Source organism: Sediminivirga luteola, assembly GCF_014639315.1.
Classification (GTDB): domain Bacteria; phylum Actinomycetota; class Actinomycetes; order Actinomycetales; family Brevibacteriaceae; genus Sediminivirga; species Sediminivirga luteola.
In genome coordinates this window covers 1-115343 of sequence record NZ_BMFY01000002.1, presented here as the reverse complement: position 1 = coordinate 115343, position 115343 = coordinate 1, and the positions used below count along the sequence as shown (strand labels likewise).

At 70.0% G+C, this 115343-nt stretch carries 93 protein-coding genes and 1 tRNA gene; 35 read left to right on the top strand and 59 right to left on the bottom strand.

All coding sequences use genetic code 11. The features are described from left to right. Positions 1–124: 124 nt before the first annotated feature. The 5 genes from fbaA to IEW13_RS02280 all read left to right on the top strand — a co-directional run bounded on the left by fbaA (position 125) and on the right by IEW13_RS02280 (position 4746). Positions 125–1147, top strand: coding sequence for a class II fructose-bisphosphate aldolase (fbaA, locus tag IEW13_RS02300; RefSeq protein WP_188549311.1), 1023 nt, complete (start codon positions 125–127; stop codon positions 1145–1147). A 111-nt stretch (positions 1148–1258) separates the two neighbouring features. Continuing rightward, positions 1259–2107, top strand: a complete 849-nt coding sequence (locus IEW13_RS02295) for an ABC transporter permease (protein ID WP_188549310.1) — start codon at positions 1259–1261, stop codon at positions 2105–2107. Next, the gene (locus IEW13_RS02290; protein ID WP_188549309.1) at positions 2100–2882 is read left to right on the top strand and encodes an ABC transporter ATP-binding protein; all 783 of its coding nucleotides are present in this window, start codon (positions 2100–2102) and stop codon (positions 2880–2882) included. Before IEW13_RS02295 ends, IEW13_RS02290 begins: the two co-directional genes overlap by 8 nt. A gap of 82 nt (positions 2883–2964) precedes the next feature. Then, entirely contained in the window at positions 2965–3678 is a 714-nt protein-coding gene (locus tag IEW13_RS02285; RefSeq protein ID WP_188549308.1) for an MgtC/SapB family protein, read from the top strand. A gap of 102 nt (positions 3679–3780) precedes the next feature. Continuing rightward, positions 3781–4746 carry an L-lactate dehydrogenase gene (locus tag IEW13_RS02280; RefSeq protein ID WP_188549307.1) on the top strand — a complete coding sequence of 322 codons (966 nt, stop codon included), beginning with the start codon at positions 3781–3783 and terminating at the stop codon, positions 4744–4746. Positions 4747–4834: 88 nt separating this feature from the next. Here IEW13_RS02280 and IEW13_RS02275 read toward each other — a convergent pair whose 3' ends face one another. From IEW13_RS02275 to aztB, 13 genes are all read right to left on the bottom strand, one after another. Next, positions 4835–5605 (bottom strand): class I SAM-dependent methyltransferase, encoded by a 771-nt coding sequence (locus IEW13_RS02275; RefSeq protein WP_188549306.1) that lies wholly within the window; start codon positions 5603–5605, stop codon positions 4835–4837. 7 nt (positions 5606–5612) lie between these two features. Beyond that, positions 5613–6860, bottom strand: a complete 1248-nt coding sequence (locus IEW13_RS02270) for a Dyp-type peroxidase (RefSeq protein ID WP_188549305.1) — start codon at positions 6858–6860, stop codon at positions 5613–5615. Beyond that, positions 6853–7476, bottom strand: coding sequence for a copper chaperone PCu(A)C (locus IEW13_RS02265; protein ID WP_188549304.1), 624 nt, complete (start codon positions 7474–7476; stop codon positions 6853–6855). Before IEW13_RS02265 ends, IEW13_RS02270 begins: the two co-directional genes overlap by 8 nt. A 113-nt stretch (positions 7477–7589) precedes the next feature. Beyond that, positions 7590–9044, bottom strand: a complete 1455-nt coding sequence (locus IEW13_RS02260; protein ID WP_188549303.1) for a PepSY-associated TM helix domain-containing protein — start codon at positions 9042–9044, stop codon at positions 7590–7592. Between the two features lie 479 nt (positions 9045–9523). Continuing rightward, positions 9524–10135 (bottom strand): hypothetical protein, encoded by a 612-nt coding sequence (locus IEW13_RS02255; protein ID WP_188549302.1) that lies wholly within the window; start codon positions 10133–10135, stop codon positions 9524–9526. Between the two features lie 45 nt (positions 10136–10180). Beyond that, complete coding sequence (locus tag IEW13_RS02250) at positions 10181–11320, bottom strand: alpha-hydroxy acid oxidase (protein ID WP_188549301.1); 1140 nt, start codon at positions 11318–11320, stop codon at positions 10181–10183. A gap of 167 nt (positions 11321–11487) precedes the next feature. Further along, on the bottom strand, positions 11488–12243 hold the full coding sequence (locus IEW13_RS02245) for an amino acid ABC transporter ATP-binding protein (RefSeq protein ID WP_188549522.1): 756 nt from the start codon (positions 12241–12243) through the stop codon (positions 11488–11490). Positions 12244–12252: 9 nt separating this feature from the next. Further along, positions 12253–13137, bottom strand: a complete 885-nt coding sequence (locus IEW13_RS02240; RefSeq protein ID WP_188549300.1) for an amino acid ABC transporter permease — start codon at positions 13135–13137, stop codon at positions 12253–12255. A gap of 4 nt (positions 13138–13141) precedes the next feature. Continuing rightward, positions 13142–14080, bottom strand: coding sequence for an ABC transporter substrate-binding protein (locus IEW13_RS02235; protein WP_188549299.1), 939 nt, complete (start codon positions 14078–14080; stop codon positions 13142–13144). 475 nt (positions 14081–14555) lie between these two features. Further along, complete coding sequence (gene aztD / locus IEW13_RS02230) at positions 14556–15818, bottom strand: zinc metallochaperone AztD (RefSeq protein WP_188549298.1); 1263 nt, start codon at positions 15816–15818, stop codon at positions 14556–14558. 31 nt (positions 15819–15849) lie between these two features. Further along, positions 15850–16770: a zinc ABC transporter substrate-binding protein AztC gene (gene aztC / locus IEW13_RS02225; RefSeq protein WP_188549297.1), complete on the bottom strand. Its 921-nt coding sequence runs from the start codon at positions 16768–16770 to the stop codon at positions 15850–15852. A gap of 10 nt (positions 16771–16780) precedes the next feature. Further along, positions 16781–18007 (bottom strand): PQQ-binding-like beta-propeller repeat protein, encoded by a 1227-nt coding sequence (locus tag IEW13_RS02220; protein ID WP_188549296.1) that lies wholly within the window; start codon positions 18005–18007, stop codon positions 16781–16783. Positions 18008–18036: 29 nt separating this feature from the next. Then, complete coding sequence (aztB, locus tag IEW13_RS02215) at positions 18037–18861, bottom strand: zinc ABC transporter permease AztB (RefSeq protein WP_188549295.1); 825 nt, start codon at positions 18859–18861, stop codon at positions 18037–18039. Positions 18862–18893: 32 nt separating this feature from the next. On the opposite strand from aztB, the gene aztA reads away from it, so the two are divergent. The 3 genes from aztA (at position 18894) to IEW13_RS02200 (ending at position 22257) form a co-directional block, all read left to right on the top strand. Next, positions 18894–19631: a zinc ABC transporter ATP-binding protein AztA gene (aztA, locus tag IEW13_RS02210; RefSeq protein WP_229744880.1), complete on the top strand. Its 738-nt coding sequence runs from the start codon at positions 18894–18896 to the stop codon at positions 19629–19631. 142 nt (positions 19632–19773) lie between these two features. Then, positions 19774–21297 carry a DEAD/DEAH box helicase gene (locus IEW13_RS02205; protein ID WP_188549293.1) on the top strand — a complete coding sequence of 508 codons (1524 nt, stop codon included), beginning with the start codon at positions 19774–19776 and terminating at the stop codon, positions 21295–21297. A gap of 222 nt (positions 21298–21519) precedes the next feature. Further along, a complete protein-coding gene (locus tag IEW13_RS02200) occupies positions 21520–22257 on the top strand; it encodes a hypothetical protein (protein ID WP_188549292.1) in 738 nt (245 codons plus the stop codon). Between the two features lie 145 nt (positions 22258–22402). On the opposite strand, the gene IEW13_RS02195 is transcribed toward IEW13_RS02200, so the two are convergent. The 6 genes from IEW13_RS02195 to IEW13_RS02170 form a co-directional block, all read right to left on the bottom strand. Further along, positions 22403–22558 (bottom strand): hypothetical protein, encoded by a 156-nt coding sequence (locus IEW13_RS02195; RefSeq protein ID WP_188549291.1) that lies wholly within the window; start codon positions 22556–22558, stop codon positions 22403–22405. A 447-nt stretch (positions 22559–23005) separates the two neighbouring features. Beyond that, entirely contained in the window at positions 23006–23662 is a 657-nt protein-coding gene (locus tag IEW13_RS02190; protein WP_188549290.1) for an MOSC domain-containing protein, read from the bottom strand. Further along, the gene (locus tag IEW13_RS02185) at positions 23659–24129 is read right to left on the bottom strand and encodes a Fur family transcriptional regulator (protein WP_229744879.1); all 471 of its coding nucleotides are present in this window, start codon (positions 24127–24129) and stop codon (positions 23659–23661) included. Before IEW13_RS02185 ends, IEW13_RS02190 begins: the two co-directional genes overlap by 4 nt. 98 nt (positions 24130–24227) lie before the next feature. Next, positions 24228–25907 carry a thiamine pyrophosphate-binding protein gene (locus tag IEW13_RS02180; protein WP_188549289.1) on the bottom strand — a complete coding sequence of 560 codons (1680 nt, stop codon included), beginning with the start codon at positions 25905–25907 and terminating at the stop codon, positions 24228–24230. Continuing rightward, complete coding sequence (locus IEW13_RS02175) at positions 25904–27265, bottom strand: MFS transporter (protein ID WP_188549288.1); 1362 nt, start codon at positions 27263–27265, stop codon at positions 25904–25906. Before IEW13_RS02175 ends, IEW13_RS02180 begins: the two co-directional genes overlap by 4 nt. Continuing rightward, complete coding sequence (locus tag IEW13_RS02170; RefSeq protein ID WP_373283530.1) at positions 27262–28989, bottom strand: amidohydrolase; 1728 nt, start codon at positions 28987–28989, stop codon at positions 27262–27264. Before IEW13_RS02170 ends, IEW13_RS02175 begins: the two co-directional genes overlap by 4 nt. Positions 28990–29351: 362 nt before the next feature. Between IEW13_RS02170 and IEW13_RS02165 the strand changes: the two genes are divergently transcribed. Continuing rightward, positions 29352–30260, top strand: coding sequence for an Lrp/AsnC family transcriptional regulator (locus IEW13_RS02165; RefSeq protein WP_188549287.1), 909 nt, complete (start codon positions 29352–29354; stop codon positions 30258–30260). A gap of 5 nt (positions 30261–30265) precedes the next feature. Here IEW13_RS02165 and IEW13_RS02160 read toward each other — a convergent pair whose 3' ends face one another. The 3 genes from IEW13_RS02160 to IEW13_RS02150 form a co-directional block, all read right to left on the bottom strand. After that, on the bottom strand, positions 30266–31018 hold the full coding sequence (locus IEW13_RS02160; RefSeq protein ID WP_188549286.1) for an SDR family NAD(P)-dependent oxidoreductase: 753 nt from the start codon (positions 31016–31018) through the stop codon (positions 30266–30268). Positions 31019–31209: 191 nt separating this feature from the next. After that, positions 31210–32121 (bottom strand): SDR family oxidoreductase, encoded by a 912-nt coding sequence (locus tag IEW13_RS02155; RefSeq protein WP_188549285.1) that lies wholly within the window; start codon positions 32119–32121, stop codon positions 31210–31212. A 178-nt stretch (positions 32122–32299) separates the two neighbouring features. After that, positions 32300–32932 carry a TetR family transcriptional regulator gene (locus tag IEW13_RS02150; RefSeq protein WP_188549284.1) on the bottom strand — a complete coding sequence of 211 codons (633 nt, stop codon included), beginning with the start codon at positions 32930–32932 and terminating at the stop codon, positions 32300–32302. A gap of 360 nt (positions 32933–33292) precedes the next feature. On the opposite strand from IEW13_RS02150, the gene IEW13_RS02145 reads away from it, so the two are divergent. Then, positions 33293–35206 carry an N-acetylmuramoyl-L-alanine amidase gene (locus IEW13_RS02145; protein WP_188549283.1) on the top strand — a complete coding sequence of 638 codons (1914 nt, stop codon included), beginning with the start codon at positions 33293–33295 and terminating at the stop codon, positions 35204–35206. Between the two features lie 85 nt (positions 35207–35291). On the opposite strand, the gene IEW13_RS02140 is transcribed toward IEW13_RS02145, so the two are convergent. Beyond that, positions 35292–36197: a LysR family transcriptional regulator gene (locus IEW13_RS02140; protein WP_188549282.1), complete on the bottom strand. Its 906-nt coding sequence runs from the start codon at positions 36195–36197 to the stop codon at positions 35292–35294. Between the two features lie 72 nt (positions 36198–36269). Between IEW13_RS02140 and IEW13_RS02135 the strand changes: the two genes are divergently transcribed. Both IEW13_RS02135 and IEW13_RS02130 read left to right on the top strand, forming a co-directional pair. Then, positions 36270–37808, top strand: a complete 1539-nt coding sequence (locus IEW13_RS02135) for an aminotransferase class I/II-fold pyridoxal phosphate-dependent enzyme (protein WP_188549281.1) — start codon at positions 36270–36272, stop codon at positions 37806–37808. A gap of 245 nt (positions 37809–38053) precedes the next feature. Continuing rightward, a complete protein-coding gene (locus IEW13_RS02130; RefSeq protein WP_188549280.1) occupies positions 38054–38260 on the top strand; it encodes a cold-shock protein in 207 nt (68 codons plus the stop codon). Between the two features lie 299 nt (positions 38261–38559). Here IEW13_RS02130 and IEW13_RS02125 read toward each other — a convergent pair whose 3' ends face one another. Next, positions 38560–38784: a hypothetical protein gene (locus tag IEW13_RS02125; protein WP_188549279.1), complete on the bottom strand. Its 225-nt coding sequence runs from the start codon at positions 38782–38784 to the stop codon at positions 38560–38562. Between the two features lie 179 nt (positions 38785–38963). Here IEW13_RS02125 and IEW13_RS02120 point away from each other — a divergent pair, with 179 nt between their 5' ends. Beyond that, positions 38964–39434, top strand: coding sequence for a carboxymuconolactone decarboxylase family protein (locus IEW13_RS02120; protein ID WP_188549278.1), 471 nt, complete (start codon positions 38964–38966; stop codon positions 39432–39434). Positions 39435–39613: 179 nt separating this feature from the next. Here the strand turns inward: IEW13_RS02120 and IEW13_RS02115 are convergent, their stop codons facing one another. After that, the gene (locus tag IEW13_RS02115) at positions 39614–41695 is read right to left on the bottom strand and encodes a BCCT family transporter (RefSeq protein ID WP_188549277.1); all 2082 of its coding nucleotides are present in this window, start codon (positions 41693–41695) and stop codon (positions 39614–39616) included. Between the two features lie 301 nt (positions 41696–41996). On the opposite strand from IEW13_RS02115, the gene IEW13_RS02110 reads away from it, so the two are divergent. Together IEW13_RS02110 and lplB are read left to right on the top strand one after the other, a co-directional pair. Continuing rightward, the gene (locus IEW13_RS02110; RefSeq protein ID WP_188549276.1) at positions 41997–42161 is read left to right on the top strand and encodes a hypothetical protein; all 165 of its coding nucleotides are present in this window, start codon (positions 41997–41999) and stop codon (positions 42159–42161) included. Positions 42162–42260: 99 nt separating this feature from the next. Next, complete coding sequence (lplB, locus tag IEW13_RS02105; RefSeq protein ID WP_188549275.1) at positions 42261–43310, top strand: lipoate-protein ligase small subunit; 1050 nt, start codon at positions 42261–42263, stop codon at positions 43308–43310. Between the two features lie 40 nt (positions 43311–43350). On the opposite strand, the gene IEW13_RS02100 is transcribed toward lplB, so the two are convergent. After that, on the bottom strand, positions 43351–43794 hold the full coding sequence (locus IEW13_RS02100) for an Lrp/AsnC family transcriptional regulator (protein WP_229744878.1): 444 nt from the start codon (positions 43792–43794) through the stop codon (positions 43351–43353). 191 nt (positions 43795–43985) lie between these two features. Between IEW13_RS02100 and IEW13_RS02095 the strand changes: the two genes are divergently transcribed. After that, a complete protein-coding gene (locus tag IEW13_RS02095; protein WP_188549273.1) occupies positions 43986–47012 on the top strand; it encodes an aminotransferase in 3027 nt (1008 codons plus the stop codon). Between the two features lie 34 nt (positions 47013–47046). Here the strand turns inward: IEW13_RS02095 and IEW13_RS02090 are convergent, their stop codons facing one another. Then, positions 47047–48636 carry an APC family permease gene (locus tag IEW13_RS02090; RefSeq protein ID WP_188549272.1) on the bottom strand — a complete coding sequence of 530 codons (1590 nt, stop codon included), beginning with the start codon at positions 48634–48636 and terminating at the stop codon, positions 47047–47049. A 426-nt stretch (positions 48637–49062) separates the two neighbouring features. On the opposite strand from IEW13_RS02090, the gene IEW13_RS02085 reads away from it, so the two are divergent. After that, on the top strand, positions 49063–54588 hold the full coding sequence (locus IEW13_RS02085; protein ID WP_229744877.1) for a glutamate synthase-related protein: 5526 nt from the start codon (positions 49063–49065) through the stop codon (positions 54586–54588). Beyond that, positions 54585–56327 carry a sulfite reductase subunit alpha gene (locus IEW13_RS02080; protein ID WP_188549271.1) on the top strand — a complete coding sequence of 581 codons (1743 nt, stop codon included), beginning with the start codon at positions 54585–54587 and terminating at the stop codon, positions 56325–56327. The genes IEW13_RS02085 and IEW13_RS02080 overlap by 4 nt, the downstream gene beginning before the upstream one ends. A gap of 16 nt (positions 56328–56343) precedes the next feature. On the opposite strand, the gene IEW13_RS02075 is transcribed toward IEW13_RS02080, so the two are convergent. Beyond that, a complete protein-coding gene (locus IEW13_RS02075) occupies positions 56344–57495 on the bottom strand; it encodes an FAD-dependent oxidoreductase (RefSeq protein ID WP_188549270.1) in 1152 nt (383 codons plus the stop codon). 292 nt (positions 57496–57787) lie between these two features. Further along, positions 57788–58453, bottom strand: a complete 666-nt coding sequence (locus IEW13_RS02070) for a TetR/AcrR family transcriptional regulator (RefSeq protein ID WP_229744876.1) — start codon at positions 58451–58453, stop codon at positions 57788–57790. 106 nt (positions 58454–58559) lie between these two features. On the opposite strand from IEW13_RS02070, the gene IEW13_RS02065 reads away from it, so the two are divergent. From IEW13_RS02065 to IEW13_RS02055, 3 genes are read left to right on the top strand one after another with little or no spacing between them, the layout of a single operon-like run. After that, positions 58560–59669 carry an agmatine deiminase family protein gene (locus IEW13_RS02065; protein WP_229744875.1) on the top strand — a complete coding sequence of 370 codons (1110 nt, stop codon included), beginning with the start codon at positions 58560–58562 and terminating at the stop codon, positions 59667–59669. Next, the gene (locus IEW13_RS02060; protein ID WP_188549269.1) at positions 59666–61357 is read left to right on the top strand and encodes an amidase; all 1692 of its coding nucleotides are present in this window, start codon (positions 59666–59668) and stop codon (positions 61355–61357) included. The genes IEW13_RS02065 and IEW13_RS02060 overlap by 4 nt, the downstream gene beginning before the upstream one ends. A 25-nt stretch (positions 61358–61382) precedes the next feature. Then, a complete protein-coding gene (locus IEW13_RS02055; RefSeq protein WP_188549268.1) occupies positions 61383–62015 on the top strand; it encodes a YitT family protein in 633 nt (210 codons plus the stop codon). 23 nt (positions 62016–62038) lie between these two features. Here the strand turns inward: IEW13_RS02055 and IEW13_RS02050 are convergent, their stop codons facing one another. From IEW13_RS02050 to IEW13_RS02040, 3 genes are read right to left on the bottom strand one after another with little or no spacing between them, the layout of a single operon-like run. Further along, the gene (locus IEW13_RS02050; RefSeq protein ID WP_188549267.1) at positions 62039–62719 is read right to left on the bottom strand and encodes an HAD hydrolase-like protein; all 681 of its coding nucleotides are present in this window, start codon (positions 62717–62719) and stop codon (positions 62039–62041) included. A 10-nt stretch (positions 62720–62729) separates the two neighbouring features. Continuing rightward, entirely contained in the window at positions 62730–63932 is a 1203-nt protein-coding gene (gene solA, locus IEW13_RS02045) for an N-methyl-L-tryptophan oxidase (protein ID WP_188549266.1), read from the bottom strand. Between the two features lie 58 nt (positions 63933–63990). Further along, complete coding sequence (locus tag IEW13_RS02040; protein ID WP_188549265.1) at positions 63991–65130, bottom strand: ornithine cyclodeaminase family protein; 1140 nt, start codon at positions 65128–65130, stop codon at positions 63991–63993. Between the two features lie 334 nt (positions 65131–65464). Between IEW13_RS02040 and IEW13_RS02035 the strand changes: the two genes are divergently transcribed. Continuing rightward, positions 65465–68923, top strand: coding sequence for an ExeM/NucH family extracellular endonuclease (locus tag IEW13_RS02035; protein WP_188549264.1), 3459 nt, complete (start codon positions 65465–65467; stop codon positions 68921–68923). 83 nt (positions 68924–69006) lie between these two features. Here IEW13_RS02035 and IEW13_RS02030 read toward each other — a convergent pair whose 3' ends face one another. The 3 genes from IEW13_RS02030 to IEW13_RS02020 form a co-directional block, all read right to left on the bottom strand. Beyond that, positions 69007–69261, bottom strand: coding sequence for a helix-turn-helix domain-containing protein (locus tag IEW13_RS02030; protein WP_268235162.1), 255 nt, complete (start codon positions 69259–69261; stop codon positions 69007–69009). Position 69262: 1 nt separating this feature from the next. Then, the gene (locus tag IEW13_RS02025) at positions 69263–69895 is read right to left on the bottom strand and encodes a hypothetical protein (RefSeq protein ID WP_188549262.1); all 633 of its coding nucleotides are present in this window, start codon (positions 69893–69895) and stop codon (positions 69263–69265) included. Between the two features lie 168 nt (positions 69896–70063). After that, a tRNA-Arg gene (locus IEW13_RS02020) sits at positions 70064–70136 on the bottom strand. A gap of 364 nt (positions 70137–70500) precedes the next feature. On the opposite strand from IEW13_RS02020, the gene IEW13_RS02015 reads away from it, so the two are divergent. Further along, complete coding sequence (locus IEW13_RS02015) at positions 70501–72321, top strand: phosphoenolpyruvate carboxykinase (GTP) (RefSeq protein WP_188549261.1); 1821 nt, start codon at positions 70501–70503, stop codon at positions 72319–72321. Between the two features lie 226 nt (positions 72322–72547). Here IEW13_RS02015 and IEW13_RS02010 read toward each other — a convergent pair whose 3' ends face one another. The 4 genes from IEW13_RS02010 to IEW13_RS01995 all read right to left on the bottom strand — a co-directional run bounded on the left by IEW13_RS02010 (position 72548) and on the right by IEW13_RS01995 (position 76380). Continuing rightward, on the bottom strand, positions 72548–73078 hold the full coding sequence (locus tag IEW13_RS02010; protein WP_188549260.1) for a YbhB/YbcL family Raf kinase inhibitor-like protein: 531 nt from the start codon (positions 73076–73078) through the stop codon (positions 72548–72550). A 35-nt stretch (positions 73079–73113) separates the two neighbouring features. Continuing rightward, the gene (locus IEW13_RS02005; RefSeq protein ID WP_373283529.1) at positions 73114–74682 is read right to left on the bottom strand and encodes a GMC family oxidoreductase; all 1569 of its coding nucleotides are present in this window, start codon (positions 74680–74682) and stop codon (positions 73114–73116) included. Next, the gene (locus tag IEW13_RS02000) at positions 74679–75257 is read right to left on the bottom strand and encodes a hypothetical protein (protein WP_229744874.1); all 579 of its coding nucleotides are present in this window, start codon (positions 75255–75257) and stop codon (positions 74679–74681) included. The genes IEW13_RS02005 and IEW13_RS02000 overlap by 4 nt, the downstream gene beginning before the upstream one ends. Before the next feature lie 88 nt (positions 75258–75345). Further along, positions 75346–76380, bottom strand: a complete 1035-nt coding sequence (locus IEW13_RS01995; RefSeq protein ID WP_229744873.1) for an NAD(P)-dependent alcohol dehydrogenase — start codon at positions 76378–76380, stop codon at positions 75346–75348. A gap of 158 nt (positions 76381–76538) precedes the next feature. On the opposite strand from IEW13_RS01995, the gene IEW13_RS01990 reads away from it, so the two are divergent. Both IEW13_RS01990 and IEW13_RS01985 read left to right on the top strand, forming a co-directional pair. After that, positions 76539–77381 carry an IclR family transcriptional regulator gene (locus tag IEW13_RS01990; protein WP_188549259.1) on the top strand — a complete coding sequence of 281 codons (843 nt, stop codon included), beginning with the start codon at positions 76539–76541 and terminating at the stop codon, positions 77379–77381. A gap of 99 nt (positions 77382–77480) precedes the next feature. After that, positions 77481–77585 carry an SDR family oxidoreductase gene (locus IEW13_RS01985; RefSeq protein WP_268235166.1) on the top strand — a complete coding sequence of 35 codons (105 nt, stop codon included), beginning with the start codon at positions 77481–77483 and terminating at the stop codon, positions 77583–77585. A gap of 10 nt (positions 77586–77595) precedes the next feature. Here the strand turns inward: IEW13_RS01985 and IEW13_RS01980 are convergent, their stop codons facing one another. The 7 genes from IEW13_RS01980 to IEW13_RS01950 all read right to left on the bottom strand — a co-directional run bounded on the left by IEW13_RS01980 (position 77596) and on the right by IEW13_RS01950 (position 87351). Further along, on the bottom strand, positions 77596–78243 hold the full coding sequence (locus tag IEW13_RS01980; protein ID WP_188549258.1) for a TetR/AcrR family transcriptional regulator: 648 nt from the start codon (positions 78241–78243) through the stop codon (positions 77596–77598). 13 nt (positions 78244–78256) lie between these two features. Further along, complete coding sequence (locus tag IEW13_RS01975; RefSeq protein WP_229744871.1) at positions 78257–80326, bottom strand: CocE/NonD family hydrolase; 2070 nt, start codon at positions 80324–80326, stop codon at positions 78257–78259. Positions 80327–80330: 4 nt separating this feature from the next. Then, a complete protein-coding gene (locus IEW13_RS01970; protein ID WP_188549257.1) occupies positions 80331–82046 on the bottom strand; it encodes an ATP-binding cassette domain-containing protein in 1716 nt (571 codons plus the stop codon). After that, a complete protein-coding gene (locus IEW13_RS01965) occupies positions 82043–82891 on the bottom strand; it encodes an ABC transporter permease (RefSeq protein WP_188549256.1) in 849 nt (282 codons plus the stop codon). The genes IEW13_RS01970 and IEW13_RS01965 overlap by 4 nt, the downstream gene beginning before the upstream one ends. Beyond that, positions 82888–83871: an ABC transporter permease gene (locus tag IEW13_RS01960; protein ID WP_188549255.1), complete on the bottom strand. Its 984-nt coding sequence runs from the start codon at positions 83869–83871 to the stop codon at positions 82888–82890. Before IEW13_RS01960 ends, IEW13_RS01965 begins: the two co-directional genes overlap by 4 nt. 4 nt (positions 83872–83875) lie before the next feature. Then, complete coding sequence (locus IEW13_RS01955) at positions 83876–85438, bottom strand: ABC transporter substrate-binding protein (protein ID WP_229744908.1); 1563 nt, start codon at positions 85436–85438, stop codon at positions 83876–83878. A gap of 443 nt (positions 85439–85881) precedes the next feature. Continuing rightward, positions 85882–87351 (bottom strand): GntR family transcriptional regulator, encoded by a 1470-nt coding sequence (locus IEW13_RS01950; protein ID WP_188549254.1) that lies wholly within the window; start codon positions 87349–87351, stop codon positions 85882–85884. Positions 87352–87489: 138 nt separating this feature from the next. On the opposite strand from IEW13_RS01950, the gene IEW13_RS01945 reads away from it, so the two are divergent. After that, positions 87490–91236 (top strand): proline dehydrogenase family protein, encoded by a 3747-nt coding sequence (locus IEW13_RS01945; protein WP_188549253.1) that lies wholly within the window; start codon positions 87490–87492, stop codon positions 91234–91236. A gap of 41 nt (positions 91237–91277) precedes the next feature. Here the strand turns inward: IEW13_RS01945 and IEW13_RS01940 are convergent, their stop codons facing one another. The 7 genes from IEW13_RS01940 to IEW13_RS01910 all read right to left on the bottom strand — a co-directional run bounded on the left by IEW13_RS01940 (position 91278) and on the right by IEW13_RS01910 (position 99520). Then, the gene (locus IEW13_RS01940) at positions 91278–92516 is read right to left on the bottom strand and encodes a phenylacetate--CoA ligase family protein (RefSeq protein ID WP_229744870.1); all 1239 of its coding nucleotides are present in this window, start codon (positions 92514–92516) and stop codon (positions 91278–91280) included. Positions 92517–92535: 19 nt separating this feature from the next. Further along, a complete protein-coding gene (locus IEW13_RS01935; RefSeq protein ID WP_188549252.1) occupies positions 92536–93375 on the bottom strand; it encodes an ABC transporter ATP-binding protein in 840 nt (279 codons plus the stop codon). After that, complete coding sequence (locus tag IEW13_RS01930) at positions 93372–94613, bottom strand: ABC transporter substrate-binding protein (RefSeq protein WP_188549251.1); 1242 nt, start codon at positions 94611–94613, stop codon at positions 93372–93374. Before IEW13_RS01930 ends, IEW13_RS01935 begins: the two co-directional genes overlap by 4 nt. Before the next feature lie 79 nt (positions 94614–94692). After that, positions 94693–95754, bottom strand: a complete 1062-nt coding sequence (locus IEW13_RS01925; protein ID WP_188549250.1) for a branched-chain amino acid ABC transporter permease — start codon at positions 95752–95754, stop codon at positions 94693–94695. Between the two features lie 3 nt (positions 95755–95757). After that, complete coding sequence (locus tag IEW13_RS01920) at positions 95758–96630, bottom strand: branched-chain amino acid ABC transporter permease (protein ID WP_188549249.1); 873 nt, start codon at positions 96628–96630, stop codon at positions 95758–95760. Then, entirely contained in the window at positions 96627–98648 is a 2022-nt protein-coding gene (locus tag IEW13_RS01915) for an AMP-binding protein (protein WP_188549248.1), read from the bottom strand. The genes IEW13_RS01920 and IEW13_RS01915 overlap by 4 nt, the downstream gene beginning before the upstream one ends. Next, positions 98645–99520: an ABC transporter ATP-binding protein gene (locus IEW13_RS01910; RefSeq protein ID WP_188549247.1), complete on the bottom strand. Its 876-nt coding sequence runs from the start codon at positions 99518–99520 to the stop codon at positions 98645–98647. Before IEW13_RS01910 ends, IEW13_RS01915 begins: the two co-directional genes overlap by 4 nt. A gap of 231 nt (positions 99521–99751) precedes the next feature. Here IEW13_RS01910 and IEW13_RS01905 point away from each other — a divergent pair, with 231 nt between their 5' ends. The 6 genes from IEW13_RS01905 to IEW13_RS01880 all read left to right on the top strand — a co-directional run bounded on the left by IEW13_RS01905 (position 99752) and on the right by IEW13_RS01880 (position 107725). Continuing rightward, the gene (locus IEW13_RS01905; RefSeq protein ID WP_188549246.1) at positions 99752–100504 is read left to right on the top strand and encodes an IclR family transcriptional regulator; all 753 of its coding nucleotides are present in this window, start codon (positions 99752–99754) and stop codon (positions 100502–100504) included. Positions 100505–100514: 10 nt separating this feature from the next. Next, positions 100515–102458, top strand: coding sequence for an AMP-binding protein (locus tag IEW13_RS01900; RefSeq protein WP_188549245.1), 1944 nt, complete (start codon positions 100515–100517; stop codon positions 102456–102458). 99 nt (positions 102459–102557) lie between these two features. Further along, positions 102558–104033, top strand: coding sequence for a malate:quinone oxidoreductase (locus IEW13_RS01895; RefSeq protein WP_188549244.1), 1476 nt, complete (start codon positions 102558–102560; stop codon positions 104031–104033). Between the two features lie 5 nt (positions 104034–104038). Then, complete coding sequence (locus IEW13_RS01890; protein ID WP_188549243.1) at positions 104039–105277, top strand: alpha-hydroxy acid oxidase; 1239 nt, start codon at positions 104039–104041, stop codon at positions 105275–105277. Positions 105278–105473: 196 nt separating this feature from the next. Beyond that, positions 105474–105806, top strand: a complete 333-nt coding sequence (locus IEW13_RS17295; RefSeq protein WP_229744869.1) for a DUF4190 domain-containing protein — start codon at positions 105474–105476, stop codon at positions 105804–105806. Between the two features lie 614 nt (positions 105807–106420). Beyond that, positions 106421–107725, top strand: a complete 1305-nt coding sequence (locus IEW13_RS01880; RefSeq protein ID WP_188549242.1) for a PrsW family intramembrane metalloprotease — start codon at positions 106421–106423, stop codon at positions 107723–107725. Positions 107726–107813: 88 nt separating this feature from the next. Here the strand turns inward: IEW13_RS01880 and hisC are convergent, their stop codons facing one another. Beyond that, the gene (gene hisC, locus IEW13_RS01875) at positions 107814–108890 is read right to left on the bottom strand and encodes a histidinol-phosphate transaminase (RefSeq protein WP_229744868.1); all 1077 of its coding nucleotides are present in this window, start codon (positions 108888–108890) and stop codon (positions 107814–107816) included. A gap of 85 nt (positions 108891–108975) precedes the next feature. On the opposite strand from hisC, the gene IEW13_RS01870 reads away from it, so the two are divergent. Further along, a complete protein-coding gene (locus tag IEW13_RS01870; protein ID WP_188549240.1) occupies positions 108976–110172 on the top strand; it encodes a MarP family serine protease in 1197 nt (398 codons plus the stop codon). Positions 110173–110319: 147 nt separating this feature from the next. On the opposite strand, the gene IEW13_RS01865 is transcribed toward IEW13_RS01870, so the two are convergent. The 3 genes from IEW13_RS01865 to upp form a co-directional block, all read right to left on the bottom strand. Then, on the bottom strand, positions 110320–111369 hold the full coding sequence (locus IEW13_RS01865; protein WP_188549239.1) for an endonuclease/exonuclease/phosphatase family protein: 1050 nt from the start codon (positions 111367–111369) through the stop codon (positions 110320–110322). A gap of 187 nt (positions 111370–111556) precedes the next feature. Further along, the gene (locus tag IEW13_RS01860) at positions 111557–112336 is read right to left on the bottom strand and encodes a winged helix-turn-helix domain-containing protein (protein ID WP_188549238.1); all 780 of its coding nucleotides are present in this window, start codon (positions 112334–112336) and stop codon (positions 111557–111559) included. 307 nt (positions 112337–112643) lie between these two features. Continuing rightward, entirely contained in the window at positions 112644–113282 is a 639-nt protein-coding gene (upp, locus tag IEW13_RS01855) for a uracil phosphoribosyltransferase (RefSeq protein ID WP_188549237.1), read from the bottom strand. A 190-nt stretch (positions 113283–113472) separates the two neighbouring features. Here upp and IEW13_RS01850 point away from each other — a divergent pair, with 190 nt between their 5' ends. Together IEW13_RS01850 and tadA are read left to right on the top strand one after the other, a co-directional pair. Then, positions 113473–114069 (top strand): tRNA adenosine deaminase-associated protein, encoded by a 597-nt coding sequence (locus IEW13_RS01850; protein ID WP_188549236.1) that lies wholly within the window; start codon positions 113473–113475, stop codon positions 114067–114069. Beyond that, on the top strand, positions 114066–114530 hold the full coding sequence (gene tadA / locus IEW13_RS01845; protein ID WP_272905270.1) for a tRNA adenosine(34) deaminase TadA: 465 nt from the start codon (positions 114066–114068) through the stop codon (positions 114528–114530). The genes IEW13_RS01850 and tadA overlap by 4 nt, the downstream gene beginning before the upstream one ends. An 84-nt stretch (positions 114531–114614) precedes the next feature. Here tadA and IEW13_RS01840 read toward each other — a convergent pair whose 3' ends face one another. Beyond that, on the bottom strand, positions 114615–114890 hold the full coding sequence (locus IEW13_RS01840) for an AbrB/MazE/SpoVT family DNA-binding domain-containing protein (protein WP_229744867.1): 276 nt from the start codon (positions 114888–114890) through the stop codon (positions 114615–114617). A 38-nt stretch (positions 114891–114928) separates the two neighbouring features. Continuing rightward, the coding region (locus IEW13_RS01835) for a sigma factor-like helix-turn-helix DNA-binding protein (RefSeq protein WP_268235161.1) at positions 114929–115343 on the bottom strand (415 nt) is incomplete at its 5' end.

Sequence of the window (115343 nt, the reverse complement as noted above, 5' to 3'; positions counted from 1 at the left end):
ACGGGGCCCGCCGGCCGCAGCCGCCGATGCGGTAGGGTGACAGGCGTCGGCCCGCAACAGGAGGCGGGCTTGCCACCGCCGCAGCCCGCGCCCGCGCGGGACGTGAGAGTTTCGAGGAGCAGCCATGCCCATTGCCAGTCCTGAGGTCTACGCCGAACTGCTCGACCGTGCCAAGGAGGGCGGTTTCGCCTATCCTGCGGTGAACTGCACCTCCTCGCAGACCATCAACGCCGCCATCCGCGGCTTCGCCGAGGCCGAGTCCGACGGCATCATCCAGATCTCCACCGGCGGGTCCGAGTACATCTCCGGTCCCACGGTGAAGGACCGTGTCCGCGGTGCCGTCGCCTTCGCGGTGTTCGCGCACGAGGTCGCCAAGTCCTATGACGTGAACATCGTCCTGCACACCGATCACGCGCCCAAGGACGCCGTGGAGCACTGGGTCAAGCCCCTCCTGGCGATCTCCGCCGAGCGGGTCAAGAACGGGCAGGAGCCGCTCTTCGGCTCGCACATGTGGGACGGCTCCGCGGTCCCGCTGGATGAGAACCTCCAGATCGCCGAGGAGCTCCTGGCGCTCTCCGCCGAGGCCAAGACCATCCTCGAAGTGGAGATCGGGGTCGTCGGCGGCGAGGAGGACGGCGTCGAGAACGAGATCAACGAGCAGCTCTACACCACCGTCGACGACGGGCTGGCGACCGCCCGGGCGCTGGGAACGGGCGAGAAGGGCCGCTACCTGACCGCGCTGACCTTCGGCAACGTCCACGGCGTCTACAAGCCCGGCAACGTCAAACTCCGTCCGGGCCTGCTCGGGGAGATCCAGGAGGCCGTCGGCAAGGAGGTCGGCAAGGAGCGCCCCTTCGATCTGGTCTTCCACGGTGGTTCCGGTTCCACCGCGGAGGAGATCGCCGAGGCCGTCGGTCACGGCGTCGTGAAGATGAACATCGACACCGACACCCAGTACGCCTTCACCCGGCCGGTCGCCGACCATATGCTCAAGAACTACGACGGCGTGCTCAAGGTCGACGGCGAGGTCGGCAACAAGAAGACCTACGATCCGCGCGTGTGGGGTAAGGCGGCCGAGGCCGGCATGGCCGCGCGCGTGGTCGAAGCCGCCCAGAATCTCGGTTCGGCCGGCAAGCGGCTGACGTAACGAAGACCTCACGGGTCTGCTTAAGAGGCACCCGGTTCCGGCGCGTACACTAGCTCTCTGTTGCGTAGAATCGAGCAAGCTGCACCTGCCGGAACCGGGAGTCCCATGTCAATGAGCGCGAGTGAGCTGGCGGAGGCGCACGGCCTGGCGAAGGTCGGTGGCCGGCCGCCCCTGCACCACTACCTCGTGCAGGTCTGGCGCCGCCGTGACTTCACCATCTCCCTGGCGCGGTTCCGCATCCAGAGCGAGAACGAGCGCAACCGGCTCGGCATGCTGTGGGTGCTGTTGCGGCCGTGTTTCTCCGCCATCGTCTACGGCCTCGTCTTCGGTCTGATCCTGGCGGCCTCGCGTCCTGACAACTTCGTGCCGTTCCTGGTCATCGGCGTCTTCGCGCTGGAGTTCTTCAACAGCTCGCTCAACCAGGGCGCGAAGTCGATCATCAGCAATTCGGCGCTCGTGCAGTCGCTGCCCTTCCCGCGCATGGTGCTGCCGCTGGCGACGGTCATCCAGCAGCTGATGAACTTCGTGCCGACCCTGGCGCTGATGATCGCGCTGACCATGATCTGGGGTGCCCGGCCGGACGTGCTGTGGCTGCTGCTGATCCCGCTGCTGGCGATCTTCTTCGTCCTCAACACCGGCGTCGGCCTGATCGCGGCCAGGCTGACGGTGCACGTGCGGGACCTGAGCCAGTTCATCCCGTTCATCTCCCGGATGATCTTCTACACCTCCGGCGTGTTCTTCGACCCGATGAACATCGTGCGGGACCACCCGGGGCTGCAGGTGGTCTTCGACTGGCACCCGCTCTACAACATCCTGGCGATCATGCGCGGCATCCTGCTGCCGGACTACGCCATCCCGGAACAGTACTGGCTGCACGTGAGCCTCTGGGCCGTGGTGCTCTTCGTCATCGGCGTGGTGTTCTTCTGGCAGGCCGAGGAACGGTACGGGCGCGATGACTGACACCGCCAGGGACGAGGGACAGGACGCCGTGAACGACAGCGCGCGCACGCCGGTGGTCATCGTCGACGACGTCAAGGTCGACTACCGCGTGCTGGCCACCGGAAAACGACTCGGCGCCGGGGCCTCCCGGCTCTTCGAACGGGGCCGGGCTACCAAGACCGTGCAGGCGCTCAAGGGCGTCTCGTTCATCGCCTACGAGAACGAGAGCATCGGCGTGATCGGCTCCAATGGCTCAGGGAAGTCCACGCTGATGCGCGCCATCACCGGGCTCACGCCGGTCACCTCGGGTGCCGTCTACGCCAAATCGCGGCCCAGCCTGCTCGGCGTGGGCGCGGCGCTGATGAACGAGCTCTCCGGCGAGCGGAACATCATCCTCGGCGGTCTGGCGATGGGCCTGAGCCGCAAGGAGATCGAGTCGCAGTTCGAGGAGATCGTCGATTTCACCGGGATCCGGGACTTCATCGACATGCCGATGCGCACCTACTCCTCCGGGATGTCGGCGCGGCTGAAGTTCGCCATCGCCACCGCCAAGGAACACGAGATCCTCATCGTCGACGAGGCTCTCTCGGTGGGAGACCGGCGCTTCCAGCGCAAGAGCGAAGCGCGCATCCGCGCCATCCGCGAGGCCGCCGGCACGGTGTTCCTGGTCTCGCACTCGATGCGTTCCATCCGTGACACCTGCTCGCGGGTGATCTGGATCGAAAAGGGCGTGCTGATGATGGACGGCGACACGGACGAAGTCGTCAAGGCCTACGAGAAGAGCCAGAACAGCTGAGGTCCGCTGCCTGACACGGCGAGGCGGCACGTCGTCCCACCAGGGGCGCGCCGTATCCTGGCGGTGGACGAGGGGACGGACCATGAACATCACCTTCTGGCCCGAGAGCGCTCCCACCGAGGCGGTGCTCCTGCTGTGCGCTTTCGTGCTCTCCGCCGTCATCGGCGTGGAGCGGGAGATCCGGCATAAGAGCGCCGGTGCCCGCACGCACATTCTGGTGGGGCTCGGCTCGGCGCTGTTCACCCTGGTCTCCGCCTACGGCTTCGCGGAGGTCCTCGGCAGCGACGTGATGCTCGATCCCTCCCGCATCGCCGCGCAGATCGTCACCGGCATCGGGTTCTTAGGCGCCGGCGTGATCTTCGTGCGGCGCAACAGCGTCGCCGGCCTGACCACCGCCGCCTCGATCTGGGTGACCGCCGCGGTCGGCATGGCCTGCGGCGCCGGGATGCCCTTCGCCGCGGTGCTCACCGTGCTGCTGTACCTCTCCGCCGTGACGGTGGTGAACCTGATCGTGCGGCATCTGCCGACGGTGCGTGGCAGCGCGGTCTACGCGGTCCGGTACGAGGACGGCCGCGGGGTGCTCCGGGACCTTCTCCAGCGGGCGTCGGAACTGGGCTATCAGGCCTCCCTGTCCCGCGCCCGGCGGCGGACCGAGCGCGACGGCACCGGCGTGGTGGAGACGACGCTGCGGTTCTCGCGCCGTCAGAGCGCTCCGGTACAGGAAGAGCTGATGCAGCTGCTGACCGAGCACGACGGCGTCGTGCACGTGCAGGCGCTCCAGGACGACCACGACTGAGATCGACGGAGCGGTTCCGCTCCGCGCCCGGGCCGGCCTCCCCCGCGGCCCGGCGCCGGAACGGGCCTTCCCAGGAGGGCGCGGGCGTGTCAGGCTGGGAGCGTGACCGCCACGGGAAACGCCTCTCTGGCCATCGTCGGCGCCGGCAGCGTCGGCACCAGCATCGCCTATGCCGCGCTGATCCGCGGCGCCGCCCGGCACATCGCGCTCTACGACCTCAACGCGGCCAAAGCACGCGCGGAGGTCCTCGACCTGGCGCACGGCAGCCAGTTCGCCGGCAGTGCCGGGATCACCGGTGGCGGGGACATCGGCGTCGTCGAGGGGGCCGATGTCGTCGTGATCACCGCCGGCGCCAAGCAGAAGCCCGGCCAGACGCGACTCGACCTGGCCGCGACCAACGTCGGGATCCTGCGGGAACTCATGCCGCAGCTGATCGCCCGCGCCCCGGACGCGGTGTACCTGCTCGTCACCAATCCCTGCGATGTGCTCACCGTGGCCGCCCAGCGGATCTCCGGCCTGCCGCCGGAGCGCGTGCTCTCCTCCGGCACCGTGCTCGACACCGCCCGGCTGCGCTGGCTCCTGGCGCACCGCGCCGGCGTGGCGCAGCGCAGCGTGCACGCCCATATCGTCGGCGAGCACGGCGACACCGAGTTCCCGCTGTGGTCGACTGCGACGATCGGAGTGACGCCCCTGCGGGACTGGCACCGCGACGGGCTGGCGCCCTTCACCGACGAGGTCCTGGCGGACATCGCCGAGGAGGTCAGGACCGCCGCGTACACGGTCATCCAGGGCAAGGGCGCGACGAACTACGCCATCGGCCTCTCCGCCGTCCGGATCGTCGAAGCGGTACTGCGCGACGAGCGCGTCGTACTGCCGGTCAGCTCGGTGCTGGAAGGCTTCCCCGGGCTGGAGGGCCTCGACGGCGTGGCGCTGTCGGTGCCCAGCGTCGTCTCCGCCGCCGGTGCCCGGCCGGTCTTCCAGACGCCGATGTCACCGGCGGAAACCGCCCAGCTGAGAGCCTCCGCCGCCGCGCTGCAGGAATCCCAGCGCGCGGCGGGCCTGCGGTAGATCCGAGGGCAGGGGCGAACGCCTGCGGAGAACGCGAGCCTGCATCCGTCCATGCCGGGGAACTACAGCTAGCCGGCGGACAGAGTGTTCAGCGCACCCCGTAGACGATGTAATCGTCCAGGTGCTGCCACAGCGTCCCGGCCTCCGCGAACCCGGCGGTGCGCAGCCCCTCCAGATGCAAGACCGGCGAGGCGTCGCGCGCCTCCTCCTCGCGGCCCAGCGCCCTGAACCGGCGGTCGCGTTCGGCCAGCAGTTCCGGCAGGTCCTCCAGGCCCGGCGCCCCGGCCGCATCCGCGAACGCCTCCCACCAGCTTTCCCAGTCGGGGACGCCGGCGGCGTCGGCGGCCGCCCGCCGGCGGGTGGCATCGGCGATCGCGGCGGCTTCCGGCAGCGAACCGGGCGCCAGCTGCGAGTAGTGATCCAGGTTGAGGAACAGCCGGCCGGCCGGGAGCACCTGGGCCAGCTGTTCCAGCAACCCCATCAGCTGGCCCGTGGTCAGCCAGTGCAGCGCAGTGGAGGAGACGATCGCGTCCGGATCGGCATCCACAGCGCGCATCCACGAGGGATCGGTCAGGTCCGCATCGGCGATCACGGCGCGTGAGCCGAACTCCGCCAGATTGTGCTCGGCCAGCCGCAGCAGCGAGGGATCGTGGTCGATCGCGATGACCCGCGCCGAGGGGAATCGCTGCAGCAGCAGGCGGCTGAAGGAGCCGGGACCGGAGCCGATGTCCACGATCAGCTCCGGTCCCGGCCGCCAGGCTTCCAGGGCCAGCATGGCGGTCTCGAAGCGCAACCGCCGATGCGTCACATAGGAGTCCTGCTGCCGTTCCCACAGCGCGATGACGTCCTCAGGCCCCATGACTCTCCTATTCCAGCAGGGTCTCCCCGATGTAGCCGTCCGCACCGCAGCCCGGCGGCACGGCGAACACCGCCGAGCCTACCGGCGTGGTCCACTGGTTGAGCAGATCGAGCTCGTCCAGTCTGCGCTGGATCGGCACGAACTGCCGGTCCACATCGGCCTGGCAGGACATGAAGATCATCCCCGAGTCCGAGATCTGCCCCGCCGGCGGCGGATCGTCGTAGTTGTAGGATCGGCGGACGATCCGCTCCCGGGGATTCTCACTGCGGGCCCGGCGGATGTGCGCGAACGGCGGGATCACGGTGAACCCTTGTGCGTTCAGCGCCTCGAAGTCCGGCTCGTCGTGCTCGTTCCCGCCGGTCAGCGGTGCGCCGTTGCCGAGGGTCCGGCCCACGGACTGTTCCCGGCCGGGACGATCCAGCCGGTCCCAGCCCTCCAGGTCCATGTGGATGCGCCGGATCACCAGGCTCGTGCCGTCGGCCAGCCAGCCCTCGCGGCACCACACCAGCTGGTCGAAGTCCTCCGAGCCGGGCGCCGGGTTGACCGTGCCGTCGATCTGCCCGAACAGGTTCCGCATCGTGGTCCCACCGGGTTCCGTGCCGCGGGCACGGCGGAAACCGCTCTGGGTCCAGCGGATGCCGGTGAAGGCGCGGGCGTCCTTCAGCAGCATCCGTACGGCGTGGGCCACGGTGACGGGGTCGTCGGCGGCCACCTCGATCAGCAGATCGCCGTCGCAGTACGCCGGGTCCAGCCGGTCGACGCCGAACCCCGGCAGCGCCGCGAGCCAGGACGGCGGGGCCTGTCCGGCGGTGTCGACGAGGCCGGGCCCGAACCCGAACGTCACCGTCAGCCGGGCCGGGACGAGCGCCAGCTCCGGTTCGCTGTCGGCGAGCGGCACCTCGCCCTGGGTCAGCCGCGCGGCGTCCTGGGAGAGCAGGCGCATCATCCGCCGCAGATCGTCCCGCCCGGTGCCGGGCCGCAGGTCCAGGGCGAGCAGCGTGGCGTGTGCCTGCCCGGTGGTGAGGATCCCGGCCTGATGCTTCCCGTGGAAGGGGACCGTCGCGGTGCCGTAGGCGTCTTCCGGCGGTGGTTCGGCGGTGCCGTCCCGGCGGGCGGCCAGGCCGAAACCGCCGGCCCCGGCGCCCAGGATCCCGGCGCCGATGGCCGCCCCGCCCAGCAGCTGCCGTCTGCGGAGCCCGGCGGGCGGCCCGGTGTGGGCGTCCCGGTTCCCGGCGGCGCGGGGGTCGTCACTCATCGTCGTGGCCTTCCTCGCCGTGTTCGCCGTGACCGTCGTGCTCGTCCTCGGCGTGCTGTTCGTCGCTGTCGCTGCCGGCACCATCGGCATGCCCCTCGTGCTCGTCCTCCTCGCCGGGGACGTAGTGCTCCTGCGCCCCGCCGTACTCCTTAGCGACGGCGGAGAAGTCCAGGGTGGAGTCATCGTCGAAGACGATGGTGAAGGCCACCTCGTCGCCGGGCCGCACCGGTTCGGCGAGGTCCATCAGCATGAAATGGTTCCCGCCCGGTTCCAGCAGGAACTCGCCGCCGGCCGGCAGGGAGAACTCGGTGGTCTCGCGCATGAGCATCTCGCCGGCCTCGTTCTCCACCGTCTCGTGCAGTTCCATCGGCGAGATCGGGCTGCGGACCTCAACGACCGTCACGGGTTCCTCCGCGGCGTTGCGCAGCACTCCGAACGCGGAGGTCATTCCCTCGTCGGCGGCTTTGACCCAGACGTCGTCGATCGTGACGGCATCGGCGGCAGGGGCGTCCTCGGCCGGTTCCGGCTGGGCGCCGCCGGCACAGGAGGTGAGGAGGACCGCGGCGAGGGCGCCGGCGGTGACTGCGGTGAGGCGTCGTGCGGTACGGGTGATCATGATGGTTCCCTTCGTGCTGTGTTCGGTGCGATGTACGTGATCTGCTGGCTGTGTATCGCGGAAAGCGCGGTGAATCCCGCGGAGGACACGTGAGCGCGATTGCCTGTGAGTGTTCATGCGGCCGGGCGCCTTCCCGCACGTCGCCGCCCGAGTACGGCCACGAGCGCATCGAACGCGAGGAACGCCAGGAGACTCCAGCCCCAGAGCGGCAGCAGGACGCCGATGCCCACGGCCAGGAGCGCCAGGACGATCCGCGCCGCCCAGGGCACGCGGCCCAGGACCCGTGCGGGATCGGTCAGGGTGAAGCCGGGCCGCCGCTGCCACCACATGCGATAGCCGAGCACCACGAGCGTGGCGATGCCCAGTCCCAGGACCAGTAGGACCAGCTGGTTGGCCAGCCCGAACATCGAGCCCATGTGCAGATCGATGCCCCAGCGGCTGAGCTTGGCCGCGAGCGGGAACTCGGCGAAGTCCGTGCGGTCGGTGACGTCGAGGGTCCGGCCGTCGATCGCGACCGAGTCGACCTGGGTGGGCCAGCTGCGCTGGATCTCCTGGACGACCCAGGCGCTGCCGGCTTCGGCCGGGGGACGGATCTCTACCTCACCGGTGTCGATGTTGACGTCGCGGCCGGCCGAGAGCACCGCATCGAAGGTCGCCGGATTCGGCCCCTCCCCGGGCTGCGTCGTCGGCGCCGGCCCGGCCTGGTGGGTGTGGTGCGCGTGGTCGCCGCTCGTCTCGCCCGCCGCGCCATCCTCCTCGGTCAGGCTGGTGCTGAGCGCCGGCGTCTGCCAGCCGAGCTGCTCCCGCAGGAGGGAGACGTTCGCACCGCCGTACTGGGACCAGGTGATGCCGGTGGCGGAAAGCGCCAGGGCGCCGAGGACGAGCCAGAACCCCAGGGAGGCGTGCAGGCTTACGGTGCGCCAGCGTCCGGGCGCCCGGCGGTTCGGGCGCAGCAGGCCGCGGCGGTGCCCTCGGATCCAGGCCGCGGCCCACAGGCCGAGACCGGACAGGGCGATGACCCACAGCCAGGAGGCGGCCAACTCGCTGTACAGCCGGCCCGCGTCGCCCAGATGCAGGCCGCGGTGGAGCTGGTCGATCCAGTTCCGCAGCGGGAGGGCGCCGGAGGTGCCGTAGACGGTGAGGTCGCCGAGTACCTCCCCGGTGCCGGGATCGACGAAGACCGCGCGGTGCTCGCTGGGGCCCAGCCCGGGATCGTGGTACATCACGCGCGTGGTGGCTCCGGGCTCCGGTGCGGGCCGGACCGCCGCGAGGGAGGCCGCCTCGGTGCCGGTGCCGGCGTACCGGTGGGCCGCGGCGATCTGCTCGGCCAGGGGCAGCGGCGGGCCGTCGCTCCGGGCGTTCAGCTGCTCGGCGTAGAGGATCTTCTCCAGTTGCGGGGTCAGCGCGTAGGCGGCTCCGGAGAGCGCGGCGATCAGGATGAACGGCCCGATGAACAGGCCGGCGTAGAAATGGAGGCGTTTGAGCAGCGGGAGGAGCCAGGGTTCCGGTTCCGGGGGCGAGCCGGACTCCGCGGTTCGTTCCGTGGTGGGTCGGGTCGGGATTGTCATGGGACTCTTCTCAAGGTCTGGGCATGACCGCGGAGGGCATGCGGGAAGGGTGCGCGCCGCCGAGGCAGCGGCCGGTGCGGCACTGCCGTATTCGCCGGGCGCTTCGATGTCGAAAGCTCCGCCAGGGACGTTCGGCCGCGGGTCATCGCACCGACCACGAGTTCCCCTGCGTGATACCCGGGCGTCATGCCAGGACCGGACCGTGGACGGCTGCGTCCTCGGCTGAAGCTCGTGGTGCGTGCGGGAGGTCGCGTGCTGCACGGATGGCTGTGGTCAGGCGTGCAGCGGAGCGAGCCGGAGCGCGTGACACCGCAGCCGCCGTGGCGGAGCAGAGAGAGTGCGCGGAACACAGCCCGGACGGATCAGAGCGTGCCGACGCTGCTGATGACCTCAGCAGCCGTGGCAACGGCGGTGACGCCGGCATCGCTGATGTGCGCCCCGGGGATCCCGGCGGCGCTGCTTATCCGTTCATGCTGTGTTCAGTCGTTCAGCGGAGGTCCGCGCCCAGGTGCCGTGCTGAGATCGGCGGACCGGGCGAACACCGGCGCGCTGCAGGCGATCGCGGCGACGGGCCGGCTCTGCGGGGTGCTGGCGGGCGGCTCCGGCAGTGGCAGGAGCGCGCCGATCAGCCGGGCGAGGCGGAGGAGCGCCGTGAGGATTCGCTCGCCGTGGTAGATGAGGGTGGTGGTCAGCGTCGCCGCGACCAGGTGGGAGAGCCACATGAGCGGTCCGGCGTCATCGCCCTGCGCGGTCGCCGGGACTGCTTGCAGCAGGGCGGCAGATGCGGCGTGGTGCGCATGCGGGTCCGCGACCGTCCCTGCGGCCGCTGTGGCAGTGCCCGTTGCTCCCAGCAGGAACAGCTGGTGGAAGAGTGCCTGGCTGGCGAGGACAGAGACGGAGATGCGGGTCAGGGACAGCGCGCGTCCGGCCAGCAGCACGCAGACGAAGGAGGAGAGCAGCAGCGGCACCAGGACCCCGGCGAGGGCCGGTGCGGGACCGCCGCCCATCAGGTGGAAGAGCAGCGCGAGGAGCGTCGCCACCACGGCGGACAGGATGCCGCGGAGGAGCTGAGCCGGTGTGCGCTGCCTCATGCCCGTGATTCTACGTTACGTAGAGCTGTGAGTCGCTGACGTGCCTCAGGCGAAGACTGACTCGTCGACCTCCGTGATCGTCGTCGTGCCGGTCAGCCCGGCGACGGTCCTCAGCTCGGAGGCGACGATGTCGAGCACGCGTCCCACGCCCTTCTGCCCGGCCGCCGCCAGGCCATAGGCGACGGGGCGGGCCAGGCCGACCGCCCGCGCGCCGAGGGCCAGGGCCTTCAGCGCGTCCTCGCCGCGCCGCACGCCGCCGTCCAGGTACACCTCGGCCTTGCCCCCGACGGCCGCGCGGATGCGGGGGAGCACCTCGATGGTCGCCGGCTGCGAGTCGAGCTGCCGCCCGCCGTGATTGGAGACGTACAGCGCGTCGGCGCCGATCTCGTGCACGGCGGTGCGGGCGTCGTCGGCGTTCATGATGCCCTTGATGACCAGCTTTCCCGGCCAGGCGTCCCGCACCCGGCGCACATCGTCCCAGTCCACCGAGGGGACGCGGTTGCGCTCCTCGAAGGCGATCATCTCCCGGATGCCGATCGGCTTGCCGCCGGGACGGTAATTGCCCCAGGTGAAGGGACGGCCGGTGAGGTAGCGGTACACCCAGCCGGGCTTCGTCCCGGTGTTGACGAAGTCCTTGACGGAGAACCGCGGGGGCATCGAATCCAGGCCGTGGTGGTAGTCGCGATCGCGCTTGGACCCCAGGCCCACGTCCCCCATCAGGATGAGCGTGGAGACGCCGGCCTTGCGGGCGTCCGCGATGTGCTGCCAGAACAGGTCCTCCTCGGTGAGGAAGGACAGCTGCGCCCATACCCGGTCGGCGTCGATGCGGGCCACCTCGGCGATCCCGATGCCGGACTTGGCGGAGTGCATGAACAACAGTTCGCGTTCGCTGGCGGCGCGCGCGGCCGCCAGGTCCGCCTCCGGGTGGAACCCGCCGAGCAGTCCCATCGGCGCGACGAAGACCGGGGCGGACATCGGCACCCCCAGCATGGTGGTGCTCATGTCCATTTGCGAGACGTCGACGAAGCTGCGCAGCTTGAGCAGGTGCTCCATGAAGGCCGCCCGGTTGCGGTCCCGGGTGTGCTCCTCATGGCTGGCGCCGGCGATGTAGTCGTAGATCATCGCCGGCAGCTTCCGCCGCGCGGCGGCCTCGACGTCGTGCAGATTGACAATGCGTCGGTTCACGTGACTGTGTTCTCCTCGTCCTCGGATTGTGATTGCCCTCTGCGGGGCTCGTCAGCTGTGTGCGCGCGCTCGGGTGCGGTGCGCGCGGGAATGGCGTGCGGTCCGGTGCGCTGGGGGTGGCGAGTCCGGTGCCGGCTGGCCGCGCCGCACCCGTCAGACGCCGGCGGTCAGTGGCTCACCGCGGCGAAGAAGGCGCGGGCGCGTTCGGTGGAGGGGTTGTCGATCACCTCGTGGGAGGGGCCCTGCTCGACGATCTCGCCGCCGTCCATGAAGATCACCCGGTTCGAGACCTCCCGGGCGAAACCCATCTCATGGGTCACGACGATCATGGTCATGCCCTCCGCGGCCAGCCGGCGCATGACCGCCAGCACCTCGCCCACCAGCTCGGGGTCGAGGGCGGAGGTGGGCTCGTCGAAGAGCATCAGCTTGGGCTTGAGCGCCAGGGCGCGGGCAATGGCGACGCGCTGCTGCTGCCCGCCGGAGAGCTGTCCCGGATACGCGTCCGCCTTCTCCTCCAGGCCCACCAGCTCCAGCAGCTCGGCGGCCTCGCGGCGCACATCGGCGGCCTTGGCGCGCTGCACCCACAGCGGCCCGCAGGTGATGTTCTCCAGCGCGGTCATGTGCGGGAACAGGTTGAAGCGCTGGAAGACCATGCCGATGCTGCGCCGCTGGGCGGTCAGGGCCGACTCGGGCAGCTCGTGCAGGACGTTGCCCTCCTGCCGGTATCCGATCGTCTCGCCGTCCACCACGATCCGCCCGCCGTCGGGCCGTTCCAGATGGTTGATGCAGCGCAGGAACGTGCTCTTGCCGGAGCCGCTGGGACCCAGGATGCACACCACCTCGCCGCGTTCGACCTCAAGGCTGATGTCGTTCAGGACGACATTCTTGCCGAATGACTTGCGTACCTTCTGCGCGCTCACCATCGTCATGGCTCAGCCCTTCCTCGCCGTGTTCTGCACGGCATCGCTCTGCCCGAATCGGCGTTCGATCCGGGACTGGAAGAACGACAGGATCACCGTGACCGTCAGGTACCAGAGGGACGCGACGATCAGCAGGGGGATCACCTTGTAGTTCTGGGAGTAGATCTGCTGGACGTTGGTCATGAGATCGTTGCCGGCGATCACCGAGACCAGGGAGGAGGTCTTCAGCACGGTGATCGTCTCGTTGCCGGTCGGCGGGATGACCACCCGCATGGCCTGGGGCAGGATGATCTTGCGCATGATCAGGCCGGGGGACATGCCCATGGCGGCCGCGGCCTCGCGCTGGCCCTGATCGACCGAGCGGATGCCGCCGCGGATGATCTCGGCCATATAGGCGACCTCGTTCAGGCCCAGCGCCAGGATCGCGGCGCCGGTGGCGGAGATCAGCGAGGAGGTGGGCACGTCGACGAAGGTGATGTCGGTGAACGGGATGCCCACCGCGATCCGGGGGAAGAACGCCCCCAGGAACCCCCAGAAGAGGATCTGCACCAGGGTCGGGATGCCGCGGAACACCGTGATGTATCCCCACGCGACGATGCGCAGCACGGGGTTCTTGGACATGCTCATGAGCGCCATCAGCACGCCGCCGACGATGCCCAGCAGCATGCTCGCCACGGTCAGGTACAGCGTGACGAGCAGGCCGTTGATCGTCACCTGGGCGAAGAGGTAGTTGCCCACGGTGGGCCAGTCGAAGTTGGGGTTGGTGACGATGGCCCCGGCCAGGGACACCGCCAGCACGCCGACGACGATCGCCGCCAGCGTGCGGCCGTAGTGCCGGCGGGGGCGGATGACGAACTCGTCGGCATCCCGTTCGAGCTGGTCTGCGAGTTTCTGCATGGCGCTAGTCGTCCTCTCCTAGACGGGACAGGTGCGGGTGGTCGATCGCGGTGAACTCCAGCCCGTAATGCTCGAAGATCGTCTGGTAGGTGCCGTCCTCGATCAGCTCCTCCAGGGCCGTGATCATGGCTTCGGCGAGCTCCGGGCTGTCCTTGGGCAGCCCGATGGCGACGTAGCCCTCCTCGGTAGAGGCGCGCGGCCCGTCCTCGTCGACGAAGGCGCGCAACTGGTCGTTCGCGGCGGCAGCGGAGATCAGCACGGGTGAATCGCCCACGGCGGCGTCGACGCCACCGGTGAACAGGGCGAGCTGGATGTCGGTGATGGAGGGGTAGAAACGCGAGTCGATGGGTTCCTCGCCCTCGTCGACGCACAGCTCGGACTCGGCGGTGATGAGCTCGTGCTGGATGGCGCCGGACTGCATGCCGACGGTCAGGCCGCACAGGTCCTCATAGCCCTGGACGTCCTCATCCGTGGCCGCCGTCATGATCCCGGTCCCGCCGATGGTGGCGTAGTTGACCAGGTCGAGCTCCTGCTCACGCTCCGGGGTGGCGCGCAGGGTGGCCATGATGGCGTCGTAGCTGCCAGCCTGCAGGCCCGGGATAAGGCCGTCGAAGGGCTGCTGGACGAAGCGGACGTCCAGGCCGAGGGCGGCGCCGATGGCGGTTCCCAGGTCCACCTCCAGGCCGGTGAGCTCCTGGCGGCCGGGCGCGGTGAACATCTCATAGGGCGGGTACGGGGCGTTCGTCGCGATCACGAACTCGTCGCCTTGGCTCCACGGCTCGGGCAGCAGCGCGGGGTCTGCGGCCCGGTCCAGGAGCGCGGGGTCGACGCCCTCGTTCTCCGGCGGCACCTGGCAGCCGGCGAGGGCGAGGGCGCATACGAGCACCGCGCCCAGGAGGCCCCCGCCGCGGAGGCGGGGGAAATGCGGAGGTGAGCTGATCATGACGCACCTATCGTTGAGATGACAGGTGCGGAACCGGAAGCGGCACGCGTATGGATGCTCCGATGCCCCCGGTGCCCGGCGAGCACCGGGACGGTGCCGGGCGAGTGCCGGGTGCGGGGAGTGCGGCGGATGCGGCTGCCCCCGGTTCCGCACAGGCGGATACGGCGGGCGCAGCGGCCTAGTCCATGGCGCGGAGCACGTGGCGCAGCTGAGGAGCCTTGAGGCTTCCTTCAGTCGGTGCGGCCACGGTGAACGGCTCCTTCATGCTTCCAGGACGATGGATGTGATGCTGCTCGCATCGAGAACCAAGTAAACCCCATGCGCGGGCAAAAGGGAAGCGCCCTGGGGTCTTGGAGGAGGCGTATGCAGGTCATGTCGGTTGCGACTGCCCGCGAACGTCGCCGGAGACGCCGGACGGCCCCCGGCAGAGACCGCCGGGGGCCGTTCGAGGAGCGCCGCAGGGCGCGAGGGAGACTCAGCCGGTGACGCCGGTGAGCTCGTTCGTCGCCTGGGGCAGCTCAGCGGACTCGGTCACCTCGCCGGAGGCCAGGTCCACGATGTGGAGCTCCTGGCTGGCGGGCTCGCTGACATAGGCCAGGCCGTCCTGCACGAACAGCGTCGGCCGCGGCTGCTGCCACTCCATCGGCTCTTCCCACGCCTCGGTGACGGGGATGGAGCCGGTGACCTCGCCGGCCTCGACGTCGATCACATGCAGGCTGCCGTCGGTGCCCAGGACCAGGCCTTCCCCGTCCGGGCCGCGGCCCAGGGAGCGGAAGCTGTACGAGGTCCCCAGATCCACCAGGGTCAGCTCGCCGGTCTCGGTGTTCGTCAGGCTCACGCGCTCGGGGCGCTCCAGATCCGCATCCTCGTCCACCTTGTAGTCGCCTAGGACCACAGGCGACTCATCCGAGCCGGCCTGGTTGCCGATGCGGCCGTAGGAGTCGGGCGCATCGACCTTGGTGAACTCGCCGTCCTGGTAGATCAGGATGCCGTCCTGGCAGCCCACCACGATGGCCTCGTCCTGAGCGGCGGCCTCGCCGTGCACGCCGGGGCATTCCTCGCTGCGGGCGATCTCCTCGCCGTTCTCGTCCACGACGAGGGCGCCGGTGCGCTCCTCCTCGTTGCCGATGGTGTACAGCAGCTCGCCGTTCTCCAGCTCGACCGCGACGCCGTGGTGCGGCTCCTCGGTCTCCTGCACCTCCGGTTCGGGTGCGCCCTCCAGGAACGACTCGGAGTCGAAGATCTGGATCTTGCCGTCGCCGTCGCTGAACAGCACGGTCTTGCCGGCGTGACGGACGACGTGCCCGGGGGTGTCACCTTCGTAGACGGTGTCGGTCAGTGCCGGATCGCCGGCGTAGCTGTGGCCGTGGTCGCCGTGCGCCTCGGTCCACACGCCGGCGTCGAAGAGCTGGAAGCCCTCGGGCACGGAGACGAACACATGGCGCCCGTCACCGGCCGGGTTGACCCGGATGAAGCCGTCCAGCGGGGTGTCGTCGAGGACTTCAAGCGTCTGCGCGTCCAGGGTCAGCAGGCCGCCGTCGTAGGTGGCGACCAGCCGCGGCTGGGGCGCGTCCACCTCCTCGGCGTCCGCGTGCCCCTCCTCGCCGTGCTCGTGTTCCTCCGCGTGGCCGTGCTCGTCCTCATGACCGGCTTCCTCGGCGCCGCCGCTCTGGCACCCGGCCAGCAGCATGGCGGCGGCTGCGAGGGCCGCCAGCGGACGGATGGGACGTGTGATCATTCATCTCTCCTTCGTAGTTCCTGCCGTGGTCTCAGGGATTGCGGGTGAGGGCCTCAGCCATGCGAGTGGCGTTGACCCGTTGCATGTCGATGTAGGTGCCGGCCTCGTCGCCTGGCTCGGTGAGGGACTCCGAGTACAGCGGCACGATCTCCACGTCCAGGCCGGTCTCCTCGGCGAGCACCTCGGCCAGCCTCTGCGGCTGGGAGGAATCGGCGAAGATCGCGGGGACCCCGGCCTCGGTGATGGCCTCGGAGAGGTCCCGCAGATCCGCGGCCGAGGGCGAGGCCAGCGTGGTGCCGCTGGGCAGGACCGCGCCGATCACCTCGAACCCGTAGCGGTCGGCGAGATAGCCGAACACGTGGTGGTTGGTCACGAGTTTCCGGCGCTCGGGCGGAATGTCCTCCAGCGTCGTCGTGATCTCCGCATCGAGGTCCTCCAGCTGCGCGCGGTAGGCCTCGGCACCGGCCCGGATCTCCTCGCCCAGGCCGCCGGTCTCCTCCAGGGCGTCCACGACGGCGTCGACGGCGGCGATCATGCGCGCAGGATCGGTCCAGAAGTGCGGATCGGGCTGCCCGGCGGACTCGCCTTCGCCGTACTGCAGCGGGTCGATGTGCTCGCCGACCTCCAGCACCGGCACGCCCTCGGCGCGGGCGTTCTCCAGGTGTGCCTGCAGTCCCTCTTCCAGGCCGAGGCCGTTGGCGACGATGAGGTCCGCCGATTCCATTGCACCGGCCTGCCGGGCTGAGATGCCGAAGGAATGCGGGTCGGCATTGGGTTCCATCAGCGTGAGCACCTCGCCGCCATCGCCGACCACGTTCTCCACCACGTCGCCGAGGATGTTCGTCGTCACGACGATCGTGGGTGCCGAGTCGTTCGGAGTGCACGCCGTGCCGGCGGCAGCGAGCAGCACGATCTGCGCGCTGGCCAGGAGCGCGCCTCGGACGCGGTTCATGAGCCGTCCCTCACCGTCCGGTCACGGCCAGCGAGGAGGGATGCCCGCCGAGTTCCAGGACGCGGGCCTCGCGCAGGCCGTCGGCCGCATCGAGCTCGAGCACGCGCCCGCCCGCCGGATCGCTGACGTAGGTGCGCTCGCGGTCGACGACGACGGAGGGGCCGCTGCCGTGGCCGTCTCCGGAACCGGCATCGGCGAGGAGCTCGCTCTGGGCGAGGACCTCACCGTTTCCGGCGTCCACCGCGTAGCCGGTGCCGTGCTCGTCGAGGGCCACCACGACCGAGTCGTCCGGTGCCACGTCCAGGCTGGTCACCGGCGCGTCCGTGCTGACCGTGTGCCACTGACCGGAATCCGCGTCGAGGATCAGGATCCCGGCATCGCCGGCTGCCGCGGCGACCACCTCGCGTCCGGCGGACAGGGACCAGGCCCGTTCGCCGTCGGCCTCGTCCGGGTAGGGGAGAAGTTCGGCGTTCAGGTCCTCGTCCACCTGCAAGACGCCGTCCTCACAGGCGAACAGGACGCCCGCGCGCGTCGCGGCGGTCCCGTGCAGTTCCGTGCAGGTCTCCGGCAACGGTGTTGCCGTGCCGTCCGGGCCGTAGGCGACCACTTCGGAGGGCAGGTCGTCGGTGGCATCGGCCGGGACCGTGGACAGGACATCGTCGCCGAGCGGTACCGCCACGCCGTGGTGCGGCCCCGGCTCCACGGAGTTCAGTTCGGTGAGCTCCCCGTCGCCGAGCGGGGACCGGTCGTAGACCCGGGCGGCTCCGTCGCCGTCGAAGAAGAAGGCCACGGCGGAGTCGTGCGCCACCACGTGCGCGGGATCGGTGCCGGGCACATCGCCGACGACGGAGGGCTCCGCCCGGTAGTAGTGCTTGTGGTCGCCGTGGTCGACCGTCCAGACTCCGCTGTCCACGATGCGCGCGGCACCGGCGTCCTGGTCGGTCAGGTAGAGGTACCGCTGGTCGGCCGCGGCCAGACTGGTGCCGGGAGCGTTCTCGACCTCGGTGACGACCTCTTCGCTGACGAGATCGACGAGGGTCAGGGTTCCGGTCTCCGTGTCGAGGGAGGCGAGGCGGAGCTGAGGCTCATCGGCTTCCTCGGCGCCCTCGACGTAGCCGTGCGGGACGGCGGAGGTCTCCTCGGCGGCGGGGGCGGTGCTCTGCTGCTGGCACGCCGACAACGCGAGCAGGGACACCAGAGCGGCGGCGGAAACGGACAGACTGCGGTTGCAGGGCATAAGTGCTTTCTAATTAATAATGAGTGTCATTAACGAACAAGAGCGATGATACACCGCTTGCCGAGCAGCGTGACGAAGAAGACCAGGACGGTCAGCAGGGCGATGGTGGCCCCTGCTGCCGTCTCCGCGTACCAGCTGATGAGAAGGCCGGCGTAGGTGAGGAGCGCACCCAGGGCGGCGGCCGCCAGCATGATGGTGCGCACCCGGGAGAACATCAGCGCCGCCGTGGCCGGCGGGCCGATCAGCAGGCCGAAGACCAGGAGGGTGCCCACGATCTGGAAGGAGGCCACGGTCGCCAGCCCGGTGAGCGCGAGCATCGCGAGGTGTGCCCAGCGCGGGCGCAGCCGGAGGGTGGCGGCGATGCGCTCATCGAAGGACAGGGCCATGAAGGGGCGGTGCAGCACCAGGCACGCCACGATGCCCAGTGCGGTGCTGACGGCCAGGGCGGCAAGATCGCTGCGGCGCACGCCCAGGACGTCCCCGAACAGGAACGCGGTCAGATCCACCGCGAACGAGCGGGAGTGCGAGACCAGCACGACGCCGAGGGCGAGCATGCCGACGAAGAGAAGGCCGATGCCGACGTCCTGGGAGAGCCGGGACTCCTTCGTCACCCACACCACTCCGGCGGCCATCGCCATGGCGCTGGCCGCCGCGCCCAGGAGGAGGTTCCCGCCCAGCAGTGCGGCGATGGCTACGCCCGGCAGCATGCCGTGGGACAGCGCGTGGGCGAAGAACGCCAGCCCCCGCAGGATCACCCAGGTGCCGACGCAGGCGCAGAGGACGGCGGCCAGGCAGCCGGCGATGAGGGCGCGGGCGACGAAGGAGACCTCGAAGGGCGCGATCAGGAATTCCATCGGATAACAGTAACGGTTATTATTAAGCGGTGGTGAACGCGATCGAACTCTCGGACGTCAGCTGCCGGTACCGGCGGCAACTCGCCCTCGACCACGTCACAGCGACATTGCCGGCGGGCAGGGTGACGGCGCTGGTGGGGCCGAACGGCTCGGGAAAATCGACCCTGCTGGCGGCGTTGGCCGGGGTCCTGCCGCTGGCCGGCGGTCAGATCAGGAACCTGCCGGAGGACATCGCCTTCGTGGTTCAGCGCAGCGCGGTTCCCGATTCTCTTCCCATCACCGTGCGGCAGACCGTGGAGATGGGCCGCTGGCGCCGGCGCGGCGCATGGGGCCGACTGCGCCGGGAAGACCACCAGATCGTCGACGAGGCGATGGCGCGCCTGGGGCTCAGCGAGCTTGCCGGCCGGCAGCTGGGAACGCTCTCGGGCGGACAGCGTCAGCGTGCCCTCGTGGCGCAGGGACTGGCGCAGCGCGCCGCGCTGATCCTGCTGGACGAGCCGCTCGCGTCGGTTGATGTGCGGGCGTCGGAATACATCGCCGGAGCAGTGCAGGACGCCCGGGCCGACGGCGCGACCATCGTGATCGCCACCCACGAGCGGGATCAGGCGCGGCAGGCCGATCACGTGCTGCATCTCAGCCGCGGAGCTCTCCTGCACGAGGGCCCGCCGGGGGCTGCGGCCGGGCCTTCCTCGGCAACGGGCGCGATGACAGCGTCCCGGGCGTCAGGGGAGCATGCCGGCCGGCGCGGCCCCGCCGGAGCGAGTCGCTGACCCGCTTGCCGTCAGTTCTGCTATACGTGCCCGTCCGGAAGTACCGCGGCCCGGGATCGCCGGCGGGATCACGTCCTGGTTCCTGGTGAATCGCACCCGTCATTAGCCGCCGCCGCGGAAAGCGCGTACGCTTAAGGTGCGGATGCGTTCAGTCTTGCCTCGCTCCGCCGCCGGGGACATCGTTCCCCGCCTCATCGTGGCGAGACATCCCCAAGCCACAGTGAGCTGGTACGTGTCTTCTTCTTTCGCGGACTTCGGTCTGCCCTCTGCCCTTATCGACCCTCTGACCGCCCAGGGCATCACGGTGCCCACACCGATCCAGGCGGCGACGCTGCCGGACTCCCTCGCCGGGCGCGATGTGCTCGGCCGTGGCCGCACCGGATCCGGTAAGACCTACGCCTTCCTGCTGCCGCTCGTCGCCCGGCTGGAAGCCAGCGCGACGAAGGCGCGGCCTGGCCGCCCCCGCGCGCTCATCCTGGCCCCGACGCGTGAGCTCGTCGGCCAGATCGAAGCGTCCCTGAAGCCCCTGGCCGAGGCCACCGGCCTGCGCACGCAGACCGTATTCGGCGGTGTCGGCCAGAACCCGCAGGTGGCGGGGCTGCGCCGCGGCGCTGATGTGGTGCTCGCCTGCCCGGGCCGTCTGGAAGACCTCATCTCCCAGGGCCACTGCGATCTGGGCGATGTCGAGATCACCATCCTGGACGAGGCCGACCACATGGCCGACCTCGGCTTCCTTCCCGTGGTGCGGCGCGTGCTGGACACCACCCCGCGCGACGCCCAGCGACTGCTGTTCTCCGCCACGCTGGACAGCGGCGTGGACAAGCTGGTCAAGCGCTACCTGCACTCGCCGGTCACCCACGAGGCGGACTCCGCGCAGTCGCCCGTGGCCACCATGGACCACCACGTGCTTCACCTGGGCCGCGAGCAGCGGCTCCCGGTCCTGGTAGACCTGGCCAGCGCACCCGGCCGCACCGTGGTCTTCACCCGGACCAAGTACGGGGCCAAGGGCCTGGCCCGCCAGCTCAACCGCAGCGGCGTCCCGGCGGTGGAACTGCACGGCAATCTCTCGCAGAACGCCCGCACCCGGAACCTCGACGCGTTCCACAGCGGCGCCGCGGCGACGCTGGTGGCAACCGACATCGCGGCCCGCGGGATTCACGTCGACGATGTGGCCCTCGTGATTCACGCTGATCCGCCCACCGAGCACAAGGCCTACCTGCATCGTTCCGGTCGCACCGCCCGCGCCGGTGCCGCCGGCACCGTGGTGACCCTCATGACGGACGACCAGGTACGCGATGTGCGCGCACTGACCCGTGCGGCGGGCATCAGCCCGACCGTGACCCGCATCGGCGGCCCGGATCATCCGGTGCTCGCTGAACTGGCACCGGGCGACCGGGAGACCGTCGAGGGCGGCTGGACGCCTCCCTCGGCTCCGGTGCAGGCCCCCGCGGCCCGCGCGCCGCGCTCGGGCGGCGGACGCGGTGGCAGGCGCTCCGGCCGTGGCCGTGGTGGCTCGCAGAACGCCTCGGCGAACGGCCGCGCGGCGGAGACCCCGGCAGGTGCGGCATCGCATGCGCCGTCGAATCCGGGTGGCGGAGCCGGCTCCGGCGGCGGGCGCTCCCGCAACCGGCGTCGCCGCCGGCCCTCGGGCTCCCGCCAGGGCTGATCAGCCGGTGCGCGGCACAGCGTTGCCGCGCACCGCGCCTGTTGTCCGGACTCTGCGGCGGAAGACGCGACCGTGCCGGGCGAAGCGCTCGTCTGTTCTCCACCCGTGCCGTACGGATAGCGCCGAAAACGCGGTCGTACCGCCCTGCACGGTGTGGGCTTGCGGGTCAGACCGGCCAGATCGTGGGATAGGCCTAGAGCACCTGGGCCTACACTCGGAGCTGTGAAACCGATGTCCCGCATCTTCCCAGGCTGGCGTGCACTCGGACTTGCGGCGGCAGCCCTTGCGGCTGGCTTTACCCTCAGTGGTTGCTCCCTTCTCGAAGACCCCTACGAGACCGCACCGGCCGAAAAGGAGATCGACACCCACACGCCCCAGGCGAATCCGTTCGCCACCACGCCACCCGGTGTGTGTCCGGAACCATGGCGGTCGCTGGAGAACCGGGTGATGACTCCTCGCGGGTTCGTAAACCCTAGCCTCACCCCGATCTTCGCGGGCGATCCGGACATGGCTGATGTCACCTATCATGACCGCTATGACGAATACTCGGAGGAAACTGACCCTCGCCGCGCACTCCTTGTGGTGTCGCTGGACGAGACTTATTCCGAGTGGTTCGAGCCCGACCACCTAGAAGACATCAGCCTCACGCCGATCGAGCGAGACAAGACGTACCAGATCTGCGGGGAGCCCCTTGACGTGGAGATCACCTACATCGGCATGGAAGAAAGTACCGGCCAGTTCGATGCCGCCGGTGTCTGGGAAGTCAGTGCGGATGAGCCGTTCTTCTCGCGCGAGGACGAAGTGAACGTGCAACTGAGGATTCTCGACACGAATATTGAAGGTCGCGCCGACGGGCGTTATGTGAAACGCCCTCCCGCGACCGATTTGTCGTGGGAAGGCGCGACGATGGCCGCAGCATTCCATTACCTGGAGTTCTACTACGAGAACCGGGGCAACTAGAACGACGGACGCTGCCAGAGTGTGCGCGGTCACTTCATGGGAGGAGGTGGCGTAGGATGGCTCTTCCTCTATCTGGGTTGTGCCTGATTCGTATGCCCGACGCGTTCTCGCCCCTCAACGCCCACTGGCGGAACCCTTCAGTGATTCAGTACTGAAAAGTAATAATGTAGAAGTACCACAAATTAAAGATGATGACGGGAGCGGTGACCAAGATCGCGGCGCAATCGGTCAGAACTCTGTAGGTTATTGAGATCTTGTTGCGCACCGGTGGCAGCAGGGCGACGGTGGCGGCGACTGCCACCAGTGCATAAATTCCAAGGAATCTTCCGATACTCAATTCCACAGAGTCGCTAGAGAGGGGGCTGAGTTCTCCTGCGTACCATATTAACAATAGCGGTAAGCAGCAAAGAAGCGTAATTCCCACATATGCAAGACGTAAAATAGCGAGACGGACTAATCGTGCGTCCTGCTGCCGTTTTGGAGATTCCATAGCACTTCCGTTTTGCTTGCAATGAAATTTTCCGGTATCAACCGAGGGGCGTAGTCGATGGTTGTAAAATCCGAAGATTTCGCACAGTCCGTAGTTTCACGCACCTACGGTCGATCGTCTCATTAATGCCATTGTAGCGCGCCAAAATTGGTTCACTTCTGCGTTACTCCGCGTCCAGGGATCACTGTGGGCTCGTACCTGGAGATTCACGGAGTCGCCAGTCGCGGCGCCCGACGGCTGGTCACCCTGAGGCGCGGCTCACCGCCGGCGGCGCGCCGCTTTCCGAGCGATCTTCTGCGCGATGGCCTCCGGCAGCACACCGGCGTCCAGGCAGGCATCGGCGGCTTCCAGATCTCCCATCAGCGCGAGGAACACGCGGTCCACGGTAATCGTGTGCCCGCCGGGCCGTTCGACCTCCACCGGAGACCCCGCCTCGATCGTGCCGGGCTCCAGCACGCGGAAGTACGCGCCCGTGCGGTTCTCCGCCGTGAAGCGCTTGACCCATCCGCGCACGCCCATCCGCTTGGCGAACGTCGCGCAGGGCACCCGCGGGCCGGTCACTTCCAGCACCACCGGACCCAGCGTCCACCGTTCACCGATCAGCGCGTGGCTGGGATCCAGGCCCGCGGTCGTGAGGTTCTCCCCGAACGTGCCGTGCGGCACCGCCTCGCCCAGCTCGCCGGACCAGAAAGCATAATCCTCCGCGGCGTAGGCGTAGACCGCCTGCAGATCGCCGCCGTGATGAGCCACGTCCCCGATGAAGTCGCCGGCCACTCCGCTGGGACCCTTGGCCACGCCGGGAGCTGCGACCACGGCGCGGGGCACGCGCTCCTTCGTGATCCCGGTGTGCTCGCCCGGACGGGCGGGATCCGGTCGTGCAGTCCCGACGTTGAGGGAGAGCAGCCGCCCGGTCATGAGCCGGCGGCGCGGTCCTGGTGGGCACTGCAGTCGCCGCAGACGCCGAACACCTCGATCGTGTGGCTGATGGAGGAGAAGCCGTGCCGCTCGCTGATGTCCTTGAGCCACTGCTCCGCCGGAGGCTCGATCTCCACCGCCTTGCCGCAGTAGCGGCAGACGAGGTGATGGTGATGGTCCGAGCTGGCGCAGGCGCGGTACAGGCGCTCGCCTTCGGGATTCGAGATGACGTCGACCTCGCCCTGCTCGGCGAGGCGGTTGAGCTGCCGGTATACCGTCGCCACGCCGACGCTCACCTCGGCGTCCTCGAGCCGGCGGTGCAGATCCCGTGCGGAGACGAACTCGTCCAGGGTGCTCAGCTCGGCGCGGATGGCCTCCTTCTGCGCGGTGCGCCGCGCCGCCGGTGCGTTCGGCTGGCCGGACGGGCCGCCCGGACTGTCGCCGGCGGGCGCCTGCATGCCGCTCATCGAACCTCCACATCACTGCCTTGAGAGCGAAGCCCCAGTATATAAGGCCGCGTTCATGGGAACGGCCCCGTGACGGGGCCATCGTGGACCTGATCGTTCTACAGGGTCAAGCCCAGCACCGTGGGCCCGTCTGCGGCGAAGGCTCCCCGCACCGCGGTATCGAGCTGCTCGCGCCACTGCGGTGCCGCTGCGCTCAGGGCGACCCCGCGGGCGCCCATGGCGGTGCCGAGTGCGGCGAAGTCGGGCCGGCGCAAGCGCACCCCGATATGCGGGATGTCCCGCTCGTCCATCTGCGCCTCGATCTCCTTGTAACCGCCGTTGTCCACCACGAGGAACAGCACCGGCAGTTCCAGCTCCACCGCCGTCATGATCTCCTGCACCGCGAACATCGCCGCGCCGTCGCCCACGATCGCCGCGACGGGACGCTCCGGGGCGCCCAGCTTGGCGCCGATGGCGGCCGGCAGCCCGTATCCCAGGGTGGCGTAGCCGGGCATGTACAGCAGCTGGCCGCAACCGCGGGCGACGAGGGCGTGCACTGTGCCGTCATAGGTCACCTGGGAGGAGTCCCCGGCGATCACGACATCGTCCCCGGCGGCTTCCTGCACGATCCGGGTGATCTCCGGCAGGATGCCGTCCAGATCGAAGTCGCCGGCCATGCGCTGCCGCAGGGAGGCGGCGCGGCCGGCCGGGCCGGACCCGGCATCATCGGAGGGCGACTGCGCCGCGGTCTCGCCCAGCTGGTCGAGAACGGCCCGCAGCCCCGCCTGCGCGTCCGTGCACAACAGCACATCGGAGCGCAGATTCTTGTGCATCTGATCAGGGTCGATGTCGATGCGGATCACCCGCGGCCCGCGCTGCCCGGGATGGGCGCCGATGCGCCCTCCCCACAGATCGGAGTCGGCCAGTTCCGAGCCGATCACCAGCAGGACATCCGCCTCCCGCGAGGCGTCCTGGACGGAGGCCAAGCGCACATTCGCGCCCAGGCTCAGCGGATGGTCTTCCGGCAGGACGCCCTTGCCGTTGGCCGTGGTCGCCACGGGCGCGCCCAGCCGCTCGGCCACGGTGCGCAGCTCGGCCGCCGCGCCCCTGGCGCCGCCGCCGGCCACGATCATCGGCGTCTGCGCGGCGCGCAGCAGCTCCGCGGCCTCCACGACCGGAGCCGGTGCGACGACCGGCTCGGGCAGCACCGCCGGTTCGGGCAGCTCGCTCAGCCACGGCCCCTCGAGCACGTCCAAGGGCACCTCGATGTGCACCGGCCCCGGCCGTTTGCGGCCGAACTCCTCGAAGGCGTCCACGACGGCCTGCGCGGCGGCCTCGGCGGTGCGCACCCGGCGGGACCACACCAGGAGGCGGGACAGCGCGCCGGAGGAGTCCTTCGTCTCGTGGAGCTGGCCCATGTCCTGGCCCTCCGTGCCCAGCGGCATGCCGGGAGAGATGAGCACCATCGGCCGGGACTCCGCATAGGCGGTGGCCGCGGCGGTGATGGCGTTCGTCAGGCCCGGACCGGAGGTGGTGATCACCACGCCGGGGCGTCCGGTCACCTGGTAGTAGCCGTCGGCCGCGTAGCCGGCGCCCTGCTCGTGCCGCGGGGTGACCGCGCGGATGCCCAGCGGTTCCAGGTGGCGGTAGAACTCCAGGTTGTGGGTGCCGGGGATCCCGAAGGCCATCTGGGCGCCGTGCCGTGCCAGGGCCGCGATGACGGCCAGGCCGCCGGTGCGCTGGGCAGGTCCCAGCGAGTCGATGTACTCCCGGATCCGTCCCTGGGGGAGGGCACTCATCGGCTCGCCTCCGCCGGCTCGTCATCGCGCAGCTGCGGCGCCAGGGCCACGCAGGCGACATTGAGAGCCGCGAACACCAGGAACAGCGCCACCACGGCCCAGATGGTGCCGGTCGCGTCGTAGAGGAAGGTGGCGGTCACCGGCGCCAGACCGCCGTAGATGGCCACGCCGATGCCGTAGGACAGCGACACGCTGGTGTAGCGGGCACGTGGCACGAACAGCTGTGACATGAAGGTGGCGGTGGGGGCGTAGGTCGCGGACATGGTCAGGCGCACGGCGCACACCAGCACGAAGATCAGCACCGTGTTGCCGGTGGAGAACGACAGGAACAGCGGGGCGATCAGGATGCCGGTGGAGATGACGCCCAGGTTGATGGTCCGGCGCCGGCCGATCTTGTCGCCCAGCGCCGCCATCGGGAGGGTCGCCAGCAGCTCCAGGAACGAGGCCAGGGTCATGGCGTTGAGGATGAGCGTGGTGGGCACGCCGACCTCGGGGCCGGTGGCGTAGGCCTGGGCGAAGGTGGTGGTGAGGTAGTAGCCGCCGGTGGCGACGGGGATGGCACCCATGCCGATCAGGATCGGCAGCCAGTTGCGGCGCAGCGCGAACATCACCGGCACCTCCTCGGCTGCCTTGTTCGCGGCTTTCTCGCCGGCCCCGGCGACGGCCGTCTCATCGGCGCCGGCCGCGGTCTTCGCGTCGTCCTCGAAGACGGGAGACTCCTCGACCCGGAACCGGATCCAGAACCCGATCGCGATCAGGACGATGGAGGCGATGAAGGGAATCCGCCAGCCCCAGTCGAGCAGGAAGTCGTCGCCGCCGAGGGAGATCAGGCTGAACGAGCCGGTGGCCAGCAGCGCGCCGGCCGGATTGCCCAGCTGCGGGAAACCGCCGTAGAAGGTCTTGGACTTCTCCGGGGCGTGCTCGACGGACATCAGGACCGCGCCGCCCCATTCGCCGCCCACGGCGATGCCCTGCAGCGCCCGCAGCGCCACCAGGAGCACGGCCGCCCAGGCGCCGATCTGCGCGTAGGTCGGCAGCAGGCCCACCATGAACGTGGCGGCGCCCATCAGCACCAGGGTCATGACCAGTGCCGGACGGCGGCCGAAGCGGTCGCCGATGTGCCCGAAGAGGATGCCGCCGAGCGGCCGGAAGAAGAACCCGACCGCATAGGTGCCGAAGGCCGCGGCGATGCCGACGAGCCGGTCGGCCTCGGGGAAGAACACGTGACCGAAGACCAGCGCGGCGGCGGTGGCGTAGATGTAGAAGTCGAACCACTCGATGGTGGTGCCCACGAAGGCGGCAAGCCCGGCTTTGCGGGCCTTGGCCGTGTCGTGGACGGGTGCGGGTTGAGTGCTCATGTTCCTGCTTCCCATTCGAGGCGGCCGCCGACCCAGGTCTGACGGACGCCGATACCGGAGATGGCCTCGGGCGCGACCTGCAAGGGGTCGGCGTCGAGGACGGTGAAGTCCGCGCGCTTGCCCGGCTCGAGCGAGCCGGTGTCGTCCTCCCGGCCCAGGGCACGGGCGGCGCGGATGGTGTGCGCGGCGAGGGCGTCCTCGGCGCTGACGGCCAGGTCGGGTCCGCCGTGCACGGCGCCGGACCTGGTGGCGCGGGTGACGGCGGTGCCGATCGCCGCGAGCGGGTGGGGCGGCGCGACGGGGGCGTCGGAGGACAGCGCATACGGCACGCCCGCCCTGACGAACTCCCCGAGCGGATTGAACCTGGCGCCCTCCTCGCCGATGGTCTCCAGGAGCCCGTCGCCCCAGTTGTAGTAGTGCTGCGTCTGGTTCACCGGGACGATGCCCAGCTCGGCGATCTGCTCGATCTGCGCGGGCGTCGGCAGGCCGCAGTGCTCGATCCGGTGGCGGGCGTCCTCGCGCGGGCTGTCCTGCTGGGCGGCGCGGACCGCGTCGATCACCATGCCCAGAGCGGTGGGCGACTGGGCGTGCGTGGCGGTCTGGATGCCGGCGGCATGCGCGCGGCGCACCATCTGGGCGTACTCCTCCGGCGCGTGGTACAGCTGGCCGCGTCGGCAGGGATCGTCCGCGTAACCGTGGGGGAAATAGGCGGTGGAGCCGCCCAGGGTGCCATCGGCGTAGAGCTTGATGCCGGCGTAGGCCAGGCGCGAGTTGCCGAAGGCGCCGTGCAGTCCGATCTCCAGCGCGGCGTCCAGCAGATGGGAGAGCAGGTACATGCTGATCCGCGTGGTCAGCTGCCCGGCCTCCGCCGCGCGCAGATAGGTGTCGAGTTCGCGCTTGGAGACCTGGGCGTCGCCGATGCTGGTCACGCCGCTGGCCAGGAACCGCTCCTGGGCGGCCGCCAGCTGGGCGAGGTGCTCATCGGGGGAGTCGGCGAGGTGGAAGTTCGGGCCGTGGTTGCCGACCTTCACGCCGTCCATGCCGGTGAGCATATTGCAGGCGGCATCGGAGACCTCGCCGGTGAGACGGCCCTCGGCGTCGCGGAAGAACTCGCCGCCGGGCGGATTGGGAGTGGACTCGTCCACTCCGCAGACGGCCAGCGTGTAGGAGTTCACGACACCGCCGTGCCCCGAGGCGTTCATCAGGTACACCTGGCGGTCGTCGGCCACCTGGTCCAGCTCCTCCTTGCGGGGATGCCGGCGTTCAGCCAGGTTCTTCTGCTCGTAGCCGTAACCGCGGATGGGCGTGCCCGGCGGCAGGGTCTCCTTGGCCGCTTTCAGCAGGGCGACGATCTCCGGGATGCTGCCGGCACGCTCGGGCGAGCAGTCCACCCAGCGCATCATCTGGCCGTACATGAGCGGGTGGGCGTGCGGATCGCTGAAGCCGGGCAGGACGACGGAGTCGCCCAGGTCCACGGTCTCGGGGGAGACGCCGGCCGGCGTGAGGACGCGGCCCGCATCGCGGGCGTCTTCGAGGGTGCCCAGGAAGGCGATCCGGTCATGATGGAGCACCATCGCCTGGGCGGTGTCCACGGCTTCTGCGGTCTCTGCCAGCGTGCGGATCAGGCGCGCCGTCACGATCCGGGGTGCCTGCGGTGCCGTCGCGGCGGCGCGGGGGTCACGGCCCGGTGCACCGCACGAGTCGAATGCGACCAGCTTGCGCAATCTTCATCCTCCTTGATCTTCACCTCGGCCTGCGTGGCGCCCGCCGAGGGATGCTTGGTGAATCTACTGCGGTACAGATCACACGGCAATCACACAAAGAGTTCTCATCTCCCCCTGTGCCTTCACTTTCCGGTGAGATGATGGCGCTAAGTGAAGCAGAAGGCGTGCTGTATGGTCCTGCATGCTTCGGTTTCGCACTCTCCGCCGTGCAGGAAAGACGAAATCATCGGCACTGGCGCATGAGTGCGCCGCGCGAGCGGATCGGGCACGGGCCCGCGATGATGTGCGAGCTGCGGCGCCGCTGGCGGAGGGGCCGCCAGCGCACTGGGAGACAGCACGCTGGGAGAGGACTAGGGGAACCGGTGGACATCGACGAACGGCTGATCCGGGCGCTGCAGCAGAACGGCCGGGCCAGCTACCGGCAGCTGTCGCAGCAGCTGGGCGTGCCCCGGAACGTGGTCTCGGCGCGCCTGCGGACGCTCCTGGCCCAGGACCGCATCCGCATCGTCGCGGCGGCGGATCCTGCCTTCCTGGGCGAGCACGCCATCGCCCACGTGGCCATCACCGGGCGCGGCGAGCTCACCGGGGTGATCAACCAGCTGAGCGAGCGCATCGACGTGCCGCTGGTCTCGGCGACCTCCGGCATGCACGACCTGGTGGCGGAGGTACGCACCAGCGACACCTCGGCGCTCTACGGCATCCTGGCGTGGATCCGCAGCTTCGAGGAGGTCGCGACGATCAACGTGCTGCTCTACACGGACATCGTCAAGGGCCTTTTCGTGTCCCGGTACGGCGGCGGCAGTACGGTGGACGAGATCGACGCCGAGCTGATCGAGCTGCTGCGACTGGATGGCCGGCGCAGCTACCGTGAGCTCGCCGGGGATGTGCGGCTCTCCCCGACGGCCGTGCGCAACCGGGTGCGGCGGATGCTCGAGGCGGGCATCCTGACCGTGAGCGCGGTGATCACCCATACCGCGCAGAGCGGCCGGGTGAAGGTCGGCATGGGACTGAACCTGGGCGCGCAGACCCGTGAGGTGGTCGAACAACTGGTCGGCTATCCCGAACTGGAGTTCGCCGCGCTGAGCATCGGCCGCTTCGATCTGGTCGCCACCCTCAACTCGGGGGCGCCGGCGGAGCTGTTCTCCCGGCTGGAGGACATCAAGGGACTGCCGGGCGTGGACCGGATGGAGACCTGGTTCCACCTCACCACGTTCAAAGAGGACTACGCGCGCTCGACGTCCCTGCCGTTCGCGCAGTCCGCCCGCAGGTAACCGTCTCAGCCGCCTCCGGTCACCCGGATCTCGGTGCCGGTGACGTAGGCGGCGTCCTCGGAGACGAGGTACGCGACGGCTGCGGCGACTTCCTCGGGCTCGCCGGCGCGCTGCAGGGGGAAGTCCTTCGCGCGCTCTTCGGGGGCATCGGGGACGCCGGCGTCGGCGTGGATCTCGGTGCGGATGGTGCCCGGCGTGACCGTGTTGACCCGGATGCCGTCGGGTCCGGCCTCCTTGGACAGTCCCACGGTGAGGGTGTTGAGTGCCGCCTTGGACATGGCGTAGGGGATGTAGCGGTTCGGCGCCCCGTTGCCGGCGACGATGGAGGAGATGTTCACGATTGAGCCGGGACGGCCGCTCTCGCGGAGATGGCCGACGAGATGCTGCGAGAGCAGGATCGGGGCGAAGGCGTTGAGCCGGAACATGAACTCGGTGTGCTCGAGGTCCACCTGTTCGAACGGCCCGACGCGACCGGTCACGCCGGCATTGTTGATCAGGTGGTCCAGCTGCCCGAACTCCGCGATGGCGGCCGGCACGAGCCGCGCCGCCTGCGTCAGGTCCGCCAGATCGGCCTGGACCATGTGCACGCTGGCGCCTGCCGCGCGGCAGGCGGCTGCGGTCGCCTCCGCCTCCTGGGCGCGGGCCCGGTAGTTCAAGACGAGGTCGTGCCCCTCGGCTGCGAGGCGGCGGGCGATGGCGGCGCCGATGCCGCGGCCGCCTCCTGTGACGAGGGTGACGGGACGAGGTGATGCGGTCATGCGCTCACGATAGACCGCTGGCCCGGGGCGGTGGAACGTTAAGTTCCGGTGCCCGCGGCTCGCGTCGTGCGGACGCCACCTGGACGCAACAGGACCCGCTCGGGCGGAGCGGGTCCTGTTGCCGCCGGGGACGCCCCGGCGGTACCGGCCTGACCGGCGTCAGCATGGGGCCGGCTCAGGTGCTCAGGGGCTCACGGCGAGGTCTTGCCGCCGTTGACGTGCAGGGTCTCACCCACCACATAGCTGGATTCGGCTGAGGTCAGGAAGACATAGGCGGGGGCGAGTTCCACCGGATGCCCGGCCCGGCCCATCCAGACGTCCTGGCCGAACTCCGGCAGCGCGTCCTTCGGCTGGCCGTCGGAGACCTGCAGTACCGTCCACACCGGCCCGGGGGCCACGGCGTTCACCCGGATTCCCTTCGGCGCGAGCTGCTGGGCCACGCCCTTGGTGAAGTTGTTGATGGCGGCTTTGGTGGAGGCGTAGTCCAGCAGGTGCGCGGAAGGATCGTACGCCTGGATCGAGGTGGAGTTGACGATGGTGGATCCCGGCGGAAGGTGCGGAACCGCGGCCTGGGTGACCCGGAACATCGCGTGGATGTTCGTGGCGAAGGTGTCCTCCCACTGTTCGGGCGGCAGATCGGCGATGTCCTCCACGGCGATCTGCCGGCCGGCGTTGTTGACCACCGCGTCCAGCCCACCGAGCTCCTCGGCCGCGCGATCCGGCAGGGAGGAGGCGTACTCGGGATCGGACAGATCGCCGGGAAGGGCGACCGCTTTGCGCCCGGCGGCCTCGATCAGAGAGATGACGACCTTCGCGTCGTCACCCTCGGCGGGCAGATAGCCGAGGGCCACATCGGCGCCCTCCCTGGCGAAGGCGATCGCGACGGCCGCGCCGATGCCGGAGTCGGCTCCGGTGATGAGCGCTTTGCGCCCCTCCAGCCGGCCCAGCCCCCGGTAGGTCTGCTCGCCGCGGTCCGCCGACGGCTCCAGATCCCGGTCCAGGCCGGGTTCGGCCTGATGCTGCTTGGGCGGCGAGAGCGTCGGGTACCGCGTGACGGGATCGCTGAACGTGAGCTGGTCGAGTGCACTGCTGGATTCGGTCATGATGGTCCTCCTCCTGATGGCGCTGCCGTAGGTGCCCACCACGTTTCCCCTGCCCAGGGCGTATGTCAAGGGTGGTGTGGGACTCGTCACCGGCGTGCTCCCGAGGCGTGGGCCGGGGCCGTGGCAGCCGGGAAGCAGTCAGGAAGCCAGGGGTGCGCTCTGGCCTGCGGGCCGCCGCTCAGGCGCGTGGGGCAGGTGCCGCCAGCGCCTCGTCGACGAGCCGCTCGGGGTCCTGGGCGCCCAGCCCGCGCAGGACCAGGGGCACCAGCGGCAGGCGGGGATCCAGCGGAGGGGTCGTGTTCTCCGCTCCCGCGCGGGAACCGTGGACGACCGCCACCAGGAACCGGGCTCCCTCCTCGGCGCCGGGCTCACCTGGGAGTTCGCCCTGCTGCTGCGCTTCGCGGAGGAAGACGCCGACCAGTTCCCTCCACTGCGGCAGGGGCGAGTCGATGCCGAGGTCCCGGAGGCTCTTGTCCAGCGGGAAGTCGAACGCCGCGGCCGCGACCGGATCGGCTTCCAGGCGTTGTCCGCTGAGGTGCAGGAAGCAGAGCAGCCCGCGCAGGCCGCCACCGGGGAAGACGGTGCGCGCCTGGGCGTCGCACTCGTTCAGGGCTGCGCCGAGCGCCGCGACGAGGTCGATCGCCAGCGAGCGCTTGGTGGGGTAGTGGTAGGCGAGGACGCCCTTGGACAGACCCAGGCGGGCGCCGATGGCGGAAAGACTGGAGTCGCCGTACCCGTGCTCCGCCATCTCATCGGCGGCGGCTTTCAGAAGCCGCTTCCGGGTCGCGGCCGAGCGCTGTGCTTGTGTCATTCTGCACAGCATAATGGAGCCTTGTGAAAAACCGGCGCAGGTCGACTTGTGCCTTTTTACCGGCCGGCTGGAGACCAGCCTCGGAGGAGGCAGCGGTGCGGCCGCATGGTATGGCGGCAAGCCGGATCACGGAATGGTAAACGACCAGCCGCGTAATTCCCTGGTCCGGGTGGCGCCTCTGCCGGCTCCGCACGCAGCCGCCGCGCGGCAGGGCGGGGCCCCGACTTCCGAAGCCGCGCGACGCCGATATGGCGTGTGGCGCGCGTGACATGGGAATCAGCCCGTGGCACAGTTGTGGGAGCAAGTATTAAGGTTTCGCAATAATCTGCTGAACACCGACTCAACACCATGGTGAGGATTATGACTTCAGCACTCGTGCACACCGCAGCGGCCGGCTTCCTCCTGCCGGGCCTGCTGCTTTTCGGAGGCACTCTTCCCCCGAGTCCTGCCGCCGGCGTCTCGCTTGCCGGCGGTCTCACCGGGAACAGCACACCGGCCCCGGACGCTCCCGATGAGGACGCGGACGAGGAAGGCGGCCAGGACAATGCGGTCCAGGAGGGCGACGCGCAGGTGGAGACCCTGCAGGAATCTCTCCCTGAGACAGCAGACGAGACGGCGCAGATCGAGGTCGATGCCTCCGCCGCCGTGGTCGTCGGAGTCACCTGGGAATCGCCGGCGGACGACGGCGAGGAACTCGAGGTGGAGATCCGCACCCGCATCGACGGCCAGTGGGGTCCCTGGGAGGAGATGCACTTCGCCGACAGCGGCCCTGATCCCGACTCGGAGGAACACCGTACCGCCCGTCCCGCCACCGAGGCGTACAACGTCTCCGGCGCCGAGGCCGTCGAGATCCGCGAGGCGGGCAGCTCTCCCGGCGATATCGCCGGTGAGGTGACCGTCTCCCAGACCGAGATCACCGAGACCGACCGGGCGGTCACCGAGGGCACCGGGCTGAATGCCCTGATCCAGGACGGCCTCGTGGCCGAGGCCGAGGGCGTGGACGCCCTCACCGTGAACGCGCCCCGGATCATCACCCGGGCCGGCTGGGGCGCCAATGAGAGCCTGCGCCGCTGCGATCCGGACATCAGCAGCCAGGCGCCGCTGGGAGTCACCATCCACCACACCGCCGGCAGCAACACCTACACGGAAGCCGCCGTGCCGGGGATCCTCCGCGGCATCCTGAACCACCACACGCAGGGCAACGGCTGGTGCGACGTGGGGTACAACTTCCTGGTGGACCGCTTCGGCAATGTCTACGAGGGACGCTCCGGCGGCATCAACGAACCGGTCATCGGCGCCCACGCCGGCGGGTTCAACGCGCGGACGGTGGGCGTATCGGTCCTGGGCACCTTCACCTCCTCGGCTCCGCCCGTCGCCGCCCGGAACGCGGTGGCCCGCATCGCCGCCTGGAAGGCCGACCAGTTCGGCATGAACCCGACCGGTCAGGTGACGATCACCAGCAACGGCAGCACCCGGTACCCCAGCGGCCAGGAAGTCCGGCTGCCGACGATCTTCGGTCACCGGGACGTCTCCACGACCGAGTGCCCGGGCAACGCCTTCTATCCGCAGCTCGGGTCGATCCGCACGACCGCCGCGCAGATCCTCCAGGACGAGCGCTACCCGGTGGTCGGGGCGATCCGGAACTACCTGAACGCCAATGCGCAGGCCCGGGCCAAGCTGGGAGCGCCCGTTGAGGCCGAGCGGAGGCTCCCCGACGGCGGGGCGGTGCAGACCTTCGAGGGCGGCAGCGTCCACTGGACCCAGGCGACCGGCGCCTACGGCACCTGGGGCGGGATCCGGAACCGCTGGCGCGATCTGAGCTGGGAGCGCGGCCCGCTGGGGTATCCGACCTCGAACGAGCGCTGCGGCCTCAAGGACGGCGGCTGCGTCCAGGACTTCCAGGGCGGCAGCATCCACTGGAAGCAGGGCGTGGGCGCTCATCCCACCTGGGGCGGCATCCGCAACAAGTGGCGCGACGTCGGCTGGGAGAACAGCAATCTGGGCTACCCGGTCCGCGCTGAGATCTGCGGGCTGCGCGGCAACGGCTGCTACCAGCGATTCGAGGGCGGGGACATCCACTGGTCCCCGTCGACGGGGGCGCACCCGACCTGGGGCGGGATCCGGACGGCCTGGGGCTCGCAGGGATACGAGGGCGGCCGGCTCGGCTACCCCACCTCGGACGAGTACGTCCGCGACGGCCGCACCTGGCAGGACTTTCAGGGCGGACGGATCTCCTGGCGCTCCGGTCAGGGCACCCAGATCCACTACAACTGACCCGTTCCGGGCCGTCCTTCACCGCGGGCCCGGCCGGCAGGGAGCACTCCCCGCCGGCCGGGCCCGCGCGTGCATGCGGGGCGGTTCAGGCTCCGCCGCTGTGGGCGACCAGCAGCCGTTCCAGTTCGTCGATGACGGGCGGGCGCGGGGACAGGCGCGAGACGAACCGGACGCGGCGCATCCCCAGGTCCTGGGCGGCCGGCACCATCGCCACCCGGGCGCGGTGGTCCACCGCCGAGGGCACCACGAGCGCCACGCCGACGCCGGCCTCCACGAAGGCGTGAATGAGTCCGTAATCGTCGCTGTGCAGCAAAGTCCGCGGTTCGAAACCGGCGGCACCGCAGCCGGCCATGAGCGCGCGCTCACCGGCCTCGAGGAGATTGCGCGCCCGGATCCAGCCATCGGCGGCCAGATCCGCCAGATCGACCGGCCCGGAGCCGGCGGCGGGATGGTCCTGCCCCAAGAGCACCTGGAAGGGCTCATGCTCCAGGACCACCTCGCGCAGATTCGCCGCTTCCGCACCGGAGATGCCCGGATCCGTGCCCAGGTCGTAGAGCAGGGCGCAGTGCAGCTCGCCCTCGGCAAGGCGGCTCTCCAGCTCCCAGATCTCCCCCTCGAAGAGCTCGACGCGCACCCGGGAGCCGGCGCCGAGCGCGGCCAGCGCCCGGGGGAGGAGGCGAGCGCCGGCAGAGGCGAAGGTCCCGATCCGCAGCGTGACCATGCCGTGATCGCGCCAATCGGCGACTTCACGCTCGGCGGCCTTGACCTGCGCCATCGCCGTCCGGGCATGCAGCAGGAAGGCGCGGCCGGCCTCGGTGAGGACGGCTCCGGTGCGGCGGCGCTCCACGAGGGTGACTCCCAGATGGCGTTCGAGTGCCCGCAGATGGTGGCTCACGGTGGGCTGGCCGAAGTGCAGCTCACGGGCGGCCCCCGCAAGGGACCCGGTGCGCTCCACGGCGTCCAGGACGGCGAACTGACGAAGATCCAGCATCCATACAGCATATGGTGGATGGCCGGATAGAGTGCTCTTCCGGACGATGTTCTGTGGTGATGTGATGGAGTCATGCACGTTCACCGCGACAGTCAGCACGCCACCCCGTATGCCAGCCAGCTCGAAGCGATGGCCGCCCTCGGCTACCAGCGCTTCCACGTGCCCGCCCATCAGGGGGATACCGGGGCCGCGGCCAATCTGGCGTCGCTTCTGGGTGCTCGCGCGGTGGAGCTGGACTTCCCGATGCTCATCACCGAGGTCGACCTCGCCACCGGCGACTGGCACCGCACCGACATCCCGGCGCCGATCGACCGCTCCCTCGACCTCGCCGCGCAGGCATGGGGCGCCGCCCGCGCCTGGTACCTGACGAATGGCGCCTCCATCGGCAACCACGTCATGACCCTGGCGCTCGGGACGCTCGGCCGGGAGGTGATCTGCCAGCGCAGCGTGCACTCCAGCACGATCGACGGGATGATGCTCGCCGGCTTGGATCCGCTCTTCGTGCAGCCGAGCGTTGATCTGGAACTGGGCTCGGCGCACGGCGTCACCGCGGCGCAGGTGTCCGAGGCGCTCGCGGAGCGGCCCGGCGCCGTGGCCGTCATCGTGGTGAGCCCCAGCTACTTCGGCGCCGTCGCCGACATCGCCGCGATCGCCGAGGTGGTCCATGCGGCCGGAAAGCCGCTCATCGTCGACGAGGCCTGGGGATCCCATTTCGGCTTCCATCCCGGCTTGCCGTCGGGGGCCATCCGCGCTGGGGCGGATCTGGTCATCTCCAGCACCCACAAGGGCGCCGGCAGCCTGACGCAGTCCGCGATGCTGCTGCTGGGTGACGGCCCCCACGCCGAAGTGCTGGAGTCGGCGGTCGACCGGGTCATGCGGACGGTCCAGTCGACCAGCTCCAGCGCCCTTCTGATGGCGTCCCTGGACCATGCCCGCCGGTACCTGGCCACGGAAGGCGAGCGGGCCTTCGGCGAGTCCCTGGAGGGAGTGGCGCGTCTGCGTGCCGCGATCGCCCGGGACGGCCGGTTCGCGGAGGTGCGCGAGCGGATCCTGGAGTTCCCCGATGTAGTGGACGTGGATCCGCTCAAGGTCGTCATCGACACCCGCGTCGGCGGGATCTCCGGCCACCTCGCCCAGACCGTCCTGATGCACGAGCACCGGGTGATCGTCGAGATGGCCACCGACCGCGCCATCGTGCTGGTCGTCGGTCCGGGAAACCCCGTCGACGTGGAGCGGCTGATGGCCGCGCTCACCGCGCTCCCACGGGAGGATGAGCCGGCCGATGCGGCGCCGGGCGCCCCGGGAAGCGGAGCCGCTCTGGAGTCCTATGCGGCCCTCACCCGCCTTGCGCCCCCTGCGCCGGGACCTCGGGCACTGACGCTGAGGGAGGCGTTCTTCGCTCCCGCCGAGCTCGTGGACGCCGATGCGGCCATCGGCAGGGTGTCGAGCGATTCGCTGGCGGCGTACCCGCCCGGCATCCCGAACGCCACCCCCGGAGAGGTCCTGACCGAGGAGACGGTGCGGTTCCTGCAGGCGATCGCGCAGGCGCCCTCGGGCTATGTGCGCGGCGCCGCGGCAGCGGGGTGCGCGCAGTTCCGCGTAGTTCGTTGACCGGGGATGTTCTCGTCAGGCCGATGATCGGGTAGAGTATTCATCACGGACGCAACAACGAGTCCGTACAGCACGTACGACGTTAAGGATCTGACATCTCCCAGCACCGCGAGCGCCAGGCCGCGGGGGCTTCACGAATTCATCATCCCCTCCCATAGATTTCCAGTTTTCGCGCCGCCAAAGCGTGGAAGAAAGAAGTCGCCACACCTTGGCGGCAGTAATCAAGAAAGAAAAGAGATACAGGCATGGCCACAGGCACTGTCAAATGGTTCAACTCCGAGAAGGGCTTCGGCTTCATCTCCAATGACGACGGAAGCGGCGACGTGTTCGCTCACTTCTCCGCCATTTCGGGAAGCGGATTCCGCAACCTCGAGGAGAACCAGCGAGTCGAGTTCGATGTGGTCCAGGGCCAGAAGGGTCTTCAGGCGGAGAACATCCGCTCTGCTGAGTGATCACTCAGGGAACACGTGAAACCGCCCCGGTGCCGTAAGGCGCCGGGGCGGTTTCTTCGTCTGCGCGTGTGATCGCGCCGACCCCCTCGGGATTGACGCCACGCACCCGGCGGGATTGACCCGGCGGGATCGACTGGGCGACGTCCGGCTCGGACCGAGCGAAAAGCCACGGCTGTTTCAAGAACCCGCGCGTGATCTGCCGTGGGAGTTCGGCAGCAGCCGTGGCTTTTGCGACCGGCAGCGCGCACTGGAGCGCCGGAGACGACAACGCCCCCGCAGGCTGCGGGGGCGTGCAGTCCTTAGTAGGAGGACGTCGCGGCGTTGGGATCGGATTTGCCCTCGGCCGGGTTCCGCACGCCGTAGCCCAGGAAGTGCTGCGGCACGGCGAAAGCCAGGCTGATGACCACGATGCCGGCGGTGAACACCCAGCCGGCCAGATTCGGCGGTACGGAGAACGCGAAGCCCAGCAGGCTGGCGCCCGCGACGAACAGCGCGATGAAGAAGACGGCGGTGACGTATCGCATCGGAGAGAACCTCATGGGGTCGGTGGCACTTCTGTCCCAGTATCTCATGAGCGCCGATGCCATCCGGGCGCGTCGCCCCACCCGGGCGTCCGCCCCGCATCGCAGGGCTCGGTCTCCGCTGATCGTTCTTCTGCCGGCGGGGTCCGCCGCGACCCGCCGCCGGTGACATAGTGGAGGGCATGAGCGAACGCCTCCGCATCGACCGGTTGCACGAGGGGCCCTTTCGCGCCCTGAACGCCCTGCTCCGGGAAGTCCGCCGCAGTACGCGAGAGGCGGGCCTGGACCGCGCCGTCGCGGAACTGCTCTGCCTGCGCGTCTCCCAGCTCAATGGCTGCGGCGCATGCATCCGCGTGCACACCGGCTTCGCCTTGCGGGCCGGGGTCTCCCAGGACCGGCTCGATCTGCTGGCCGGCTGGCGGGAGGCGCGGACGTTCTCCGCGCAGGAACGTGCCGCCCTGGAGATCGCCGAGGCCACCGTGCTCGCGGTCCCAGCCGGGGAAGCGGCGGGTGTTCCCGGCGTGGGGCTGGACGAGGAATCCTATGCCAGGCTGAGCGGGCTCTTCACCGAAGCGCAGTTCTCCGCGCTGCTGTGGAACGCCGTGCTCATCAGCGCGTACAACCGGATGACATTGTTCAGCGGCCGCGAATAAGCGCCGGCCGCGAGCAAGCGTCCCGTGCGCGGCAGGGCGGCCGCTCGAACGGCATGACCTCACCGGAGTGGTCCCAGAGCGTCCCGCGCGCGATAGAGCGGCCGGACATGCGCCGGGGCGCCGCGAGGGAGATACAGCTCCCTCGCGACGCCCCGCGGACGATCTCCAGTACAGGCGGTTCAGCGTCCCTGGGTGCCCGGTGCCTCTCCACGGTCGCGAGGACCCTGACCGTTATCAGGACCACCATCGCCGCCGGTGTCCGGGACGACCGGGTCCGCAGGAGTTCCCGCTGCCGCATCGCGTTCCTCGCCGTTGCTCAGCTGCTGCTCCACGCGGAAGGCCTGGCCCTCGGCGGAGGCCTCGAACTCCGGGGTGTCGAACACCTCGCCGCCGAGCGGATCTGTCGGGGTCTTCTCTTCGTCCACGCTCACGGTACCCGTCTCCGGGTCCACCTGGATCGCGTTGCTGGGAATGTCCGTGACGGCCAGCGCAACCGGCTCGGGAGCGGCCGCGACGGCTTCCTGGACGGGCGGGTAGTCGAGCCCGGCGAACGTGGCGGACACATTCCACCGTCGTCGTCGGGTCGCCGTGGCGGCAGCCGGCCCGGACGGGGCGGCCGCAGTCCCGGGGGCTGCCGCATCGGCCGCCAGGCCTGAGGCGGCCAGCTCGGCGGCCTCGCCCACGGGACGCACCGAGACGTACCGGGGCATGGCGGTAGCCTCGTAGTGGAAGGCACGCAGCAGCGCCGCGCACGCGAGCACCATCACCAGGGAGAACGGCACTGCGGTGGCGATGGATACGGTCTGCAGCGCGGTCAGGGAGGCGGTTCCTCCCACCAGCAGGAGCAGCGCCGCGGCCACACCCTCCAGGAGAGCCCAGTACACCCGGGTCAGGCGTGGGGTCTCCACATCGCCGCCGCTGGCCAGGACGTCGATCACGAGGGAGCCGGAGTCGGAGGACGTCACGAAGAAGAACACGATCACGAGCATCGCGACGACGCTGGTGAGGACGCCCAGGGGCAGGGTCTCCAGGAGCTGGAACAGCGTGGTGTCGGCATTCACTTCGCCGTCGACGAGCATATCGCCGTACTCGCGCTGACGGAGGATGCCGGAATCGCCGAACACCGTGAACCAGATGGTGCCGATCAGCGTCGGCGCGATCAGGACCCCGGCGACGAACTCCCGGATGGTCCGGCCACGGGAGATCCGCGCGATGAACATGCCCACGAACGGCGCCCAGCTGATCCACCAGCCCCAGTAGAAGATGGTCCAGCCCGCGGCCCAGCCATCGTCGGACAGCGGGGCGGTGCGCAGCATGAGCTCCGGCAGCGCGGCCACGTACCCGCCCAGGTTCTGCACCCAGGACTGCAGGAGGAACAGCGTCGCCCCGGCGAACAGCACGAACAGCATCAGCCCGGCGGCCAGCAGCATATTGATGTTGGAGAGCCACTTCAGGCCCTTGTGCACCCCGGTCACCACGGAGAAGATGGCGATCGCGGTGATCCCGCCGATCAGCACCAGGAACAGGCCGTTGGAGCGCTCGGCCCAGCCCAGGTACTCCAACCCCGCCATGATCTGCTGGACGCCGAAGCCCAGCGAGGTCGCGACGCCGAACAGCGTGCCGATGATGGCGACGGCGTCGATCAGGTGCCCGAGCCACCCTTCCGTCCGCTGCCGGCCGATCATCGGCTCCAGCAGCCAGCGGATGGACAGCGGCCGGCCCTTGCGGAACGTCATGTACGCCAGGCCCAGCCCGACGATGACATAGATCGCCCAGGCGTGCAGGCCCCAGTGGAAGACGGTGAGGTTCATCGCCTGACCCGCGGCGGGGTCGGTGCCGCCCTCGATGCCGCCGGCCTCCGGCGGTGTGATGTAGTGCGAGAGAGGTTCGGCCACGCCGTAGAACACCAGCCCGATGCCCATGCCGGCGGAGAACAGCATGGTGAACCACGACAGCAGTGAGAACTCGGGCGTCTCATCGTCCCGTCCCAGGCGGATGTTGCCGATGCGGGAGACGCCGCAGTAGATGGCGAAGACCACGAAGACGGTCACCGTCAGCACGTACCACCAGCCCACGCCGCTTGTGATCGCGGCGTTGAGCGCGTCGAAGGCCTCGCCGCCGGTGCGCCCGTAGACGAGCGAGAAGATGAGAAGCCCGGCGATGACGACGGAGGCGGTGAGGAAGACCGGCTTGTTGAGCCCTTTCCACACCTTCGCCACGTTCCAGTGGCTGATCGTCCTTTCGGAGCCGCTGTCGGCCATGATCCCTCCTGGTTCGTGAAGTCACGTGTACGTTACGTGCCAGGCACGTGACGGCGGCACAGGAAGAGTACTCCCTGCATAGTGCAGATCATCGTGACCTTATCGTGATTTTGGGGGCGTCTGCCAAGTCCTCCCAGTGTGACCAGCGCAAACATGACCCGGCGGGTGCGTGCCGAGGAGGGGCGCTGTATTGTCGGGTGCACCGAGGCCTGTTTCGCGCCTGGTGCCGTTAACGTCCATCAGATAACGGACGGGCGCGGCAGCGGGGCCGGGCCTGCAGCGACATATGAGGAGGCTGATCATGAGCACGGAGAACCCGGAGCAGAACGGCACCCCGGAAGAAGAGCAGGACAGCCAGGAGACCACGAGCACCACGCCGGACGGCGGCCCGCGTGGCGAAGACGAACTCGTGGACGAATGGGAGGAGCAGTCCTTCCCCGCGAGTGATCCGCCGGCGCACTACTGACAGCGGACGGCGCGCGCCGACCCCATCGCGGAGGCCGCCGGCACGGGACATCCGTACCGGCGGCCTTCGTCATGTCGTGAGAGGGGAGACAATGGAGTCGTGAGAGCCGATTACAAGATTCAGGGCGGCAAGCTCGTGGTCGCCGATGTCGAGACCGAGGACGGCCTGATCTCCCGGGCGTCCATCAGCGGCGATTTCTTCCTGGAGCCGGATGAGGCGCTGGAGCGGATCAACTCGTCCCTGACCGGGCTGCCGGCGAATGCGGGCAACGAGCGCATCGCCGCGGCCGTGAACGGCGCCCTCCGGGAGGACGACGTCCTCTTCGGGATCACCGCCGAGGGCATCGCGGTGGCGGTGCGCCGGGCGCTGGGCAACGCCAGCTCCTGGGACGATCTGGAGTTCGAGGTGATCGCGGGCCCCACGGTGAGCCCGACGCTGAACCTGGCGCTCGACCAGGTCCTGATCGACGAGATCGCCGCGGGTAGGCGCGGGCCGATGTTCCGCACCTGGGAGTGGAACGCGCCGCTGCTGGTCATCGGCTCCTTCCAGTCCTACGACAACGAGGTCAACCCCGAAGGCGTCGCCCGTCACGGCATCACGGTCTCCCGCCGGATCACCGGCGGCGGCGCCATGTTCATGGAGCCCGGCAATGCCATCACCTACTCCCTGTACGTCCCCACCTCGCTGGTGGAGGGGCTCAGCTACGTCCAGGCATACGCCTATCTGGACGAGTGGGTGATGGGGGCGCTGGCGGGCATCGGCGTCAAAGCGCGCTACGTCCCCCTCAATGACATCGCCTCCGAGGAGGGGAAGATCGGCGGTGCGGCGCAGAAGCGGTTCTCCTCCGGGTGGCTCCTGCATCACGTGACCATGTCCTACGACATCGACGCGGTCAAGATGCTGGAGTGCATGCGGATCGGCAAGGAGAAGCTGCGGGGCAAGGGCACCGCCTCGGCGGCCAAACGGGTGGACCCGATGCGCTCGCAGACCGGGATGAGCCGGGAGGCGATCGTCGATGCCTTCCTGGCGCATTTCTCCGGCCTGTACGCCTCCCGTCCCGCCTCCCTCACCGAGGCGGAGCTGGCGGCCGCCCGGGTGCTGGAGCAGGAGAAGTTCCTGAACCCGGAGTGGGTGCACCGCGTGCCCTGAGCAACGCCCGCGTCCGGGGCGAGCCGGACGTCGCTGCGTCTCAGCGCCAGGTGAACCGGTGGGTGTGGATGCGGTAGTAGCTGAACGTCTCCACCCGGGCCACTCCCGGCAGCGCCTTGATGGTGCCGTTGATCACGTCGAACAGGGCATCGTTGTCCCGCGCGACGACCTCCACGAGCAGATCGACCGACCCGGCCACGAGCACGACGTATACGACCTCGTCGATCTGCCCGAGCGCATCGGCGACCTCCTGCGCGTCCCCGGCCACCTGCACCCCCAGCATGGACATCGACTGATATCCCAGGCGCAGCGGATCGGAGACGCCGACGACCTGGAGCACGCCCTGCTCGTGCAGCCGCCTGACGCGCAGCCGCGCCCCGCTGGCGGAGATCCCGGTGCGCGTGGCCAGCTCCGCGTAGGAGAGCCTGCCGTCCTCCTGGAGCAAGCTCATCAGCTGCCGGTCGGTGTCATCGAGTTCGGTCACCCCCTCATGGTAAGCGCGCCGCGTGCCCGGGCCCGCTGCCCGGAAGGGAACCGGAAGAAAGCGCGGAAGAGGGCCCGAGCGAGACCCGGATGAAGGCGAATGGTCGCCCACGGGCACAAAAAGTGCTGAATCGGCATCATCTATCGGTATAGGATGCCGATACAGCATTCTTCTGCGTGTGAGGACTCACTATGACGGCACCACTGGACGAGGGCCTGCCCCGCCCCGAGATCGATGCCCGGCTGGCGACAGAACTCGCCGGCGACCGCTTCGGTGTCTCCGGGCAGGTGCAGGAACTCGGCAGCCAGCAGGACCGGAACTTCCTCATCCAGACCGGTGAAGGCCGCCGGCACCTGCTCAAGATCAGCAACCCCGCCTCCACCCGGGCGGAAGTGGAGGCGCAGAACGCCGTCATGGCCGCGGTGCGGCACGCCGGTCAGGAGGCGGCGCTCCCGGGACTCCGGGCGCCCCGCGTACTGCCGAGCCTGGCCGGCCGGGAGATCGAGGCGGTCGCCCTGGGTGGACGTGAGCACCTGGTCCGGCTGCTGGACTTCCTCGACGGGGAGCCGCTCATCGGTTTTCCCTACGCCGGACCCGGCACGCTCGCCGGGCTGGGGGCGCTCGCCGGCAGGGTGTCCGTGGCGCTCGACGGGCTCGAGCATCCCGGGTTGGAGCGCCGGCTGCAATGGGACTTGCGGCGAGCTCCCGAGGTGATCGAATCCCTCGCCAGGTTCGTCCGCGACGCGGGCCGGCGCGAGCTCGTCCTGCACGCGGCCCGGAACGCCGCCCGCAGGCTGGCCGGGCTGACGGCGGAACTGCCGCAGCAGGCCGTCCACGGAGACCTGACGGATGACAACGTCGTCGCCGTCCGCCGTGAATCCGGGGAACCGGAACTGGCCGGCATCATCGACTTCGGAGATGCCATGCGCAGTTGGCGGATCACCGAGCTCGTGATGGTGTGCACCACCGCCCTGCACCGCGAGCCGGATCGTCCGCTAGCGGTGCTGCCGGCCGTGACCGGGTTCCACCGGCAGCGGGCTCTGCTGGAGGCGGAAGTGGAGGCGCTATGGCCGCTCCTGGTGCTGCGCGGGGCCGTCCTGGTCGTCTCCGGGGAACAGCAGCTCGCCGTCGATCCCGGGAACGACTACGCCGCCGAGGCGATCGAGCGCGAATGGGACGTTTTCGCCGCGGCGGAGTCCTTGCACCCGGCCGTGGCCGGAGCCGCTCTGCGGACGGCGCTGGGACTCGGTCACGCCCCCGTCCAGGCCGTCCCGGCTGCTGCCCCCGGCGCGCTGGACGGGCCGAGCCTCCTGCCCGAGGGAGCGACGGGCAGGATCGTGGACCTGAGCTGGGAATCGCGGCAGCTGCGCGACGGCGAATGGCTGGAACCGGGGTTCTCCGGCGCAGATCCGGAGCCCACCGCCGTCGAGCGCCGGCACATCGATGCGGTGCTCGGCTCGGGAGAAGTGGCCGTGCTCCGCTACGGCGAACCGCGACTGACCCGCGCCGGCGGGCCGGGGACCGCTGCGCCGGAGAACACGGCGCTATTCGCCGAACTGCACTCCGCCGCCGCGCTGGAGGTCCGGGCGCCCTTCGCCGGGACGCTTCATGCCACCGGCCACGGGATGCTGCTGCGCGCGAACGACGACTCCGCCGCGCTCCTGATGCAGGGGCTCATTCCCGGCGGCGAGCAACCACAGCCGGTCCGGGTCCAGGCGGGGCAGCTGATCGGGACCACCGGCGCGCTCCGGCTCTGGCACCTGGCCGCCACCGCCCTGGCCGGCGCCGGGCCGGACGGTTCGGGGCTTCCCGCGCCCCGGGCCTTCGTCCGGGCCGCCGAGCTCGACGGCTGGGCGACGGTCTTCGCGGACCCTGCCCCGTTCATCGGCGCCCATGTGCTGCCCGCTGCGCGCCGCGCGCGCAGGATCGACCCAGCCGAGGACCTGGCCCGGCGCGAAGCGGCCTTCGACGCCCTGCAGGGGCACTACTACCAGGCGCCTCCCCAGATCGAACGCGGCTGGCGCGAGTTCCTGATCGACACCGACGGACGCCACTACCTCGACATGGTCAACAACGTGGCCGCGGTCGGTCACGGCCACCCCCGGCTCGCGGACGCCGCCGCCGATCAGTGGCGCATGCTCAATACCAACTCGCGGTTCCACTACCGCGTCGTCGCCGAGTTCAGCGAACGGCTGCTCTCGCTCATGCCGCCGGGCTTCGACACCGTGCTGCTGGTGAACTCGGGGACCGAAGCCGTGGATCTGGCGCTGCGGCTCGGCCAGGCCTTCACCGGCAGGCCAGACGTGATGTGCGTCCACGAGTCCTATCACGGCTGGTCCATCGGCGCCGATGCCGTCTCCACCTCCCTGTCCGACAACCCGCTCGCCGATGAGACCAGACCGGACTGGGTGCACCCGGTGCCCGCCCCGAACGCCTACCGCGGCCGGTACCGGGGACCGGACGCCGGGCAGCGGTACGCCGCGGAGGCGGAGGCGGAACTGGCCCGGCTCACGGCTGCGGGCCGGGCGGTGGGCACGTACATCGCCGAGCCCCGGAACGGGAACGCCGGAGCGATCCCCACGCCCCCGGGCTATCTGGAGCGGATCTACGCCGCCGTGCGCGCTCAGGGCGGCATCGTCATCGCCGACGAGGTCCAGGTGGGCTGCGGCCGGCTCGGCGAGATGTTCTGGGGGTTCCAGGAGCACGGGGTGGTGCCGGACGTCGTCACCGTCGCCAAAGCGCTGGGCAACGGCCACCCCCTCGGCGCCGTGATCACCCGCAAGGAGATCGCGCAGGCGCTGACCCGCCAGGGCGCGTTCTTCTCCTCCGCGGCCGGCAGCCCGGTCAGCTGCCGCATCGGGATCGAGGTGCTGGACATCATCGAGCAGGAGGGCCTGCAGGCGAATGCGGCCGCCATCGGTGAGCGGCTGCGAGCCGGGGCGGAGGCGCTGGCCGGACGGCACCGTCTCATCGGCGCCGTCCACGGCCGCGGCCTGTATCAGGGCATCGAGCTGGTGCGCGACCGGGAGACGCTCGAGCCGGCGGTCGAGGAGACCCGCGCGCTGTGCGCCCGGATGCTGGAACTCGGCGTCATCGTCCAGCCCACTGGGGATCGGCAGAACGTGCTGAAGGTCAAGCCGCCGATGTGCCTGAGCCCTGCCAGCGCCGATCACTTCATCGAGGCGCTCGACCGCGTCCTGACCGAGCTCGGCGGCTAGAGCGCGGCAAGGTCCCGCCCAGACCCGGCCCGTCCTAGGCGGTGAACACCTCAGCCGGCGCCTCGTCTCCGTCGGCGCCCGGACGGATCACCTCACCGCGGAAGAACTCCGGCCGGCGCCGTGCCTGGACCAGCATGATCGCGACGCCGCACAGCAGCACTGCGACGCCCAGGACGAAGACGAGACCCAGACCGCCGATGCTCGCCCCGGATCCGAACGCCGGATCCATCGAGTCCACCGTGGTCTGGATGAAGGTGACGAACAGCAGCACGCCGCCGAGGCCGGGCAGCACCAGCTTGGCCAGTGCGTCCCGCAGGCTGCGCCGGGCCGTCTTGCGGAAGTACGCGAGAGAGGACAACGCGGTGATGCCGTAGTAGAAGCACACCATGATGCCCAGGGACAGGATGGTGTCCCAGAGCGCGTCCTCGCTCAGGATCCGCATCACGGCGTAGAACCCGCTGGCCACGACCGAGGACCACAGCAGCGCGATATGCGGCGACTTGTACTTCGGGTGGATCGCCGCCAGGGATGCCGGAAGCGCCCGGTAGTGCGCCATCGCCAGCAGCGTGCGCGCCGGGGAGATCGCGGTCGACTGGATGGATGCGACGGAGCTGAGCAGCACCGCCGAGGCCAGGAAGATCGCGCCGGGGCCCATCACCGGATGGGCGAGCGCCGCGAAGACGTTGTCCGCGATCGCCGGATTGCCCAGCCCGGTCGGGCCCTCGCCCACTCCGGCGTAGGCGACGCAGGCGGCGGCCAGGGTCACGTACAGCACGACCAGCAGGACGACCAGGATGGTGGCGGCCTTCGCCTCGGTGGAGATGGAGCCCTTGGACTTCTTGGTCTCCTCGCCCATCGTCAGGATGGTGTCCCAGCCCCAGTAGACGAAGATCGACACCGCGATCCCCGCGGCGAACGCGGAGAAGCTGTCCACCGCGAGCGGGTTGAACCACTCCGGTGAGACCGTCAGCGATTCCGTGTTCGCCGGGTCGGCGGCGCCGATGAACAGGGCGGCGATGAACCAGACGAGCACCGCCATCTGGAACGAGACGGTGATGTACTGGAAGGTCTTGGTCGAGGCCATGCCCCGGTAGCAGATCCAGGTGGCCACCGCCATGAACGCCAGGCAGGTGAGGATGTTGATCCACACATTGTCCGCCAGCTCGGCGATCGCGGGGTCACCGGTCGCAATGGACAACGCCAGGTACAGGAACTCCACTGCGATGCCGGCCAGATTGGACAGCACCAGGACGGTGGCGGCGATCAGCCCCCAGCCGCCCATCCAGCCGATCCAGGGCCCGAAGGCGCGCGACGCCCAGGTGAACGTGGTGCCCGAGTCCGGCATCGCCTGGTTCAGGGCGCGATAGCCGAGCGCGACCAGGAACATGGGGATGAAGCCGGCGAAGAAGATCGCCGGGGTCTGCAGGCCGACCTCGCTCGCGGCGGGACCGACCGAGGCGGTGAGCGTATACGCCGGGGCGCACACCGACAGTCCGATGACGAGCGCGCCCAGGACGCCGACGGTGCCCTTCGCGAGACCCTTTTCCGAGATGCCTCCGGGACCTGTCGCGGGGTTCCCGCCGGTCCCGGCCGGAGCGTCCGTGCCCCGTACCTGATGGCTCATCACTGCTCTCCTTCGTCGAGGCCGCCGCCCGGAACGGATCCCGGTCAGGCCGGCGGGCAATGTGAGCCATCATACAACCGTGACGATGCGGATCGAGTTCAAAATTCGAAGTACCGCAACTGAAACAGTCCCTATAACGCTGTAACGCGGAGCATTTTCTTTGCCCCTCGACCGGATACGCAACCCGGGGGTGACGGGTCCCGGATCCGCCGCCGGGCCGGGGAATGCAGGGGTTACGGATCGCGTTGTCAGGTCAAGAATCTTTGGGCTACTCTGGCTTGGCGCTGTGAGCGCCGGCACACCTGCGACCCATGTGCGCCGGCCGAGAACTCGGTTCCCACCACAGACCAGGAGGCGCTTGGACCAGACCGCCGCGCCGTGATGTCACCGCGACAGCACGGCCTGACCAGCTGCAAGGAGCCCTATTTGAGCGAGCTTCGATCCACCGGACTGTACCGGCCTGAGCGTGAGCACAGCGCATGCGGCGTCGGGTTCATCACCCGCAAGGACAGCGTCCAGCACCACGATGTGATCGTGAAGGCCGATGAGGCCCTGTGCGCAGTCCCGCACCGCGGCGGCATGTCCTCCGAGGGCGTCGGCGACGGCGCCGGGGTGAACATCGACCTCTCGGTCGAGTTCTTCAGCGCGCTCACCGGCCGGGACCTGCAGCCCGGCGGATTCGGCGTCGGCAACTTCTTCCTGCCGGCCCCGGCCGAGGGACCGGCGGGCATGGCGGGCGCCGATGACGCCCAGCGCGCCGCCGAGGAGCTCATCAGCCTGCGGCTGGCCGACGCCGGCCTGGAGACTGTGCTGATCCGGGACGTCCCGGTCGACACCTCCGTGCTGCGCCCCGCCGCCCTGAAGTACCAGTTCCCGATCAAGCAGTGGGTCTTCGTGCCCGTGGCCGGCACCGGCGACGTCGACGCCGCCTGCAACCGCGCGCTGCTGGACATCGAGGCGCTCGCCTACACGGATCCGGCCTACTACGGCCTGTATCCGCTCTCCCTCTCCGCTCGCACGCAGGTGCTCAAGGGCCGGCTGAACTCGAACGAGGTCATCCCGTACTTCGCCGATCTGCGGGACGAGCGGCACAGCGTGCACACCCTCTTCTTCCACACCCGGTACTCCACCAATACCCAGCCGCATCCGACGATGGCCCAGCCGTTCCGCCTGCTGGCCCACAACGGCGAGCTGAACACGGACCGGAAGAACCGGATCTCGGACGAGGCCCTGGCCTTCTCCCGCAAAAGCAGCATCGTCCGCCCGCCGGGGCAGTCCGACAGCTGCCGGCTGGATCAGACGCTGCAGAGCCGCCTCTTCGACGACGACCTGGACCTGATCGAGGCCGTGGTCTCCCTCATGCCCCCGGCCTGGGAGCACGACCGCTCCCTCGCGCCCGAGGTGCGGGACATGCTCGAGTTCTTCTCCCTGTACGAGGAGAAGAACGACGGCCCGGCCGCCTTCGTGTTCGGCAACGGCCGCATCGTCGGTGCCCGCCTGGACCGGCTCGGCCTGCGCCCGCTGCGGACCATCGAAACGCGTGACTACCTGGTCGTCAGCTCGGAGTCCGGGCAGGTGTACTTCGATCCCGAAGAGGTCGTCGAGCGCGGCCGGATCGAGGCCGGCGGCATGATCTGCTACGACCACGAGCGCAAGAAGGTGCTGCGCACCGAGGAGGCGCTGGCCGAGCTCGCCGCGCGCCGGGACTACTCCCAGCTGCTCAAGGAGACCCGCATCACCCGCGAGGAGCTCGGCGACCCGCCCTCCTTCGCCCTGGGCACGCCGTCGAGCTACTCCGGCGATATGAGCCTGGCCGGGCGCTATGTCTCCTACAGCCTCAACATCGAGAGCTTCCGGTTCATGATGGACCCGATGCTGGCCACCGGCGCCGAGCGGATCTCCGCGATGGGCTACGGCAACGCCATCAACGCCCTCTCCGATCAGGAGGGCGGTATGGCCAAGTACTTCTCCCAGCGGTTCGCCCAGGTGACCAATCCGCCGCTGGACAGCGTCCGCGAGGCCGGCGCCATGACCCTGCGCGTGGCCCTCGGCGTGAAGCCCAGCCTCGGCTCGGACTGGGCCAAGCAGATCATCGTCGACTCGCCCGTGCTCACGCACATCGACATGGCCGCGATCCGGAACCAGGACGAGGTCCCGGTCGTCGTCTACGAATCGCTGTTCACCCCGAAGAAGGATCCGGCGGACAACGCCGCTTCCCTTCAGGAGGCGATCGAGGCGCTGTGCGACGAGGCCGAGGCCTTCGCCCAGGGCACCGGAGGCATCATCATCCTCAGCGACCGGCACGTCGCCAGCGACCGAGCGCCGATCCCGCTGATCATGATGCTCAGCGCCCTCAATCAGCGGCTGATCCGCGCCGGCCTGCGCCTGCGGGCCTCGATCATCGCCGAATCCGGCCAGCTGCCCTCCTCCCACCATGTCGCCTCGGCGCTGGGTTTCGGGGCCTCGGCGGTGTACCCCCTGAGCGTTCAGATGCGCGCCGACGAGAAATACGGCGAAGACGGCGCCGCGGAGGCCTTCGGCAAGTTCAAGAAAGCCGCCGAGAAGTCCCTGCTGAAGACGATGGGACGCGTGGGCCTGTGCACCGTGGAGAGCTACATCGGCGGCGAGTTCTTCGAGCCCAACTACCTCGACACCCACGACCCGGTCCTGGCGCGGTACTTCCCGAACCAGGACGCTCCGGTGCGCGGCGTCGGCTTCGAGCGGATCGCCCACGCGGCGGCGCTGTGGCACGAGCGCGCCGTGCGGGTGCGCGAGGAGAGCGAGATCCCGATGCTGGGCCTGTTCAAGGAACGGCAGGACGGCGCGGGGCACTCCTTCGGGACCACCGCCGTGCGCGGCTTCGTCGACATGACCGAGGAGAGGCTCGCGCTGGAGCGCAGCCAGGAGAAAGCCGATGACTCCCTGCGGCTGCTCACCCTCGGCAAGCTGGAGGAGGCCTTCGGGCTCAGCGACGAGGCGTACCAGAACGCCGGCTACGCCGCGCTGAGCGACGAGGCCATCGACTCCTTCCAGCAGACCCCGGGATACAAGGATTTCGTGCGGGCCACCACCCGGGAGCGCCAGCGGCGCCCGTCCGCGCTGCGTGACGTCCTCTCCCTGCCCGGTGACGTCTCGGGCCTGGAGACCCCGGAGGACCTGGCCCGGGAGCTCAGCCGCTACCACCTGGACGGCAACAACAGCATCCTAATCCGCGGTCTGCAGGTCAGCCGCCGCGAGGACGGCAGCCATCGCATCGTCTTCGATCAGGGCGGCAGCGACCCCTTCGGCCGGCTCACCGCGCTGGCGGAGGCGCTCATGCGCCTCTTCGGTGACGACATCCGCGCCCACTGGATCGAGGCCGGCGGCCTCGTCGTGCGCGCCCAGGGCCGCGCCGGACGGCTGCTGGAGCTGATCCAGCCCGCCCCCGGCCCGATCCATCTGGACGAGGTCCAGCCCGCCCACGAGATCACCCGGGCCCTCGCCTCGGGCGCCATGAGCCACGGCGCCCTCGTGGCCGCCGCGCACGAGTCGGTGGCGCACGGCGTCAATATGGTCGGCGGCATGTCCAACTGCGGCGAGGGCGGCGAGCACTACTCGCGCTACGGGACCATCCGCGGGTCGCGCATCAAGCAGTTCGCCTCCGCCCGGTTCGGCGTGTGGACCGGCTACCTGGCAGATCCGATGCTCGAGGAGATCGAGATCAAGATCGGCCAGGGCGCCAAGCCCGGCGAGGGCGGCCAGCTGCCGGCGCCGAAGGTGACCGTGGACATTGCCGCCGCCCGCGGCGGCACGCCCGGCGTGGAGCTGGTCTCCCCGCCTCCGCACCACGACACCTACTCCATCGAGGACCTGGCGCAGCTGATCCACGACGCCAAGGCCGCCCGCGTCCGCGTGATCGTCAAACTGGTCTCCTCCGAGGGCATCGGCACGATCGCGGTGGGCGTGGCCAAGGCCGGCGCCGATGTCATCAACGTCGCCGGCAACACCGGTGGTACCGGCGCCGCGGCCGTGACCAGCCTGAAGTACGCCGGCCGCTCCGCCGAGCTGGGCATCGCCGAGGTGCATCAGGCACTGTGCGCCAACGGCTTGCGGCAGAAGGTCGTGCTGCGCTGCTCCGGCGCCCACCAGACCGGCGCCGATGTGGTGGCCTCCGCGCTGCTGGGCGGCGACAGCTTCGAGTTCGGCACCACCGCCCTGATGATGCTCAAGTGCGTCATGGCCAAGAACTGCAACATCAAGTGCCCGGCGGGCCTGACCACCAATCCGGAGGCCTTCGACGGCGATCCGCGGGCGCTCGCGCAGTACCTGCTCAACATCGCCCACGACGTCCGGGAGATCCTGGCCCGCCTGGGCCTGCCCTCCCTGGAGGCGGCCCGCGGCCGGACCGATCTGCTGCAGCTGCTGGACCACCCGGCCGCCGTCGGCGATCTGGACGCCAGGAACCTGCTCGCCGTGGTGCCCGAGCCGGTCATCGAGGAGCCGGTCTACCTGGAGAAGGACTACGCGATCGACGACTCCCTCCTGGAGCAGCTGCGCGCCGCGCTCATCGAGGACGGCGCCCGCGAGATCGAGATCGGCTCGGTCGCCCTGGGCAACCGCAACAAGTCGGTCGGCGCTCAGCTGAGCATCGACATCGAGCGCATGCTCAACCACTCGGAGAACCCGGCCGAGCGGAACATGCCCGCCGCGGTGGAGGACGACCGCGGCCGCCGCCGCCTGCCCGACGGCACCGTCCGGGTCGCGACCCACGGCTCGGCGGGCCAGTCCTACGGCGCCTTCCTCGCCGACGGCCTGGTGTTCACCCACACCGGCATGTGCAACGACGGCGTGGGCAAGGGCCAGTCCGGCGGCACCATCGCGGTCCGCTCGCCCGGTGGCGGTTCCAGCCGGCCCGGCGGGAACGTGCTGATCGGCAACTTCGCGCTGTTTGGCGCCACCGGCGGCCGCACCTTCATCGCCGGTGAGGCCGGCGACCGCTTCGCGGTGCGCAACTCCGGCGGCACCGCCGTGGTCGAGGGCGTCGGCGAGTTCTGCTGCGAGTACATGACGAACGGCGCGGTGCTGAACCTCGGCCACGCCGGCGTCGGCCTCGGCTCGGGCATGAGCGGCGGGTTCCTCTACCAGTACGACCCGGAGGGCGCCATCGCCGGGAACGTCACCGAGGACTCCCTGCTGGTGCTCCGGCTGGGGGAGGAGGAGACCCAGGCGGAGATCGGCTACCACGAGACGGCCATCAGGCTACTGCTGGAATGGCACGTCGAGGCCACCGGCTCGGAACTGGGCGCTCGGCTCCTGGCCGACTGGGAGAACGCGCGCGGCAGCTTCTTCATCGGCTTCCCCAAGGCGCTCCTGCAGTACCAGGACGCCGATGAGATCCTCGCCTCGAAGGACCGCAAGGAACTGCTCGACGAGCTGTCCCAGGCACTCGCCGCGGACCGCCTGCAGTCCTTCAAGGAGGACATGAGCGCCGGTCAGGCCGTCCTGGCCGGGCAGGTCCCGCGGCTGGGAGACTCCGGGCTGGAGACCGTCCGGGCGCTGCTGTCCAGCTACGTGGTCTACTCCTGCGCGCTGGAGATCGCCCTGAGCCGGATCCCCGAGGCCGAGGACGGGCGCGACCCGCGCGTCCAGGATGCCGCGCGCAAGCTGATCCTCACCCAGGACTTCTTCCTGCGGCAGCGGATCACCAAGTACACCAAGGCGCGGCTGGAGTCCTTCGAGGACCAGGAGCTGGCGGCGATGATCGCGGCCAAGCGGCTGGGCGACTACAAGGAGTCGCTGGCTGGGCGGAACGTGCGCAGCATGGACGCCCCGGGCACCTACGGCTGGATCCTGTTCCAGACGCGGAAGAACCACCGGAAGCTGGCGCACATCGACCTGGACGCGCTGTTCTACGACGCCGCCCGCGGCGACCTGGCCCGCGGCGCGCGTGAGCTGATGGAGGCGATCCGATGAGCGTCATCCATCCCGAGACGCTGCCCCAGGACGTCCCCTTCACCGAGTCGCAGCGGGTCTGGCTGGCCGGCTACCTGGCCGGCCTGGCACTCGCGGCCGAGGACGACAACACGCCGACGCCGCAGATGACCGTGCAGGTCCTCTACGGCTCCCAGACCGGCAACGCCGAGACCCTCGCGGAGGAGTTCGCCTCCGCCCTCGGCGAGTCCGGCGTCGGGGCCCAGGTGCGCAGCCTGGACCAGATCACCCCGGACGAGCTGCCCGGCATGGGCCATGTCATCGTGATCTGCTCCACCTACGGCGAGGGTGAGATGCCCGACAACGCGGAGCTCTTCTGGGATGCGCTCGCGGCGGAGGGAGTGCCGCGGCTGGAGGGACTGAAGTTCGGCGTGATCGCGCTGGGCGACTCCAGTTACGACGACTTCTGCCAGGCCGGCAAGGTGCTCGACACCCGCTTCGAGCAGCTCGGCGCCACGCGCCTGCTGCCGCGGGTGGATTGCGATGTGGACTACGAGGCCGAAGCCGCCGAGTTCACCGCCCGCGCCGTCGAGCTGCTGGCCGCGGAGGTACCGGAAGGCGCGTCCGGCGCGCCCGTGCCGCAGCAGACCGCGCCGAAGAAGAAGCGCTCCAAGTGGAACCGGAAGAACCCCTACCGGGCGACGCTCGCGCACAACCGCGTGCTCTCCGGCCCCGGCTCCTCCAAGGAGATCAGGCACATCGAGATCGCGCTGGGCGACAGCGGGATCGAGTACGCCGCCGGCGATGCCCTGGCGGTGCTGCCGCAGAACGATCCGGCGCTGGTGGCGGAGTTCATCGACGCGGCCGGGCTGGATCCGGAGATGGTCGTCGACGGCGAACCCCTCCCCGAGGTGCTGCGCACCAGCTACGAGATCCGCACCCCGGCCAAGGAGCTCCTGGCCCGGCTGGCCGACAGCGAACCGCACGGCGAACTGGACAGCCTGCTCGACAGCGGCGACCGCGTCGCCCTGGACAACTGGCTGTGGGGCAAGGACACGGTGGACCTGCTGCGTGCGCACCCCCGCGCCGAGCTGAGCCCCGATGAGCTGCTGGGCATGCTCAAGCCGCTCGCGCACCGGGCGTACTCCATCTCCTCCAGCCCGCTCTCCAGCCCCGACCGCATTCACCTGACCATCGCCGCGGTGCGCCACCGCAGCGAGTCCCGGGAGTACGGCGGCGTGGCTTCGACCATGCTCGCCGACCGGGTCGGCGAGAGCGACGAGGTCGGGATCTTCCTGCAGCCGAATGCGGCGTTCCGCGTGCCGGAGGACGACGATCTGCCGATGATCATGGTGGGGCCCGGTACCGGGATCGCGCCGTTCAGGGCGTTCCTCGCCGAGCGCGAGGGCCGCGGCGCGAAGGGGAGGAACTGGCTGTTCTTCGGCGATCAGCACCGTTCCTGCGACTTCATCTACGAGGACGAGCTCACCGCGTGGAGCCAGGCAGGGGTCCTGCACCGGCTCGATCTCGCCTTCTCCCGGGACCAGGTGCAGAAGGTCTACGTCCAGGACCGGATGCGTGAGAACGGCCGGGACCTGTACGCCTGGCTGGAGGAGGGCGGCCACTTCTACGTCTGCGGCGACGCCACCCGGATGGCCAAGGACGTCGAGCAGGCGCTCATCGACGTGGTGCAGGTGCACGGCGGCAAGACCGCCGACCAGGCGGTCGAGTACGTCAACGAGCTCAAGCGCGCCAAGCGCTACGTCCGCGACGTGTACTAGGAAGCCGTCGGCCGTTTCATGCGGCCGTGAGGGGCACCTCGTCGCGCTGGAGGAAGCCGATGTCCAGCGCGGGGGTGCGGCCTTCGGCCAGATCCGCGCCGATCTCGCCGAAGGCCGGGGCCATCTTGAAGCCGTGACCGGAGAAGCCGGCCATGACGATGACGTTCTCCATCTGCGGATGGGCCTGGACGTACTCGCGCCCGGAGGCCGTGAACGACTCGAAGTAGGTCGCGATGCGCATCGGGTAGGGGTCGAGTACCGGCATATAGCGGCCGATCCACTCCGCGAAGGGCTCCAGCAGCGTGTCGGTGACGTAGTAATCGGCGGTGTCGGGGCTGTCGACGCGTGCCTCCTGGTCGGAGCCGAGGCCGAGTTTCATGGCTGTCCGGTCGGCGTAGGGCAGGCCGTAGGCGTAGGTGTTCTTCTCGGTCTGAGCGGGTTTGGTGCGCAGGAACGGCAGCACGCGCTCCAGCTGGCCCGGGACGGCGGGGAAGAACCAGGCGGAGAGCAGCCTGCGCATCTCGAACAGCCCGGCCAGTTCGGGGAACAGCAGCGAGGTCCAGGCGCCGGGCGCGGCGACCACGCGGTCGAACTGGCGGGTCTGGCCGTCGGCGGTCACGTGAACGCCCGAACCGGTGTCCTCGATGGCGGTGACGCGGTGGCGGCGCAGGATCGTGACGCCGTGCCGCTGGGCCTGGGCGGCTGCGGTGGCGACGGTCAGCTCGGGGCGGATGATGCCGCCGTGGCCATCCCAGATGGTCACATCGCCGGGGTCGAGGGCGAACTCGGGGAATTCCCGCATCGATTCCTCGCGGTCGAGGACGCGCACGGGGTGGGCGGAGCGTTCCGCGGCCTCCAGCGCCGTCTGGGTGTCCGGGCTGCTGGGGTGGCCCATGACGAGGGCCCCGGTGATGTCGCGCAGCTGCTGGCCCGAGTCGGCTTCGAGTGCGCGGTACAGCTCGTCGGCGCGGTCGGCGATGGGTGCGTAGCCGTGGTCTTCCATCTGGATGGTGCGGAACAGGCGGGTCTCGCCGCCGGCGGCGCCGCGGGAGTGACCGGGCGCGAACAGCTCGTAGCCGGTGACGTCGTATCCCCGCTTGGCCAGCTGCCAGAGCACCTGCGAGCCCATCGTTCCGATCCCGACCACTGCGATCCGTGAAGCCGCCACGCTCTAGGTTTCCGTTCTGTTCGTGTTTTCACCGGTGAGGGCGCTTGTCCTATGAAGCAGATCACATCGGCGTGATTCCGGGCAAGAGCCTGCCGCCGATGTTTTCCTCCCCGAAACACGTCGGCAGGCCGCCGGTCCTGCGGTTCGCTCCGCGCGTTCAGCCGCGTGCGGATGGGCGCATCCGCTTTCCGGGTGGCTTCAGCGGCGAACGGCACCGCCACGCAGCCGGGAGGCCGTGCGCGCCGGCATGGGCGCTGGCGTCGTCGCGGCGCCGAAGCGAGGTCTGCCCGGATCAGTCCTGCAGCGTGCCGGGCGTCAGCCCGAGCTCGCCCTCCAGCGCACGGGCAAGGAGCCAGCCCCGGGAAGCCGAGTCCCGGTAGCGCACCAGGGCCTGGGCGTTCAGCCCGTCGACCATGCCGATGAGCTGCCAAGCCGCCGCATCGGGGTCCGGCGCGCTGAACCGTCCCGCGCCGATCCCGGCGGCGATCTCGCTGTGCGCGAACTCCTGCCAGGCGTCCATCTGGGCCCGCACGGCGCCGGCGAGCAGCTCGGAGCGCCGGCCCATGCTCCAGGCGTCCACCCATACCGCCGTCACATCGCGGCGGCGGTCATCCAGCATCGTCCCGATGAGCGCTCGCAGCCGCTCGACCGGGTCGGCATGCGCCTCCAGCTGGGCGCGGATCTCGTCCAGTTCCTCGCCCGTGATGGCGGTGAACGCCTCGGCGACGAGCGCGTCCATGCCCGTCACGTAATGCCCGACCAGGCCCGGGGTCACCCCGGCGCGCGCCGCGACCCCGCGCAGCGTCACCGCGGGCAGGCCCTCGGTGAGCGCGAGCTCCCGGGCTGCGGCGCGGATCTCCGCCGCCCGCTGGCCGGGGTCCTTCCGCGCGGTACCACGCGCCGGCGTCCCCGGCCGCTTCGCCGGGAGGGACGCCGATGGATTCCTTGACACCGCCACACGCCCACCATAGCGTTGTGCGCATCACAGCTATTGGTCAAGTGATCAACAACTCGTGGACGGAGCACCGCCCGGCCCGTCCGCGGCCGACTCCCCAGGAGACACGATGCCCACGCCGCCGACGCCGGACCAGCCGCCGGTGCTCCCGCTGACGATGCCCGCCGAGACGGGGCCGCACGACCGCATCTGGATGGCGTTCCCGCGCGAGGGGCAGACGCTCGGGGCGTCCCTGGCCGAGCGGGAAGCCGGGTACGCGGCCTGGTCGGCGGTGGCCCTGGCCGTGGCGGAATTCGAGCCGGTCACGATGATCGCCGACCCCACTGAGACGGCGCGGGCACGGCAGCTGCTCGGCTCGGCGGTCGAGCTCGTCGAGCGGCCGCTGGACGACTTCTGGCTGCGCGATTCCGGTCCCACGTTCGTACACGATGCGGCCGGCCGCCTGGCGGCGGTGGACTGGATCTTCAACGGCTGGGGCGGCAACGACGACTGGACCGGCTGGGAGCACGACAAGGACCTGGCGAGGTTCGTCGCCGGCCTGGCCGGGGTGCCCGTGGTGTCCTCCCTGCTGGTCAACGAAGGCGGCGGCATCCACGTGGACGGCGACGGCACCGTCCTGGTCACCGAGACCGTGCAGCTGGATCCGCGCCGCAATCCGCATGCGGACAAGGCCCGCGTGGAGGCGGAACTGGCCCGCACCATCGGCGCCTCCCGCGTGATCTGGCTGCCGCGCGGCCTGACGAGGGACTACGACACCTTCGGCACCCGCGGCCACGTCGACATCGTCGCGACCAGCCCGGCGCCGGGCACCGTGCTGCTGCACGCCCAGGAGGATCCGGCCCACCCGGACCACGCCGTCACCCGGGAGCTGCGCGCTCTGCTGGAGGGGCAGCGCGACGCCGCCGGCCGGGCACTGGAGATCATCGACGTGCCGGCGCCCGCCACCCTCCGGGACTCCGAGGGGTTCGTGGACTGGAGCTACATCAACCACCTGGTCGTCAACGACGGCGTCATCGCCTGCGGTTTCGGGGAACCGGACGCCGATGCCCGGGCCAAGGAGATCCTCGCCGCCGCCTATCCCGGCCGCCGGGTGGTCACCGTCGACGCCCGGGAGCTCTTCGCCCGGGGCGGGGGAGTGCACTGCATCACCCAGCAGCAGCCCGCCGCACGGACCGGCGAGCACGACCCTCGCGGCGCCGCCGGGAGCGTGGCGGCATGAGGCTCCTGGAGGCCTCCATCGCGGAGCTGCGGACCGCGATGGAGGCCGGCCGCACCACTGCGGTGGAGCTGACCCGCGGCTACCTGGAACGGATCGCCCGCTACGACCGGGAGGGCATCAGGCTGAACGCGGTGCCGGTCCTCAACCCGGACGCCCTGGAGGAGGCCCGGGCCTCGGACGAGCGGCGCGCGGCGGGCCGCACCCTGGGCCCGCTGGACGGCATCCCGTACACCGCCAAGGACTCCTACGCGGCCCGCGGGCTCACCGTCGCCGCTGGCTCCCCGGCGTTCAAGGATCTCGTGGCCCAGCGGGACGCCTTCGCGATCGAGCGGCTGCGCGCCGGCGGCGCGGTGCTGCTCGGCCTGACGAATATGCCGCCGATGGCCAACGGGGGCATGCAGCGCGGCGTCTACGGCCGGGCGGAGTCGCCCTACAACCCGGACTATCTGCCGGCCGCCTTCGCCTCCGGCTCCTCGAACGGCTCCGGGGTGGCGACCGCGGCCAGCTTCGCGGCCTTCGGCCTGGCCGAGGAGACCTGGTCCAGCGGCCGTGCCCCGGCCTCCAACAACGCGCTGTGCGCTTACACGCCCAGCCGGGGCGTCATCTCCATCCGCGGGAACTGGCCGCTGGTGCCGACGATGGACGTCGTCGTGCCGCACACCCGCACCATGGCCGATCTCCTGGAACTGCTGGACGTCCTGGTCGCCGACGACCACGAGACCCGCGGTGACTTCTGGCGGACCCAGCCGTGGATCCCGCTGCCACGGGCCTCGGCCGTGCGCCCGGGCTCCTATCCGGCGCTCGCCCGGCACGCCTCCCTGGCCGGGATGCGTCTCGGGGTGCCCCGGATGTATATCAACGCCGACGCCGAGGCCGGCACCGCGGAGGACGGCGGCATCGGCGGCCCGACGGGTCAGCGGATCGAGACCCGCGCCTCGGTCATCGAGCTGTGGGAGGCGGCCCGCAGGGACCTGCAGGCGGCCGGCGCTGAGGTCGTCGAGGTCGATTTCCCCGCCGTCACCAACTACGAGGGCGACCGGCCCGGCGCGCCGACCATCCGCACCCGCGGCCTGGTGAGTCCGGAGTACCTGACCTGCGAGGTCATGGACCTCTCGGCCTGGGCCTGGGACGATTTCCTGGCCGCCAACGGCGATCCGGTGCTGCACAGCCTCACCCAGGTGGACGGCGCGGCGATCTTCCCGCATCCCGACGGCGCGCTGCCGGACCGCTATCACGGCTTCGACGACGACATCGCCGAGTATCCCGAGCTGGTGCGCCGGCGGCGGTACCGCTCCTGCACCGAGATCCCGCATCTGCCCGAAGGGCTGCGGGGGCTGGAAGAGACCCGGCGGATCGACCTGGAAGACTGGATGACCGGGCTTGGCCTGGACGCCGTGGTCTTCCCGGCCGCCGCCGATGTCGGTCCCGCCGATATGGACGTCGATCCGGACTCCGCCGACCTGGGCTGGCGCAACGGGGTCTGGGTCTCGAACGGCAATCTCGTGATCCGGCATCTGGGCATCCCGACCGTCACGGTGCCGATGGGGCTGATGTCCGACACGGGCATGCCGGTGGGCCTGACCTTCGCCGGCCGCGCCTATGACGATGCGGCGCTGCTGCGGCTGGCCGTGGCGTTCGAGCGCACCGGCTCCCGGCGCGTCCCGCCGCCCCGTACCCCGGAGCTGTGAGGGTGCCCATGAGATCATCGTGTGCATGTCCGCGCCGTCACCGCCCCCGCCTCCTTCGCCGGAGACGCTGAAGCACAGTGTCCCCGAAGACGTCCTGGGTTTCCTGACCGGCACCTTCCTGGTGTCCTTCGGGTTGTTCCTGCTCCAGGACAGCGAAACGGTCACCGGCGGTACCGCGGGGCTCTCGCTCCTGCTCACATACGCCACATCGGCGCCCTTCGAGGTGCTGTTCGTCGTGGTGAACCTGCCGTTCCTGGCGCTCGCGGTGTGGAAGAAGGGCTGGAGCTTCACGCTGCGCACGCTCCTGGCTGTCTGCCTCGTCTCGGCCCTGTCAGCGCTGCACCCGCGCGCCATAGGCAGCATCGAGATCCACCCCGTCTACGCGGCGCTCGCCGGCAACCTCATCATCGGGGTGGGGCTCCTGGTCGTCTTCCGGCATCGTGGCAGCCTGGGCGGCTTCAACGTGCTCGCGCTGCTGGCGCAGGAACGCCTGGGCTGGCGGGCCGGCTATGTGCAGCTGAGCCTGGACCTGGCGGTCGTGCTGGCCGCCTTCGCGGTGGTCTCCCCGCCACTGGTGCTGCTCTCCGTCGCCGGGGCGGTCGTGCTCAACATCGTGCTGGCCTTCAACCACCGCCCCGGACGATACCTGGGCACCTGAGCCGCACCGGCCCGGCGGTCGTGTCAGCCCAGCAGGAGGGCGCGGAGCTCGGCGGGGGTGGCGACGCGGGCGAGAGCATCGGCCCACTCCTCCTCGCGGCCGTAGCCCCAGGCGACCGCGATGGTGCCCACGCCGTGCTCCAGTCCGCCCTCGACGTCGTGGATGCGGTCCCCGATGAGCACCGGCAGGGAGACATCGGCGTCCCGCGCCTGCAGGCCCTCCAGTGCGCGGCCGAGGACATACGCCTTGGAGCTGAGTTTCTCATCGGCGCTGGCACCGGAGATCGCCTGGAAGGAATCGGCCAGGCCGTACTGCTCCAGCAGGGCACGGGCGGCGAACTCGGGCTTGGAGGTGGCGATGCCCAGGGGCACGCCGCGGCCGGCGAGCTCCAGGATCAGCTCGGGCACCTCGGGGAACGGACGGCTCAGCTCCATGCCCAGCTCGTCGTAGTGGCGGCGGAACACCTGGCGGGCCGCCTCCGCCGCCTCGGGGTCCATGCCCAGGCGCTCGCGGAAGGACACCTGCGTGGGCGGGCCGATCCACTCCCGCAGTTCCTCGTCCGGCAGTTCGGGCAGGCCGAGCTCGCGGAACGCGGCGTTGAGCGAGACGAACACCCCGGGTGCGGAGTCGCAGATGGTCCCGTCGAAGTCGAAGATCAGAGCGGTGGGCGTGCGGCCATCGGGAAGCGGGGCGAGGAGAGTCACGCCCTTCATCCTAGCGGTCTGTGCCCCTCTCAGGCGGTTGCGCACAGGATTCCCGCCGGCGCTGATGCGCGGCCACGGTGAACTCCTCGTGCCGCCACTCGCTCGCGCCATCCAGCGCCAGCTCGGCGAGCGCCTGGCCGTAGACCGGCGCGAACTTGAAGCCGTTGCCGCTCATCCCGCCGGCCACCACGATCCGCCCGTCCGCCAGGGTGTCGATCACGGGCATCTTGTCGGCCGTGCGGCCTTCCGGGTGCACGGACCAGCGCACCGGCTCGGGCATCAGATCGGGGATCATCCGCCGGGCCTGCTCCCCGGCCCAGCGCAGCTGCTCCCGGTCCAGGGTGAGGGTCAGGCCGCCGATGTCCGTCCCGGCGGGCAGGTCCACATGGGGACAGATCTTGATGCTGTAGCCGTCGAGCGTGGGGACGCCGAAGGCGTGCACCTCGTCGAGGTCCCGCATGAAGCCGGGGAACCGGGACGGAGTGAAATGCTCGATGTGCCGCGGCATGAGCCAGGTGAGCGCGTAGCTGACCACCTCGATCAGCTCGCTCAGCTCAGGCAGCAGGCGGGTGGTCCAGGGCCCGGCCGTGACCACGGCGCGTCCGGCGCGGATGCGCTCACCGGCGGCGGTCGTGATGAGCACGCCGTCCCGCTCCGGTTCGATCGCGGTGACCTCGGTGCCGGTGGCGACCTGCGCGCCGTGCTCGAGCGCCTGTTCCATCGCCGCCAGGACGGCTGCCTCCGGGCGGACCGCGCCGCCCAGGGTATCCAGCACGCCGATGTCCTCCTCGCGCACGGCGAACTGCGGGTACCGCTCGCGCAGTTCCGCGTGGTCGAGCACCTCATGGGGCAGCTCGTGCTCGGCGATCGAGGCGAGCGTCGCCTCCAGGTCCCCGTGCCCAGCCGGGCCGATGCTCAGGGCCCCGGCCTGGATGAGCAGGTCACGGCCGGTGGAGGCGCCGAGTTCCTGCCACAACCGGCGCGCGTGCAGCAGCGCCGGGGTGTAGAGCCGGCCCTCCTTGGCGGCGACGCGGAACAGGCGGGACTCCCCGGCGTAGGCGCCGGCGGCGTGAACGCCTCCGTACTGCTCGATCCCCAGCAGCGTCATCCGGCTGCTGCCGCTGCGGGCATTGCGCTTGGCCAGCTGCCACAGCGCCATCGCGCCCATGCTGCCCAGGCCCACCACGGCCACGTCCACTCGTGTCTGAGTCATCGTCCCTCGCGTCGTCTGGCGTCGTTCCTCGTCTGGTCCTGGTCGTGATTCTGCCCGCTCACGCCAGCGCAGGCGCATCCCAGAGGTTCAGGCGGACGCCGATGCCCTCTGCCACCGCCCGCCGGTAAAGCGTCGTGGCCCAGGCGACGTCCTCCACCGGCATCCCGCCGACGGAGAACACGACGATCTCCTCATTGTCCTTCCGCCCGGGCGCCTCGCCGGTGATGATGGCGCCGATGTCCTCCATCTGCGTCCTGTCCATCGTGCCCTCGGCGATCAGATCCGTGAACTTGGTGCCGATGATGCCCACCTCAGGGTGCGTCGGGTAGGGGAACTCGGCGGCCCAGGCCTCGTACATGCCGGAGTTGTCGACCACCTTGCGGACATTGGGCGCGGTGAGGGCGTCGTCGATGTTGCACGTCGCCGGCATGCTCAGGAACGCGCCGGGCTTGACCCACTCCCGTCGCACGGTGGGGAACTCCGCGACGGTGTCGGCGCGGCCGGTGGCGCAGAAAGTCACGATATCGCTGCCGCGCACCACCTCCTCCACACTCGAGACCGGTGTGACGGTGCTGATCTGCGGGAACTCCTCCGCCAGCCAGGTAGTGAAGGCGCGCATGCTGCGCTCGCCGCGGCCGAGGACCTTGACCGTGTGGATGCCGGGCCGGGCGACGAGGAACGCCGCCAGTGAAGTCCGCGCCATCACGCCCGGTCCCAGGATGCCCACGGTCGTGGCGTCCGGGCGGGCGAGGTGCCGTGCGCCGACTCCCGGGATGGCGCCGGTCCGGTAGGCGGAGAGGAGGTTGGCGGACATGAGGGCCAGCGGCGCGCCGGTCTCGGTGTCGTTGAGGACGAAGACGTGGATGGACCTGGGCAGGCCGCGGTCGCGGTTGGCGGCGTTCGAGCCGTACCACTTCACCCCGGTGGTGCCGAAGCGGCCGCCCAGGTAGGCCGGCATGGCCATGAAGCGGCGGTCGGGGCCGTGCGCGGGCATGCCCGGGAACGCGGGCTGCTCGGGGAAGCCGATCATGGCGCCGTGGGAGTCGTTGTTGGCTCCGGCCATCCGGTAGTCCCCGGCGTGCAGGAGCGCGAGCGTCTCCTCCATCGTGTCCACGCAGGCGGCCATATCGGTCACGCCGGCCCGGATCATGTCCGGCTCGGAGAGGTACAGGAAGTCGATGGCGGTCGTCTCGCTCACGGGCGGATCCTTTGCGGGCTTGAGGGTCGATGGCCGCTTTCGCGGGCCGGGAGCGTGGTCCGTGTCGATTCTTCTCCACGCGTGTATAGGACCTGTGTCAAGGATGTTTCGGCCAGGTTTCCACTGGCGCCGATGCCGTGGCCGGCGGCACGATCGCGACGCCGATGCCGTTGTGCCGGACCGGCCGGGCAGTGGTTTTCCGCGGTGCCGCGGTGGATGGGGCGCGGGCGGGTCTTGGGCGTTCGCGCGCTGTTCAACTGAAGGCCACCTGTTCCCAGGGAGCCTTGCGTTACGCTCTAGTCACCCATCCGTGCCTGACTTCAGGAGTGCTCCCATGCCCGGATCCATCCCCCAGGGTACGGGCGGCGTGCCGCCGCGTACCCGCAAGCCCATTCTCACCGCGGGTGCCGCCGCAGCCGCGACCGTCCTCGCCGTCGGATTCGCCCCCGCGGCCACCGCCGCCACCGTCCCGGATCTGCCCGACCCGGCCGCGATCACCGAGATCGGCTACACCCTCCCGGCGGACTTCATCGAGGTCGCTGCTGACCCCGGCACCGACCTGTCCGGCTGGACGGTCGGCTCGGTGACTCGCGGCGGCAGCGTGCAGGCCGCGGACTACCTGGTCACCTTGCCCGAGGGCACACAGGTCGGTGAGTCCGGCGCCCTCGCGGTCGAGGTGCAGATCACCAACAGCGTGAACAGCGGTGCCGCCGCCGACGGTTCGTATGGCGCGAGCGCTTTCGTCATCGACGCCGAAGGTACGCTCCACGACTTCCAGCAGATCGGCGGCGTTGCCGGCGGCCGCGGCGTCACTGGTGCTGCCGGCGGTCAGACCCCAGCGGCGGTCGTCGGAGTGGAGGCGAGCCCGACGGGTGCCGTCGCCGCCTCCGGGGAGAGCATCCAGCTCGTCGACGGCAGCTGGACCTCGGCGGCTCCGACCCCCGGCACGCTGCCCGGCGGACCCGGCGCCGAACCGACTGAGCCGCCGGTCGAGCCCGGCGAGGTCACCGCCATCGCGGAGATCCAGGGCACCGGGGAGGAGAGCCCCCTGCAGGGCCAGACCGTCACCACCCGCGGCGTGGTCACCGCCGCCTACCCCACGGGCGGGCTGAACGGGTACTTCATCCAGACGCCCGGCACGGGCGGCGAGGAGGAGCGGGAGGCCTCCGACGGCATCTTCGTGTACTCCTCGGCCACGGTGAACGACGTGCAGACCGGCCAATACGTCGAGGTCACCGGTCAGGTCTCGGAGTACTACGGGCAGACTCAGATCACCGTCGCCGCCGGCGGCGCGAGCGTCCTGGACGAGGCCGTCGAAGCACCCAAGCCCGTCGCCTCGTTCCCGCTGACCGATGAAGAGCGGGAGGCGCTGGAGGGCATGCTGCTGCAGCCGGAGGACGTCTTCACCGTCAGCGACAACTACCAGGCGAACCAGTACGGTGAGCTGCTCCTGGCCCTCGGCGAGGAGCCGCTGCGCCAGCCGACCGATGTGGCCCCGCCGCTCTCGGACGAGGCCCTCGCCGTCGAGGCGGAGAACGCCGAGCGCGAGGTCATTCTGGACGATGGCAGCAGCTGGAACTACATGAACAACAGCCAGGCGCAGGGCACGCCGTTTCCGTACCTGTACCCGGAAGCTTCCCCGCGGGTCGGCGCGCAGGTGTCCTTCACCTCGCCGGTCGTCCTCGGCTACGGCTTCGACGCCTGGCGGTTCCAGCCGCTCGAGCAGCTGACCGGGGACAATGCGGAGGCAGCGCAGCCGGTGCTGATCGAGGACACCCGTCAGGACGCGCCGCTGGAGGTGCCGGGGCGGATCACTCTGGCCAGCTTCAACGTGCTGAACTACTTCATCACCACAGGCGATCAGCTGGACGGCTGCCAGTACTACAACGACCGCGAAGGCAATCCGGTCACGGTCCGCGGCGGCTGCGATGCCCGCGGCGCGGCGAACGCGGAGAGCTTCGAGCGGCAGCAGGCGAAGATCGTCGAGGCCATCAACCGCATGGACACCTCGGTGCTGTCGCTGGAGGAGATCGAGAACTCCAGCCGCTTCGATCTGGACCGCGATGCCGCGCTGGCGCAGCTGGTCGAGGCGCTCAACGAGCACGCCGGTGAGGAGAGGTGGGATTACATCCGCTCGCCGGAGCAACTGCCGGAGAACGACGATGTCATCCGCACCGCCTTCATCTACCAGCCCGCGGAGGTCGCTCCCCTCGGAGACTCGGCGGCGCAGATCGACGACGCCTTCCACAACGCGCGGGCCCCGCTCGCGCAGGCCTTCGCCCCGCTGGACGCCTCGGGGGAGCCGGAGGAGGAGAACGCGTTCCTGGCCATCGTGAACCACTTCAAGTCCAAGGGTTCCGGCTCGGGTCCGGGCAATGAGGACACCGGTGACGGCCAGGGCGCCTCGAACGCGGACCGCGTCGCGCAGGCGACCGCGCTGGTGTCCTTCGCCGAGGAGCTGCGCGAGGAGCTGGGGACTGAGAGCGTCTATCTGCTGGGTGACTTCAACTCCTACACGGAGGAAGACCCGATGCAGGTGTTCTACGAGGCCGGTTACCACAACATCGGCCAGGAGCTCACGGACAAGTCCACCTACGTGTTCAGCGGACGCACCGGGAGCCTGGACCACATCCTGGCGCTGGAGGGCCCTGCCCGGGACGCGGTGCAGGGAGCCGATATCTGGCAGATCAACTCGGTGGAGGCCGTCGCCTACGAGTACAGCCGGTACAACTACAACGTCGCCGAGCTGTACGCACCGGATCCGTTCCGCGCCTCGGACCACGATCCGCTCATCGTGGGCCTGTTCGACGGCACGGAACCGGGACCGTCCCCTGAGCCGACGGAGCCGGAGCCGACCACCCCGGCACCCACGGAGCCGGAACCCACCACGGACCCGACGGAGCCGGAGCCCACCACGGACCCGACCGAACCGGAACCGACGACCCCGGCACCCACGGAGCCGGAGCCGACCACCCCGGCACCGACCGAGCCCACGACGGATCCGACTGAGCCCGAGCCGACGACGGATCCGACTGAGCCCGGTACCGGTATCCAGGTGGATGTCACCTCCGGTCATCCCGGTGACCCGATCACCGTCACCGGACTGGAGGAGTACGAAGGTGAAGAGCTCCGCGGCCAGTTCAACTCCGACCCGGTCGACCTGGGCACCGCCACGGTGGACGGGGGTGCGGTGAGGTTCACCGTCCCGGAGATCGACGCCGGTGAGCACACGTTCACGGTGTTCCAGGGTGAGACAGTGGTGTTCTCCACGCCGTTCGAGGTCCTCGCCGATGACGCCCCGGCCGAGCCGGCGTTGAGCGTGGCACCGGAGCGGGTCACTCCGGAGGCGTTCGTGGATCCGGAGCAGGGCGTGAGGGCCACCGCGAGCGGGTTCACCGCCGGTGAGAGCGTGACGTTCACCGTGGTCCCTGACGGCAGCGACGTCACGGGCCTGTCTGAGACGGTTGAAGTGAATGCTGAGGGTGTGGCGGAGTTCGTGATCTATGGGGACAACCCGGCCAACCCTGCCGTGTATGTGGGTAGCTACACCGTGGGTGTGGAAGGCACGGATCTGTCGGCGTCGTTCGAGGTCGCAGAGGACGCCGATCCGGGTCAGCCCGGCTCCGGCGACGGTGACGGCGGTTCTGGCTCCGGCGGTGATAACGGTTCCGGTGGCGGTGGGGGTAGTAGCCTGCCGCGGACTGGTGCCGAGCTGGCTGGTCTGGGCGCGGGCTTGGCGCTGATCGCAGCCGGCGCAGCAGCCCTGTGCGTCAGCCGCCGTCAGAACGGTTGACCGGCAAGCACTAGCACAAGGATGTGGGGCGTCTCGCGTATGCGGGGCGCCCCGCTTCCATGCCCGCGTGCTCTCGCCGCGCCTCAGTCGTGGCCTGGCACGTCAGCCACGGCCTCCATCGTGAACAGGTCGCCGGGTTGGCAGTCGAGCGCCTGGCACAGGGCGACGAGGGTGGTGTAACGCACGGCCTTCGCGCGGTTGTTCTTCAGCACCGAGAGATTCGCCAGGCTGACGCCGACCTGCGAGGAGAGCTCGGTCAGGGTCATGCCTCTTCGTTGCAGCAGTTCGTCTAGATGGCAGACGATTCTCGCGTGCGGCGCGGGGCTGGAGGGTGACACCTCAGATGACCCCTTCCAGCTCGTCGTGGGCCTTCTTCCCGGAGACGAACGCGCGGCGCACGACCTCGACGGCACCTAGGATCGCCAGCGCCGTGAAGATGTCCAGCGTGGACACGCTGTTGTTCACGTGTTCGGCGAGGCCCAGATCCCGGGTCGCCAGATTGCTGCCCAGGAGGAGCAGCCCGCCGTGGAGCATGAGCGTGGAGCCCCCAACCCAGAAGATGCGGCCGAGGTCGATGATGGGCTGGTCGGCGAAGGCCCGGCCCTCGGCGACGCGGTTCAGTACGCGCCCTGCCCACCAGGAGCAGATGATGAGCCCGAGGACGAGGATGATCTTGGCCGCGATCAGCATGCCGATGGTGACGCCGGCCAGGTCGCCGAACGGAATGCTGAGTTCCGCCATGCCCCGTAGGGGGACTGCCGTGCCCTCGGTAAGGGCGCTGGCGGCTGCGTCATCGGTGAAGTCGAGCGTGACATCCAGTTCCCGGTGCCTGACGGCCCGGACGATGCTGCCGAGGACGTCGCCGGCAAGGAATACCGCGGGGAGGAGGACGAGGTACTCGCCGCCCGCGCCCGCACCCTTTGCGCGAGGCTTGCCGGTGCCACTACGTGCGGGATCTGTGCTGGGACTCATGTTCGCCTCCGGACTTATCGTTAGTCAATATATCGTTTTTCGATACTGTATCGAAAAACGATAAGTGTCAAGAGGCTGAGTCGCTGAAGCGGACGGCCGCGGGCCTGAGGCGCGGTATAAGAAACCGGCCCTGCCAGCTTGTGTGCTGGTCAGGGCCGGTTTCTGCTGCGCGCCATGAGGGATTCGAACCCCCAACCTTCTGATCCGTAGTCAGATGCTCTATCCGTTGAGCTAATGGCGCCGGCGGAGCTTCCTCCACGACTCAACGAGTCTACACACATCCGTAGGCGATGCCAAACCCTCGCCGGGTGCCGCACGAGTACTGAGCTGCCCATCGGGGGGAGGGGGGCGCTTGGTGCGGTTGGTCCGGCTCTTCCCCCGCCTATGACTCAGTCGATCACAGAGTTCTGACTGTTTTGTTCATTGTCATGGCAAAATCAATCAGACATATGACCTTAAAGCGGCTGTCGTGACCTAACTGTGATCTACCGCACAGGCTCTTTGCGCCTCATCCCCGACCAGAGCGGCAGGCAACCCTCCTAGCCTGAATAACACCCCCGGGAGCGCTCACCGTCCCGGACGTCCGGCAACCACAGGAGTTCTCAATGACCGTCGTCGAAACCGATCTGCTCAGCTCAGCTCCGACGTCGAACCGCAGGATCCTGGATTTCGTCCAGTCGATCGCGACGCTCACCGCCCCCGAGCGGGTGCACTGGGTGACCGGCACCGCCGAGGAGAAGCGCAGCCTGGCAGCCGAGCTGGTGGAAGCCGGTACGCTCAAGCCTCTGGCGAAGAAGCCCAACTCCTACTATGCCGCCTCTGATCCGGACGACGTCGCGCGAGTGGAAGACCGCACCTTCATCTGCAGCGAGCGCGAGGAAGACGCGGGGCCGCTCAACAACTGGGTGGACCCGGGGGAGATGAAGCGGACGCTGTCCGAGCTGTTCGCCGGGTCCATGGCCGGCCGGACCATGTACGTCATTCCCTTCGTGATGGGCCACGCCGACGCCAAGGACCCCAAGTTCGGGATCGAGGTCACCGACTCCCCGTATGTCGTCCTCTCGATGCTGATCATGGCTCGTGCCGGACAGCACATCCTGGACCGCATGGGTGAGCTGGACGCTGAGTTCGTCGAGTGCGTGCACTCCGTCGGCGCGCCTCTGGCGCCGGGTGAGGACGATGTGCCGTGGCCGTGCAACACCACCAAGTACATCTCCCACTTCCCGGAGGAACGGTCCATCTGGTCCTACGGCTCGGGGTACGGCGGCAACGCGCTCCTGGGCAAGAAGTGCTACGCCCTCCGGATCGCCTCCGCCATCGCCCGTGACGAGGGCTGGCTGGCCGAGCACATGCTCATCCTCAAGCTGACCAGCCCGGAAGGCGAGGTCAAGTACGTCGCCGCCGCCTTCCCCTCGGCATGCGGCAAGACCAACCTGGCCATGATCAAGCCCACCCTGCCCGGCTGGAAAGCCGAGACCCTGGGTGACGACATCGCCTGGATGCGATTCGGCGAGGACGGACGTCTGTACGCGGTCAACCCGGAGGCCGGCCTGTTCGGTGTGGCCCCCGGTACCGGCCGCCACACCAATCCCGTCGCGATGGAGGCCATCGAGGCCGGCAACAGCATCTTCACGAACGTGGCGCTCACCGACGACGGCGATGTCTGGTGGGAGGGAATGACCGAGGAGGAGCCCGCCCATCTGACCGACTGGCGCGGTGACGACTGGACGCCGGAGTCGGAGAGGCCGGCTGCGCACCCGAACTCCCGTTTCTGCACGCCGATGGAGAACGTGCCGACTCTGGCGGAGGAGTGGCAGAACCCCGACGGCGTTCCGATCGACGCGATCCTCTTCGGCGGCCGCCGCAAGACCACCATGCCGCTCGTCACCCAGACCTTCGACTGGGCGCACGGCGTCTTCATGGGTTCGGTGCTTTCCTCGGAGACCACCGCCGCGGCTACCGGTCAGGTGGGCGTGGTCCGTCGCGACCCGATGGCGATGCGCCCCTTCATCGGCTACAACGTCGGCGACTACTTCCAGCATTGGCTGAACATCGGCGCCACCCGCGGAGCGAAGCTCCCGGCGATCTTCTACGTCAACTGGTTCCGCCGCGCGGAGGACAAGAGCTTCCTCTGGCCGGGATTCTCCGAGAACAGCCGGGTGCTGAAGTGGATCGTGGACCGGCTCTCCGGGCGTGCCACCGGCACCGAGACCGCCATCGGCATTTCCCCGGCACCGGGCGAGCTGGACATCGAGGGCCTGGGTATCACCGAGGAACAGGTGGCCAACGCGCTCGCGGTACGCCCTGAGGAATGGGCTGCCGAGCTGGAGGACATCGAGGACTGGTACCGGGAGCTCGGGGACCACGTGCCCGCGGAGCTGAAGGATCAGGTGAGCAGGCTGCGTTCGCGCCTGGGACTCGCCTGACCCGAGCCGATCCCTTCCGCTCCCCGTGTGATCCCCGCCGAGACGAGGCGGCCGGTCTCCCTAGAGCCAGGAGGACCGACCGCCTTCGCACGAGAGGCGCACCGCGTCGATGACGCGCGGTCTCTCACGAAGGGCCCTGCCGCTTACGAGCCCGCGGCAGGGCCCTTCGCCTTGTGCACGGCACCCGGCACGGGCATTCGGCGTGGCGCGAGAGCCGGCGGGAGCGTCAGTGCGCTTCCCACCACGGCGCGAGCACGGCGCGGGCCAGCGTGTGGCCGGAAGCATTGAACATGAGGAACGCCGGAGTGGCGTCGCGGGACACGCCCAGGTCGTCGACGTCGAGCGCGTGGACCGCGGTCCAGTACGTGTGCCGGCCGTGTCCTGCCGGGGGAGCGGCTCCCAGGTACCGGGCGAGTCCCGCGTCGTTCCGCAGCTGCCAGGCGCCCGGCGGCAGCAGGGAGCCGTTCTCGTCTCCGGCGCCCCGGGGCAGCTCGGTCACGGATGAGGGGATCCCGGCCACCGCCCAGTGCCAGAACCCGCTGGCCGTGGGCGCATCGGGGTCATAGACCGTGACCAGGAAGCTCTTCGTGCCGGACGGGAACCCGGACCAGCTCAGCTGCGGGCTGGTGTCGGTGCCGCCGGCGCCGAAGATCCCGCTCACCTGCCCGGACGGCAGCTGAGCGGCGTCCGAGATGTCCTCGCTGTTCAGCGTGAACGATGGCACCCGGGCAATGGAGTCGTAGGGATTGCCGGACATGTTTCCTCCTCGAAGATTGGGGCGCGGGCGCGCCCTCAGAGTTCCCGGGTGCGCAACTGGTCTGCGATCCTCTCGGCCTGCCGGATCGCCAGGGCGACGATCGTCAGGGTCGGGTTCGCCGCTGCTCCCGTGGTGAAGACCGAACCATCGCCGATGAAGAGATTCGGCACATCGTGCGCGCGTCCCCACCGGTCCACGACGCCGTCCTCGGGCCGCTCGCTCATCCGCGCCGTGCCCAGGTTGTGGGTCGACGGGTACGGCGGCGTCCGGTGCGCGCTCAGCGCCCCCACCGCCTCGTAGAGCAACTCCGCCTGGGCGTAGGCGTGCTCGCGCATCGCTGCGTCGTTCGGATGATCGTCGAAATGCACATTGGGCACCGGCAGCCCGTTCTCGTCCTTGACCGTCGTATTGAGCGTGACCCGATTGGACTCCTGTGGCATGTCCTCGCCGACGATCCACAGCCCGGCGGTCTGGGCGTAGGCGTCGAGCAGCCGGGTGTAGTCCGGGCCCCAGGAGCCCGGATCCACGAACGCGGCCAGGAATGCCGGGCCCAGCGAGAGAGTCTCCAGGAAGTAGCCGCCGACGAACCCCCGGTCCGGATCGTGCCGGGACTCATCGGCGATCACCCCCGCCATGGTCTCACCGCGGTACATCCGTACCGGTTTGTCGAACGCGGCGTACACCGAGCCCGTGGTGTGGCGCATGTAGTTGCGGCCCACCTGCCCGGAGGAGTTCGCCAGGCCGTCCGGGAACGCGGCGGTGGCCGAGAGCAGCAGCAACCGGGGCGTCTCGATCGCGTTGCAGGCCACGATCACCACGCGCGCGGCCTGCCGGTGCAGGGTGCCGTTCTCGTCCAGGTACAACACCGCATCGGCGCGGCCGCTGGAATCGTGGGTGATCTGGACGGCCTGCGAGAGCGGCCGCAGATCCAGCAGACCGGTGCTCTCGGCGCGGGGGATCTCCCGGACGAGGGTCGACCATTTGGACCGGTTCTTATCGCCCTGGAAGTTGAATCCGTCTTGGATGGAGGCGGGGCGGCCGTCGTACTCCTCGGCATTGGTGGCGTAAGGGCCGGTCGCGTAGTGCTTGTACCCGATCCGCTCAGCCCCTGCGGCGAAGACCTTGTAGTTGTTGTTGGCCGGCAGCGGAGGACGGCCGTGGACGTGCGTAGAACCCATGGCCCGTTCGGCGCGGTCGTAATAGGGTTCCAGCTCGGCCAGCGTCAGCGGCCAGTCGAGCAGATTCGCCCCCTCCACCCGCCCGTAGACGCTGCGCGTGGCGAACTCGTGGGCCTTGAACCGGGGTGTCGCGCCCGACCAATGGGTCGTGGTGCCTCCGACGGCCTTGACGATCCACGCCGGCAGATTCGGGAAGTCCCGCGCGATCCGCCAGGACCCGCTCGTGGTGCGCGGATCCAGCCATGCCATCTGGTTGAACGCCTCCCACTCGTTGTTGACGTAGTCCTCGTTGCGCAGATACGGGCCCGCCTCCAGCACGACGACCGGGATGCCCTTCGCCGTGAGCTCGTAGGCCAGGGTTCCCCCGCCGGCACCGGAGCCGATGATGACGACGGTCTCCTCGTTCTGGTCCTGGGATGCCATCATTTCCTCGCCTCCCGTCCCTGGGCGCTCGTCGCGCCGGGCTGGTTCCCCGGCACCGCCTGCGTCGTGATGGTCCAGCTGGTGGGAACCGGAGCGCCCGGAGCGATCTCCTCCAGTACCTCGCCGGGCAGGTAGTCGATGCGCGGTTCCGGCAGCCAGTCCAGATCGTCGAAGCCGCGGTGCACGTACCCGCCCTTGTCGAAGGAGGGGCCCTCGTAGCCGAGGGTCTCCCAGACTTCCTCGTCGTCGTAGAGGTTCAGCACCGTGGTCCGCCGGATGAACCCGAAGAAGTCGGTGGACTCCACCCGTCGCAGGACGCGAAGTGCCTGCTCATCGGGCAGGTCCCGGAAGTCGCCTCCCGCCAGCTGACCGAGCGAGAGCAGGCCCTGGGTGAGCTGCACGCGGAACCAGGTGGACTCCTGCGCCTCGTCGAGGATTTTGTCGGCCGTACGTTCGTAGGGCCCGTCCGGGAAGGACTCGTGAGGGAACGCCACTCGGATCACCCGGATCAGCACGGACCTCGCCTCATCGGTGAGCTCGGTGGCATTGAGGGATGGGTATTTGGCTGGGAACACCATCTGATGAGCTCCTTTGCTCGTCGTGATCGGAATCTGCGCGAAAACCTGCTCAGCTGCCGTCGCCTCCGGCGGGCACGCGGCGGCCAGGTCAGGGGATGAGGATGCCGCGGCCGCGGATGCGCCCCGCGGCCAGGTCCGCCATCGCGTCGCCGGCGGCTTCCAGCGGATACGTCTGCGTGTGGAGACGCACGCGGCCGTCGGCGGTCAGGGCCATGAGCTCGACCAGGTCCTGGTACGTGCCCACCAGGTTCCCGATGACGTCGATCTCGCGGGAGATGATCTCGATGGTCGGCAGGCGCACCTCGCCGCCGTAGCCGATCACGTAGTGCTGGCCGCGACCCCGGATCATCCGCGGTGCCAGCAGCTCCGCGCCCTGCTCGCCGACGAAGTCGAACGCGACGTGCGCCCCGCCGCCGGTGATGTCCAGCGCCTCCCGCACCGTGGTCTCATCATCGCCGGCCAGCACCGTGTGGTGCGCGCCCAGCTTGCGGGCGAGCGCGAGTGCCTCCTCGGAGCGGTCCACGACCGTGATCCGGGCGGCGGTGATCGCCGTGAGCGCCTGGACGCCGATGTGCCCCAGGCCGCCGGCGCCGATGACGACGGCGTGGGTGCCCGGGACGAGCCGGGCGGCGGCTTTCCGGACCGCGTGATAGGCGGTCAGACCGGCATCGGCCAGGGCGGCGACGTCCCGGGGTTCGAGGCCTTCGCCGAGGGGCACGATCGCCCGGGCGTTCGTGCGCATCCGCTCGGCCATCCCGCCATCGGCGTTGATGCCGGGGAACGAGGCGTTCTCGCAGTGCGAGTCCTCGCCCACGCGGCAGGGCGGGCATAGGCCGCACGAGGTCAGCGGATGCAGGATCACCGCGTCCCCCGGCGCCACGGTCGTGACGGCGGAACCGACCTCGCGGACCCAGCCGGCGTTCTCATGCCCCAGCGTGTAGGGCAGCCGGGGATGCTGGATGGGTTCCCACTGGCCTTCGATGATGTGCAGATCGGTCCGGCACAGGCCCGCCGCGCCGATGTCGACGATGACGTCCCAGGGACCCTGGAGGGCCGGCTCCGGGACCGATTCGTACCGCGGCGGCTCCTGATAGGCGTGTACGCGGACGGCTTTCACGTTCATCCTCCTCGTCGAGGTCCCCGTCGCGCTGATCCGGCCGGGCCGGCCGCGCGGTGATGGGCCCACGCTAGGACCGGAGCCCGCACGCCGGACAGGGCTGTTCTCGTCCTGCGAGAATCGAGCCTTGACGGTGCTCGGTGCTCGGGGCCAGGATCGGGAACATGAGCACCGCGGCTTATCGCCCGGATCAGCGTGGATCCGGCGAGACGGGGTGGAGGACGACCGCGCGCGAGGAGGGCGTCGCGACGCTGCAGCGAGCCTTCGCCGTACTCGAGGAGGTCTCGGCATCCGGCAGCATCAGCGCCAGGGAACTCTCGGAACGGCTGTCGATTCCGCTGCCGAGCGTCTACCGTCTGCTGAACGAACTGGTCGCCGCCGGTTATCTGGTCCATCTGCGCGCCGAGCACAGCTTCGAGCTCGGTCACAAGGTGTTCGGTCTCGGTCTCTCCCTGCAGAGGCGCATCGTGGCGCCCTCGCCCGTGCGCCGGGTGATCGACGAACTCCACCGGACACTGGGCATGGCCGCGTACTTCGCCGTGTACCGGGGACTGGACGTCGTGCTGACGTATCTGTCGGACTGCCCTTCGCACCCGCGTCTGACGCCGCTGCGCTTCGGTTTCCACGAGGCCGCGCACGCGACGGCGTTCGGCAAGATCATGCTCGGGGGCATGTCCGCGCCTGAACGGGACGCCTATTTCGAGGGGCACAGCCTGCGGCCGCTCACGCCGCGCACCATCACCGAGCGGGAGACCCTGGAAGCGCATCTGCTCGACGTCGCCACGCGCGGCCTCGCGTGGGAACAGGAGGAGTTCGTGCCGGGGCAGACCTGCGCGGCCGTGGGCGTGCGCAACGGGTCTGGCCTCGTGATCGGCTCGGTCGCGGTGAGCATGCCGGCCCGGAACGCCGAGGACAGGCCGCGGCAGGTGGAATCGTGCCTCCGCGAGTACGCCGGGCACGCCAGCCGCTATCTCCGCTCGGGAAGCACCCAGCTCGGTTCTCCATGACGCCCGCCTGCCCGTTCTCGCCCGGCGAGAACGGGGTCTTCTCCTGTTGCTGCGCCGCGCGTAGGTTCTCCCTCACCTGTACACACCAGTCAAGGAGGACTGACGGAGGACGTGGCCCAGCTGGTCTCGTTCCTTGCCTCACCGGACTCCGACTACATCACCGGCCAGACGATCCTGGTGGACGGCGGCATCCAGTTCTCCTGAGCACGCGCCCTTAGATCTCGCAGCGCAGCAGGGCGCCGGCGAATTCGAGCATCCAGGCCAGCGCCTTCTCCGAGCTCAGTCCCGGCACCTGCTGGGCGCGCTGCATGCCGACGCCGTCGGAATACGCGGCCAGCTTCACCGCGGTCTCCCGCGCGGGAACGTCGGCGAAGACGCCTTCCGCGGTGCCCTGCTCGATCAGTTCGGTGCAGCAGTCCTCCCACACCCGGATCTGCTGGGCGTAGGTCTGGGCGATCTCCGGCCGGCGTCCCACGGCTCCCCAGTAGTCGGCCCAGATCTGCCAGTGCTCTCGCACCGGCTCGGAATCGGCGAACATCGGCGCCATCAGAGCCCGCAGCCCGGCTCGCGGATCCGAGGCCGCCCGGGCCTCGGCGACCACCCGTGAGTAGAAGCCGTGGCTCTCGCTCGTGACCACCTCTCGCAGGATCTCGTCGACGCCGCCGAAATGGTATGTCACGGTGCCGACCGAGACCTCCGCCTCGCGGGCGATGTCCCGCAACGAGGTCGCGGCCAGCCCGCGCCGGAGCATCACCGCCCGCGCTGCCGCGACGATCTGCCGCCGTCTGGCCTCGGGCGCCAGGCGTCGGCGCGCCGGCGGAACGCTCTCCTGCCGCCGCTCGATGGGAGGCAGCGCTGTCATCGCCGGCCTCCCTTTAGGCCGAGGTGCGCGGCACCCGCGCCTCGAAGCTGCGGTTGGCCACCTCGACCTGCTCGCCATCGCCGTCCTGGGCCGTGGCCGCCACCCAGTTCCGCACCACGAAATCCCCGTCCTCGGCGGTGATCAGCGAGCGGGTGCGGATCTCGGCCCGCCAGGGGCGCGCCGCCGCGCCACCGGGCTTCTGATTGCTGAGCACCAGGGTCCACTGCGACTCCGCCGATGCGGACTGGGGATCGTCCTCCCGGATCCGGTAGACCTCCCTGGCCGACTCGGTGAACTCCAGGCCGTCCGGGTACACCCGGCTGCCGCCGTACCCGGGGTCGACGCTCAGCATCGTCTCCCCGCTGGCGACGTCCACCTGGACCATCCGCTCGGGAAGTTCCGGCGCATCGGGCATCTCCGGGGTCCCGATCGTGATCGGGCGGACGTGCCGGGCCGGTTCGAACGAGACTTCCTGCTCTTGCCGGCCCTCGTAGAGCGGGAGGTGAAGCGTGCTCGCGGCCGGGTCCAGCTCCAGCCCGGAACGCCCGGCATGCGGCCACACCCAGGGCCAGTACTGATCGGAGACGGCCACCCGCAGCCGGTGACCGGGCGCCACCCGGTACCCGGCCGAGACCAGCCGGACCGTGACGTCCTCCCACTGACCCGGCACCATCTCATCGGCGCGATCCATCCCATGGCGTTTGGTCAGATTGAGCACCCCGCGGGTGATGAGCGCGCTGGAACCGTCCGGCGCGACATCGCACAGCCGGACGATGACGTGCGCCCGCGGTGAGAACGAGCGCAGGCGCAGCCTGACCTCCGGAGACCCCAGGACGTTCAGGCCGTCCCCGCCTACCGGCAGATCGACGCAGCGGGACCGGCCGTCCTCGGCGCGCTGGTCCGGCGGCAGGTCAGTCGCGTTCCCGAACGGGAAGAACCGTCCGGCGTCCTGTCCCGTCGCCAGCGGCGCCCGCAGCAGCACCGTGCTGGGATCGCCGGCCTCGCCCAGGCCCGTGAGCGGGAAGCGTGTCGTCTCCGGGGCTCGCCGCCATTCCGGGATGCCGGCCCACCGCCCGGCGCGCTCGGCGTAGTAGGTGGCCGGGGGCTCGGACTCGCCGATCCACACCCGCAGATCGGGATCCTGCTCCACTCCGGTGTCCTCGTCCTTCAGCCAGCGGTCCCACCAGCGGAGTGTCTCGCCGAGGAAGTCGATCCCCGGTCCCGGCGCCAGGCCCCTGTCGGGGTACTGATGCGACCAGGGTCCCAGCAGCGCCTTGCGCGGTCCCGGCAGGTTCTCCAGCAGCCGGAAGACGGTGTCGTGATACGGATCGGCCCAACCGCCGACCGCCAGCACGGCGGCGGAGATCCCCGGATAGTTCTCGCAGGCACTGCCGCGCCGCCAGTAATCGTCCCGCTCCTGATGGGAGAGCCAGACCGGGGCGAGTGGTTCTTGCTTCTCCAGCCGCTCACGCCAGATCTCCAGCCAGGACTCGCCCACCACCTCGGGCCTGGGCGGGCGTGAGGCAAAGGCGAGCATGGTCCCGGCCCACGCGGCCATGTCGATGCCCAGCACGGCACCGCCCATGTAGTGGACGTCGTTGTCGTAGCGGTCGTCGGTGGAGCAGACGGTCACGATGGCGTCCAGGCCCTCGACGCCGCGCTCGGCCAGCTGCAGGGAGTTGAAGCCGCCCCAGGAGATGCCGAACATGCCGACCCGGCCGGTGCTCCACGGCTGGGCGGCCAGCCAGCGGATGACCTCTTCGCCGTCATTGAGCTCGGCGGCGGAGTACTCGTCCTCGAACAGGCCCTCCGAGCTGCCGGTGCCCCGGATGTCCACCCGCACGGACACATAGCCGTGGGCGGCGTAGAACGGGTGCCGCTCGGAGTCGCGCACGCTGGTCCAGTCGTCCAGGCGGTACGGCAGGTACTCCAGCAGGACCGGCGCGGGCGCGGTGTCGATATCGGCGGGCATCCACGCCCGCGCGTGCAGGCGGACGCCGTCGGGCATCGGGATCCAGAGATCCCGGACGAGATGGGAACCGGGGTCGAGGTCGATGATCCGGGCGCCGTCGGCGGGGCTCACGAGTTCACTCCTTCACTGCGGTGCTGAGATCCACCGTGGAGTCCAGCAGCTGCCGGGTATAGGGATGGGCCGGCGCGATGAGGATCTGCCCGGCCGTGCCCTGCTCCACGATCTCTCCCGATTTCATCACGGCGACGTGGTCGGCCACGCGCTGGACCACCGCGAGGTCGTGACTGATGAACAGGCAGCTGAGCCCGCGCCGCCGCTGCAGCGCGCGCAGCAGGTCCAGGACCTCCGCCTGCACCGAGACGTCGAGCGCGGTGGTGATCTCATCGGCGATCAGCAGGCTGGGCTCGGCGGCGAGCGCGCGGGCGATGCCGATCCGCTGCCGTTGCCCGCCGGAGAGCTGCGCCGGGACCCGCCCGGCGAAGCTGCCGTCCAGACCCACCTCGGTCAGCAGCGACTCGACGCGCTCGGCGATCTGCGCCCGGCTGCGCACCACGCGGAAGTACCGCAGGGGACGAGCGATGGAATCCCCCACCGTGCGGCGCGGATTCAGCGCCAGGTCAGCGTTCTGGAAGACCAGCTGGATGGCGCGGCGCACCTGGAGGCTCCGCCGTCCGGCGCGCTTGAGCAGATCGGAGCGCGGCGCGGGAGCCGAGCCCTCCGCCGCGTCCGAGGGCGTCGCGGCGAAGCTGATCTCCCCGTTTTCGGCGGCGATCAGGCCGGCGAGGGCCTGCGCCACGGTGGACTTCCCGGAACCGGACTCGCCGACGACCGCAAGGGTCTCACCGGACATGATCTCGGCGGTGAAGCCCTTGACCGCCAGTGGTGCGCCACGCCGGTAGCGCACATCCAGTCCGCGGCAGGCGAGGACCGGGCCGGGGCCGGGCCGAGCGGCTTGGCCCGCTCCGGCCCCATCCCGGGACGGCTCGCGGTGCTCCGGGTCAGCGGGCCCGGGGCCCTGCGCGGCGTCGCGGTCCAGCCGGGGCGCCGCCGCCACCAGCGTGCGGGTGTACTCGGCGCCGGGCGCCCGCAGCACCTGCGCGGTGCGGCCGTACTCGACCTCCGCCCCGCGGCGCATCACCAGCACGGTGTCGGCGATCTCCGCCACGACGCCCAGATCGTGACTGACCAGGACGACGGCCACCCCCAGGGTGGAGCGCAGCTCGGCGAGCAGATCCAGAATGGCGCGCTGGGTGACGACATCGAGTGCGGTCGTCGGTTCGTCCAGGACCAGCACCTCGGGTTCGGCGGCGAGCGCCATGGCGATGGCTACGCGCTGTTGCTGTCCACCGGACAGTTCGTGCGGGTACCGCTGCAGGAGGGAGGGGTCTCCCAGCCGGACCAGCTCGGCGAGCCGGGTGATGCGTGCGGCCGAGGCGTCCAGGCCGTGCGCCCGCAGAGCCTCCGCGATCTGGGTGCTCACCCGCAACGACGGCGTGAGGGCATGCCCGGCGTTCTGCGCCACGAGTGCCACCGTCCCGCCGCGCAGGGAGCGCAGCTCGGGCGCGGGCAGGGCGAACACATCGGCGCCGCCCACCCGGACCGAGCCGCCCACCAGCTGCGAGCCGGCGCGCAGCGATCCGAGCAGCGCCCTGGCGATGGTGGATTTGCCCGAGCCGGACTCGCCCACCAGGGCGATGGCCTCGCCGGGGTACACCTGGAAGGTGATGTTCCGGGCCACCGGGACCATCCTGGTGCCGGAGGCGTAGGAGATGGACACATTGGCCACGTCGATGACGGGATCGGCCCCCGCCTGGGCGCGTGCCGGGGTCATGCGGCAGCCCTCGCGGCCCGGTCCACGCCCATCCGCTTGGCCAGGCCGTCGGCGGCGAGGTTGAGCCCGATGACCAGCACGGCCAGGGACACGATGGGCGCCACCGTGCCCAGCGGGGCGACGGTCAGCGCGGTGCGGTTCTCCTGGATCATCAGGCCCCAATCGGGTGTGGGCGGATTCGCGCCGAATCCGAGGAAGGACAGGGTCGAGACCAGCAGCACCACCCAGGAGGCGCGCATGGCGAACTCCACCAGGACGGTGTCGAGGACATTGGGCAGGATCTCCCGGCCGATGATCGGCAGCGCCCGCTCGCCCCGGGCCCGCGCCGCGGCCACGTAGCCGCTGGAGACCACCGGGCGGGCGGCGCCCCTGACGACGCGGGCGACGGCCGGCGCGTAGACGATGGACACTGCCAGCACGATCACCCACAGGCCCTGACCGAAGACCGTTACGATCAGCAGCAGCGCCAGCACGGCGGGCACCGAGAGGATCGCGTCCAGGACGCGGCTGATCGCCTCGTCCAGCCAGCCGTCGGCGTAGGCGGCCACGGCGCCGACGAGGGTGCCCAGGGTGACGGCGATGCTGGTGGCCAGGAACGCCACCAGGAGCGCGTAGCGTCCGCCCTCCAGCGTGCGGGTGAGGACGTCCCGGCCATACTGGTCGGTGCCCAGCCAGTGCGCCGGCGTGGGACCGAGCAGGGCGGCATCGGCGTTCGTGGCCACCGCGCTGTAGGGCGTCAGCCACGGCGAGAGTAGGGCGATCAGGATCGTCACGACGACCGCGGCCGCGCCGATGCCCGCCGCGGTGATCCGTCTCTGGCGGGGCGCTGCGGTCTGCGTGCTCATGCGGTCTCCTCCTTCGGTGCGGCAGCGCGGGACCGGGTGGTTCCGCGCTGCCGGGGGTCGATCAGCATGGCCAGCAGGTCCGCGACCAGATTGACCGAGACGTACACGGTCGCGGTGACGATCGCGATGGCCTGGAGGACGGGCAGATCACGGGTGGAGACCGAGTCGATCATGAGCGCCCCCAGGCCGGGGTAGTTGAAGATGGTCTCCACCACGACGACGCCACCGAGCAGCCACGCGATGTTGATGGCGATCACCGGCAGCACCGGCAGCAGCGCGGTCGGGACCACGTGCCGCAGCAGCACGTCCCGGCGGCGCAGCCCCTTGAGCTCGGCGGTGAGAGCGTACTCGGTGGCCATGGTGTCGATCGTCGAGGAACGCATCGCCCGGATGATGTAGGCGGCCATCACCAGCACGAGCGTGACGACCGGGAGCCAGACGGCCGGCAGCAGATCGCCGAGGCCGGCGTCGTCGCCCATCAGGACGACGGCGGGGAAGACCGGCATGGCGATGGCGAAGACCAGCACCAGGAGCGTGGCGATGACGAACTCCGGGATGCTCATCGCCGCCAGGGAGATCATGGAGATCGACGTGTCGGCGCCGCGTCCGCGCCGTACCGCCGCCGCGACGCCGAGCGCGAGGGAGAGCGCCACGCCGATCACGATCGCCGGCACCGCGATGAGCAGGGTGTTGCCGAAGGCGCCGCCGATGATGCCGGCGACCGGTTCCCCGCTCACCAGCGAGGTGCCCAGATCACCGGTGAGGATGCCGCCCAGCCAGGCGGCGTAGCCAGCCCAGACGCTCTGTTCCAGCCCGAGGTCCTCGCGCATCTGGGCGAGTGCCTCCTCGGTGGCGTCCTGGCCCAGGAGCTGCTGGGCGACATCGCCGGGGAGTGCGCTGGTGGCGAAGTAGACCAGGAACGAGGCCAGGAGGAGCGTGACGACGCTGGTCAGGATCCGCCGGATCAGGAGTTGTGCCATGGGGTCAGTCCTCCAGTCCGATGCCGAGGTAGTCGAACTCGAAGCCGAACTCGCGGTAGTTCACGACCCGCTCGGACAAGCCCACCAGGCGGTCGCCGAACAGCGGCGTCATATGCGGGCTCTCGTCGATGATGAGCTGCTGCGCGTCCTGGTACTTCTGCATCCGGGTGCTCTCGTTCACGTCCGCGCGGGCCGCGTCCAGCAGCTCGTCGAACTGCTGGTTCTCCCACAGGGACTCGTTGTAGCCGGAGCCGGAGCGGAAGATCTGGTTGAGCAGCTGGTCGAGGGGCCGGCCGGTGGCGAAGTAACTCACCATGAGCGGTGTCTGCATCCAGGAGCTGGTGTAGTAGGAGTCGGCTGAGACATTGGTGATCCGCAGCGTGATCCCCGCCTCCGCGACCTGATCGGCGAAGGCGGTGGCGATAGGCGTGAGGTTTGCCTCGTAGGCGGAGGTGTGCAGCGTCGTGGTGAAGCCCTCCTTGCCGGCTTCGGCCAAGAGGGCGCCGGCACGTTCGGGGTCGTATTCCCGCTGGTAGTCCAGCCGCCCGGCCATGCCCGGCGGGACGGGGTTGTCCCAGCCGGCGTCGCCCTCGCCCTGCAGGGCGGTGCGCAGGATGGCCTCCGGATCGTAGGCGAGTTTCATCGCCTGCCGCACGCGCGGATCGGAGAACTCCTCCGAGGAGTAGAGCATCGGGATGGTGTACCACTGGGCGTTCTCCACCCGGGCCACGGTGGTGCCGGCCGTGCCGGTGACGACCCGGGCGGTGGGATGGTCCAGGTTGGTCTGGGCGAGCAGATCCACCTGCCCGGCCAGCAGCGCGTTCACGCGGGCGGTGGCGTCCTGGATCGAGTAGAACTCGATCCGGTCGAGTACGGGCCGGCCGTCGAAGTAGTCCTCATTGGCGACGACGACGCCGGGGCCGGCCGGGGTGAAGGACTCCAGGACGAAGGGGCCGGTCCCGATGCCTGTCGTACCGATCTCCGCGGCGGAGCCGTCGGGGATGATGTAGCAGTGGTACGAGGTTAGCAGAGAGGGGAACTCCGCGTTGGCCGCCTGGAGATCGAACTGCACGGTGAGCGGATCGATCGCCCGGACGTCTTCCGGGCCGAACATGGAGGCGAGGGTGTCGGCCTGCGGCGAGCCGATCTCCGGGTCGAGCACATGCCGGATGCTGTAGACCACGTCCTCGGCGGTGAACTCACGTCCGTCGTGGAAGCGCACGCCGCGGCGCAACCGGAAGGTCCACCGGCTGGCGGTCGGATCGGAGTCCCACTCCTCGGCGAGGTCCGGGACCGTGGTGCCGTCCTCGTCCTGCCGGACCAGGCGGTTGTAGAGCGCGCCCAGGTACTCGTAGGCGTTGAGGGAGCTGGCCGAGTCGAGTGTCTCCGCCGCCGAGGCGGCCGGCCGGGCGATCCGCATCACGCCACCGGGGGCCGGGGTTCCGGTGCGGGCGGCCGTGGGAATGCTCAGCGGGGCCTGGACACCGCAGCCGGACAGGTTCGCGGCCGCCACAGCACCGAGGGCGCCCACGGAACCGCCGAGCAGGGTGCGCCGGGAAAGGTGCACGGACAACAGAACAACTCCTCGAGACGACGGGCGTGCGTACTGGTGCGCTCCTCCTCTCGCAGGGCGCGGTCGGCTAATCGTTCACTTAAACGATTAGCACGGTCTTCGGAGGTTTGCCCAGCGCGAAGCCGGTTCCGCGGTGGCCGAGGACTACCGCTTCCTCCGCGCTGACCAGCGGCGATGCCCGGCGTGAAAAAAGTTCTGCCGCAGGCCCGCGAAAGGCCGGGCTGAGGGCGGCGCAGGTCGCGCGCTGGGCACGGGACTGGGGTCCACCGACGAGTGCCGGGCTGAGGGTGGCGCGCGTCGAGCGCTGGCTGTGAACGGACGCGCTTCCATCTACCTGGGCGCGTGTGGGTTCGTCTGGCCGGGGTGGCCGGGTGGCCGGGGTTACCGGTCTGACGCGGCCTGGCCCTGCTCGGGTCCCGTTCAGCGGACCGACGCGCTCAGCGGCTCAGCCGTTCCCAGAGGTCCGCGTCGAAGGACTCGGGTGAGAGCGCCGACATATGGCGCACCGCGTTGTCCAGCTTCCCCCGCCACACGCGCAGCGCCTCCTCCGTCCTGCCCGCGGCCACGGCCGCCAGCAGCCGCCGGTCGTCGCTGACGATCCGGTCCACGGCGGGGCTGTAGTCCAGCTGGAGCACCGAGATGAACATGCGGACCCGCAGAGTGAGGGCGTGGAAACTACGCGAGGACTGACCCAGCCCGGAGGCATCGGCGAGCTCCTGCTGGAAATGCAGATCCGCCTGGTCGACGTCTGCGCTGGTGCCCTGCGCGGCCGCGGCCTCGACCGCTCGCAGCGCCAGACGGGCGGGAAGGAGGTGGTGCCGGGGCCTCGCCGCCAGTGCCCGGATCAGGACCATGCCCACGTGCAGGCGCGCCGCGTACAGGTCGATCACATCCGCCCCCGTGACCGCCGGCACGCCGAAGCCGCGCGTCGTCACCGCCAGCAGGCCGTCGTCGGCGAGCCGCCCCATCGCCGAGCGGACGGTGCCGGCCGGTAACCCCATATGGGCGGCCAGCGGCGCCGGTGAGATGCGGTCTCCGGCCCGGAAACCGGCGTTCATGATCTCCTTGCGCAAGGCGATGGCGATCTGCTCGGTCACGGAGAGCTGCTGGCGCGGCAACCAGCGGCCGGGACCGCGCCGGTCCGTGCCCGGTGGTCCCTGCTGAGGCGCGGGGAACTCCGGCACCGCGAGGACATCTGATTCAGAATTAGCGGCACGTTTCCTCGCCATGCCACGCCTCCAGTCCACGCCGTGCAGTCCGCGGCCCGCGCGGGAGGCGAGAAGACGCAGGAGATCGCCGGGAATGGCTTCGAGCGAGGGAGCGCACCGCTGCAGGGCATGCCCGGCCGCAGCGAGGAACTCCGGCCACGTGCCGCCGCCGTCAGGGTCCCAGAGCGCCTCGGGCTCCTCGCCCGCCCTGACACTGGAACCGTCGGCGGCGCGGGTCGTGGGGGCCTCACCGGTCGTGCCGGTACCGGCCGCTCTCCAGTCCGCGGCGCCGGATACCCACAGCGCTGCCATGACCGCCGCGGCCCGTCGCTGCGCAGCACGCGCCTCGCCCGGCGCGGCGGGCGAGGCCGCTGGGCGGAATCGGATGCGGATACGTGGAAAGGCCACCCGGAACTCCGCCAGCTCCAGGGGCGGAGAAGCGCGGGAGAGCGCCGCCGCGCGCGGGGGCGGCGTGCCTTCGCGGGGTACGCCGGCCGCGTGGCCCGGCGGCGATCCGCCGGTCCGGATCCGGGCGAAGGACCGGGCGACGACAGGCTGGCTCAGACCGGTCAGCGCGGCTACGCGCCGGGTGCTGAAATCGCTCGTGCCCACCCGGGCGCCGGCCGTGGCCAGCACGCTGGCGACGATGTCGTCGGCCGTCTCCTGGATCCGGGGTCGTCCCCGCGGCACATCGGACATGAGCCAATTATGAATCAAAACTGATGTGCTCGGTCAGGTGGGACTTCTCAGTGACGAGCGCCACGGCACACACTGACACACACATCAGACCCTCATCGGAAGCGTCCCGACGGGACCACGAGCCACAAGCGAGGAACCATGCACGCACCCGTCCCGGCCGCAGCGCCGGACCCCGCGCCGGGCAACGCCACCGGCTCCCCGGAACAGGAGCTCGCCGAGCTGGCCGAGGCGGCCACCGCCAAGGTCGCCGCCTGGCTGAGGGACAGCGCAGGCACCGCCAGGCCGCACGCCTCTGCCGAACGGCTTGCCGCCGTCCTCTCCGACGACCGGGGACTGGACTTCACCGTCGGCTTCGTGGACCGGGTGATCCGCACCGAGGACCAGCGCGCCGCCGCGCAGGCACTCGCGGAACTGGCGGAGTTCACCCCCGCGGCGCTCTCGGCTCTGGACCGGGCGCAGATCACCGCCGGCTCGCTCCTGGGCCGGCTGCTGCCCCAAGCCGTCGTCCCGGCAGCGCGTGCCCGGATGCGCTCCATGGTGGGGCACATGATCGTCGACGCGCGCGAGGAGCCGTTCGGCAAGGCCGTCGCCGAGCTGAAGGCGGGCGGCCACCGGCTCAACATCAACCTGCTCGGCGAGGCGGTGCTGGGTGAGGCGGAGGCCGATCACCACCTGGAGGAGACACGCAGGCTGCTGGCCAGGGACGACGTCGACTACGTCTCCATCAAGGTCTCTTCGATCGCCTCCCAGCTGTCGATGTGGGGCTTCGATGAGACCGTCGACTACGTGGTGAAGCGGCTCACCCCGCTCTATCTGGAGGCCGCCGAGGCGCCGGCCGGCGCGAAGTTCATCAACCTGGACATGGAGGAGTACCGGGATCTGCGGCTCACCATGGCCGTCTTCTCCCGGCTGCTCTCCCTCCCGGAGACCCGGGACCTGGAGGCCGGCATCGTGCTGCAGGCCTATCTGCCGGACGCGCTGGGCGCGATGCAGGAGCTGGCGGAGTTCGCCGCCCGGCGCGTCGACGCCGGAGGCGCGGGAATCAAGGTGCGGCTGGTCAAGGGCGCCAACCTCGCGATGGAGCGAGTGCATGCGGAACTGGCCGGCTGGCCGCTCGTGACATGCGATTCCAAGCAGGCCACGGATGCCAATTACAAACTCGTGCTGCACTGGCTGTTGGACCGGGAGCGGATGCGGGGCCTGCGCATCGGCGTGGCCGGGCACAACCTGTTCGACATCGCATTCGCGCATCTGCTCGGTCGCCGGCGAGGGGTCTGCGAGCTGATGGAGTTCGAGATGCTGCAGGGCATGGCCACCGAGCAGGCCGAGGCCGTCAGCGCCGACACCGGCCAGCTCCTTCTGTATGTGCCCGCCGTAAGGCCCCAGGAGTTCGACGTCGCGATCTCCTATCTCGTGCGTCGCCTGGAGGAGAACGCCGCGCAGGAGAACTTCATGTCCGGGATCTTAGACCTCGCCCCGGGGAATGAGACGTTCCGCCGCGAGGAACAGCGGTTCCGGGACTCCTTGACGACTCTCTCCCAGATCCTGACGGCCCACGGGCTCCGGCCTCCCGGAGCGCAGCACCGTCAGGATCGGGCGGCGGAGGAGCTCGCGGCCGAGCGGGCCGCGCACCCGGGCACCGGGACAGGCATCATGCCCGGTGACGCCCCGGGAACGGTGGCATCAGACGCCCCTCCCGGCTCCGATGCGGGCGGGGACCCCTCCCCTCACATCGCAGCAGACGGAGAGGCCCTGCCGCCGTTCCGCAACGAACCGGACACCAACCCGGCGCTGGCGGCCAACCAGGAGTGGGCGCGTGCAGCCGTCGAGCGCGCCGTCAGCCCTGGCTGGCTGGATGCCCAGCCGGTGCCGGACGCCTTGGCGGTAAACGGCGTCGACGCCCTGGTCGCCACCGCGCGCGAGGCGGGTGCCGCGTGGGCGGCCCGGCCCGCCATCGACCGCGCCCGCATCCTCTACCGGGCCGCGGACCTGCTGGCGGCGCGGCGCGGCCATCTGGTGTCCCTGGCAGCCGCGGAGGTGGGCAAAGCCGTCGCCCAGTCCGATCCGGAAGTCTCCGAGGCGATCGACTTCGCCCGCTACTACGCGCACCGGGCCCTGGAGCTCGAGCAGGTGGAGCATGCGCGGTTCACCCCGGACCGCGTCATCGTGGTGACGCCGCCGTGGAACTTCCCGCTGGCGATCCCGCTGGGCTCCACCGTCGCGGCGCTCGCGGCCGGTGCCGCCGTGATCCACAAGCCCTCGGGCCCGGCGCCGCACTGCGCCATGGCATTGCTGCAGGCGCTGTGGGACGCCGGCGTACCCAGGGAGGTGCTGCACGGGGTCTCGCCGGACGAGGGTGAATCCGGCCGCCTCCTCATCAGCCATCCGGAGGTGGACCGCGTGATCCTCACCGGTGCCTCCGACACCGCCGCGACGTTCGCCGGCTGGCGCCCGGATCTGGCCATCAGCGCCGAGACCTCGGGCAAGAACGCGCTGCTCATCACCCCCTCGGCGGACCGCGACCTTGCCGTGGCCGATCTGGTGCACAGCGCATTCGGCCATGCCGGGCAGAAGTGCTCGGCGGCTTCGCTGGGCATCCTGACCGGCAGCGTCTACGATTCCGAACGTTTCCGCCGGCAGCTCGTCGACGCCGCGTCCTCGCTCGTGGTGGACTGGCCTGAGAATCTCTCGGCGACGGTGGGCCCGCTCACCGAGCAGCCCAGTGCAAAACTGCACCGGGCGCTCACGGAGCTGGAACCGGGAGAACGCTGGCTGCTCAAGCCGCGGCAGCTGGACGAGACCGGCCGGCTGTGGTCGCCGGGCATCAAGGACGGGGTGCGGCCGGGGTCGTTTTTCCATCTGACCGAGTGCTTCGGACCCGTGCTCGGGCTGATGCGCGCGAAGGACCTGGACGAGGGAATCCGCCTGCAGAACGCCACCGAGTACGGACTCACGGCCGGGATCCACAGCCTGGAGCCGGCGGAAGTCCGCCGCTGGCTGGCCATGGTCCAGGCCGGCAACGTCTACGTGAACCGCGGCATCACCGGCGCGATCGTGCAGCGGCAGTCGTTCGGCGGCTGGAAGAAATCCTCCGTCGGCCTGGGCTCCAAGGCGGGCGGTCCCAACTACCTCATGCAGTTCGGCACCTGGCAGGACACCCTGCGAGGCACGGAACCGGTGCCCGGCCGCGGAGACGGGCCTGCCGGAACCGGGGAAGCCGCCGGGGATCGAACGTCGCCGGCTGATCCGGCCGCGGGCGGCATCGGCGGCCTGCTGGGGCGCCTGGTACGAGGTGGTCTGCTGCCGGGTGCAGATCTGGACTGGTTGCGGGCGGCCATCGCCGACGACTCCCGCTGGTGGGAGGAGGAGTTCGGGCACGGTCGCGATCACACGGGCTTGCAGTGCGAGGCGAACGTCTTCCGGTACCTGCCGGCGCAGGTGACGGTGCGGCTGGGGGCGGACGCCGACGCGGCATCGGCAGCGCGGGCGCTCGCGGCGGGGCGGCGGGCCGGTGCCTCCCTGCGGCTCGTGGTGCACCCGGAATCCCCGGCCGCGGCGCGGACGGTGGCCGAGGCAGCCGCCGCCGAGTTCGGTCTTGAGGCGCCCGTCGTCTGCGACGATGAAGAGTTCGCGGCCGGGCTGCTTCAGGGGCGTTTCCACGCCGAGGGCCAGGCGCGCGTCCGACACCTGGGCGCGGTACCGGCGCAGCTGCGCGGGAAGACCTCGGCTCGTCCGGAGATCGCGCTCCTGGACGATCCCGTCACGGCCTCCGGACGGGTCGAGTTGCGGTACTGGCTCAAGGAGCAGGCGGTGTCGATGACGCTGCACCGATTCGGCAACCCGAGCCCGGCCTTCCACGCGCTCGCGGAGGAACTGCGGCGCTGACCGGCGGCCCGGCGGGGGGCCGTGCGCGGCGCCTCCGGGTGTCAGCTCCAGTCGCGCTCGTCCACCAGGACGGGAGAGTCCTCCGGGAGGCGCTCCACCACGACGACCTCGGCGCGGAACCGCAGCCGTTCGCGGATGGCGGCGGTGACCCGGCCGACAAGCTCCGCCGCGCCGGCGTCACCACCACCGCCGTCGGCGCCGACGACCTCGCAGCGGATCGCATCGACGTGGTCCTGCCGCCGGACCACGAAGCGGAACCCGGACACTCCCGGGACGTCGCCGAGCGCCGCTGCGGCCTGCCGGGGGTGCAGGAACATGCCGCGCACCTTGACCGCCTCGCCTACCCGTCCGAGCACGCCCGCCAGGCGGAGACCGCCGTCGGAGTCGAGCTGCCAGGCCGACAGGTCCCCGGTGCCGAACCGGACCAGGGGATACTCGCCGCGCAGCCGGGTGATCACCACCTCGCCCTCGCCCTCGGCGATCGCCTCGCCAGTGACCGGGTCGCACACCTGCACGAAGACCGCGTCGTTCACCCGCATCCCGGGTCCCGTGCCGTCCTCATAGGCGATGCAGCCGGCCTCCGCCGTGCCGTACGCCATGCGCACCACCGGGACGTGCCGCTCGAGTTCGGCGCGCAGCGAGGGCGGCAGTGGCTCGGCCGTCAGGATCGCCTTCGACACCGGCCACGCGGCTGCGCTAGGAGAGGCCGTGAACCTGTCCAGCAGGGCCTTCAGATAGCTCGGCAGCCCGATGTACACGCTGGCGCCGGTGTCCAGTACCGCCTGGAGCTGCAGGTCCTGGCTGCCGATGCCCGCCGGCACCACCGCGGCGCCCACGGCGGCGAGCCCGTGGTCGAACATCGCGCCCGCGGGGGAGAGGTGGTAGCCGAAGCAGTTGACCGCCACCTCCCCGGCGCCGATGCCCGCCGCGGTCAGCGCCGGCGCCCAGTCCCATTCGTCCCCGTCCGCCAGCTGGGCCTCGTAGAGCGGGCCAGGCGACTGGAAGATCCGCCGTGGGGTGACGCCGGCCGGCACCATCCCGCCGTACGGCGGCTCGCCGCGTTGCCGGTTGATGAGGTCGTCCTTGCGCAGCACCGGGAGGGAATCGAGCGCGGCGAGGGCGTCATCGGCGTCCTGGAGCAGCGCCGGATCGATGCCCGCCGCCCGGAGCCGCTCGGCGGTCGCCGGTACGCGCATCGCCCGCTGAAGAGCCGCGGCCAGCTCGCCCGCGCGGGAACGGGCATGGTGCCCCAGCGCCCGGGGCAGTTCCTTGGTAGGCATCAACGTCTCCCTCTCGTCGCTAGAGCCAGCGCTTGCGGCGTTTGTAGTGCTTGACCTCGCGGTAGCTCTTCCGTCCGCCTTCGCCGCCGACGCCCAGGTAGAACTCCTTCACATCGGGGTTCTCCTGCAGCTCCGTGGAGGAGCCCTCCAGCACGATCCGGCCCTGCTCCATGATGTAGCCGTGATGGGCCACCTCCAGGGCGCGGCGGGCGTTCTGCTCGATCACCAGCACGGTCAGGCCGATCTCGGCGTTGAGCCGGGCGATCTGCCCGAAGATCTCAGTGACCAGCAGTGGCGCCAGCCCCAGCGACGGCTCGTCCAGCATCAGCAGCCGCGGCTTGGCCATGAGCGCCCGCCCGATGGCGAGCATCTGCTGTTCGCCGCCGGAGAGATAGCCGGCGGTGCGGTTGCGCATGTCCGCCAGCTTGGGGAAGAACTCGTAGACCAGCTCGATCTGCTCGGCCTTGTCCCGGCGGGTGTAGGCCCCCGCGATGAGGTTGTCCGCGACCGTCAGGTGCGGGAAGACGTGCCGGCCCTCCATGCACAGGCTCATCCCGTTCTTCACCCGGTCCGGCGCGTCCATCCGGGTGACGTCGCGGCCCTCGAAGGTCACCGAGCCGGAGGAGATCTCCCCGCGTTCGCTCGGCAGCAGTCCGGAGACGGCCTTGAGCGTAGTGGACTTGCCGGCGCCGTTGGAGCCCAGCAGCGCCACGATCTTCCCCTCCGGCACGGACAGGGACAGGCCGCGCAGGACCAGGATCACCTCGTCGTAGATGACCTCGATGTTGTTGAGCACCAGGAGCGGGGAGCCCGCCGCCGGGGAGGCGGGCTCCGCCGCTGGTGCGGCCTGCGGGCTCACGGTTCCGCGCCCTCGGCGATCTCGACCATCTGACCGTCCTGCACCTCGTAGACGCCAGAGCTGTGGATGCCGGCGTGGGTCTCGGGCGAGAACTCGACGATGCCGGCGCCGATCACGCCGCCGGTGTCGATCGGGCCCATGGTCTCCAGGGACTCCCGGATATTGGGTCCGGTGAGGTCGTTGCCCTGCTCCAGCGTGTGGCGGATGCCCTCCACCATGATGTGCATCGCCAGCCAGCCCTGGACCCAGGCGGAACCCTTGGAGTCCGGGTCCTCGCCCTGCTCTTCCAGGTACGCGCGCATGTCCGCGTGCCCGGGCTTGTCCGCGCTTACCGGGGCGAACGGCTGGACCAGGACGGAGCCCTCACCGGCGTCCCCGGCACCGGTGATGAACAGATCGTTGGCACACCAGTTGAGGCAGACGATCTTCATGTCGAGGTTCTGCGCGGCGATGTCGTGCGCCACCTGCGAGGCCGGGCTGGCGACGTTCTGGATCACGATGTACTCCGCCCCCTGGGACTGGGCCTGGGAGAGGATACCGACGAAGTTCGAGGTGCCGGTGGGCATCGCGTAGGACTGGTAACCGAGATCCACCTCGCCGGAGTCCACCCACTCCTGGCCGTCGGCCACTGGTGAGGCACCGAACGGCGAGTCGTGGTGCAGCACCGCCACCTCACTGCCTGCACCGCCCTCCTCCTCGATGTAGTTCAGCGCCACCCGCATCTGGTCCGAGTAGGTCGGTGCGATCAGGAAGTTGTAGGGCGATTCGGCCGGGTCGGCCAGTTCCTCGGAGAACGAACCCGAGATGAAGGGCAGCTCGTCGTTCGCCACCCGGGTGCGCAGGGCTTCCGTGTCCCCGGTGCCCCAGCCCTGGACGGCGACGACGTCCTCGTTCAGATACCGGCGGTAGAGCTCTTCGGCCTGCGGGATCTCATAGGCGTAGTCGTTGCTGATCGCCTGGATCTCGCGGCCCTCCACGCCGCCGGCGCTGTTGATCCAGTCGACGTAGGCGAGCATGCCCTGGTTGTAGGGCGTGCCCACATCGCCCGTGGCGCCGGACAGGTCCGCGATGACGCCGATGGGGATGGGCCCGTCGCCCTCGGCGGCACCGCCCCCGCCGCCTCCGCCGCAGGCGGCCAGGGCGAGTGCCGTGACGGCCGCCAGGCTGCCGGCCTTCAGCAGGCCCGTCGTGCGGGTGGCCGAGGAGCCTCGCCTCCGCTGCTTCGTCGTGTGGGACATGATGTTCTCCTTTGCGTGCGTCGTCGTTGACATCCGCGTGTCGGTCAGTGGTGTGCTGCGATGTGGTGCGTCCGGGCCGTCAGTATCGGAAGGGCCAGTAGCCGAAGTAGTCCTTGATCCGGGTCCATATATGGTTCAGTCCTCTCGGCTCGATGATGAGGAAGACGATGATGACCAGCCCGAAGACGGCGTTCTGGAAGGCGGGCAGCTGGGCCTGCAGGAACGGGGCGAATCCGCCGGCGAACTCCGCGAAGCCCCGGACCACCACCGGCAGGAAGGTGATGAACACCGCCCCGTAGACCGAGCCGGCGACGCTGCCGAGCCCGCCGACGATGATCATCGCCAGGTAGAGGATGGACACGTCCAGCGTGAACCTCTCCCAGGAGATGACTTCGGTGTAGTGCGCCGTGAGAGCGCCGGCCAGGCCGACGAAGCCCGAGGACACCGCGAAGGCGGTCAGTTTGGCGCGGGCGACGTTGACGCCGATCGCGGCGGCGGCGATGTCCTGGTCGCGCACCGCCATGAAGGAGCGGCCCAGGCCCGAGCGGAACAGGTTCACCGCGACCAGCACCGCGAGGATCGCGATGATCAGCAGGATCCAGTACCACTGCTGCTCGAAGGTCTCCCGCTGGATGCGGAAGCCCAGGAACTCCAGCCGGCTGACGTCGACGAAGCCGCGGCCCTCGGTGAGCCAGCCCCAGCGGCGCACGATGAACAGGATGATCTGCTGGGAGGCCAGGGTGGCGATCGCCAGGTAGAGGCCCTTCAGCCGCAGGCCAGGCAGACCGAAGAACGTCCCGACGACGGCGGTGACGATCACGGCCGAGGCGATGCTCAGCGGCACCGGAAGCCCGGCCCGGTCGGCCAGGATCACGCTGGTGTAGGCGCCCACCGCCAGGAAGCCGCCCTGGCCCAGGGAGATCTGGCCGGTGTAGCCGACCAGGATGTTCAGGCCGATCGCGCCGACCACCGCGATGAGGGCGGTGTTGACGATGGAGAGCCAGTAGTTGTCCAGTACCCACGGCAGCGCCAGTAGCAGGACGGTCAGCAGTCCCAGCCGGATCCACTGGGCGCGGCTGGTCCAGATCCTCAGCTCTGAGGCGTAGCTGCGGTGATGCAGTCCGGTTTGAGTCGCAGCCATGTGTCAGACCCTCTCGATGCGCTTTTCGCCGAAGATGCCGTAGGGGCGGATCAGCAGAATCAGGACCAGGATGATGTAGGGGATGACCTCGGCCAGGCCGGGATCCAGATAGCCGGAAACCAGCTGGGTGACGATGCCGATGGTCAGGCCGCCGATGATGGTGCCGGGTACCGAGTCCAGGCCGCCGAGGATGACCACGGGGAACACCATCAGGCCGAAGGACGCGATGTGCAGGTCCACTGCCGTGATGTCCGCCAGCAGGATGCCGGCGATGAGCGCCGAGACCGCCGCCAGCGCCCAGGACATGGCGTAGACCCGCCGCACCGAGATGCCGACGGTCATCGCCGCCTGCTCGTCATCGGCGACCGAGCGCATGGCGATGCCGTGCTTGGACTTCTGGAAGAAGATGGTCAGCACCGTCAGCACGATGGCGGCGATGAGGATCGCCAGCAGCCGGTTGCCGGGGATGGTGGCGCCCAGGATGCTCACCGGCGGGCTGGGCAGCACGGCGGGCTGGGCGCGCACGCCGGTGCCGAAGAACATCTGCACGATCGCGTTCAGCAGGCCCGAGAGGCCGATCGTGACCATGATGATGCTGATATGGCTCTGCCCGATCATGGGGCGCAGGATGAGCCGCTCGACCACGATGCCCAGCAGCACCGCGACCACGACGCCCACCAGGATGCCCACCGTGATGGGCAGCTGGAAGATCACGAAGCAGGTGTAGAAGGTGTAGGCGCCGACCAGCAGGAACTCGCCCTGAGCGAAGTTGATCACGGCGGTGGCCTTGTAGATCAGCACGAAGCCGAGCGCCGCCAGCGCCAGGATCGCGCCATCGGCGAGGCCGAAGATCAGGAGATTGACAGCAGTGCTCATCGGCGGCCGCTCCAGACTGGTCGGCGACCCCGGCCCGGCGGGATCTGGTAGGTGGACAGGTCGAAGATCCTCAGGGTGAGCGGACGCTCCACCCGTGAACCGTCCTGATAGGTGACGGTGCTGGTGATGCTCACCTCGGCATCGCCGCGCTGCAGGGCGCCGATGATGGCCGCGTAGCGCTCGCCGATCACATTGCGGCGCACCTTGCGGGTCCGGGTGATCTCGTCGTCGTCGGGGTCGAACTGCTTGTGCAGGATGACGAAGCGGGTGATCCGGATGCTCTCGGCGAGGTCTTCGTTGGAGCGGGTGATCTCCTCGGCGATGAGGTCGTACACCTCGTCCTTACCGGCCAGGTCGGTATAGGTGGTGAAGCCGATCCGCTCGTGCTCGGCCCAGGCGGCCACCGTGGCCGGATCGAGCACGACGATGGCGGTCAGCCCGTCGCCGTCGCTGGAGCTGAAGGCCACGGCCTCCTCCACATAGGGGGAGAACTTGATCTTGTTCTCCACGAAGGCGCTGGAGTAGAGCGTCCCGTCGGGGGCGCGCAGCACGTCCTTGGCGCGGTCGATCACGACCAGGTGGCCGTTGTCGTCCAGGTAGCCGGCGTCGCCGGTGATGAGCCAGCCGTCCTCGGTGATGGCCTCGGCGGTGGCTTCGGCATTCCCGCGGTACCCCTGGAAGACCGAGCTGGAGCGGAGCATGATCTGCCCCTCCTCGATCCTCAGCTCGGTGCCGGGGATGGGCGTGCCCACGGTGTGGAAGGCGATGTCGTCATCGCGGTGCGTGATCGCGATGCCGCAGATCTCGGTCTGGCCGTAGATCTGCTTGAGGTTCACGCCGATCGCGTGGAAGAACCGGAACACGTCGGGCCCCAGCGGCGCGCCGCCGGTGTAGCAGCGCTTCAGCCGGGACAGGCCGAGGTGATTGCGCACCGGGTGGGAGGCAACGAGCGTGGCCAGGGGCGAGAGGATCCGCTGGCCCAGGGTGGGCGCCTTACCCTGCACGCGGCGCTGCGCGATGTCGTCGCCGACCTTGTAGCCGAAGCCGAACATCAGCCGTTTGAACCAGCCGGACTCGTCGATGCGCACCTGAACCTCCGAGAGCATCGACTCCCAGATCCGCGGCGGGGCGAACATGACATCGGGCCCGATCTCCTTCAGATTCGCCCGCTGCGTGGCGGAGTCTTCGGGGAAGGAGATGGTCAGGCCCTTCGAGAGCCCGCAGGCGACGGAGAGCATCTGCTCGCCGATCCACGCGAACGGCAGGAAGGACACGTAGCGGTCCTTCGGGGCGATCGGGTCGATGGTGGTGAGGTTCTCGGCCATGGCCAGGAGATTGGCGTGGCTGAGCTCGCCCAGCTTGGGCCGGGAGGTGGTGCCGGAGGTGGTGCAGATGACCGCGATCTCGTCGGGGGTGCCGGCGCGGACCTGCGCGTCCAGCCAGCCGGGATGCTCCTCGCCCCAGGCGCGGCCGTGGCCTTCCAGCTCGGTGAAGTCCAGCAGCAGGGGATCGGTGTACTGCTCCAGGCCGTGCGGATCGTAGAACACGATGCGCTCCACCCGGAACTGCTCGCCCGCGGCGAGCATGTCGTCCCGGAGCTTGAGCAGCTTGTCGACCTGTTCCTGGTCCTCCGCGACCACGATGCGCGAGGCGGCGACGGAGAGGACGTGGCGCAGTTCCTCGCCGATGCTGGTCGGGTAGATGCCGACGACGGCGGCCCGCAGGCTCTGGGCGGCGAGTTCGGCGATCAGCCATTCGGGGCGGTTGTCTCCCAGGACGGCGACGATCTCACCCGGTTGCACGCCGAGGGAGGCCAGTCCGTGGGCGAAGTCGCGGACGCGCTCGCGGTACAGCGCCCAGCTCATGGGCTGCCAGATCCCGTACCGCTTCTCCTGCATGGCGATGGCGTCGGGTCGTTCGGCGGCGAGTTGTTCCAGCAGCTGCGGGAACGTGTGCTCCACGGTGGTGACCCCGGGCTCCGGCGCGAGCGCGGTGGCGGTGTTCATGGCGGGGCTCATGGCTGGGCCACCTCCGAGTCCTCGGCACCGAGATACGCCTCGATCACGCGCGGGTCGGCCTTGACCTCGTCCGGGTGACCGTCGGCGATGAGCTTGCCGAAGTCGAGGACGCTCACGTGGCTGGAGATGTCCATCACGACGTTCATATCGTGCTCGATCAACACGATCGAGACCCCGGCGAGCTCGTGGACGTCGAGGATGTAGCGGGCCATGTCCTCCTTCTCCTCGGCGTTCATGCCGGCCATGGGCTCGTCCAGCAGCAGGAGGGCCGGCTGCAAGCACAACGCGCGGCCCAGTTCGACGCGCTTCTGGATGCCGTAGGCCAGGGATCCGACCGGTTGTTTCCGGTGTGCCTGGAGCTGGAGCAGGTCGATGACCTCCTCGACGAGTTCCCGGTGGGCGATCTCCTGGCGCCGTCCGGGGCCGAACCACAGGGCGGAGGCGAGCACGCTGTGGCGCATGTGCACGTGGCGGCCGAGCATCAGGTTCTCCAGCACGGTCAGCTGGGAGAACAGCTCGATGTTCTGGAACGAGCGGGCCACGCCGAGCCGCGCGATCCGGTACGGCGGAAGCGAGTTCAGCCGGTGGGTGCGATCCGCGCCGCCTCCTGTGTCCTCAGCGCTGCGGCTGTGCAGCCGCACCTCTCCCTCCTGGGGCCGGTAGAGGCCGCTGATGCAGTTGAGCAGGGAGGATTTGCCGGCGCCGTTGGGCCCGATGATGGAGTGGATCCTGCCGCTGTTGACGGTGAAGGACACGCTCCGCAGTGCCTGCACCCCGCCGAAGCGCAGGGAGACGGCGTCGACTTCCAGAAGGGGTTCCCCTGAGGGGACCGTGCTCGAACTCAGGCTGTGCTGGTACGCCCTGGTACGCATGTGTGCTCCTTCGCACGCTGTACGGCTCGCTCCGGTACGGATGCGTCGAGCCGGAAGGTCCACGTCGATGTGAACCAGCTCACGTCACGATCCGACAATACGTTTCCACTATCTGAAAGGCAAGAGTGGTCAATGGAAAGATTTTCAGTATTCTGTCCTCACGTGTGATGATGCGAAAACGCGCATCCTCTGCGCGTGCCCTCCCCTGATCGCCCATGAGAGAGGCAGGACATGACCGCGGTGAACGACGCCAAGGGCCGGGGCAGTCTCGGCACCGTGCGGAACGCCGTGCTGCTCCTGGAACTCCTGGGCCAGGGCCCGGCCTACCAGCAGCTGACCGATCTGGCCGAGCGCTCGGGGATGTCGGTGCCCACGGTGCACCGGCTGCTGCGCTCTCTCGTGCTGGCGGATCTGGTGCACCAGGATCCACGTTCGTCCCGGTACAGCCTGGGCCCTGAGCTGACCCGCCTGTCCCACCGCTATCTCTCCCGGCACCCGCTCCTGGCGGCCCTGACCCCCTATCTGCCGGGGCTGCCGGCACTGGTCGGTGGCACCGTGTCAGTGCAGATGCTGGTCCGCGGGGAGACGGTCTACGCCGATCACGCCGACGGTCCGGACAGCGGCCCCTACCGGGACTCGCATCGTGTGCATCCGGCACTGCACACGGCCGGCGGCCGTCTGATCGCGGCCCGGGGCGGCGAGGAGATCTGGCAGCAGGCGCTCCAGTCGTGCGGACCTCAGACGGCACAGCTGGCGGACGACGCACGGCAGGACTGGGCGGGCGCGGACTGGCTCGCCGCCGAGGGCCCCGATCCCGTGCACGCCGGCGAGGTGGCCGTGCCCGTCGTCGATGCCACCGGTGCCACCGTGGCGGCGCTCTCCGCGGCGGTCGAGGACCCGGCTGACGAGTCCGCCTGCGCGGCAGTGGCCGCTCACTTGACGAAAGCCGCACGTGCCGCGGGAAGGGCGCTGGGCAATGGGTGAGGACAGGACGATGACGGGCGCGGCGGGCAGGGATCCGGAGTTCAGCCGGGCGGCGCGTGAGCGCGGTGTCGACACCGCCGCCTGGGAACGCGTGATGGAGCGGCTGGACTGGGACGTCGCACCGCAGGAGCTGTGGCGTGAAGGCGAGTACGGCGGGGAATGGTTCGCCGGCGGACGGCTGAATCTGAGCGTGAACGCGCTGGACCGGCATGTGGACGCCGGTCACGGTGACCGCGTCGCCATGCACTGGGAGGGCGAGCCCGGAGACCGGCGCAGCCTGAGCTACCGGGAGCTGCTGGACGATGTGAAGGCGCTCGCGGCGGCCCTGCGCGGGCTGGGCATCGGCACCGGGGACCGGGTGGGCATCCATCTGGGCTGGCTGCCGGAGACCGTCACCGCCATGCTGGCGAGCATGCGCATCGGCGCCGTGTACTCGGTGCTGCCCGCGCCGCTGCCGGCCGAGGCCCTCGCCGACCGGCTGGCCGCGCAGCAGCCCCGGATCCTCCTCACCCAGGACGGCGCCTGGCGGCACGGCACGGTGATGCCGCTCAAGGCACGCGCGGACGAGGCGCTCACCGCCATCGACTCCGTCGAGCAGACCATCGTCGTCCGCCGTACCGGGATGGACGTGGCGTGGTACGAGGGCGACCTCTGGTACCACGAGCTCGCCGCCTCCGGTGCCGCGCGGGTGCGGCGCGAGGAGGAAGCCGGGCGTGCGGCCTCACTGCCCTCCGGGGCCCCGGTGTGCACCGTCAGCCTGGCCAACCGCGGCGGCAGGCCCGCCTCGACCGTGCACGGGAACGCCCACCTGGCGGTCTCGCTGCTGGCGGTGCACGGCGCGCTGCGGCCGCAGGACGGCCGGGTCTTCTGGTGCGCCGGGGACATCGCCTGGGCGGTCTCGCAGTTCTCCGGCGTCATCGGCCCCCTGCTGCGGGGCGACACGCCGGTCATGTACGAGGGCACCCTCGATGTCCCCACCCAGCGCAGGGCGTGGGAGATCCTGGCCCGGTACCGGGTGGGCACCATGGTCACCCCGCCGTCCGTGCTGCGGGCCATGCGCGCCTGGCACGGCGAACCGCCGGACGTGGCTCAGCACTCCGCCCTGCAGAAAGTCGTCACGGCCGGCGAGGCGGTGGAACCGGAACTGCAGCAGTGGATCCGCGACGCGCTCGGCGGTGCCGGCGGGGACGCCCTGCAGCTGGGCGACGCCTGGGGCCAGCTGCAGCTCGGCGGCATCGTCGTGCAGAACGGTCTCAGCCCCGCAGAACCCATCCCCGGCTGCGGCCTGGACGTGATCGAGGACCCCGGGAGCGCCGACGGCCGGGGCGAGGCGGTGCTGCGGCTGCCCTGGCCGGGGTCCATCCGAGGGGTCGAGGGAGAGCCCGCCGAGGAGATCGCCCGGCAGTGGACCCGGCTGGGGGAGGGCCTGTACGCGACCGGTGACCTGGCGCGCCGTGTGCCCGGCGGTCAAGCCGGCACCGGGACGGGCCCGGACGAGGCGGCGCAGACAGCACAGGCGGCGGTCAGTCTGGAGTTCCTTGGCCGGAAGGACGATGTGGTGTCCATCTCCGGGCAGCTGGTCTCCTTCACCGAGGTCCGCGAGGTGCTGCTGGACCATCCCTTCGTCCGCGAGGCGCTCGTCACCGTCCGGCCGGATGCGCGGCTGGGCCGCTCGCTGGTCGCCGCCGTCGTCGTCGCTCAGGAAGCCGCGGCGCGGGCCGCGACCCCCGAGGGCGCGGAGAACCTCGCGATCGATCTGATGAACGCGGTGCGCGAGCTGCTCGGCGGGCTGGCACGGCCTCGCAGCGTGGTGCTGCTGGACCGGATCGGAGACGATCTGGACCCCGATCGCAGGGACCAGGCCATCGCGGCGCTGGCGGCGCCGCCGCCGGGCGTGGTCAGGCGGTTGTCCTGGGAGCAGGTCCGGGCCGCCGGCCAGGACGCGCAGGGCTGAGCCGGCTGGCGTGCCGCTCCCCGATTCCTGCTCGCGCCGGGCCTCGGAGTAGAGTGCCAGCAGAGAGTTCGCGATCGCTTCCCAAGGAAAGCACAGGAGATGTCGACCAGAGAAAACGTTGATGTAGTCCTCATCGGTTCGGGCATCATGAGTGCCACGCTGGGCGCTCTGCTCAAGGACCTCGAACCCGGTCTCGACATCCGGGTCTTCGAACGGCTCGACTTCGTGGCACGGGAGAGCAGCGACCCCTGGAACAACGCCGGTACCGGCCACGCGGCGCTGTGCGAGCTGAACTACACGCCGCTGAAAGCCGATGGATCGATCGACATCACCAAGGCGATCGACATCAACGAGCGCTTCCACGTCTCCCGCCAGTACTGGAGCCACCTGGTCCGGGAGGGCGTCCTGGACGAGCCCGGAACCTTCATCAACCCGGTGCCGCACTTAAGCTACGGCCGGGGCGAATCCGGCCGGGACTACATCCGCGCCCGCTACGAGGCGCTGAAGGAGAACCCGCTCTTCGCCGACATCGAGTACTCCGACGACCCGGCCACCCACGCCGAGTGGCTGCCGCTGATGTTCGACGGCCGGCCCGGCGGCGAGGTCAACGGCGTCTCGCGCTTCACCTCCGGCACGGACGTCGACTTCGGCTCCCTCAGCCGGCAGCTGCTGACTCACATCGGCTCCCAGGGCGTGCCGATCCGCACCGGCCACGAGGTGACCGATCTGACCCGCTCGGCCACCGGCTGGATCGTGCGCGTGAAGGACCGCGGGCGCCGCGAGACCTTCGAGCTCGACGCGAAGTTCGTCTTCATCGGCGCCGGCGGCGGTGCCCTGCCGCTGCTGCAGAAGTCCGGCATCGCCGAGGGCCGCGGATACGGCGGATTCCCGGTGAGCGGGCAGTTCCTGCGCACCGCGAACCCGGAACTCGTGGCCCGGCACCGCGCCAAGGTCTACGGCCAGGCCGCCACCGGCGCGCCGCCGATGTCCGTCCCGCACCTGGACACCCGGGTGATCGAAGGGCGCGAATACCTCATGTTCGGTCCCTACGCCGGGTTCTCGCCCAAGTTCCTCAAGACCGGCAAGCTGTGGGATCTGCCCGGCTCCGTCCGCGGCGACAACATCGGCACCATGCTGGGCGTCGCCAAGGACAACCAGGACCTCATGCGCTATCTGATCGGTGAGCTGGCGAAGAACAAGAACCAGCGCCTGGAGAGCCTGCGGGAGTTCTTCCCGGGCGCCTCGGCGCAGGACTGGGAGCTCATCACGGCCGGCCAGCGCGTGCAGATCATGAAGAAGGACCCCAAGCGCGGCGGCATGCTCGCCTTCGGCACCGAGCTGGTGGCCGCCGCGGACGGCTCGGTGGCTGCCCTGCTGGGTGCCTCCCCCGGCGCGTCCACCGCCGTGAGCGCCATGATCGGCGTGCTCCAGCGGTGCTTCCCCCAGCGGTACGCCGGCTGGGAGAGCAAGCTCAAGGAGCGGATCCCGTCCCTGGGCACGGCCCTGCGCGAGGACACCGCCCTGCTGAAGAAGGTACGCGAGGAGACCGCGGAGACACTCAAACTGGAAGGATGACCCCGATGCGCCGTCAGCTACCCGAATGGCATCAATTGCGCCCGCTTCTGCAGTTCAAGCGGCCGGACCTCAACCGGAGGCGCGCGCGGGTGGCTGCGGCGGCGGATGTGTGGGATCTGCGGCGCATCGCCAAGCGGCGCACGCCCAAGGCGCCGTTCGACTACACCGACGGTGCCGCTGAGCTGGAACTCGGCCTCGCCAAGGCCCGGGCCGCGTTCCAGGCCGTCGAGTTCAAGCCCGGGGTGCTGCGCAATGTCGCGCAGATCGATCTGGGCACCACCATCGCCGGGGGCTTCTCCGAGCTTCCCTTCGGTATCGCGCCGACCGGTTTCACCCGCATGATGCACGCCGAGGGGGAGGTCGCCGGCGTCCAGGCGGCCGCCGCCGCAGGCATCCCGTTCACGCTCTCCACCATGGGCACGACCTCGGTCGAGGACGTCGCCGCAGCGGCGCCCGGTTCCCGCCGCTGGTTCCAGCTGTACCTGTGGAAGGACCGCGAGAAGAGCCGGGCCATCGTGGACCGTGCCGCCGCGGCGGGCTTCGACACGCTCATGGTCACGGTGGACACGGCGGTCGCCGGGGCGCGTCTGCGCGATGTCCGCAACGGCATGACCATCCCGCCGTCGCTGACCCTGAAGACCGTGCTGGACGCCTCCTACCGGCCCGAGTGGTGGTACAACTTCCTGTCCACCGAGCCGCTGACGTTCGCCTCCCTGAGCAGCTACACCGGCACGGTGGGCGAGCTGATCAACGAGATGTTCGACCCCACTCTGGAGTTCTCCGATCTGGAGTGGCTGCGGCAGCAGTGGCCGGGCAAGCTGTTCGTCAAAGGCATCCAGACCGCCGATGACGCCGCGGCCGTCGTCGCCAGCGGCGCCGACGGGGTGGTCCTGTCCAACCACGGCGGCCGTCAGCTCGACCGCGCCCCGGTGCCCCTGCACACCATCCCCGAGGTCCGGGAGCGGGTGGGCCGCGACACGGAGATCATCGTCGACACCGGCATCATGAACGGCGGTGACGTCATCGCCGCGATCGCTGCGGGGGCGGACTTCGCCCTCGTCGGCCGGGCCTATCTGTACGGTCTGATGGCCGGCGGCCGGCTCGGCGTCGACCGGGTGATCGAGCTGCTGGCGCAGGAGGCGGCACGGACGATGGCGCTCATCGGCGTGACGTCCCTGAAGGATCTCACCCCGGAGCACGTCACCCTGCACCGGCCGGCACCGCTTGCGCGCCTGCCGAGATGAGGCCCGCCGGCGCTCCTGGCAGCTGGTCCGATTGCCGGCCGGGCGCCCTCGTGTGTCGCCATGTGTCCGATCCGTCACAGCGAGAATCCTGAAAAATCACCGCGAGGCGCATATGATCACTAGTGGAGCGGGCGGACAAGGCGACTGACCTGTCCGTCCCCAGCACCGGTAGAACTCAACACGAGGAGCCACGTCCATGTCTGAGAACCCGAACTACCCCGCTCAGCCGGGCCAGCCGAACTACGGCGCCCCGCAGGGTGGCTACCAGCCCGCCCCGACCCAGGAGGATCCGGGTCAGACCCTGGGCATCCTGGCCCTCGTCTTCGCATTCCTGGCCGCCCCCGTCGGCATCATCCTCGGCTTCCTCTCCCGGAAGAAGTCCCGCGAGGCCGGCCTGGCGGACAACCAGCTGGGCAAGTGGGGCTTCATCCTGGGTATCATCTTCACCATCATCGGCGTCCTGTTCTGGATCGCGTACATCGTCTTCATCGTGATCGCCGTCAACGCCGCGGGTACCGCCGGCTACTGACGCGGCTGCGCACGCGGTGCCGCCTGCCCGTACGGGCAGGCGTACGCAGGACCTCATAGACATGTCCGGGCAGAGCGGGCGGGATCAGGATCCCGCCCGCTCTGCTGTACCGTCCCGAGGAGACGCCGATGAGCCAGCCGTCGACTGAACCGACCGATCCCTCTCGGCCGTCCCCGCCGCCCCAGCCGGGTCACCGTCCCGCGGCGCCGCGTTTCCGCCCGCCAGCCACCCCGGAGCCGGGATCCGCACAGGGCACACCCCAGGGACATCGCGCCGGCTCGCCACCGCAGGGACCGGCAGGGCCGAGGCCTCCCGCTCCCATCGTCCAGGGCACGCCCGGCGGGCACGGCACTCAGGGTCGGCAGGACCCCCAGGGGCAGCCGGACCCCCACGGCGCCCCGGCGTCCTCCCCCGGTCCCGGAGCCTCCCGGCCAGCGAGCGCGCCCGGCCCGCAGAGCGCTCCCGCTTCTGCTCCGTTCCGGTCCTCACCGGGACCGGTGGGCTCGCAGCCGCCCGGACCGCGGCAGCCCCAGCCCTCCCGGCCAGCGCCGCAGCCGGGCCCGCCGCGCGGTTTCTCTCCCGGCCCTTCCCAGCCCGGCCACCCGGGCGGGCTGGTGCCGCCCGGAGGACCGCAGCGGCCTTATCCGGCCGCTGCGCAGCCGGTCTTCGCGCCCACCATCACCCAGGAGATGCGCCTGCGCCACCAGGTGGCGCCGCCGCAACAGCCCTATCGCCCGGCTGAGCCGCGCACCGAGTGGACCACCACCGCCATCGCGCTCCCGGGGCAACGCAAGTCCTGGAGCGCCCGCCGGATCGTGGCGCTCATCGGCGTATGCGTCCTGGCGGTCGCGCTGCTCGTCATGCTCCTGATCGCGCTGCTCGTCTTCGGGCCGGCGGCGCTCGTCGTGGTCCCGCTCGCGGCGCTGCCGCTGATCGTGGTCGTCGGCGTCATCTGGCTGCTGGACAGGTGGCGGCCGCAGTCGCCGATCATGATGGCGTTGTGCGTGCTGTGGGGCGCCGCCGCCTCGGTGGTGATGACGCTCGTGCTGGGGCTGGGCGCGGAGATCGCCTATGCGCTCACGATCGGCGCCCCGCCGGACTGGGTCGGGCCGGTCATCCACGCTCCCCTGTTCGAGGAGTCGACGAAGGGCGTCCTGCTCCTTGCGATCCTGATCTTCGCGAGGAAGCACTTCGACGGGCCGTTGCAGGGACTCCTGTTCGGCTCGCTGATCGGCATCGGCTTCGCCTTCACCGAGGACATCCTCTACATCGGCACGGCCACCATGGCAGGCCAGGAGCTGGGCGCCGGTGGGGGGATCGTCGCAGGAGGCCTGACGTTCTTCCTGCGCGGCGTGCTCACTCCTTTCGCACATGTCGCCTTCACTGGCGCGATCGGCCTGATCATGGGCTTCGGCGCCAGGCGGCCGGGGCTCGGCTGGGGCATCGGGCTGTTCTTCGCGGGGCTGCCGGTGGGCATGCTGCTGCACGGCCTGTGGAACCTGATCGCCAGCACGTCCCTGACGTTCCTGCTGGATCTGCTGGTGGCCGCGCTGATGGGCTTCCTGTGCTTCGCCGGCTGGCTCACGGCGGCGTTGCTGCTGCGGCGCGATGAGGTGAAGCGGACCAGGCAGGCGCTGGAGGATTACGCGCAGGCCGGCTGGCTGACCCCGGCGGAGGCGGAGATGTTCGGCAGCTGGGCCGGTCGCCGCAAGGGCCGTGCCTGGGCCGCGCGGTTCCCGGGCGGTAAGCCGATCATGCAGAAGATGATCCGCACCTCGGCGCTGCTGGCGGTGCTGCGGCACAGGATTCTGCTCAATCCCCGTACCACCGGGGCTGAACGGGCCAGTGAGGCCAAGCTCCTGGCCGGGTTCACCCGGCTGCGCAGCGAACTGTTGCAGCGCGCCGGCATGCCCGGCTGAGCCTTTGCGCTTGGCCCGGCGTGCTCGCGGAGAGGTCCTCCGGGCCGGCAGCCGCAGCGTCCAGGCGATGCCCCCGGTGGTTCCCTGTTCAGCGTTCGGCGGCCCAGTCGCGTAGCGCGGCCAGGAGCGCGTCGTTCTCCGCGGGGCTGGAGACGGTCAGGCGCATGCCTTCCGGGAACGCCCGGCCCACGAGGCGGCGCGCGTGCAGGAAGGCGTCCAGCGCCGGCGTGCGCTCGGCCTCGGCGAGCCATACGAAGTTGCCCTGAGAGGGCAGCACCGGCAGGCCCAGCGCGCGCAGTTCCGCGATGAGCCGCGCGCGTTCGCTCCGGACCTCCTCGACCCGGGCGGACAGTTCCGGCCAGGCATCGTCCTCCAGTGAGGCGAGGGCGGCGCGCTGGGCCACCGAGGTGACGCTGAAGGGCAGCGTCACGGCGGAGACGGCATCGACGATCTGCTCGCCGGCGAATCCGTAGCCCACCCGCAGGCCCGCCAGCCCGTAGGCCTTGGAGAAGGTGCGCAGCACCACGACGTTGGGCCGCGCCGCAGGACCGCTCAGGTACCGCAGGCCGTCGCTCTCCTGCTCGTTGAACTCGCGGTAGGCCTCGTCCAGGACGACCGTGATGTCGTCCGGCACCCGGTCCAGGAAAGCGTCGATCTCCTCGTCCGGGACGACGGTGCCGGTGGGATTGTTGGGATTGCAGACGAACACCAGGCCCACGCGGGTGCCGGCTGCCTCGAGCTCCTCGATCCGCTGCGCCATCGCGGGCAGGTCATGCCGGCCCCCGGCGTCGAGCGGCACCTGCTCGGCCCGTGCCATCGCCGTGCGCGCCAGGATCGGGTACGCCTCGAATGAGCGCCAGGCGAAGACGACCGCATCGCCGGGGGAGCAGGTGGCCTGGACCAGGTGCAGACAGAGCGAGACCGAGCCGTTGCCGAGCATGACGTTCTCCGGCTGCAGGCCCGCCCGTGCGGCGAGCCGTGCACGCAGCAGCGTCCCGGCCGGGTCGGGATACCGGTTGGCGCCGGAGGCCTCCTCCGTGAGAGCCGCGACGACGCTCGGAAGGGGGCCGTAGGCGCTCTCGTTGCTGGCAAGCTTGATGGCGTCCGGGATCGACTTCCCCGGGACGTAGCGGGCGGCCTGGGCGAGGTCGGGGCGGATGCGCATGCTACGGATCATAGCGCGCCGGTCTCCACCTGTTCCTGCGGCGTCTTGAGGGTTGTGCTCAGGTGCGTGCGCCAGAATGGCACGCATGAGCATTCCCGACATCGCGCTCCTCCTGGGCGCTGTCGTCCTCCTGGCACTGGGCTGGGGGCGGGGCTTCCTGATCAGCGCCGGAGGCTTCGCGGGATTCGTGCTCGGCATGCTGCTGGCGATGCAGCTCGCCCCCATCGTGCACGGGCTGCTGGGCAGCCGCCTGCAGGTGGAACCCTACGTCAGCGGCGCGGTCGCGGCGGCACTGGTGGTCCTCGGCGGTATCCTGGGCGGGAAGGTCCTCGCCGATGTGGGCGCGTTCATCCGTTCCCGGACCCGCGAGGACGGTCCCGCCCGGGTCTCGGACTCGGCGCTGGGAGCGCTCACCTCGATGGTGGCGTATTTCCTGGTCATCTGGCTGGCAGCCGGGTTCGTGCGGACGACGCCGATGCTGGACGTCAACCGGGTCGTCGCGAGTTCCTCCGTCGTGGCGGGCCTGGACCGGCTGGCTCCGATGACCTCCGAACGCGTTCTCGGCGCCGCCGTGGAGGCATTCGGCGCGGACCGTTTCCCCCGGGTGTTCTCCGGGCAGCGGGAGATCATCCGCGGGGTCGGCGAACCGGATCCGCGGATAACCGAGGTGGGACAGCAGGTCCGCGAGAGCGTGCTGAAAGTGAACGCTGGCGCCCCGGCCTGCCGCAACGATTCGGAGGGGACCGGCTGGGTCTACCGGGACGGTCTCGTCGTGACGAACGCGCATGTGGTCGCCGGTGCCGAGGATGTCAGCGTGCAGATCGGCGGTGTCGGACGGCCTTATGACGCGCAGATCGTCGCCTTCGATCCGGGCCGGGACATCGCCGTGCTGCGGGCGCCGGACCTCGGGGCACCGGCCCTGCCGCTGGGTGACCGCGCCGCAGTGGGACAGGACTCCGTCGTCGTCGGCTACCCGGAGAACGGGCCGTACACCATCTCGCCGTCCCGGGTGCGCGATGTCATGCAGGCCAGGGGGCTGGATATCTACCACCGGGACACAGTCACGCGGGAGATCTACTCGCTGCGCGGGATCGTCCGGCCGGGGAACTCCGGCGGGCCGTTGCTGGACTCCGACGGCGATGTCATCGGCCTGGTCTTCGGCCGCTCGGAATCTGACGATGAGACTGGGTACGCCCTGACCCTCGATGAGATCTCACCCGTCCTGGAGGACGCCGCCGAGCAGACGGCACCTGTCTCCTCGGGGGCGTGCCTCGCGGCCTGAACGGCATCGGCGGCGCGAAGGCCCACGGCCGCGGCCCGGCGGCTGGCCGGCCGTGGCTTCTCGGGACGTTCGGCCCGCCGGCGAGCTGCCGGCGCGGCGGGGTACGGCTGGAGAGCGGCAGCAGCGAGGCCGAGGCGGTAACGCAGATCAGCCGTCGGCGTCCCCGGTGTCGTCGGCGCCCGTGTCCTCACCGGCGGTGTCCGGCCCGCCGTCGGCCAGGCCCACGATCACGGCCCGGTGGTCGCTTGTCCCGCGGCCGAGGACCTCATCGGTGAGCGGGGTGAATCCGCGCACCATCACGTGATCCAGCCGGGTGACCGGGAAGATTCCCGGCCAGGTGAACCCGAAGCCGCCGCCGACGTGCTGGCGGGAGTCCAGCAGCTGGTCATCGAGCAGATCGAAGTACCGGTCGGTGGTGGCGGCATTGAGGTCCCCGGCCAGGACGATCCGCTCGGCGCTGTCGGCCGCGAGCACCTCGGTGAGCCGCACGATGGCCCGGTTGCGGGTGGCCTCGCTGCCCGGACGCACCGAGGGCATGTGCACCGCGTAGAAGGCGACCGTGCCGACATCGGTGCTGACGGTCGTGCGGAAGGCACGCGGCCAGCCCAGACCCAGATCCACCTCCTGCGGTTCGGCGATGGGATACCGGGACCACACCCCGATGGTGTCCACCACGCGCCCGTGCTCGTAGTGGGAGCCCAGCCGTTCCTGGATGATCTGCCCGGAGAGCGATTCGATCTCCTGGACCGTGACGATGTCCGGGTCGGCTGCGATGAGCCGGTCCGCTGTGGCGGTGGGCTGCGGCAGGCGGGCGCCGACGTTCTGAGTGGCGATGGTGAGGTCCGGCGCCGCGGTCTCGTCCTGCCGGGGAAGGAGCTGCGTGCCGAACATGGAGCCCCAGACCAGTGCGGGAATGAGCACGCCGATGCCGGCCACCCAGGAGAGCCGGAAGAGCGCGACGAGGGCGAGCGGCACGATCAGAACCCCGAACCAGGGCAGGGCTGATTCGATCACGAGCGCGATGCCGCGGTCGGTGGGGATGATCCGGTGCGCTGCGAAGAAAACCGCCAGCAGCAGGCCCGCGACGAGGGTCAGATAGCCCTTGTGCTTCTTCCGGCGGACGGGGCGGCGTCCGCCGGCCCGGTGTGCGTGCGTGGGGCGTGGCCCGTGCGGCCGGCCGTATGGGGCATTCGCCATGTGCTTCGTGCAGCGCCTTTCGTTCACAGTCATCCCGACACGATCAGGCCACCACGATAGCGGCGGAATCTGTCGGAATGGTGACAGCACGCTGCGGGCCCGGGCGGGTGTGACACGCATCCCGGCGATGCTCAGCCGGGAGCCGGGGACGCTTCGTCGTTCGCCGGTTTCCCGGCGGCCGGGGCGCTCAGACGGAGCGGGCGGTGGCCTTCCAGAACGTGACGTCGGGATGCGCGTCGTAGCGATAGCCGCCGCCGCGGATGGTACGCACCACGGACGAGTAGGTGCCCAGGCGACCGCGGAGACGGCGGATGTGCACATCGATGGTGCGGACCGTCGGGGCTTCGCCCTCAGGGCTGTCGGACCAGAGCGCCTCGATCAGGGTTTCGCGGCTGATGGTCTCGCCCTCATGGGAGATCAGATAGGTGAGGAGGTCGAATTCCTTGTGGGTCAGGGACACCGGGGTGCCGTCGATGTGCACCTCGCGGCGCGGTGCGTCCACCAGCAGCCCGGTCGCGGGGTCCTGCTGCGGCCGCAGCGCCGGCGCCTGCACGCGGGTGGGGATACGGGAACGGACCGGGCCGTGCGCGGCGGCGGGCTTGCCGGTGGCGGCCGGGGAGCCGGAGACGACGGCGCGCACGGCGTCGATGTCGCGGCCGGGGCCTTCCGGGGCCAGGGCGATGACGGCCTGGGTCTCCGCTCGGGAGGCGAGTTCGTTGGCGTAACGCTGGAGCTCCTGGGCGACCGCCGCCAGGTTGGTGCCGTCCTCGGCGGCTTTAGCCTCATCGAGCCCGACATAGAGGATGATGCCGCGGGCCGCGCGGGGACCGGGCGTCACTCCGCCGGGGGCCAGCGTGTGCGGTGCGTTCTGCGCATCGGCGACGGGGGTGAGCGGGGCGCGCAGGCCGCCGCGGCGGGTGGAACTGGCCGAGCGGGGGTGTGCGGGACGGGCGGGCAGGGAGGTCATGGTGGCTCCTTATGCGAACGAATGCGAGGGCTGGTCTCTTAGTGGTTCTGACCGTGGATGCGCCGATCGGTATGCGATCTCGTCTGCTGCTGCGGGCGCATCCGCGCCGGGGCTTTCCGGTGTCGGCGGTGTGCTCCTAGAGACAACAACAGACGCCGGGCATGTGCCGGAGCGTCGGTCGGCTGCGCATTCGTTCTGCCGTGTTCACGCCTGTCATTATTCGCCATCCGTGCTGGCGAGCACAATAGCGGTGATCAGCCCGGCGCGGAATATGACGCTATGTGACGCCGCCGGGCTGGCGGGTTCCTCAGTCGGTGAGGCCGTAGAGGCGGTCCCCTGCATCGCCGAGGCCCGGGACGATGTAGCCCGAGTCGTTGAGCCCCTCGTCCAGTGCCGCGGTGACGACGCGGACATCGGCGCGGTCGTCGAGTTCGCGACGGACGGTCTCCACGCCTTCGGGCGCGGCGACCAGGCAGACGGCTACGACGTCGCGGGCGCCCCGTTTGAGCAGGAAGTTGATCGCCTCCACGAGAGTGCCGCCGGTGGCGAGCATCGGGTCGACGACGAACACCTGACGCCCGGTCAGGTCGTCCGGGAGCCGCTCGGCGTAGGTGCTGATCTCGAGGGTCTCCTCGTTCCGGACCATGCCGAGGAAACCGACCTCGGCGGTGGGCAGCAGGCGCGTCATGCCCTCGAGCATGCCCAGGCCGGCGCGGAGGATCGGCACCACCATCGGCCGGGGCGAGGCGATGCGAGCGCCGGTGTGCGGGCCGACCGGCGTGCGGATCTGCCGTTCCTCCACCCGCACGTCCCGCGTGGCCTCGTAGGCCAGCAGGGTGACGAGTTCCTCGGTGAGGCGGCGGAAGGTGGGGGAGTCCGTCCGCTCGTCGCGCAGGACGGTGAGCTTGTGCGTGATGAGCGGGTGGTCCGCGACATGGAGGTGCATGGATACGAATCTACCGTGAGCGACCCGGCCGGGGCAGCGCTCGGCGTGAGGTGTCGAGCACGCCGGATACCGCCCGCAGGGATAGCTCACGGCACCTTGGCCCCCGAGTTGCCCGCGAGCGGGCGTCACGATGCGTGCTCGGGAGGCATGACTATGGAAATCCGGCGGTCGTTTCGGCGAGAATACGGGTATGTCGTACTTCACGGAGATCCTCACTCTGGCCGAGGGTGAATGGCGGGCCCTGGACCTGGACGTGCGGGACTACGCGACGCTGGAGGACCTCGCGGAGGTCATGCGGTCGGTGAGCGACCCCGAGGGTGAGGCGCTCGCCGTGATCGAGCACGAGGACGACTGGTTCGGCCTGGTACGGCTGTTCTGCGAGGACGAGGAGCTGCGGGTGTTCCTCTCGGACGCCGATGCGGCGGCGGAGAGCCCCTTCGGCGAGCTGTTCGCGGAGTACCTGAACCGGCCCGAGCTGCTGGCCCGCCGCGACGAGGAAGAGCCGGAGGAGTTCGAGGAGGACGGCGCGGACGAGGGCGAGCAGGGCTCCGGTGAGGGTGCTGGGGTAGCCGATGAGGACGCCGATCCTGAGAGCGAACTCGACGGCGGCGCCGTGCCGCCTCCGTCGCCGGGCTGGGCCGGCGACGCCGATATCTTCGCCGACCGCGGGATCAGCCAGGAGGAGCTGCTGGAGCAGGTGGCGCTGCACTCCTCGGATCCGGCACGCGTGGTGGCGCACATCGGCGAAGCGGTCGGTTTCGCCGAGCAGCTGGAGGCGGTCCGCTGAAGCCCGGGCGCCGGGAACGCGACTGGATCGGGCAGGCGCTGGAGCTTGCCCGCGAGGCGCAGGCCACGGGTGACGTCCCGGTCGGCGCGGTGGTGGTGGAGCTGGAATCAGGCACCGTCATCGGGCGCGGGGTGAACCGGCGCGAGGTCGACCGCGACCCCACGGGCCATGCGGAGATCGTCGCGATGCGGCAGGCGGCGGCGTCGCTTGGGCGCTGGCGCCTGGACGGCTGTGCTCTGGCGGTGACGCTGGAGCCGTGCGCCATGTGCGCCGGCGCGATCGGGCAGGCCCGGATGGACCGCCTGGTCTTCGGCGCCTGGGACGAGAAGGCCGGCGCGGTGGGCTCCCGCTGGGACGTGCTGCGCGACCGCGGTGCCCTGCACCGGCCGGAGGTCATCGCCGGAGTTCGCTCCGAGGAATGTGCGGCCCTGCTCGGGGATTTCTTCGACCGGCTGCGGTGAGTGTCAGCCGACCACCCGGCCCAGACTGGATCCTCGGTGAGGGTGTCCAGGAGGACGTTCGAATCGACGAGAGCGGCAGCCGCGTTAATCGCCACGGAGAAGATCCATGAGTTCGTCTGTTGTCATCTCCGTGGTCGCGCGTCCTCGCATCTTGCCGACAATCCGGGCGCCAGTGCTCTTTCCAGCCTCCCGGTGAACGATCCGCAACTGACCATCCTCTGCGACGACGTCGACCTCGTCACCTTCCACGAAGCCGAACTGCCGCCGGAGGTTCGCGGGGATCGTGACCTGTCCCTTGCTGTTGAGCCGCACGGGTCCTCCTGTCATACGTATCGGATGTAACTGCTTGAGCTGGCTCACGGGACCATCATGTGTCCGCTGAGCAGAGGCCGCCACGCCTATGAAGGAGCCAGACCAACCGATTCACGAGTTCCGGAGGGACGATCCGCATTCGTTCCCGCTTCCGGTGGAGCAGGCATATCCGCAGCCTGGTGTGTGGTCGCAGCAGCGAGTTTTTCAAGCGCCTGCTTCTGGATCTGGCGAATCCGTTCTCGAGTGACGCTGAACCGCGCGCCGACTGCCTCGAGCGTATATTCCTCTCCGTGGAAGCCGTAGCGCAGGCCAAGGACCTCCTGTTCCCGATAGGTCAATAGTTCTTCGAGTGTGATCTGGAATTCGTAGCGCATGCGGGCCGCGTGGACGACATGTGCCGGGTCAGGGACTACCAGGCTGCGGTCACGGTGATCCATCAGAGAATGCAGAAGCGGTTCCGATTCAGAGGACGAAGGGACTGCCGCACCGATAGGTGACATC

Excerpts from the sequence above, each read along its gene's own strand:
- fbaA (WP_188549311.1), top strand. The coding sequence starts at position 125 with ATGCCCATTGCCAGTCCTGAGGTCTACGCCGAACTGCTCGACCGTGCC.
- IEW13_RS02295 (WP_188549310.1), top strand. The coding sequence starts at position 1,259 with ATGAGCGCGAGTGAGCTGGCGGAGGCGCACGGCCTGGCGAAGGTCGGT.
- IEW13_RS02290 (WP_188549309.1), top strand. The coding sequence starts at position 2,100 with ATGACTGACACCGCCAGGGACGAGGGACAGGACGCCGTGAACGACAGC.
- IEW13_RS02285 (WP_188549308.1), top strand. The coding sequence starts at position 2,965 with ATGAACATCACCTTCTGGCCCGAGAGCGCTCCCACCGAGGCGGTGCTC.
- IEW13_RS02275 (WP_188549306.1), bottom strand. The coding sequence starts at position 5,605 with ATGGGGCCTGAGGACGTCATCGCGCTGTGGGAACGGCAGCAGGACTCC.
- IEW13_RS02270 (WP_188549305.1), bottom strand. The coding sequence starts at position 6,860 with ATGAGTGACGACCCCCGCGCCGCCGGGAACCGGGACGCCCACACCGGG.
- IEW13_RS02265 (WP_188549304.1), bottom strand. The coding sequence starts at position 7,476 with ATGATCACCCGTACCGCACGACGCCTCACCGCAGTCACCGCCGGCGCC.
- IEW13_RS02260 (WP_188549303.1), bottom strand. The coding sequence starts at position 9,044 with ATGACAATCCCGACCCGACCCACCACGGAACGAACCGCGGAGTCCGGC.
- IEW13_RS02255 (WP_188549302.1), bottom strand. The coding sequence starts at position 10,135 with ATGAGGCAGCGCACACCGGCTCAGCTCCTCCGCGGCATCCTGTCCGCC.
- IEW13_RS02245 (WP_188549522.1), bottom strand. The coding sequence starts at position 12,243 with ATGGTGAGCGCGCAGAAGGTACGCAAGTCATTCGGCAAGAATGTCGTC.
- IEW13_RS02240 (WP_188549300.1), bottom strand. The coding sequence starts at position 13,137 with ATGCAGAAACTCGCAGACCAGCTCGAACGGGATGCCGACGAGTTCGTC.
- IEW13_RS02235 (WP_188549299.1), bottom strand. The coding sequence starts at position 14,080 with ATGATCAGCTCACCTCCGCATTTCCCCCGCCTCCGCGGCGGGGGCCTC.
- aztD (WP_188549298.1), bottom strand. The coding sequence starts at position 15,818 with ATGATCACACGTCCCATCCGTCCGCTGGCGGCCCTCGCAGCCGCCGCC.
- aztC (WP_188549297.1), bottom strand. The coding sequence starts at position 16,770 with ATGAACCGCGTCCGAGGCGCGCTCCTGGCCAGCGCGCAGATCGTGCTG.
- IEW13_RS02220 (WP_188549296.1), bottom strand. The coding sequence starts at position 18,007 with ATGCCCTGCAACCGCAGTCTGTCCGTTTCCGCCGCCGCTCTGGTGTCC.
- aztB (WP_188549295.1), bottom strand. The coding sequence starts at position 18,861 with ATGGAATTCCTGATCGCGCCCTTCGAGGTCTCCTTCGTCGCCCGCGCC.
- IEW13_RS02205 (WP_188549293.1), top strand. The coding sequence starts at position 19,774 with ATGCGTTCAGTCTTGCCTCGCTCCGCCGCCGGGGACATCGTTCCCCGC.
- IEW13_RS02190 (WP_188549290.1), bottom strand. The coding sequence starts at position 23,662 with ATGACCGGGCGGCTGCTCTCCCTCAACGTCGGGACTGCACGACCGGAT.
- IEW13_RS02185 (WP_229744879.1), bottom strand. The coding sequence starts at position 24,129 with ATGAGCGGCATGCAGGCGCCCGCCGGCGACAGTCCGGGCGGCCCGTCC.
- IEW13_RS02180 (WP_188549289.1), bottom strand. The coding sequence starts at position 25,907 with ATGAGTGCCCTCCCCCAGGGACGGATCCGGGAGTACATCGACTCGCTG.
- IEW13_RS02175 (WP_188549288.1), bottom strand. The coding sequence starts at position 27,265 with ATGAGCACTCAACCCGCACCCGTCCACGACACGGCCAAGGCCCGCAAA.
- IEW13_RS02160 (WP_188549286.1), bottom strand. The coding sequence starts at position 31,018 with ATGACCGCATCACCTCGTCCCGTCACCCTCGTCACAGGAGGCGGCCGC.
- IEW13_RS02155 (WP_188549285.1), bottom strand. The coding sequence starts at position 32,121 with ATGACCGAATCCAGCAGTGCACTCGACCAGCTCACGTTCAGCGATCCC.
- IEW13_RS02150 (WP_188549284.1), bottom strand. The coding sequence starts at position 32,932 with ATGACACAAGCACAGCGCTCGGCCGCGACCCGGAAGCGGCTTCTGAAA.
- IEW13_RS02145 (WP_188549283.1), top strand. The coding sequence starts at position 33,293 with ATGACTTCAGCACTCGTGCACACCGCAGCGGCCGGCTTCCTCCTGCCG.
- IEW13_RS02140 (WP_188549282.1), bottom strand. The coding sequence starts at position 36,197 with ATGCTGGATCTTCGTCAGTTCGCCGTCCTGGACGCCGTGGAGCGCACC.
- IEW13_RS02135 (WP_188549281.1), top strand. The coding sequence starts at position 36,270 with ATGCACGTTCACCGCGACAGTCAGCACGCCACCCCGTATGCCAGCCAG.
- IEW13_RS02130 (WP_188549280.1), top strand. The coding sequence starts at position 38,054 with ATGGCCACAGGCACTGTCAAATGGTTCAACTCCGAGAAGGGCTTCGGC.
- IEW13_RS02125 (WP_188549279.1), bottom strand. The coding sequence starts at position 38,784 with ATGCGATACGTCACCGCCGTCTTCTTCATCGCGCTGTTCGTCGCGGGC.
- IEW13_RS02120 (WP_188549278.1), top strand. The coding sequence starts at position 38,964 with ATGAGCGAACGCCTCCGCATCGACCGGTTGCACGAGGGGCCCTTTCGC.
- IEW13_RS02115 (WP_188549277.1), bottom strand. The coding sequence starts at position 41,695 with ATGGCCGACAGCGGCTCCGAAAGGACGATCAGCCACTGGAACGTGGCG.
- IEW13_RS02110 (WP_188549276.1), top strand. The coding sequence starts at position 41,997 with ATGAGCACGGAGAACCCGGAGCAGAACGGCACCCCGGAAGAAGAGCAG.
- IEW13_RS02095 (WP_188549273.1), top strand. The coding sequence starts at position 43,986 with ATGACGGCACCACTGGACGAGGGCCTGCCCCGCCCCGAGATCGATGCC.
- IEW13_RS02090 (WP_188549272.1), bottom strand. The coding sequence starts at position 48,636 with ATGAGCCATCAGGTACGGGGCACGGACGCTCCGGCCGGGACCGGCGGG.
- IEW13_RS02080 (WP_188549271.1), top strand. The coding sequence starts at position 54,585 with ATGAGCGTCATCCATCCCGAGACGCTGCCCCAGGACGTCCCCTTCACC.
- IEW13_RS02065 (WP_229744875.1), top strand. The coding sequence starts at position 58,560 with ATGCCCACGCCGCCGACGCCGGACCAGCCGCCGGTGCTCCCGCTGACG.
- IEW13_RS02060 (WP_188549269.1), top strand. The coding sequence starts at position 59,666 with ATGAGGCTCCTGGAGGCCTCCATCGCGGAGCTGCGGACCGCGATGGAG.
- IEW13_RS02055 (WP_188549268.1), top strand. The coding sequence starts at position 61,383 with ATGTCCGCGCCGTCACCGCCCCCGCCTCCTTCGCCGGAGACGCTGAAG.
- solA (WP_188549266.1), bottom strand. The coding sequence starts at position 63,932 with ATGACTCAGACACGAGTGGACGTGGCCGTGGTGGGCCTGGGCAGCATG.
- IEW13_RS02035 (WP_188549264.1), top strand. The coding sequence starts at position 65,465 with ATGCCCGGATCCATCCCCCAGGGTACGGGCGGCGTGCCGCCGCGTACC.
- IEW13_RS02025 (WP_188549262.1), bottom strand. The coding sequence starts at position 69,895 with ATGAGTCCCAGCACAGATCCCGCACGTAGTGGCACCGGCAAGCCTCGC.
- IEW13_RS02015 (WP_188549261.1), top strand. The coding sequence starts at position 70,501 with ATGACCGTCGTCGAAACCGATCTGCTCAGCTCAGCTCCGACGTCGAAC.
- IEW13_RS02010 (WP_188549260.1), bottom strand. The coding sequence starts at position 73,078 with ATGTCCGGCAATCCCTACGACTCCATTGCCCGGGTGCCATCGTTCACG.
- IEW13_RS02005 (WP_373283529.1), bottom strand. The coding sequence starts at position 74,682 with ATGATGGCATCCCAGGACCAGAACGAGGAGACCGTCGTCATCATCGGC.
- IEW13_RS02000 (WP_229744874.1), bottom strand. The coding sequence starts at position 75,257 with ATGGTGTTCCCAGCCAAATACCCATCCCTCAATGCCACCGAGCTCACC.
- IEW13_RS01995 (WP_229744873.1), bottom strand. The coding sequence starts at position 76,380 with ATGAACGTGAAAGCCGTCCGCGTACACGCCTATCAGGAGCCGCCGCGG.
- IEW13_RS01990 (WP_188549259.1), top strand. The coding sequence starts at position 76,539 with ATGAGCACCGCGGCTTATCGCCCGGATCAGCGTGGATCCGGCGAGACG.
- IEW13_RS01980 (WP_188549258.1), bottom strand. The coding sequence starts at position 78,243 with ATGACAGCGCTGCCTCCCATCGAGCGGCGGCAGGAGAGCGTTCCGCCG.
- IEW13_RS01970 (WP_188549257.1), bottom strand. The coding sequence starts at position 82,046 with ATGACCCCGGCACGCGCCCAGGCGGGGGCCGATCCCGTCATCGACGTG.
- IEW13_RS01965 (WP_188549256.1), bottom strand. The coding sequence starts at position 82,891 with ATGAGCACGCAGACCGCAGCGCCCCGCCAGAGACGGATCACCGCGGCG.
- IEW13_RS01960 (WP_188549255.1), bottom strand. The coding sequence starts at position 83,871 with ATGGCACAACTCCTGATCCGGCGGATCCTGACCAGCGTCGTCACGCTC.
- IEW13_RS01950 (WP_188549254.1), bottom strand. The coding sequence starts at position 87,351 with ATGTCCGATGTGCCGCGGGGACGACCCCGGATCCAGGAGACGGCCGAC.
- IEW13_RS01945 (WP_188549253.1), top strand. The coding sequence starts at position 87,490 with ATGCACGCACCCGTCCCGGCCGCAGCGCCGGACCCCGCGCCGGGCAAC.
- IEW13_RS01940 (WP_229744870.1), bottom strand. The coding sequence starts at position 92,516 with ATGCCTACCAAGGAACTGCCCCGGGCGCTGGGGCACCATGCCCGTTCC.
- IEW13_RS01930 (WP_188549251.1), bottom strand. The coding sequence starts at position 94,613 with ATGTCCCACACGACGAAGCAGCGGAGGCGAGGCTCCTCGGCCACCCGC.
- IEW13_RS01925 (WP_188549250.1), bottom strand. The coding sequence starts at position 95,754 with ATGGCTGCGACTCAAACCGGACTGCATCACCGCAGCTACGCCTCAGAG.
- IEW13_RS01920 (WP_188549249.1), bottom strand. The coding sequence starts at position 96,630 with ATGAGCACTGCTGTCAATCTCCTGATCTTCGGCCTCGCCGATGGCGCG.
- IEW13_RS01915 (WP_188549248.1), bottom strand. The coding sequence starts at position 98,648 with ATGAGCCCCGCCATGAACACCGCCACCGCGCTCGCGCCGGAGCCCGGG.
- IEW13_RS01910 (WP_188549247.1), bottom strand. The coding sequence starts at position 99,520 with ATGCGTACCAGGGCGTACCAGCACAGCCTGAGTTCGAGCACGGTCCCC.
- IEW13_RS01905 (WP_188549246.1), top strand. The coding sequence starts at position 99,752 with ATGACCGCGGTGAACGACGCCAAGGGCCGGGGCAGTCTCGGCACCGTG.
- IEW13_RS01900 (WP_188549245.1), top strand. The coding sequence starts at position 100,515 with ATGACGGGCGCGGCGGGCAGGGATCCGGAGTTCAGCCGGGCGGCGCGT.
- IEW13_RS01895 (WP_188549244.1), top strand. The coding sequence starts at position 102,558 with ATGTCGACCAGAGAAAACGTTGATGTAGTCCTCATCGGTTCGGGCATC.
- IEW13_RS01890 (WP_188549243.1), top strand. The coding sequence starts at position 104,039 with ATGCGCCGTCAGCTACCCGAATGGCATCAATTGCGCCCGCTTCTGCAG.
- IEW13_RS17295 (WP_229744869.1), top strand. The coding sequence starts at position 105,474 with ATGTCTGAGAACCCGAACTACCCCGCTCAGCCGGGCCAGCCGAACTAC.
- hisC (WP_229744868.1), bottom strand. The coding sequence starts at position 108,890 with ATGCGCATCCGCCCCGACCTCGCCCAGGCCGCCCGCTACGTCCCGGGG.
- IEW13_RS01870 (WP_188549240.1), top strand. The coding sequence starts at position 108,976 with ATGAGCATTCCCGACATCGCGCTCCTCCTGGGCGCTGTCGTCCTCCTG.
- IEW13_RS01865 (WP_188549239.1), bottom strand. The coding sequence starts at position 111,369 with ATGGCGAATGCCCCATACGGCCGGCCGCACGGGCCACGCCCCACGCAC.
- IEW13_RS01860 (WP_188549238.1), bottom strand. The coding sequence starts at position 112,336 with ATGACCTCCCTGCCCGCCCGTCCCGCACACCCCCGCTCGGCCAGTTCC.
- upp (WP_188549237.1), bottom strand. The coding sequence starts at position 113,282 with ATGCACCTCCATGTCGCGGACCACCCGCTCATCACGCACAAGCTCACC.
- IEW13_RS01850 (WP_188549236.1), top strand. The coding sequence starts at position 113,473 with ATGTCGTACTTCACGGAGATCCTCACTCTGGCCGAGGGTGAATGGCGG.